Below are 112,691 nucleotides of genomic sequence, written 5' to 3'. Positions count from 1 at the left end.
CCTGCTGGACGCAATCGACATGCCGTTCTGGATGCGCGATGCCGACGGCCGCCTTAAATGGGTCAACAAGGCCTTCGCCAAGGCCGTCGAGGCGGTGGATTCGTCCGCCGCCATTCGTGACGGCAAGGAATTTCTCGGCACCCAGGCGCGCGAGGCGATCGTCCAGCAGCACCAGACGCAGCCGCTGTTCCAGCAGACACTGTCGACCGTCATCGATGGCGACCGCAAGATGTTTGCCGTCACCGATCTGGTCGGCAAGGAAGGCTCGGCCGGCATCGCCGCCGACATGAGCGCCGCCGACGCCATCCGCGAGGAATACAGCCTGGTCGTGCGCAGCCATGCCGATACGCTCGACCAGGTTGCCACCGCCGTCGCCACCTTCGACGCCGGGCAGAAGCTGCGCTTCTACAACAACGCCTTCCAGAAGCTCTGGGATCTCGACGCCGGCTACATTTCGAGCGCGCCCGACAATGCGCTGCTGCTCGACCGCCTGCGCAGCGAACGCAAGCTGCCCGAGCAGCAGGAATGGCGCCGCTGGAAGGAGAACCTGCTGTCGGCCTATCGCGCCGTCGATCCGCAGGAGCACCTCTGGCACCTGCCCGACGGCCGCACCATCCGCGTCGTCGCCAATCCGCAGCCCAAGGGCGGCGTCACCTGGGTGTTCGAGAACCTGACCGAGCGGATCGATCTCGAAAGCCGCTACACCACAGCCGTGCGTGTGCAGGGCGAAACCCTCGACAATCTGGCCGAAGGCGTCGTCGTCTTTGGCCCAGATGGCCGTATCCGCCTGTTCAATCCGGCCTTCGGCCAGCTCTGGGGCGTCTCGCCCGAGGTGCTGCGGCAGAACACGCACATCTCGGCCATCCGCGCCGAATGCGACACGCGTGCCGACAACAGCCCGTGGGGCGATTTCGTCTCCGCCGTCACCGGCTTTGACGAACGCAGCGACCGCCATGGCCAGACCGAGCTCAAGAACGGCTCGGTGCTGCAGCATGCCGTCATCCACCTGCCCAACGGCCAGGTGATGCTGACCTTCGTCGACGTCACCGACAGCGTCAATGTCGAGCGCGCGCTGAAGGACAAGAACGAGGCGCTGCAGCGCGCCGACCAGATCAAGAACGAGTTCGTCCAGCACGTCTCCTACGAGCTGCGTTCGCCGCTCACCAACATCATCGGCTTCACCGAGCTGTTGTCGCTGCCCGGCACCGGACCGCTGTCGCCGCGCCAGCGCGAATATGTCGAGCATATCGGCTCGTCGTCGGGCGTGCTGTTGACCATCGTCAACGACATCCTCGACCTCGCTACCGTCGACGCCGGCATCATGCAGCTCGATATCTCCGAAGTGCATGTCCATCGCGCCATCGAGGCTGCTGCCGAGCTCGTCGCCGACCGGCTGGAAGAGCACTCGATCAAGCTTGCCATCGAGATCAAGGGCGCGCCGAAGAGCTTCAACGGCGACGAGACCCGCGTCCGCCAGATCCTCTACAACCTGCTCTCGAACGCGGTGAACTACGCGCCGGCTGCCAGCACCATCACGCTCGCTTGCCGCCAGCGCGCCGAAGGCGTCGAATTTTCGGTCCATGACGACGGCCCGGGTGTGCCGCCCGAGGTGCTCGACACCATGTTCCAGCGCTTCGAATCCCGCGTCAACGGCGGCCGCAAGCGCGGCGCCGGCCTTGGCCTGTCGATCGTCAAGAGCTTCGTTGAGCTGCATGGCGGCACCGTCCGGATCGACAGCGGCAAAGATCTTGGCACGACCGTCATCTGCCTGTTCCCAGACATGCCCGCCGGCGTCCGGGTCGCGGCGGAGTAGCAGGTTTGACGACGGCCAGATCGCTGGAACGGCACCTGCCCGACGAGGCCGCCACGACGCAGCTGGGCGAGGACCTCGCCATGGCCGTGCGGCCTGGCGACGTGTTCCTGCTGGACGGCGATCTCGGCGCCGGCAAGTCCACTTTGGCGCGCGGCCTGATCCGCGCCCTGGCCGCCGATCCCGCCCATGAGGTGCCGAGCCCGACATTCACGCTGGTCCAGAGCTACGACACGCCTGTCGCCGTCCATCATTTCGACCTCTATCGCCTGTCCTCGCCAGAGGAGCTGGAAGAGCTTGGTTTCGACGAGGCGGTTAGCTCGGGCGTGGCGCTGGTCGAATGGCCTGAGCGCGCCACTGATGCCATGCCGGCAACCAGCCTGCGCATCGCGTTCCAGCATGAGGGCGATGGCCGCCGCATCACGATTACAGGCGATGGACCGGCCTTCGACCGTGTCGCCCGCTCACTCGCCATGCGTGACTTCCTCGTAGCCTCAGCGTGCAGCGATGCTCATCGTGCCCGTTTCATCGGCGACGCCTCGGCGCGGTCTTATGAGACGGTGACCAGGGAAGGCCATGCACCGCTGGTGCTGATGAACTCGCCGAGACTGACGCTCGGTCCGCCCGTGCGTGACGGCAAGCCCTACGCCGAGATCGCGCACACCGCCCAGACCGTCGCCGCCTTCGCCGCCATCGATCGCGCGCTTGCCGCCGGTGGCGTCACCGTGCCGGGCATCGTCGCCCAGGACCTCGACCAGGGTTTCGTGCTGCTCGAGCATCTCGGCTCAGGCGCTTTCCTCGATCCCGAGGGCAGGCCGGTCACCGAGCGCTACGCAGCTGCGGCAGAACTGCTGGCAATGATTCACGGGAAACATTGGGACGACCGGCTGGAGGCCGCGCCCGGTGTCGTCCACCAGGTGCCGCCCTTCGACCGTGACGCTTTGATGATCGAGGTCGAGCTGCTGGTCGAATGGTATGTGAAGGCGGTCACCGGTGCGCCTGCTTCGGCTGAGCTGTGCGACGGCTACCGCGCCGCCTGGAACGCCGTCTTCGACCGCCTCGCCGACAAGCAATATGGCCTTGTCCTGCGCGACTACCATTCGCCAAACATCATCTGGCGTGGCGATCGCCATGGCCACGACCGCCTCGGCATCGTCGACTTCCAGGACGCGCTGATTGGCCCCGTCGCTTACGACGTCGCCTCACTCGCCATGGATGCGCGGGTGACCGTGTCGCCCGACATCGAGCGCGGCACCGTCGATGCCTATGTCGCCGCGCGACATGCTGCCGGCAGTTTTGACGAGATGGCCTTCCGCGAAGCCTACGCCATCATGGCGGCGCAGCGGAATTCGAAGATTCTCGGCATTTTCGTCCGCCTCGACCGGCGCGATGGCAAGCCGCAATATCTCAGGCACCTGCCGCGCATCAGGGACTATCTGCACCGCTCGCTCTCACACCCGTCGTTGGCGGAACTGCGCGACTTCTACCGCGACAACCGCCTGCTCGAGGAGTTCTGACGCGTGAATGGGCCTGCCAAAAATCCCTCCGTTGCCATGGTTCTGGCCGCCGGTCTCGGCAAGCGCATGCGGCCGATCACCGATACGATCCCCAAGCCGCTGGTGCGCGTGTCTGGCAAGACCCTGCTCGACTGGGGTCTCGACAGCCTCACCGAGGCGGGCGTCGAGCGAGCCGTCGTCAATGTCCACTATCTGCCCGACCAGATCGTCGAGCATGTCGCTTCCCGCCAGGCGCCGCGCATCGAAATCTCCGACGAGCGCGACGGACTGCTCGATTCCGCCGGCGGCATCGTCAGGGCGCTGCCCCGGCTTGGCGCAGCACCGTTCTACATCGTCAACGCCGACACCTTCTGGATCGATGAGGGCGTGCCCAACCTGACCCGCCTCGCCCTTGCCTGGGATGCCGGGCGCATGGATATTCTGCTGATGCTGGCGGACCTCGAACAGGCGACCGGACACTCGGGTGGTACCGACTTCCTGGTCGCGCCGAACGGGACGTTGAGCCGCGCCAGGGGCGCGCCCGACGGGCTTATCTATGCCGGTGCTGCGATCGTCCACCCACGCCTGTTCGCCGCTGCACCCGAGACGCCGCATTCGCTCAACCGCTATTTCGACGAGGCGATTGCCAGCGGTCGGCTTCACGGCATGCGCATGTCGGGCAGCTGGATCACCGTCGGCACGCCCGATGCCATCGCACCTGCCGAGGCCGCGGTGAAGAGGGCATTGGCGGAGGCGCAATGAGCGGCCGCGCGTCGCCACGCGTCTTTTCCATCCCGCCCGGCACCCCCTTCCTGCCGACGCTGGCGGCGTCCCTGCTCGACGGCAGCCTGATCCCCGACTTCCGCTTCGACGGCGATCCGCTGGCGCTGGCCGACGTCACAATCTACGTGCCGACGCGCCGCGCTGCGCGTGCGCTGCGCGGTGTCTTCGTCGATGCCGGCGGCGGCAGCTCGGCGATCCTGCCTGTTATCAAGCCGCTCGGCGAGTTCGACGAGGACGAGGCGGCCTTCGAGACCGAAGGCGCCGGTGCGCTCGACCTTGCCCCGCCGGTTTCCGCCACCGACCGCCTGCTCCTGCTCGCACCCTTGGTGCGTGCCTGGAAGCGCCGTCTTCCCGCCCATGTCGCGGCGCTGTTCGAGGAGGAGATCGTCGTGCCGGCCTCGGCTGCCGACGCCATCTGGCTGGCCCGCGATCTCGCCGGGCTGATGGACGAGATCGAGACCGAAGGCTCCGACTGGTCGCGGCTAGCCGACCTGGTGACCGGTGAGCTGTCCGGCTGGTGGCAGGTGACGCTCGACTTCCTCTCCATCGTCACCGGCGCCTGGCCGGAAATGCTGAAGGAGCGCGGCCAGTCCAATCCTGCCGCCCATCGCAGCGCCCTGATCCGCCTCGAAGCCGAGCGGCTGAAGCGCAACCCGCCCGCCGGACCGGTCATCGCGGCGGGTTCCACCGGCTCGATCCCTGCTACCGCCGAGCTGCTCGCGGCCATTTCGCGCTTGCCGCGTGGTGCAGTCGTGCTTCCCGGACTGGACGCCACGCTCGACCAGCGCGCTTATGAGACGATCACCGAGATCGGCGCCAGGGCCTCGGTGCTTGGCCATCCCCAGTATGGCCTCGCCAAGCTGATCGGCAAGATCGGCATCCTGCGCGACGACGTCGACGAACTGGGCGCGCCGACCGGTGCCATGGCCCGCCGCGCGGCCGTCGTCGGCGAAGCGCTGCGGCCGGCCGAGACCACCGACGCCTGGGCCGAGAAGCGCAGCGACGTCGACGACCCCGAGATCGCCGATGCCTTCGCCGGCGTAACACTTCTCGAAGCCGCGCATGAGCGCGACGAGGCGGCGGCTATCGCCATCGCGCTTCGCCAGGCGGTCGCCCAATCGGGCCATCGCGCTGCCCTGGTCACCAGCGACCGCAACCTTGCCCGCCGTGTCGCTGCGGAGCTTCGCCGCTTCGGCATCCAGGCCGACGATTCCGGTGGCGTGCCGCTGGCCAACACGCCGCCGGCAGCACTTCTGCGTACCATGCTCGCTGCCGCCTTCCGTCCGGGTGATCCGGTGGCGGTGCTGTCGCTGCTCAAGCATCCCTTGCTGCGCCTTGGCCAAGAGCGTTCAGCCGTCCGGCGTGCTGCCGAGACCATTGAGCTCGTCGTGCTGCGTGGTGGCGTCGGCCGGCCTGACATTGCCGGGCTCGCTGAGGAATTCGACGCCAGATTGACAAGCATGGGTGGCGCGTCGCGCAGGCCGTTCTGGTTCGACCGCATCAGCGTGCGCCGCATCGAGGAAGCCCGGGACATAGCAGGCAGGCTCGTCTCTCGCCTGGCGCCGTTGTTCGCCTTTCGTGGCGATTCAGAGGTCGACCTCGCGGCGATCGTCCGTGCCACCGTCGAGGCGCTGGAAAATCTCGGACGCGACGAGCATGGCGGCCTGGGCACACTCTATGACGGCGATGCCGGTGCCAAGCTCGCCGAGGCGCTGCGCTCGCTGGTCGCAGCACAGGCCTCGTTCAGTTTCGCCGCCGACGAGTGGCCCGACGTCATGGACGCGCTGGTGGCGCCCGAGGCGGTCAAGCCGGCGCAGGGTGCCGACCGCGCCATCGCCATCTGGGGTGCGCTCGAAGCCCGCCTGCAGACGGTGGATACGCTGGTCATCGGCGCGCTGAACGAGGGCACCTGGCCGCGCAAGGCAGAGGCCGACCGCTTCATGTCGCGCGTCATGAAGACGGGCATCGACCTCGAACCGCCGGAACGCCGCATCGGCCTCGCCGCCCATGATTTCCAGATGGCGATGGGGGCGAAAAACGTCGTCCTGTCGCGTTCCGCCCGCTCGGGCGATGCGCCCGCCGTGCCGTCGCGCTGGCTGCAGCGCCTGCTCACCTATCTCGGCCCCGACCACGCGGCCGTCTTGCGCAAGCGCGGCGAAAACCTGCTTCATTGGGCGCGCCAGCTCGATGCCGGCCAAAAGACCGATTTCGCTACCCGTCCGGAGCCCAGGCCGCCGGTGGAGGTCAGGCCGCGCCGCTTCAGCATCACTGAGATCGAGACGCTGCGCCGCGATCCCTATGCCGTCTATGCCAGGCGTATCCTCGGCCTGTCGGCGCTCGACCCGCTGGTGCGCGATCCCGGTGCCGCCGAGCGGGGCACGTTGTTCCACGATATCCTGCACCTGTTTTCGGCGACCATCGTCGATCCGCGTGATCCCACCGCATTCGGCGCACTGATCGCCGCCGGCCGCCATTGCTTCGCCGAGGCGGCTCTGCCCGCCGACGTCGAGGCCGTCTGGTGGCCACGCTTCGAGCGACTGGCGGTCAACATCCTGGAGTGGGAGCGCAGCCGCGCCGACGCCGTGGTTTCCCGCCACGCCGAGGAAGGCGCCTCGGCCATCGAAGTCGGGCTCAGCGGCGCGACGCTGTCCGGTCGCGCCGACCGTGTCGACGTGCTTGCCGGCGGCATGGCAGACATCCTCGACTACAAGACCGGCTCGTCGCCATCCAAGGCGCAGGCACACACGCTGATCTCGCCCCAGCTGGCGCTCGAAGGCGCGCTTCTGCGGCGTGGCGCCTTCCGCGAGCTTGGTAAGCGCGAGCCCTCGCAGCTGGCGTTCGTCCGCCTGAAGCCGAATGGCGAGGTGTTCGAAGAATCGATCCTCGAGCACAACCGTAAGCCAAAATCAGCCGTCGAACTGTCCGAAGAGGCCTGGCAGCGCTTGGAGCAGCTTTTGCTGCACTACAACGATCCGACCACGGGTTATCTCTCGCGCGCCTTGCCCTTCCGCGAAGGCGAGACCGACGGCGACTACGACCATCTCGCCCGCGTGCTCGAATGGTCGGCCGGCGGTGATGGCAGTGCGGAGGGCGATGAATGAAGAAGGCGTTCTTCGTCCCCAACGAGACGGCAGAGCGCCAGGCGCGCGCCTCCGATCCGGGCAATTCGGTCTGGGTGTCGGCCAATGCCGGCTCCGGCAAGACGCACGTGCTGTCGCAGCGCGTGATGCGGCTTTTGCTGCGTGGCACCGATCCATCGAAGATCCTGTGCCTGACTTATACCCGCGCCGCCGCCGCCAACATGTCGAATCGCGTCTTCGCCAACCTGTCGGAATGGACGATGTTGGCCGACGCCGAGTTGGCCGCACGCATCACGGCACTCGACGGTGTCCGCCCTGACGCTGCCAAGCTGCGCCGCGCGCGCCGATTGTTCGCCGAGGCGCTGGAAACGCCGGGCGGGCTGAAGATCCAGACCATCCACGCCTTCTGCGAGTCGGTGCTGCACCAGTTCCCGCTCGAGGCCAACATCGCCGCCCATTTCGAGATGCTCGACAGCCAGATGGAGGCGACTTTGTTCGCCACCGCGCGGCGCGACATGGTCACCGGCGCCGGCGAGCACAATCCCGAACTCGCCGAGGCCTTCGCCAAGGTGCTGGAGCGTGGCGGCGAGGCCGGGCTCGATGCGCTGCTCGCCGAGATCGTGCGCAAGCGCGATGGGCTGCGCGCCTTCATCGCCCAGGTTCAAGACTTCAATTTCGAAGCGCTCTACGAGGAGTTCGGTTTTTCGCCCAGGGACAGTGCCGAGGCCATCGCCGCTTCGATCTGGCCGCTGCCGGGCTTCGAGCCGACCTTCTTCACCGAATTCGCCATAGCAGCCGAAGCCACAGACGCGCGCAGCGTGCTGAACAATATCCTGCCTTACGCCCGGCTCGCCTATGCCGAGGCCGACCCCATGCGCCGGCTGTCGCTTCTGTGCAATGCCTTCCTCAAGGCCGACGGCGATCCGTACAATCCGTCCAGCGCGTTCAAGAAGGCTTTGCTCGACCGGCTGCCAGATTTGCCCGAGCGTTATGCGGCGACGGCAGCGGCCATCATCGAGGCAGCCGACCGGCTCGCCCATTTTCGCATGCTGGAGGCAACGCAGGCGGCACTGACGATCGCCGACTGGCTGATTGCCCGCTACGAGCGGCTGAAGACCGGCCGCGGCTTCCTCGATTTCAACGACCTGATCACCCGCACCGTCAACCTGCTCGCGCGTCCCGACGCCGGGCCGTGGGTGCAGTACAAGCTCGACAAGGGCATCGACCACATACTGCTCGACGAAGCCCAGGACACCAGCCCCGACCAATGGGAAGTGGTGAAGCGGCTGGCGGAAGAGTTCTTCTCCGGCTTCAGCGCCCGCGACAACGTTCACCGCACGGTCTTCGCCGTCGGCGACGAGAAGCAGTCGATCTATTCGTTCCAGGGTGCCGCGCCCGAATCCTTCGACAACTCCAAGCACGAATTCGCCGGCCGCATCCGTGATGCCGATGCCCGTTTCGAAGACGTCACACTGACCTGGTCGTTCCGCTCGACAGACGACGTGCTGTCGGCCGTCGACCGTGTCTTCGAGGACACGAGCGTTCGTCGCGGCGTCACCCGCGCGCCCGAGCCGCCGAGCCATAAGGCGATCCGCGCCGGGGCGGCAGGTTACGTCGAGGTCTGGCCCTCGGTCGGCGCCGATGCCGTCGACGAGCCCGACGACTGGCGCAAGCCTATCGACCATGCTCATGCGCCTGCCGTGGTGGTTGCTGAACAGGTCGCCGCCACCATCCGCAAATGGCTCGACGAGCGTGAGGTCATCGAAGGCACCGGCAAGCGCCTGCGCGCGGGCGACGTCATGGTGCTGGTGCGCAAGCGCGACCGCTTCGTTCATGCGCTGTCGCGGGCGCTGAAGCGCCGCGACATCCCGGTAGCCGGCGCCGACCGGCTGAGCCTGCCCGGCCATATCGCGGTCAAGGACCTGATCGCGCTTGGGCGTTTCCTGATCCAGCCGGAGGACGACCTGTCGCTGGCCGCCGTGCTGCGTAGCCCGATCTTCGGCATGTCGGAAGATGCGCTGTTTGTGCTCTCGGCCAATCGGAGCAAAGGAAGGTCGCTGATCGCCTCGCTGCGCGATCATGCGGCGAGAGATGCTGTTTTCGCCGAGGCGGCCGCCGTCCTTGAGGCCTGGGCGACGGAGGCTGCCTTCCGGCCGATCTTCGAGTTCTATTCGGGCGTGCTGTCGGGCGGACCCAGCCGCGACGGCGTGCGCAAGAAGATGATCTCGCGCCTTGGCCAGGAGGCCGGCGACATTCTCGACGAGTTCCTGAATTTCTGCCTGGCCGAGGAGCGCACCGGCCTGCCCGGTCTCGAATCGTTCCTGTCGACGCTCGAAAGTGCCGGCCCCGAGATCAAGCGCGAGATGGATCAGACGCGTGACGAGGTCCGCATCATGACCGTACACGCCGCCAAGGGTCTGGAGGCGCCGGTGGTGTTCCTCGTCGACAGCGGCTCGGCCCCGTTCAGCGATCAGCATTTGCCGCGCCTGATGCCTTTCGTCCCGCAAGGCCGACACTGGCAGGGCAAGGGTTATCTCTGGCGCGCTGGCGCCGATGTCGCCAACGCCTTCTCGAAGGGTGCCAGCGCGTTGGCCCGCGATCTCGCCGACGACGAATACCGGCGCCTGCTTTATGTCGGCATGACCCGCGCCGAGGACCGGCTGATCATCTGCGGTTATCACGGCAAGCGCCAGCCCGGCCTCAACACCTGGCATTCGATTGTCAGCCGTGCGTTGTCGGTGGCGCCCGAAAGCGCGGAGCGCGGCCATCCCGTCATCACGGACAGGCCTGTCCACCGCTTCCGCGTCACGCCATTGCCCGCAACGCCTTTGTCGGCGCCGGAACCGGCGGCCAGCGAGAGAGCCCGCATCGAGCCCTTGCCGGAAAGCCTTTTTGGCGCGCCGCCGGCCTTCGAGGATTTGCCGCGGCCGCTGTCCCCGTCGGGCGCTTCGGCGCTGATCGAGGAGACGCAGGAGGCCGTGATCTCGGGCCGCTCGCCGGTGCTCGACGCCGAGGGCGAGCCGGGCTTTGCCATCGCCCGCGGCTCGGCCTTGCACCGGCTGTTACAGATGCTGCCGCGGCTCGACGCCGAGATACGCCAGTCCGCCGCCGAGCGCTACCTCGTCCGTGTCGGCCAGGACTGGCCGGATGCGGAGCGTGCCAGCGCGCTCGCATCCGTGCTTGCAGTCCTCGACGACCCCAGGTTTTCGCCGCTGTTTTCGCCCTCCTCGCGCGCCGAAGTGTCTGTTATGGGCAGCCTCGTGGTCAGGGGAAAGCCGCGCTCGGTGTCGGGCAAGATCGACCGCCTGGCGGTCACCGACAGCGAGGTGTTGATCGTCGACTACAAGACCAACCGGCCGCCACCCGCCTCGTTCGAGCAGGTGCCAAACGCCTATGTCGTGCAGCTTGCGCTCTACCGCGCGCTGCTCCGGCCGCTCTATCCCGGCAAGACGGTTGCCGCGGCCCTGCTGTTCACAGAGGCGCCGCGGCTGATCGCCGTACCGGCCGAGGCGATGGATGCCGCCCTTGTTCGACTCACCCAAGCGTGACACAACGGATGCTTGACCAAGGGTCCGCGCACTACCACATATGGCGCGACAGACAACTCCAAGAGGATCGTATCATGGCCACCGTCAAGATCGACAACAGCAATTTCAAGTCCGGCGTGCTCGAGGCCAAAGAGCCCGTCGTCGTCGATTTCTGGGCTGAATGGTGCGGCCCCTGCAAGATGATCGGCCCGTCGCTCGAAGAGATTTCCAACGAGCTCGCCGGCAAGGTCAAGATCACCAAGGTCAACATCGACGAGAACCCCGAGATTGCCGCCCAGTTCGGCGTGCGTTCGATTCCGACGCTGATGATCTTCAAGGACGGCGAAGTTGCCGACATCAAGGTCGGCGCGCTGCCCAAGACCGCGCTGTCGCACTGGATCAGCGGCAACGTTTGATCGCCCGTATCAAGCAAATGAAAAGCCCGGCTTTGGTCGGGCTTTTTTGTATCTCGAATGGCCGCTGGACAGGCCCTCAGGTCGGCGGCGTGCCGTTGGCCGCCAGCACCTCGCCCACCAGATAGAGCGAGCCGCCGATCAGGATGCGCGGCGCCGGCTCTTTCTCGTCCCAGGTATCGCGCAAAAGCATCAGTGCATTGGCAACCGAGCTCACCGGCTCGGCCGACAGCCCGGCCTCGGTGGCGCGCACAGCCAGTTCCTCGTTGGGAACGCCGGCGTCGCTCATCGTCACCGGCACGGTGTAGACATGGCGCGCCATGCCGTGGAACGGCTTGAAATAGCCGGTCTGGTCTTTGGTGTTGATCATGCCGGAGATCAGGAACAGCGGGCGCGGGAACTTCTCCTCCTGCTCGGTCAGGGCCTCGGCAATGACGGTCCCGGCGCCGGGATTGTGGCCGCCGTCGACCCAGACCTCGGCGCCCTTCGGCGCCAGCTCGCTGAGTGCGCCCTGCGGCAGGCGCTGCATGCGACCGGGCCAGGCCACCGACGCCATCGCCTTGTCGGCGGTGCGTTCGTCGACCGGGAAGCCGGCGGCCTTCACCGCGGCGATCGCGGCGGCTGCATTGGCGAACTGGTGACGTCCGGGCAGGCGTGGCGGTGACAGGTCCAGCAGGCCGGTCTGGTCCTGGTAGATCATGCGGCCGTTTTCCTCGAAGGCGACGAAATCCTGGCCATAAACCTCAAGTGGGCAATTGAGCCGCTCGGCAGTGTCGATCAGCACCTGCTGTGCCGCCTCGGTCTCCTGCGCGCCGACGACGACCGGGCAACCGCGCTTGATGATGCCGGCTTTCTCGGCGGCGATCAGCTCGACCTTGTCGCCAAGATAGGCCTCGTGGTCCATCGACACCGGCATGATCACCGACACCGCCGAGCGCTTGATGACATTGGTGGCGTCGAAGCGCCCGCCAAGCCCGACCTCTATGATGCAGGCGTCGGCCGGATGCTCCGAGAACAGAACGAACGTGACGGCCGTGAGGATCTCGAAGACGGTGATCTTCTCGCCGCGATTGGCTTCGCCGACGCGGCGTACGGCATCCGCCAGCACGTCGTCGGCGACAAGCTTGCCGCCGCCCGGCGCTGCCAGGCGGTAGCGTTCGTGCCAGTTCACCAGATGCGGCGAGGTGTGGACATGGACCAGCAGACCCTGGGCTTCGAGCAGCGCACGCGAGAACGCCGCGCACGAGCCCTTGCCATTGGTGCCGGCGATGTGGATCACCGGCGGCATGTGGTCCTGCGGATTGCCCAGCCTTTCGAGCAGCCGGGTGATGCGGTCGAGCGAAAGGTCGAAGCCCTTCGGATGGAGCGCCAACAGGCGCTCGATTTCGAGATCGGCTTCGAGCGTGGTCATGGCATTTCCTCGGGCGCTACGCTGCTGCGGTCGTATCAGGCCTGCGGGCGGCGTTCCGGCACCGGCACGACGGGTGGCAGAATCTCGGCTTCGACAGCCTTGGCCGCCACCGGTGCCTTGGTCAGGATCTTGAGCAGGTTGGCAACCGTCGATTTCATCTCGAGCCGCGACACCACCATGTCGACCATGCCGTGGTCCATCAGGTACTCCGAGCGCTGGAAGCCCTCAGGCAGCTTCTCGCGGATGGTCTGCTCGATGACGCGCGGGCCGGCGAAGCCGATCAGCGCACCGGGCTCGGCAATATGGACGTCGCCCAGCATCGCGTAGGAGGCGGTGACGCCGCCGGTCGTCGGATTGGTCAGCACCACGATATAGGGCAGGCCGGCTTCCTTGAGCCGGTCGACTGCGACAGTCGTGCGTGGCAGCTGCATCAGCGACAAGATGCCTTCCTGCATGCGCGCGCCGCCCGAGGCAGCGAACAGGATCAGCGGACGCTTCTTCTCCAGCGCAACCTCGAAGGCGCGGATGATGGCGTCGCCTGCGGCCATGCCGAGCGAACCGCCCATGAAGGCGAAGTCCTGCACGGTGACGACGACGGGCAGGCCCTCGATCTTGCCGGTGCCCGACAGGATCGCGTCTTCGAGACCGGTCTTGGTCTTGGCGTCCTTGAGGCGGTCGACATAGCGCTTCTCATCGCGGAACTTCAGCGGGTCGGTCACGACCTTGGGGTTCTCGATGATCTCGTAGCGGCCCTCGTCGAAGAAGAAGCGCAGCCGCTCCTTCGCCGAAATCTTCATGTGATGGCCCGAAGACGGGATGACGTACTGGTTTTCCTCGAGGTCCTTGTGGAACACCATCTCGCCGCTCTCGGGATCCTTGATCCAGAGATTGTCGGGCATTTCCCGGCGGCCAAGCATCGAGTTGATCTTGGGGCGGACGTAATTGGTAATCCAGTTCATGGCAGTGGTCCTCTTCGAGCCCAGGACATGGGGTATTTATTGGGCGGGAGCAAGGCGTGCGGCGCGAACGCCTTGGGACAAGCCGGTAACCAGCGTCGCCACGGCTTCGGCCGGGTCGGCGGTCTTTTCACCCTTCGGGCCCAGGACGTTGGCCACGGCATTGACGATCGCTGTGCCGACGACCACGCCGTCGGCCGATGCGCCGATGGTGCGTGCCTGCTCGGCGGTCTTGACGCCGAAGCCGACACAGACGGGGAGATCGGTGTGCGCCTTGATGCGGTTCACCGCCTCCGCCACCTTGGTCGTGTCAGCCAGCGCCGAGCCGGTGATGCCGGTCATCGAGACGTAGTAGACAAAGCCCGACGTGTTTTCGAGCACCTTCGGCAGGCGCTTGTCGTCGGTCGTCGGCGTTGCCAGGCGGATGAAGTTGATGCCGGCCTTGAGTGCAGGGATACACAGTTCGGCGTCCATCTCCGGCGGCAGGTCGACGATGATCAGCCCATCTATACCCGAGGCGACAGCGTCGGTCAGGAAGCGGTCGACGCCGTAGATGTAGATCGGGTTGTAATAGCCCATCATGACGATCGGCGTGTCGTTGTCGCCCTGGCGGAACTCGCGCGCCAGTTTGAGCGTCTTGGCCAGCGTCTGACCGGCCTTCAGCGCGCGCAGGCCGGCGGCCTGGATCGCCGGGCCATCGGCCATCGGGTCGGAAAACGGCATGCCGAGCTCGATGACGTCGCTGCCCGCCTTGGGCAGTGCCTTCATGATCGACAGCGAGGTTTCGTAGTCAGGGTCGCCGCCCATGAAATAGGTCACGAGCGCCGGGCGTCCCTCGGCCTTCAGCTTTGCCATGCGGCGGTCGATGCGGGTGGTCGTCATGATCAGATCTCCATGCCCAGCATCTTGGCCACCGTATGCACGTCCTTGTCGCCACGGCCGGAGAGGTTGACGATCATCACCTTGTCCTTGCCCATCGTAGGCGCAACCTTGACCGCATGCGCGATGGCATGGGCGGATTCGAGCGCCGGGATGATGCCTTCCACCTTGGTGGTCAGCTGGAACGCCTCCAGCGCTTCGTCGTCGAGGATCGGCACATAGTCGACGCGGCCGCTGTCGCGGAGCCAGCTATGTTCGGGGCCAACGCCGGGATAGTCGAGACCGGCGGAGATCGAGTGGCCGTCGAGGATCTGGCCGTCATTGTTCTGCAACAGGTAGGTGCGGTTGCCGTGCAGCACGCCGGGGCGACCAGCGCTCATCGAGGCGCAGTGCTCGATGCCGTCGAGGCCACGTCCGCCGGCTTCGATGCCGACGATCTTGACGCTGCGGTCGTCGAGGAAAGGGTGGAACAGGCCAATGGCGTTCGAGCCGCCGCCGACGGCAGCAACGATCATGTCGGGCAGGCGCCCCTCCTGCTCGAGGATCTGGGCCCGCGCCTCGGTGCCGATCACCGACTGGAAGTCGCGGACGAGCTCGGGATAGGGGTGCGGGCCGGCGGCGGTGCCGATCAGGTAATAGGTGTCGTGCACGTTGGTGACCCAGTCACGCAACGCTTCGTTCATGGCGTCCTTCAGCGTGCCGTGGCCGGCGCTGACCGGGCGCACTTCGGCACCCAAGAGCTTCATGCGGAAGACGTTTGGCTTCTGCCGTTCGACGTCGGTGGCGCCCATATAGACGAAGCAGGGGAAGCCGAAGCGGGCGGCGACGGTTGCGGAAGCAACACCATGCTGGCCGGCGCCGGTTTCGGCGATGATACGGGTCTTGCCCATGCGCTTGGCGAGCAGGATCTGGCCCAGGCAATTGTTGATCTTGTGCGAGCCGGTGTGGTTCAGGTCCTCGCGCTTGAAATAGATCTTGGCGCCGCCCCCGAGGCCCTTCGCCGAGGAAACGTCACGAAGATGCCGGGTCAGGCCTTCGGCGTAGTAGAGCTTGGACGGCCGGCCGGCATAAAAGGTCGACAGCTCGTTGAGTTCCGCCTTGAAGGCCGGGTCGTTCTTGGCCTCGTCCCAGTGGCGCTGCAGGTCGAGGATCAGCGGCATCAGCGTCTCGGCGACGAAACGGCCGCCGAAGATGCCGAACATGCCCTGCTCGTCGGGTCCGGTGCGGAAGGAATTGGGCTCTGCCGGCTGGTTCAAGGCCGATCTCCTTGCGGCTGGAGGCTCACTCAGGCGGCGCTGTCTTCGCGCGCGGCCCGGACGGCCCTGAAGAAATTGTCGATCAGCGCCGCATCCTTGACGCCGGGTGCGCTTTCCACGCCCGAGGAAATGTCGATGCCGGGCGGGTTTGCGAGCCTGAGGGCGTCGCCGATATTGGCGGCGTTCAAACCACCGGAAAGCATGTAATCGACGGAGGCGTCAAGGCCCGCAAGCAACCGCCAGTCGAAGGAAACGCCGTTGCCGCCGGGCAATTCGGACCCCGCGGGCGGTTTGGCGTCGAATAGCAGACGATCGGCGACCTCGCCATAAGGCACGATCGCGTCGAAGTCCTGGGCTTCGCGAATGGAGAAGGCCTTCATCACAGGCAGGCCGTATCGGGCCTTTACGTCAGCCACGCGCTCGGGCGCCTCCTTGCCGTGGAGCTGCAGCATGTCGGGCTTAACGGCAGCCACGATCGCGTCGAGAAAGGCGTCGTCGGCGTCGACCGTGACGGCTACCGCCTCGGCGCGGCCTGTGGCGGACTGGCGCAGCTGCCCGGCGAGAGCGGGCGAGACGTTGCGCGGGCTTTTGGCAAAGAAGATGAACCCGACATGGCTCGCGCCATTGCCTAGAGCGGCGTCGAAGGTTTCAGCGGTGCTGAGGCCGCAGATCTTGATGTCGAGTGCCATGCGCCGGGATTGGCACGAAAAGCCGGCCGAGTCGAGAAAAGCTTGCGAAACATCGCGGTCAGGAAGCGACGCGCGGCACGGGAAAAATGGGCGATCGCCAGGCGACGCTGATGTGCGGCGATCGCCCGGAAGCGGTTGTAGTCGATTGTGTCGTGCGCTGACGGAACTGATGCGGGGTGGTGCTGACGGGACGTCATGGCTGGGTCCTCGGTGAAACCATGCCCGAGACGTATCATTTCCAGGTCTGTACATAATCAGCTATCCTGTTGGTGCATTCATGAACTGAGATCAGCAATATGGCGTCATCCGAAGACATGAAGGCCTTTGTGCGGATCGTCGATCTCGGCTCCTTCGCCAAAGCCGCCGACGACCTGCGCATCACGCCGTCGGCCCTGTCGAAACTGGTGTCGCGGCTCGAGGACCGGCTCGGTGTCCGATTGCTGACGCGCACGACACGCCGGCTGGCGCTGACCTCGGAGGGCACGCTGTTCCTCGAGCGGGCGCGCGAGGTGCTCGAACTCATCGATCTCGCTGAAGCCGACGTCGCGTCGGCGCGCGCCAGGCCCAAGGGGCTCCTGCGCGTCAATTCCAGCACCGGCTTCGCGCGCCAGACACTGCTGCACGCCATTCCGGAGTTTCTCAGGCGCTACCCCGAAGTGACTGTCGATCTCAGCCTCACTGACAAGCTTATCGATCCGGTCGCCGAGCAAGTCGATGTCGTCCTGCGCGGCAGCCCGACATCAGGGTCCGACATGGTGGCTCGCCAGCTGGCCGAAAGCCGCCGGGTGATCTGCGCAGCACCGTCCTATCTGGCGCGTGCCGGTACGCCATGTTCGGCAACCGAACTTACCGGTCACAACTGCATTCCGCTTTCGGGTCAGTCGTCGATGACGACATGGCCGCTGGCGAGTGGCGACGATCTCGTGCGCTTCCAGCCCTCCGGCAACTTCGGTTGCGACAATGTCGGCATGCTGTTCGACCTCGCCGTCCAGGGCCATGGCATCGTGCGGCTGGCGGATTTTGTCGTTGGCCAGGCGGTTCGCGAAGGCCGGTTGATCGAAATCCTCGCAGACATCAACCGCTCGGACCCGATCTCGCTCTGGGCCGTCATGCCCAAGGGTCGTTTCCGCGCGCCACGGGTTCAGGCGTTTCTGGATTTCATGGGAGAGTGGTTGGAGGCGTAGTCACCCCTTGTGGGGAGGGTCGGACCGCAGGGGTAGCGATCAGCGAGCGCTTCGTCGGATGGTGGGCGCTTCCAACCGCCGCCCGCCGCTTCGCGTCGACCTTCCCCACAAGCGGGAGGGTAGGCCCTACTCACTCAAACACGATCGCCTGCAGTGCTCCGCCATTGCGCTTGAGCCACGCCTTGCAGCGCTCGGTGTCGGGGCAGAGTTCTTCGCACAGCTTCCAGAATTTCGGGCCGTGGTTCATCTCGCGGAGATGTGCGACCTCGTGGGCGACGAGGTAGTTGATGACAGGCGTCGGCGCCATCATGATGCGCCACGAGAACGACAGAACCCCATCAGAGGTGCAGGAGCCCCAGCGGCTGGTCGTGTCGCGGAAGCGGATCGCCTTGGCGCGGCGCCCGGCGGCCTCGCTGTGCCTGGCCACCATCGCTTCGATGTCGCGCTTGGCCTCGCGCTTGAGGAAGTCGGCGATGCGGCGCGGCAAATGCGTCCGGTCGCCATGGACGACGAGCGTCGGCCCGCTTTCGTCCTGCGACTGGCGCACGGTGCCGCGCGTTCCGCCTTCGTGGATGATGAGATGCGGTACACCGCGGATCGGAATCTTGATGCCGGGACGCACCTGCGGCCGGTCGGGCACCTTGGCGAGGCGCTGTTCCAGCCAACCCTGATGACGGTCGAGAAAGCGGTCGACCTCGCCCTGGCGCAGGCCGGGCGGCACGGTGATGCGCAGGCCGCGGCCGCCGGCGTCGATGCGCAAAGTCAGCCGCCGCGCCCGGTCGTTCTCGACGATCCTGAGCGGCAGCGTGCGGCCGGCCACGACATGGTCCCGTTCCAGGACGGGTGTCGGCGCCGGCTTGGTCAGCTTGCGGAAGAAGCCAAAGGACATGGTGCGAGACTAGATGATTCGAGTGACAACGGCGCAATAGAAACGCCGGCGCAATAGAAACGGCGCCGCGATCACGGCGCCGTTGGCATTCAGCGGCTTGGGGTGGCCTCAGTCGTCAAGCAGGCCCGACTTGCCGCCCTTCTTGGGCGTGACGGTCGGAGCCGTCGGCTTGTTGCGGTTGGCCATGAAGCGGTCGAAGTCGTCCTGGTCCTTGGCCCGGCGCAGTTCGCGGGCATAGGCGTCGAATTCGTCGCGCATCTCGTCGAGCTTGCGACGCTCTTCGTTCAGGCGCTCGAGTTCCTTCTCACGCCAGTCGTCGAAGGCGACGTTGCCGGTCTGGGTGTTGGCACGGTAGGAAGCCTTGCGGCAGCCGGCGAAGATGCCGTCGGTCGCACGGTTGACGTCGCGCTTGAAACCGTCAAGCCGGTCGCCCCAGATGATGTAGGCAAGCATGGCGAGGCCGAGCGGCCAGAACACCATGAAGCCGATCACCATCAACGCGATGGTTGCCGGCGTCCAAGCCGGACGGATCAGTGCAGTCGTGTTCATAGTAGATTGCCGTTCCTTTGTTCGAGGCAGCAGGGGAAAAATGCTGCTCACATCGACATGGGAAAGCAAAAATGGCGATTCAAGACGACGCCGGCCAAAACCGGACAAGGCTTTGGGAAAGCTAGCCTTTTTTGAAGTTCTCGAGCACCAGCACGACAAGCCCTGCGACCAGTCCCCAGAAGGCCGAGCCGACGCCGAGCAAAGTCAGCCCCGATGCGGTGACGACGAAAGCGATCGTCGCCGCCATGCGGTGATGGTCGTCCTTGAGCGCAATGGCGAGTGCATTGGCCAGCGACGACACCAACCCGAGCCCGGCAACAAGCACGATCAAGCTCGGCGGCAGCACGGCAAACACCGCCACCAGAGACGCGCCGAACGCGGCGAAGACAAGATAGGCGAGCGCATAGAATGGCCCGGTCTTCCAGCGCTCCTTCATGTCGGGGTGCACGTCTGGACCGGTGCAGATCGCAGCCGAGATCGCGGCGAGGTTGGTGGTCGAGGCGCCGAATGGCGCCGACAGCACCGAAAGCAGCCCGGTCACCCCGATCAGCGGGCCGGGCTCGGGGTTGTAGCCGGCGGCGCGCAGCACGGCGAGGCCGGACAGGTTCTGCGAGGCCATGGTGACGAGATAGAGCGGCAGCGCCAGGCCGATCGTCGCGGTCAGCGTGAATTCGGGCGCGATCAGCGTCAGTGTCGACAGTTCCGGCACGGGCAGAGTGCCGACGCGGCCGGTGAGGAATGCAGCAAGCCCGCCGCCAACCAGCACCACCAGCACCGACAATGCCGGATTGTAGAGCCGGACCAGGAAGAACGCGCCGATCAGCGGCAGGATCAGCCACGGGTCAGTGGGCACGGCCTTGGCGGCATTGATGGCGAAGGTGACGACGATGCCGGCCAGCATGCCCGAGGCGACGGAGGCCGGGATGCGCGAGATCAGCTGCGTCAGCGGCTTGATCAGCCCGGTCAGCACCAGGAGCACGCCTGCCACCAGGAAGGCGCCGACAGCCTCGTTGATGGTAAAGCCGCTGCTCGCGGCGATCAGCGCCGCACCCGGCGTCGACCAGGCCGAGATGACCGGCATCCTGGTCCGCCAAGACAGCCAGGCCGTCTCGAAGGCCATGGCGAGGCAGATGGCGGTGACCCAGCTCGCCGTCTGCACCTGCGTCGCGCCGACCGCGTCGGCGGCGGCGACGATGATGGCGAGTGTACTGCCGAAGCCGACGATGGCCGCGACAAAGGCCGAGATCGGGATCGAGATGCGCATCGGCTCAGCCGGCCCGCGCGATGGTTTCGCCGACTGCGCGGGTCAGCAGCTCGAGATCCTGGGGCCGTGACAGGCGATGATCGCCGTTTGGCACCAGCGACAGCGTTGCGTCGTCGGCGGGCAGAAGGCTCATCAGCTTCAGCGCATGGCTGTGCGGCACGTCGGGGTCGGCAAGGCCCTGGATGATGTGGACGGGGCAATGGGTGTGGATCGGCCCTGTCATGACGAGGTTGTTGCGGCCGTCCTCGATCAGCGCGCGGGTGTAGATATAGGGCTCCGGCGAATAGTCCGACGGTTCCTCGAAATAGCCTTTCTTGGCCAGGTCCCTGCGCTGGGCCTCGGTCAGTTCGGGCTCGATCAACTCGGCGGTGAAGTCCGGCGCCGGCGCCAGCAGCACCAGTCCGGCGACGCGGTCACCCTCGCCCGCTTTGTTTAGCTCGGCGTTCATCCTGAGCGCGATCCAGGCGCCCATCGACGAGCCGACGAGCACCTGCGGCCCTGTCGTGAACGCGCGGAACACCGCAAGGCTTTCGGCCAGCCACCTGGAGATCGTGCCGTCGGCAAAGGCGCCGCCGCTCTCACCATGGCCGGAATAGTCGTGGCGCAGGAAGGCGCGCCCTTCGCCCGCCGCCCACGCGGCCAGAGCCTCGGCCTTGGTGCCCAGCATGTCGGACTTGTAGCCGCCGAGCCAGACCACGCCCGGCGCCTGGCCCGGCTGGTACCTCAAGGCGATACGGTTGCCTTCGACCTCGATGAAGTCCGGTGCGCTTGCAGTCATGTCAAATCCCCTTGGCTGGGACTTGTGGCACAGCCGGCCTGATGCGGAAAGTGCCCCAAGAATCGTTATTTTGGGGCAGTTCGCATGCGCAGAAGCAGGTGATTTGTTGCGAGTGCTGTGTTATTGACTTCGCCCGCGCGCTACCCACATTGGCGCGTCAGACATTCAACAACGTCAATGGCTCGAGGAGACCACGACCATTCGCAGACCTTTTAAAGCAGCCGCGCCTACCAAGGACGGCCCGCGTTCCAACCGTGACATCCGGGTTCCCCGGGTCCAACTGATCGACGTCGACGGTTCGAACCGTGGCGATGTTTCCATCAACGACGCACTCCTGGCCGCCGAAGAGGCAGGCCTCGATCTCGTAGAGATTTCCCCCAACGCCACGCCGCCCGTCGTCAAGATCCTTGACCTCGGCAAGCTGAAATACGCCAACCAGAAGAAGGCGGCCGAGGCGCGCAAGAACCAGAAGGTCATCGAGATCAAGGAGATCAAGATGCGCCCGAACATCGACAGCCATGACTACGAGACCAAGATGAAGGCGGTGCGACGCTTCTTCGAGGAAGGCGACAAGGTCAAGCTGACGTTGCGTTTCCGTGGCCGCGAAATGGCGCACATGGAACTCGGCATGCAGCTTCTCAACAAGGTGCGCGAGGAAGTCGCCACCATCGCCAAGGTCGAAGCCGAGCCCAAGCTCGAAGGCCGTCAGATGATGATGGTGCTGGCGCCACGCTGATGCCATGTTGCGCGCCCAGACGGGCGCGCAATGCACCGATGCCCCGGCATCCGCCGGGGCTATTTTCCCCGACAGTGGTGCCAAAAGGCTGACCTGCCCGCGCAGGGCGGCTGGAGTGTTTGGCCGCATGAGCAACGACGACACATCAGGCCTGGGCCGGTACCAGAGCATGCGCCGCCTCGTGTTGGCCGTGCTGATCGTTGCGATGTTCGCGGCCTTGCTGTTCGGCCAGTCGACCTTTCCGCCCGACACCACCGTCCACGAAGTCGTCGAGATGGTCGGCATCCTTTTGATCTTCCTCGGCATCGTCGGCCGCCTGTGGTGCACGCTCTATATCGGCGGGCGCAAATCGGGTGAGGTCGTCACCGGCGGGCCCTATTCGATGACCCGCAACCCGCTCTACGTCTTTTCGACGCTGGCGGCCGCCGGCGTCGGCGCGCAGATGGGGTCGATCGTCGCCACGATCGGCTTTGCCGTACTGTGCGCGCTGGCCTTCCATGTGGTCATTCTGCGTGAGGAGCGGCATCTCGAAGCGCTTTTCGGCGCCGCCTACAAGGCCTATGTCGAAAGGGTGCCGCGTTTCTTCCCGAAGCTCTCGCTCTATCAGGAAGGCGACACCGGCAGTTTCCGGCCCAAGCTTTTGCTCAACACCTTGCTCGACGGCCTGGTGTTTCTCGTCGCCCTGCCCGTTTTCGAGCTGATCGACCACGCCCAGGTCACCGGCGCGCTACCGGTGCTGTTCCGCCTCCCCTGAGGCCGCGGAAACATTGCGGTTGCGGCCGTTTCAGGGTGTTGCACTGCGCCAAACTTCCGCGTATATAGCCGCGTCCCAGAACCGCCCGGCAGGGCATGCCGTGGCGGTTTCATTTGCTTTTCGGGCTTTGGTCGGCCTGAAAACAACAACATGAAGGGATTTCGAAGCACTTTCGGGTGCCGCGGGATCCTGAAGAACGGAGTAGCAAAATGCCCAAGATGAAGACCAAATCGGCTGCCAAGAAGCGGTTCAAGGTTACCGCGACTGGCAAGGTCCTGGCGGCTGCCGCAGGCAAGCGCCATGGCATGATCAAGCGTTCCAACAAGTTCATTCGCGATGCTCGCGGCACGATGGTTCTGGCTGAACCGGATGCCAAGAAGGTCATCAAGAATTTTCTGCCGAACGGCCTCTGAGCCCGGCCTGGACAACGTTTAAGGAGATCATGACATGGCACGCGTCAAAAGGGGCGTAACCGCCCACGCCAAGCACAAGAAGGTTCTCGAGCAGGCCAAGGGTTTCTACGGCCGCCGCAAGAACACCATCCGCATTGCCAAGCAGGCGGTGGAAAAGTCGAAGCAGTACGCTTACCGCGACCGCAAGAACCGCAAGCGCAACTTCCGCGCCCTGTGGGTCCAGCGCATCAACGCCGCGGTCCGCGAGCACGGCCTGACATATGGCCGCTTCATCGACGGCCTGAACAAGGCCAACATCGAGATCGATCGCAAGATCCTCTCCGACATGGCTATCCATGAGCCGCAGGCATTCGCCGCACTCGTGGCCAAGGCCAAGGTTGCTCTTGAGTACCTCAAGAACACCACGCCAAATGCTTTTGAAAGCGCTGTAGCTTAACCAGCGCCTTCCCAAGCATCACAGACTTGATTTGGGGAACCCGCGCTGGCACGGCTGGCGCGGGTTTTTCTTTTGCCGCAACGAAGGGCCGCAGGGCCGCAACGGAACTGGACCATGAGCGATCTTGAAACTCTCGAACAATCGCTGCTGAGCGACATCGCTTCGGCCTCCGACGAGCAGGCGGTCGAGGCGGTGCGCGTCGCCGCCCTCGGCAAGAAGGGCTCGGTCTCGGAGATGCTGAAGACCCTCGGCGCGATGAGCGCCGAAGAGCGCCAGACCAAGGGGCCGGCGATCAACGGCCTGAAGAACCGGGTCACCGACGCGCTCTCGGCCCGCAAGAGCGAGTTGCGCGATGTCGCCATTACCGCCCGCCTCGTCGCCGAGAAGATCGATGTCACCTTGCCGGTGCGTCAGTCGCCGGCCGAGCGCGGCCGCATCCATCCAATCAGCCAGGTCATCGACGAGATCGCGGCGATTTTTGGCGACCTCGGCTTTGCCATCGCCGAAGGTCCCGATGTCGAGACCGACCACTACAATTTCACCGCGCTCAACTTCCCCGTCGGCCACCCGGCGCGCGAGATGCACGACACGTTCTTCTTCCCGCCCGACCAGAATGGCGAGCGCAAGCTTTTGCGCACCCACACCTCGCCGGTGCAGATCCGCACCATGGAGACGCAGAAGCCGCCGATCCGCATCGTCATTCCCGGCAAGACCTATCGCCAGGATTCGGACGCCACGCACTCGCCGATGTTCCATCAGGTCGAGGGCCTGGTGATCGACAAGACCGCCAACATCGCCAACATGAAGTGGGTGCTGGAGGAGTTCTGCAAGGCGTTCTTCGAGGTCCCCTCGGTCAAGATGCGCTTCCGTCCGTCCTTCTTCCCGTTCACCGAGCCGAGCCTCGAGGTCGACATCCAATGCGACCGTTCGCGTCCCGGCGAAGTACGTTTCGGCGAAGGCAACGACTGGATGGAGATCCTCGGCTGCGGCATGGTGCACCCGAACGTGCTGCGCCATGGCGGCCTCGATCCCGACGAGTATCAGGGCTTCGCCTGGGGCATGGGTATCGACCGCATCGCCATGCTGAAATACGGCATGCCCGATCTGCGCGCTTTCTTCGACGCCGATGTCCGCTGGCTCCAGCACTATGGCTTCCGCCCGCTCGACATGCCGACCCTGTTCGGTGGCCTGAGCGCATGAGTGACGCTGCCGACCGATATGCCGGTGCGGTGACCTTCGCCTTCGGCGACAGCCCGGAGCTCGCCGACGAGCTGCTGGCGCTGGTGCTGTCAGGGCGTAAGACCGCGACCTGCGGCGCCTTGCGCGACTACGGCGGCGCTGAGCCGGTGCCCGAGGTCGGCCGCAGGGATGTCGTGCTCGACGGCCAGGGCCGCCGTGCCGCTGTCATCGAAACCGTCGAGGCGATCCAGCGCCGCTTCGACGAGGTCGATGCGGAGTTTGCCGCCGCGGAAGGCGAGGGTGACCTGTCCTATGAATATTGGCGTCAGGCCCACGAGGCCTATTTCGCCCGCAATGGCGGCTTTTCGCCTGACATGATTTTGGTTTGTGAGCGGTTCCGGGTGGTGGAAGTGCTCGACCGCAACGACACGAAACGAGTGAACCCATGAAATTCACCCTCTCCTGGCTCAAGGATCATCTCGACACCGACGCCTCGCTCGACCAGATCGTCGAGCGCCTGACGTCGATCGGCCTCGAAGTTGAGTCCGTCGACGACAAGGCGGCCCTCAAGCCTTTCGTCATTGCCAAGGTGCTGACGGCAAACAGGCATCCCGACGCCGACAAGCTGCAGGTTCTCACAGTCGACACCGGTGACGGCAAGCCCGTCCAGGTGGTCTGCGGCGCGCCCAATGCACGGGCCGGGCTGATCGGCGCCTTCGCCGCTCCCGGCGCCTATGTGCCCGGCATCGACGTGACGCTGTCGGTCGGCAAGATCCGCGGCGTTGAAAGCCACGGCATGATGTGCTCCGAGCGCGAGCTTCAGCTGTCGGATGAGCATAATGGCATCATCGACCTGCCGGCTGATGCGCCGGTCGGCACGTCCTTCGCGGCCTACGCGCATCTCGACGACCCGGTCATCGAGATCAACCTGACGCCGAACCGTCCCGACGCCACCAGCGTCCATGGCATCGCCCGCGATCTCGCGGCGTCCGGCCTCGGCACGCTCAAGGGCGGTAAGGTCGAGCCGGTCGCCGGTGATGGCGAATGCCCGGTCAAGGTGTCGATCGAGGCGCCGGAGCTCTGCCCGGGTTTCGCGCTGCGCCTTGTGCGCGGCGTCAAGAACGGTCCCTCGCCCAAATGGATGCAGCAGCGCCTGCTGGCCATCGGCCTCAGGCCCATCAACGCGCTGGTCGACATCACCAATTACGTCACCTTCGACCATGGCCGTCCGCTGCACGTCTTCGACGCCAGCAAGGTTGCCGGCAATCTCGTCGTCCGCCGTGGCCGCGAAGGCGACAAGGTGCTGGCGCTCGACGGCCGCGAATACGCGCTGACATCGGAGATGTGCGTCATCGCGGATGACAATGGCGTCGAATCCATCGCCGGCGTCATGGGCGGCGAGCATTCGGGCTGCGACGAGAACACGACGGACGTGCTGATCGAGTCGGCGCTGTGGGCCCCGCTCAACGTCGCCCGTACCGGCCGCACGCTCGGCATCATCACCGATGCGCGCTACCGCTTCGAGCGTGGTGTCGACCCCGAATTCATGGTTCCGGGTGTCGAGCTGGCAACGAAGCTGGTGCTGGAACTCTGCGGTGGCCAGCCGACCAGGACCGATGTGACAGGTTATGCCGGTCACACGGCCAAGGTCGTCTCCTTGCCATTGTCCGAGGTCAAGCGCCTGACCGGTATCGAGGTGCCGAAGGCCGAGAGCCTCGACATCCTCACCCGCCTCGGCTTTGGCGTGAGCGGCGATGGCGACGTCGTCGAGGTTTCCGTGCCGTCCTGGCGTCCCGACGTCGACGGCAAGGCCGACCTGGTCGAGGAGGTCATGCGCATCCACGGCGTCGACAACATCGCGCCGCAGCCGCTGGGCGCGCATGACGCCGTCAACGGCAAGATCCTGACCACGCTGCAGATTCGCACCCGCTCGGCGCGGCGCGCGCTCGCCGTGCGCGGCATGATGGAGGCCGTCACCTGGTCGTTCATCCCGGCCAGGCACGCCGAGCTGTTCGGCGGCGGCCAGGACAGCCTCAAGCTGTCGAACCCGATCGCAGCGGACATGTCCGACATGCGGCCGTCGCTGCTGCCCGGCCTGATCGCCGCTGCCCAGCGCAATGCCGACCGCGGCCTCGGCGACGTCGCCCTGTTCGAGGTCTCCGGCACCTATGAGAACGACACGGCCGAAGGCCAGCGTCGCGTCGCCTCTGGTATCCGCCGCGGCACCGCCAAGCTTGAGGGCTCGGGCCGCAACTGGTCGGGCAATGCCGGCAATGTCGGCGTATTCGACGCCAAGGCCGATGCCATCGCCGCACTCGAAGCCTGCGGCGCACCCGTCGATCGGCTGCAGATCGAGACCGGCGCGCCGGCATGGTATCACCCGGGCCGCTCGGGCGTGATCAAGCTCGGCCCCAAGGTCGTGCTCGGCGCCTTCGGCGAATTCCATCCGAGGACGCTCGAAGGCCTCGACGTGTCGGGCCCGCTCTGCGGCTTCGAGGTCTATGTTGATGCCATCCCCGAACCCAAGGCCAAGCCGACCAAGACCAAGCCGAAGCTCGAATTGTCGGCCTTCCAGGCCGTAAAGCGCGACTTCGCCTTCGTCGTCGACAAGGCGGTCGAGGCCGGCACATTGACGCGTGCCGCCCTCGCCGCCGACAAGAAGCTGATCACGGGCGTCTCGGTCTTCGACGTCTTCGAAGGCGCATCGCTCGGCGAAGGCAAGAAGTCGATCGCCATCGAGGTGTCGATCCAGCCGGTCGAGAAGACGCTGACCGACCAGGATTTCGAGGCGCTCGCGGCGCGCATCGTCGAGAACGTCAAGAAGCAGACCGGCGGCGCGCTCAGGAGCTGATCGTTCTCGGGGTGCAGGATGGAGCATCTGCGATACAAGGGCCTGCCGTTTGAAGACCAGCGGCAGGTCCTGCTCGATATCCTCCTTGCCGACCCGATCGTCCGTCCGGCACTCGCCGTGGCCGAGAAACTCGCTCTGCCACAGTGGATGCTGGTTTCGGGTGCGCTCTACAACAGCGTCTGGAACCATCTGACCGGCCGCCCCGCCGGGCACGGCATCAAGGATCTCGACCTGTTCTATTTCGACGGCGCCGACCTCTCCTGGGAGGCCGAAGACGTGCATATCCGCCGGGGCAACGAGGCCTTTGCGCATCTGCCGCTGCCGGTCGAGATCCGAAACCAGGCCCGCGTGCATCTCTGGTTCGAGGATCATTTCGGCTCGCCGCGCGCTCCGCTCGGGTCGAGCGCCGAGTCGCTCGAGCATTTCGCTTCGCGCACCCATGCAGTCGGCCTCGCCCTTGTCGACGGCGTTGCGCGGGTCTGGGCGCCGTTCGGCCTCGACGATGTTTTTGCCTTCCGGATCACGCCCAATCATCGCAACGACAACCGCGCCACCCACGAAGCCAAGGGCCGGCGCGCCAGGGCGATGTGGCCGGAGGTCACCGTCTTGGACTGGTAGGCCCCTGTTCCGGGACGAATTCCGCCCCAGATTTGTTGTGCGACGGAGGTGCCGTCGATGCTGCGCAACACCACTACCCGTTATGGCTGGGCCGCGATTGTCCTGCACTGGCTGATCGCGGCTTTGTTCATCGGCCAGTTCGCCCTTGGGCTCGTCATGGTCCGCATGACCAGCCAGCGCACCTCCTTCGAGCTGATCCAGCTGCACAAGTCCTTCGGCTTCCTGCTGCTCGGGCTGGTGCTGGTCCGCGTCGGCTGGCGGCTCGGCAACATGAATCCCGAGCTGCCCGAGGAGGTCGATCCGCTGGAACGCAAGGCAGCACCCATGGTGCATCTCCTGCTCTATGCCGCGCAGCTCGTCGTGCCGCTGTCCGGCTGGGCGCTGGTGTCGGTTTCGGTACTCGAAATCCCGTCGGTGCCGTTCAATCTTTTCGTCATGCCGCATCTGCCGTTGCAGGTTTCCGATGCGGCCGAGACATTCTGGGTCTTCGGCCACAAATGGCTGGCCTATGCCGGCATCGCGCTGGTTGTGCTGCACATTCTGGCGGCGCTCCGGCACCATTTCTGGCTGCGTGATGTCGTGCTGGTTCGGATGATCTCGCCATTTTTCGCGAGGTCCCCACGAAAGCCGGAATAGCAGCTGCAATCCGTTCGTTTGTCTCGGTGCATGGCCCGGATGGGCCTTGCCATCAGGGAGCATGATGAGATGTCCGTGCATGTTTTTGGGCGTGTTTTGGGCGCTGCAGCCCTCATTGCGGTCGGTCTGCTCGGCGACACTGCCTCGGCGGTGGCGCTGTCCGATGCGGCCGGGCGCTATGCCGTTTCCAACAACGGTTCGAGCATCCGCTTTGCCATCGGCAAGATCGGCGGCGGCGGGCTCTCCGGCGCTTTCGGCCAGTTCAAGGGGACGATCCGCATCGACGGCGGCGACATTGCCCGTTCGAAGGTCGACATCACCATCTTTCCCGAAAGCGTCGGCACCGGTCAGGGCCGTATCGACGCCTTCCTGAAGTCGGACGCCGTCTTCGACGTCGCCAATTCACGTGAGATCACCTTCCGCTCGACCAGTGTCCGGCGCACCGGCGACAATTCGGCTGTCATCACCGGCCAGCTGACGGCGCGCGGCCACACCAACACCGAAAAGTTCACCGCCGAGCTGCAGGGCCTGAAGGGCGGACAGATCCGTTTCCGGGTCAGCGGCCAGGTGTTCCGCTCGCGTTACCAGATGGATGTCGGCACGCCGATCTATTCCAACATCGTTGCCTTCGACATGGAGTTCAGTGGCCGCCGCGGCTAAACAAGATAGGCTCTGGCATTTGGCGGCGGCTTCCGCCAATCTCCCGAAGCGGGCAATTGGGCCAGCTTTTTCCTTGTGTCCGGAGGCCAGATGTTTCGTTGGGGCGTACTTTCGACAGCCAAGATCGGCCGTGACCAGCTGTTGCCGGCGATCGCCGATTCCGACAATGGCGTGCTGGCCGCGGTCGCCAGCCGCGACGTCGGCAAGGCGCGAGCCCTGGCCGACCGCTTCGGCGCAGCACATGCCTTCGGCTCCTATGACGCGCTGCTTGCCTCCGACACCGTCGACGGCGTCTACATTCCGCTGCCGACCTCGCAACATCTCGAATGGGCGGCAAAGGCGGCCGAGGCCGGGAAGCACGTGCTGGTCGAAAAGCCGTTGGCGCTGAAGGCCGAGGACATCGCGCCGCTGATCGCCATCCGCGACCGCAACAAGGTGATCGTCTCTGAAGCCTTCATGGTCACCTATCATCCGCAATGGCTGAAGGTGCGCGACCTGATCGCAGCCGGGGCCATCGGCAAGCTCAAGCACGTCCAGGGCGCGTTTTCCTATTTCAACGTCGACCCCAACAACATGCGCAACCAGCTCGATCTCGGCGGCGGCGCCCTGCCCGATATAGGCGTCTACCCGACGGTCACGACGCGCTTTTCGACCGGCAAGGAGCCGGTGCGGGTGCAGGCGAGCATCGAACGCGACCCGAAATTCGGTACCGACATCTACTCCAGCGTCCGCGCCGATTTCGGCGATTTCGAACTTTCCTTTTATCTCTCGACCCAGCTCGCCAACCGCCAGCTGATGGTCTTCCACGGCGACAAGGGCTTCATCGAGATCCATGCGCCGTTCAATGCCGGGCTCTACGACCATCACCGCGTCGAGCTGCACAATGCCGGCCACAACGAGGCGACGGTGTTCCGCTTCCCCGGCGCTCAGCAGTACCGGCTGCAGGTCGAGACCTTTGTCCGCGCAGCGCAAGGGGGTGGAGACCACGTCTTCTCGCTCGAGCAGTCGGTGCTCAACCAGAAGGTCATCGATGCCATCTTCCGCGCCGGCGACCGTGACGGCTGGGAGGAGGTCTAGGCCATTGGGCCTCCGGGCTTTCGAGCCTGCCCACCATCGGCCGGGCGAAGGCTGTCGTTTGCGCCATGCTGTGCTAGGGAGCGCCGCATGAAGTCGGACAATGAAGGCGCGCGGCGATGATTCCCTGGGTAGTGCTCGACACGGCGAAGATTCCCGGCGGCGGCGAACTGCGGCTCAAGCAGCGCGGCACCGAGTTCTCGATCATGCTCGGCAGCAACGAGCTGATGAACAGCCGGCTGAGCGGCTCCGAGGAAGCGCTGGCCAAACTCGCCCATGAGCGCATCGGTGGCCGTTCCAAGCCCAACATCCTGATCGGCGGCCTCGGCATGGGTTTCACCTTGCGCGCAGCCCTTGCCTTGTTCGGCCGGGATGCCCGCATCGTCGTCGCCGAACTGGTATCAGAGGTCATCGCCTGGGCGCGCGGGCCGATGGCCGAACTCTTCGCCGGCTGCCTCGACGACCCGCGCGTCGAAATAGTGGAGGGCGATGTCGGCAAGCTCATCCGCGATGGCATGGGCGACTATGACGCCATTCTGCTCGACGTCGACAACGGTCCCGAGGGCCTGTCGCGCGACGCCAATGACAGCCTTTACAACTATACCGGGCTCTATGCTGCGAAGACCGCGCTGAAGCCGGGCGGCGTGCTGATCGTCTGGTCGCAAGGCCCCGACAAGTCGTTTTCGCGGCGCTTGCATGAAAGCGGCTTCGTAACCGACGAGGTCAAGGTCCGTGCCAGCACCAAGGGCAGCGGCGCTCGCCATGTCGTCTGGGTGGCGGCCAATCGCGGCGCGACGGCGGTGAAGGGGCGGAGATAGGGCGGCGCCCCTTCTTCAGTGTTGATGGGAAGTCACTCACTCCGGGTGAGCGAAGCGACACCCGGGCGCGATTGATCGGTTCGGCCACCCATGAAGCCAAGTTGCGATCCTTCGCACCCCTCTGGCCTGCCGGCCATCTCCCACACAAGGAGGGAGATTGGTCTCGTCGCCGGCGGTGCTCATCCTGCTGTATTGCAGGGATAAGCTTTGCGGCCTTATCGATTGGTCGCGGCGCCGATGACAGCTAAGATCGCCTGCAGGTCAGAAGGATCGTTGGTGACGAGCCACCCTGTTCAAAATCTCTCCACTTCGGCGCAAAAAATCACCACCACACGCCGCCGCGGGTCACCCGGATGCGCGGGCGACCTTTGTCGGGTGGGTTGAGCGAGGCGTCGCAGGCGGGACGGCTGTCGTCGGCGAAGTCGGTGTTGGCGGCATTGATGAAGCCGCGCGCGCCTTGCGGCAAATACGTGCCGGGGCGGGCGCGGATCTTGGGGATCATCGACGGTCGGGCGCCATGCGGCACAGCGGCGCTGTCGGCTGTAACGATGGGCTCCGGCGCCCCGGTGGTTTTCAGCGCCCTGAGCCGGGCGACGCGGTCGGCGGTGAGCGGGTGGGTGCGCAGCACCGAGGGGTCGGGGATGCGGCCGCTGGGCAGGAGGATGTTTTCCCACACCCTGCCCTGGGCACGTTCGAGCTTGGTCAACGCCGAGGCGAGGCCGTCCGGGTCGCCGGTGAGGATGGCGGCGCCAAGATCGGCGTCGAACTCGCGGGTGCGCGACAGCGCCATCTGCAGCAGGCCGCCGACGGTGGGTGCGGCAAGCAGCACCAGCACGGCGAGCCAGGGCACCTGGGTGCCGAAACCGCCGGCAAAACCGAACAGATTGAGAAACAGCGAGACCAGGCCGACAGTCGACATGAACGAGGTGAAGCGCGACACCATGTCGGCGAAGGCCATGACCTTCACGTCTTCATGGGCGATGTGGCTGATCTCATGGGCGAGCACGCCGGCGAACTCGCGCGGGGTCAGGTTGCGGGCAAGCGCGTCAGTCACGGCGATGGCCGCGTCGTTGCGACGGCCGACGGCAAACGCGTTCATCATCTTCGACGGGATGACATAGAGTTTTGGCACCGCAGGCAGCTCGGCGCGGCGGGCGAGCTCTTCGACGATGCGGAAGCCGGCGGGGAAGTCGGCCGGCGTGACCTGCCGCGCCTTGTACATTGACAGCACCATCTGCGGGCTGATGCGCCGCACCGCCCACATGGAAAGCGCGCCAAAGACAAGGGCATAGAGGATGCCGGTGCTGCCTGCGAAGGCCCAGGCGGTGACCCCGAGCAGGAGCAGGCTGCCGGCGCCGAGCAGCCATGTTTGCGCCGTGTTCAGCGCGCGATTGCGTCGGCGTTCGAAAAGGTTGATGGATTGTAGCTCGCTCATGCCCCAAATATGAGCTTGTCACAGGCTTTTGCCGAGTCCCCTGCACGGAAAGTTGCAGAACGCTTGCGCTGTCAGGAGCCTGTTCTTATATACGCCGCAACACCGCTTCGGCCCGGAAAACCGGTATCTGGAGCGGCATTTCGAGTGAACAGGGGCTTTCGTCGGAACGCCTTCATGGGTCCAGAGAGCCTGCTTAGCGGAGAGAAGTACTAAAATGGCAAAAGTTATCGGCATCGATCTGGGAACGACCAATTCCTGCGTCGCCGTCATGGACGGCAAGGACGCGAAAGTCATCGAGAACGCGGAAGGCGCGCGCACGACCCCTTCCATTGTCGCCTTCAGCGGCGACGGCGAGCGTCTCGTCGGCCAGCCGGCCAAGCGCCAGGCGGTCACCAACCCTGAAAACACCGTCTTCGCGGTCAAGCGCCTGATCGGCCGTCGCTACGACGATCCGGTCACCGAAAAGGACAAGAAGCTGGTCCCCTATCACATCGTGAAGGGTGACAATGGCGACGCCTGGGTGGAAGCCGGCGACAAGAAGCAGTCGCCCAGCCAGATCTCGGCGATGATCCTGCAGAAGATGAAGGAAACGGCGGAAGCCTATCTCGGCGAGAAGGTCGAGAAGGCCGTCATCACCGTTCCGGCCTATTTCAACGACGCCCAGCGCCAGGCCACCAAGGACGCCGGCAAGATTGCCGGTCTGGAAGTGCTGCGCATCATCAACGAGCCGACCGCAGCTGCGCTGGCCTATGGCCTCGACAAGACCGAAGGCAAGACGATCGCCGTCTATGACCTTGGCGGCGGCACCTTCGATATCTCGGTTCTCGAGATCGGCGACGGCGTGTTCGAGGTGAAGTCGACCAACGGCGACACCTTCTTGGGCGGCGAAGACTTCGACATGCGCCTGGTCGAGTACCTGGCGGCCGAGTTCAAGAAGGAACAGGGCATCGACCTGAAGAACGACAAGCTTGCCCTGCAGCGCCTCAAGGAAGCTGCGGAGAAGGCTAAGATCGAGCTGTCGTCGACGACCCAGACTGAAATCAACCTGCCCTTCATCACCGCTGACGCGACCGGCCCGAAGCACCTGACGCTGAAGCTGTCGCGCGCCAAGTTCGAACAGTTGGTCGACGACCTCGTCCAGCGCACGATCGAGCCGTGCAAGGCAGCGCTCAGGGATGCCGGCCTGAAGGCAGGCGAGATCGACGAAGTGGTCCTGGTCGGCGGCATGACCCGCATGCCCAAGATCCAGGAGATCGTGAAGCAGTTCTTCGGCAAGGAGCCGCACAAGGGCGTCAACCCCGACGAGGTGGTTGCTCTCGGTGCTGCCATCCAGGCCGGCGTGCTGCAGGGCGACGTCAAGGACGTGCTGCTGCTCGACGTGACCCCGCTGTCTCTGGGCATCGAGACGCTGGGCGGCGTGTTCACCCGCCTGATCGAGCGCAACACCACGATCCCGACCAAGAAGAGCCAGGTCTTCTCGACTGCCGAGGACAGCCAGTCGGCGGTGACCATCCGCGTCTTCCAGGGCGAGCGTGAAATGGCTGCCGACAACAAGATGCTCGGCCAGTTCGACCTGGTCGGCATTCCGCCCGCACCGCGCGGCGTGCCGCAGATCGAAGTGACCTTCGACATCGACGCCAACGGCATCGTCAACGTCTCGGCCAAGGACAAGGGCACCGGCAAGGAGCACCAGATCCGCATCCAGGCATCTGGCGGTCTGTCCGACGCCGACATCGAGAAGATGGTCAAGGACGCCGAGGTCAATGCCGAGGCCGACAAGAAGCGCAAGGCACTGGTCGAGGCACGTAACCAGGCCGAAAGCCTGCTGAATTCCTCGGAGAAGTCGCTCAAGGAATATGGCGACAAGGTCACCGAAGCAGACCGCACTGCGATTTCGGATGCGATCGCAGCCCTGAGGACCGCGACCGAAGGCGACGACGCCGAAGCGATCAACGCCAAGTCGCAGGCGCTTGCCGAAGCTTCGATGAAGCTCGGCCAGGCCATGTACGAGGCTTCGCAGAAGGAAGCGGCCGAATCCGACGCCGCCGCCGATGCTGCCAAGGACAGCGACGTGGTCGACGCCGATTTCGAAGAGATCGACGACAACGACGACAAGAAGAAGTCGGCCTGATCGGATCGACATCCAGTCTAATCGGAAAGCCCGGCCATTGCGCCGGGCTTTTCTTTTGCGTCAAATACAGAGACTGTCGGCGTTTAAGCTTAAGGAAAGAATGTACAGGCAGGCTGTGGCTGGACCCGGCCGAGAATTGACCTCGGCGGTGCGCTGGTGGAGGGCGGCATGCACTTCAGGACGCTCGAAATCTGGCGGCTGGCCGCAGCTCTTACCGTGATGATGTGGCATTTCCTGCGCTATGCGCCGCCCGGACACGAGGCGGCGAGCAATGCGCTCTACCGGCTGATGCCGCTGATGGAAATGTTCTTCATGATCTCCGGCTTCCTGATCATGCTGCGTTATGCCGACACGCTTATGGCCGAGCCGGGATCGTTCCGCCGCTTCATCGTGCGCCGTCTGGCCCGGCTCTATCCGCTCTATCTGGTGACGCTGCTGTTTTTCTGCGTGGTTGCCGCGGCCCTGCATTTCGGCCTGGTGCAGACCCAGCAGCCCGAGCGTTATGCCTGGGCGGCGCTGCCAGCCAACCTGCTGCTGGTCCAGGCCTGGGGCCTGACCGACAATCTGACCTTCAACTATGTCAGCTGGACGCTGTCGGCAGAGTGGTTCTGCTATCTCGCCCTGCCCGTCATCGTCCTGGCTTATCGCCGCCACGGCAGGTTGGGACTGGCTGTGGTGGCGGCGTCCGCCGTCTCTGGGCTGGAGTTGGCGGTGATGCTGGGCTGGATCCCGTTTCCGAGCTGGCTCGAGGCCAACACCTGGGGCGCCTATCGCGCCTTTGCCGATTTCGCACTCGGCGCGATGGTGGCGGTGGCCATGCGGGACTCCAGGCTCAAGTTGTCGAGCCACCTGCCCGGCTGGCTGACCTTTGCCCTGGCGATCGCGGCCATGGCGACCCAGCAGAACGCCTATGTGATCGTGCTCTTGCTGGCGGCGGCGATGTTCCTCGCCGCCCTTGCCGAGCGCAACAATCCCGATGGCGCGCTTTATCTCAAGCCGTTGCATCCGTTCGGCCGCGTCTCGTTCGGCATCTACATGATCCACCCTGCCATCGAGACGCTGCTTTTGGCGCTGGTTTGGCGCAAGCTGGTCGAACCGCTCGAGGTGATCGGCTTCTACACCTTCTGGCTGGTGCCGGCGGCGACCGTCCTGGTGGTTGCGATGGCCTCGGACCGCTACTTTGAGGGGCCGGTGAGCCAGTATCTCAATTCCCGGTTGGGGGTGGAAAAACCTAAAGCGGCACGTCGCCGTATCGCTTGAGCGGCCCCAAGGCCACAATGGCTGCAAATTTAGCCGATTTTCTGCCGAAATCTGCCGCTTCGGCCAACCGGCCTATGGCATACCGGCGCATGGTTTACTAAATCGGGGCCTATTACCACCGATGGCGCAATCCGGTGGATCGCGCCGAGGCAGTGACGGGAAGATATGAAAGCTGATTTCTACGAAACGCTGGGTGTCCAGAAGGGCGCCGACGAGAAGGAGCTGAAGTCGGCCTTCCGCAAGCTTGCCATGCAGTTCCACCCCGACCGCAATCCGGGCGACGACGCGTGTGAGCACAAGTTCAAGGAAATCAACGAAGCCTACGAGACGTTGAAGGACCCGCAGAAGCGCGCCGCCTATGACCGCTTCGGCCACGCCGCCTTCGAGAATGGCGGCATGGGCAATGGCGGCGGCCACGGCTTTGGCGCCGGCGGCTTCGCCGACATCTTCGAGGACATCTTCGGCGACATGATGGGCGGCGGGCGCCGTCGCTCCTCGGGTGGCCGCGAGCGCGGTGCCGACCTGCGCTACAACATGGAAATTTCGCTCGAGGAGGCCTTTGCCGGCAAGACCGCGCAAATCCGCGTGCCGACATCGATCCTGTGCACCGAATGCGCCGGTTCGGGCGCCAAGCCCGGTACCCAGCCGGTGACCTGCTCGATGTGCCAGGGCCACGGCAAGGTGCGCGCCAGCCAGGGTTTCTTCTCCATCGAGCGCACCTGCCCGCAGTGCCAGGGCCGCGGCCAGACGATCAAGGACCCGTGCGGCAAGTGCGCCGGCCAGGGCCGCGTCACCGAGGAGCGCTCGCTGTCTGTCAACATCCCTTCGGGCATCGAGGACGGCACCCGCATCCGTCTCGCCAATGAAGGCGAGGCCGGCCTGCGCGGCGGCCCGTCAGGCGATCTCTACATCTTCCTGTCGGTCAAGCCGCACGAGTTCTTCCAGCGTGATGGTGCCGATCTCTATTGCAAGGTGCCGATCTCGATGACCACCGCCGCACTGGGCGGACAGTTCGAGGTGGCGACGCTCGACGGTACCCAGACCCGCGTAAAAGTGCCCGAAGGCACCCAGAATGGCCGCCAGTTCCGCCTCAAGGGCAAGGGCATGCCGGTGCTGCGCCAGCCGCAGGTCGGCGATCTCTACATCCAGACCGCCGTCGAGACGCCGCAGAACCTGACGCGGCGGCAGCGCGAGCTGCTCGAGGAATTCGAGAAGCTGTCGTCGACCGAGAACTCGCCGCAGTCGAGCGGTTTCTTCTCGCGCATGAAGGACTTTTTCGAGTCCTTCGGCGATAAATGAGGATGTTTCTGCCGTAACGGAAATTGAGCCAGCTTTCTGCTTGCGCTGGCCCACTTTGCTGTTATTTCTCCCCCCAGCAGCGGTGAGGAGATCGAAGCGATGCCACGCGGTTCCGGATTGCGCAAAACCCTTGCGGCAAGGTTCGACGACGAACTGAAGTTCTTCAAGGGCTGGATCGACAAGCCCAAGGCCGTCGGTTCGATCGTGCCGACCAGCTCGGTCACCGCCAAGCGCATGGCCTCGGTCATCAACACCCGCTCGGGCCTGCCGGTCCTGGAAGTCGGGCCCGGCACCGGCGTCATCACAAAGGCGATCCTCGCCCACGGCGTGAAGCCCGAGGATCTCTATACGGTTGAATACTCAGCCGATTTCGTCCAGCACCTGCGCCGCCTCTACCCAGGCGTCAACGTCATCGAGGGCGACGCCTTCGACCTCGACAACACGCTCGGTGACAAGAAGGACCTGATCTTCGATTCGGTCGTCTCGGGCGTGCCGCTGCTCAACTTTCCGGTCACCAGCCGCGTTGCCTATCTCGAGGGCCTGCTCAAGCGCATCCCTGCCGGACGGCCGGTGATCCAGCTGACCTACGGCCCGAAGTCGCCGATTCCTCCGGGCCTCGGCAACTACACCGTCGAGCATTTCGACTTCATCATCCGCAACATTCCGCCGACGCAGCTCTGGGTCTATCGCCGCGCCAAGCACTGAGCACAGCGGCCTTGATTTGGCCGGCTGATCGCCCCTATACCGTCGCCACGATGTTTGGTGCGTCTTGCCGGGCGTGCCACAGGATGGATGATGCCGCTCGTTCCCAGAATTCTCGTCTTTGCCGGTTCGATCAGGGCCGGCGCCTATAGCGGCCGCACGGCCGACATAGCGCAGAAGGAATTGGCGCTGCAGGGTGCCGAGGTGACGCGCATCTCGCTCGCCGACTATCCGCTGCCGATCATGGACGAAGACCTCGAGGAACGCGACGGCGTGCCCGAAAACGCCGTCAGGCTCGCCCGCCTGATCGACATGCACGACGCGGTGCTGATCGCGACGCCCGAATATAACGGCTCGATGCCGCCCTTGCTCAAGAACACCATCGACTGGGTCAGCCGCGTGCGTAGCGACGGCGGCAGGCGGCTTCAGCCTTATGCCGGCAAGCTGGTGGCGATCTGCTCGTCCTCCGACGGCCATTTCGCCGGCATCCGCAGCGCAACTCACCTGCGCGCGGTGCTGTCGCACATCCAGATGGAAGTGATTTCGCCGCAGGTTTCGGTGCCGCATGGCAGCGAAGCCTTCGACGACAACGGCGAATTCCGCGAGGAGCGCCTGCGCAAGGGCATGCAGCGGCTGTGCCAAACGCTTGTCGAACGAGCCACCATGATGTCGCGAAGGGTAGAACCATGAGCAGCATAGACACTGTACGCGACCGGCTGATCGTCGGCCTTGACCTGCCCACCGTCAAGGAAGCCGAAAGAGCGGTCCGCGAACTCGAAGGCACCGCGAGCTTCTACAAGATCGGTTACCAGCTGGCTTTTGCCGGAGGGCTCGACTTCGCCCGCGAACTGGCCAGCGGCGGCACCAAGGTGTTCCTCGACATGAAGCTGCTCGACATCGACAACACGGTGGCCAAGGGCGTCGAGAACATCGTCAAGATGGGCATGACCATGCTGACGCTGCATGCCTATCCCAAGGCGATGAAGGCGGCGGTCGAGGCAGCCAAAGGCAGCGACCTGTGCCTGCTCGCGGTAACGGTCCTCACCTCCATGGACGAAAAGGACATGATCGACGCGGGCTATGAATACGACCCGCACACGCTGGTGCTGCGCCGCGCCGAACAGGCGCTGCAGGCAAAGATGGGCGGCATCGTCTGCTCGGCCAGCGAAGCCTCGGCAGTGCGCCGCATCGTCGGGCCAAGCATGGCGGTGGTGACGCCGGGCATCCGCCCTGCAGGCAGCGACCATGGCGACCAGAAGCGGGTTGTTACCCCGGCCGACGCCATGCGCAACGGCTCGAGCCACCTCGTCGTTGCCCGCCCGATCGTCGGCGCGGTTGACAGGAAGGCTGCGGCGCAGGCTATCCTTGAGGAAATGGCAAAAGCCTAAGATTCCTCTGTGACGAACGCCCGCCGCGGTTGTCTCCGCTTCCGGTGCTCACGGACCTGAATGTCCACTGTGCTCCGGTTCTCGACAACAACACCAGTCGGCTCGTCACAGCGCGTTTTGAAGATGGGGCAGCCCGGGAGGAAAGAATGACCAAGGCTTACTGGATCGCACGCGTCGATGTTCGCGACCCCGAGGGCTACAAGGGCTATGTCGCTGCGGCCAAGCCGGCCTTCGAACGCTTCGGTGCGAAGTTCATCGCCCGTGGCGGCGCCCATGAGGCGGTCGAGGGGCCTGGCCGGGCCCGCAATGTGATCATCGAGTTCGCCTCGATGGACGACGCGCGCAACTGCTACTTCTCGCCCGAATACCAGCACGCCAAGTCGATCCGCCAGCAGTTTGCCGATGGCGAAATCATGCTGGTCGAAGGCATCTAGCAGCTTCACAACACTCTGAATTGTCCTGCTCCGCCGTGCAGTCTTGCCCGGCGGGGCGATGGTGTTTGGCCGCCGGGCTGATTCGGGGTCTTTCGGCGTCGCACAACGTCAAGGGCGACAGGTGCTGAGCCGGCGGCGCGATTGAAAACGGATTTTCAACAGCTTGGACCAAAGAATGACCCTGTTTCACACCAAGTGAGATATTGCATCGCAGCAGATGTTTGTTACCTTCGCTGCATTGCATGACGGGCCTCCGGCCGGCTCGCCTCCCCGAATGGCCGTATGAGGACATCATGTTTTACCAGCTTTATGAATCGACCCATGCTGCGCTGCAGCCGGCCCGCGCCTATGCGGACGCCGTCAAGCTGTTCTACTCCAACCCGCTCAACCCGTTCTCGCACATGCCGGTCGGCCGCTCGGTGGCGGCGATGGCCGAACTGTTCGAGCGCACGACGCGCCGCTACGGCAAGCCCGCCTTCGGTCTCGACAAGACGGTTGTCGACTTCCAGCCGGTGGCGGTGACCGAGAAGGTCGCGTGGTCGCGGCCGTTCTGCAATCTGATCCGCTTCGAGCGCGACCTGCCCGCCGGCCGCCGCCCCGACCCCAAGCTTTTGATCGTGGCGCCGATGTCGGGCCACTATGCGACGCTGCTGCGTGGCACTGTCGAGGCAATGCTGCCGTATGCCGACGTCTACATCACCGATTGGGCCGATGCCCGCATGGTGCCGGTGACCGAAGGCAAGTTCGATCTCGACGACTACATCGATTATGTCATCGACATGTTCCACGCGCTGGGACCGGACACCCATGTGATGGCGGTGTGCCAGCCTTCGGTGCCGGTGCTCGCCGCAGTCGCCGTGATGGAGGCGCGCGGCGACCGCTTCGCGCCGTCGACGATGACGTTGATGGGCGGCCCGATCGACACCCGGCGCAATCCGACCGCCGTCAACCAACTGGCCGAGAAGAAGAGCATCGACTGGTTCCGCGACAACGTCATCATGCAGGTGCCGTGGCCGGCGCCCGGCTTTGCCCGCGAGGTCTATCCGGGCTTCCTGCAGTTGTCGGGCTTCATGACCATGAACCTCGACCGCCACATCATCGCCCACAAGGACTTCTTCATGCACCTGGTGAAGAACGATGGCGACGGGGCGGAGAAGCACCGCGACTTCTATGACGAATATCTGGCGGTGATGGACCTGACCGCCGAATTCTACCTGCAGACGGTCGACACCGTGTTCGTGCGCCACGCTTTGCCCAAGGGCGAGATGACCCATCGCGGCCAGCCCGTCGACACCTCGGCAATCCGCAACGTCGCGCTGTTCACCGTCGAAGGCGAGAACGACGACATTTCGGGCCTCGGCCAGACGCAGGCAGCGCATGATCTGTGCGTCAACGTTCCCCAGGACATGAAGGCGCATTACATGCAGCCGGCTGTCGGCCATTACGGCGTCTTCAACGGCTCACGCTTCCGCGCCGAGATCGTGCCCCGCATCGTCGACTTCATGGCAAGCTATGGCGCATCCGCACGCAAGGCGGCCAAGCCTCGGCTGGTGCGCAAGGCCTGACGGCCGCCGCCCAGCCAGGTTCATCTTTTCCACAGGCAAGGCCCGGTGCAAACGCCGGGCCTTTCTGCGTTCTGTGCGCCTTTTCGGGTACAGGGCACCCTAACTCGTTGAATTCGTGCAGCGCGGCTGGCGAAAGCCGGCTCCGGTTGTCCGGCCGCCGTGCCGTGCGTCTGTTGCACAATTATCGCTTGGCCGCCGCTGCGGTAACCATGTCTGCAATCTGCAGCGAGCTTTGATTGACTCCGCCTGCCCCTCGCTCTTAACGTTTTATTAACGATGTAAATGGGGCGAGCGGGGCAGATGATTTCCGCAGCAGGCGTACGGTGCGCGGCGGGGCGTGCCGGTGTGTTTTTCGGGCTGATGACGGGCGTGGTTTTGTCCGCTGGCGCAGCCTTTGCTGCGTCCCAGCCGATGACTACGGGTGGGCTGACGTCGCAGCCGATCGGCCATTACGATTTCTGCCGCCTCAATCCGGCCGAGTGCTCGATCCGGTCGCGCGACACCGGGCCCGAGCAGATGACAGGCGCGATGTGGCGCAAGATCGTCGCCGTAAACGTGTCGGTCAACGCCGCCGTCAAACCAATGAACGATATCGACATCTATGGCCGCGACGAGGTCTGGACCTACCCCGACAATAGTGAAGGCGACTGCGAGGACTATGTGCTGGAAAAGCGCCGGACCTTGAACCGCGAAGGTCTGAAACTGTCCAACCTGCTGATCACGGTGGTGCGCAAGCCCGATGGCGAGGGTCATGCGGTGCTGACCGTGCGCACCTCCAAGGGCGACTTCATCCTCGACAATCTGACCGATGCCGTGCGCCAGTGGGACGAGACCGGCTACAGCTACCTCAAGCGCCAGTCGAGCGAGAACACCGGCCGCTGGGTGACGATCCGCGAAGGCCAGCCGATGCTGGTCGGCTCGGTCAAGTAGCGTCTCTTGCGGATACGGTAACCGCTGTTCCTTCGTGTTTCGCAGGGCGGCTTGTGGCCAAGTGGTCCTGGCCGCGTCCTCTGGCGAGGCAAAACGGCGGCCATATGCCACCGTCCCGTTAGACTTACCGAGCGGTGAGGTTGAGTTCCGCCAGCGCCGCGGACGCTGCATGTCCGCTGTTCGCTTTCATTGGGCTCGTCTACTGCCTTCACCTCCCTTGCGACAGCCTGAACTGCGCTTGCGGCGCCCCTCCTCTTCCTACGCTGCCTGCGCCATGCGCTCGGCGCTCATGCGATATGAAATCGCCTCGGCGAGGTGAATGCGGCCGACAGTCTCGCTGCCATCGAGATCCGCCAGCGTGCGTGCCACCTTGAGCACACGGTGATAGGCGCGGGCGGAAAAGCCGAGCTTTTCGCTGGCGTCGCGCAACAGCGAAAGCCCAGCGGCATCGGGCGCGGCGATGTCTTCGATCAGGCCTGCGGCGCACTGCGCATTGGTGGTGGCACCTGTGACCCCATGGCGTTCGAGGCGCTCGCGCTGGATCGTCCGCGCCCGGGCGACACGCAAGGCGACATCGGCGCTGGCTTCCGAGCGGCTGCCGCGGATGAGGTCGGAGGCCGAGACCGCGGGCACCTCTATGCGCAGGTCGATGCGGTCGAGCAGCGGCCCGGAGATACGTGCCTGATAGTCGGACTGGCAGCGCGTGCCGCGCAGGCAGCGATAGCCGGGTTCGCCGGCCATGCCGCAGCGGCACGGGTTCATCGCCGCGACCAGCTGGATGCGCGCCGGATAGGTGATGCGGTGATTGGCGCGGGCGATCATGCATTCGCCCGTTTCGAGCGGCTGGCGTAAAGAATCGAGCACCTGTGGTGTGAATTCGGGGAGCTCGTCGAGGAACAGCACGCCGTGATGGGCGAGCGATACTTCGCCCGGCCGCGCCTTCAAGCCGCCGCCGACCATTGCCGCCATCGAGGCGGAATGATGCGGTGCCCGGAACGGGCGCCGGTCGGTGAGCTTGCCTTCCGCGAGTTCGCCGGCGATCGAGGCGATCATCGACACTTCGAGAAGTTCCTTGGGCGACAAAGGCGGCAGGATCGAGGGCAGCCGCGCCGCCAGCATCGACTTGCCGGCGCCAGGCGGGCCGACCATCAAGAGGTTGTGGCCGCCAGCGGCGGCGACCTCGAGCGCTCGCTTGGCGCTTTCCTGGCCCTTGATGTCGGCGAGGTCGGGCAGGTCGCGCGCCGCAGCACGAATGCCGGGTTCGGGTCGGGAAAGTACCTGGGTGCCGCGAAAATGGTTGGCGATGGCAATCAGGCTGCGCGGCGCCAGAATGTCGATGTCGGCACCGGCCCAGGCGGCTTCCGGTCCGCTGGCGGCGGGACAGATCAGCCCCTTGCCCTCGGCATTGGCGCCGATTGCCGCCGGCAACGCACCTGCGACCGCCGAAATGGTGCCGTCCAGCGACAGCTCGCCGAGCACGACATAGGCGGCGAGAGCATCGCCCGGCAGGGCGCCGAGTGCTGCCATCAGCCCGAGCGCAATCGGCAGGTCGTAATGGCTGCCTTCCTTGGGCAGGTCGGCCGGGGCAAGGTTGATGGTGACTTTCTTGGCAGGCATCGACAGGCCGGACGCGTGCAACGCCGCCTGCACCCGCTCGCGGCTTTCGGCCACCGCCTTGTCGGGCAGGCCGACGATCTGCATGCCGACCTTGCCGGGCGCGACCATCACCTGCACGTCGACGGGAACCGCCTCGATGCCCTGGAACGCGACAGTGCGCACGCGCGAAACCATGCTGCCCTCCCTATAGCACCGCGCTCCTTGGGACCGCACGGATGCGCTGTGGCGAATTCATGCACGTTGCTTCCGGCAGGCGGCCCCTCGCCTGCGTAAGCCTCAGCCAAAGACAAGCATAGATTGCAAAGGTGCGCAAGAACAATTCAAGAACATGCACGTCGGCATGGTGCGTTCGGGATACGTTAACCCTGGTGCGCAGCAATCTGCCCTTGCGGCATTAGAGAGAGGGAATATTAAGCGCCGCCGCGCGAAGCTCTGCCCGAAACAGGGGCTATCCACATGCGCAGTCCGTCATCGCGGCACATACGGCGGCGGGCCGTTCTCTGGCAGAGCGACGCCATCATCGCGGGGCTCGAGGCAAGGCTTGAGGCGCAGACGGCGCTGATCCGCGAACAAGCGGCCTCGCTGGCGCACAGCCAGAAGATTTTCGACCGCTCCTCGGCCGCTGCCCGCATCGGCGTCTGGCAATGCAACCTCGCCGACCAGGCGCTGCACTGGACCGACGTGGTCTATGATCTGTTCGACCTGCCGCGTGGAGCACCGCTCGTCCGTGAGGACATCGTCAAATGCTACACCGAGGCTTCCGCCATCGAGCTGCATGCCAAGCGCAGCAAGGGCATTGCGGAGCGCACCGGCTTCGGCCTCGACGCCGAGATCGTGACTGCGAAGGGCAATCGCCGCTGGATCCGCATCACTGCCAGCGTCGAATGCGAGGATGGCGTTGCCGTGCGTATCTTCGGCATGAAGCAGGACATCACCGAAGAGAAGATTCTGGCCGACCAGACCCGCTATCTCGCCGAATATGACGTCATGACCGGGCTCGCCAACCGCAGCCGGTTCCAGACCAAGTTGGCGGAGCTGACGGCCGATGCCGACGATCGGCCTCCGCTCGGAGCGCTGCTGCTGGTCGACCTCGACGGCTTCAAGCAGATCAACGACACCTTTGGCCATGTCGCCGGCGACGAGTGCCTGAAGGAAGTGGCCCGGCGTCTGCAAAACGCCTGCGCCGGCGTCGAGCTCGTCTCGCGCATCGGCGGCGACGAGTTCGCCGTGCTGGTGGGGCCGGAGTTGGACCTTGCGGCGATCTCGGAACTGGCGCGCCAGATCATCGACAGGCTGGGCAGACCGGTCGACCACGGCGGCCGGGCCCTGAAGCTCGGCGCCTCGATCGGCATCGCGATTCATGAAGTGTGCAGCCCCTCGGATCTGCTGGTGCGAGCCGATACCGCGCTCTATGCCGCCAAATCAGCGGGTCGCAACACCTTCCGGATCTTCAAGCCGACCGAGGCCATCGGGGTGAGAAACCCGCGCGCCGCCTGAGGCGCAACTGCGCTTTTGCTGGCGAGCTGGTTTTCCGGCGGGGCCGCCCGAGCCGCCTCCTTCCGAGGCTCGGGGTTGTTCCGGGCCAGGCGGGCTGCTAGGAAGCCGCGAGCCAATCAAGGCGCCCGCGCTTCTCCGCGAGACGAACATGGGTACAGCCAAGTCCGCAGACAGATAGGCCGCAACAACACCAAGACGTTGTTGCGGCGCCCTGCCCCCTCATTTCCTGATCACTGATCGGTCCGGCGCGGTTGCGGGAAATCGTTTCCTGACATCCAGCCGATGTAATCGACAAGCGAAGTGGCAGATCGCCGCCAGATGAAATTCATTTGTGCGGATGAAAAGTCATGCCCAATCGAAACTCTCCCACGTGGAGCCATTCCCTGCCCGCGGCGCTGCTTTTGATGGCGCCCTTCGACATCCTGGCCTCGCTGGCCATGGACATCTACCTGCCTGTGGTGCCGGAGATGCCGGCAATCCTCGCCACCACGCCCGACGTCGTCCAGCTGACGCTGAGCCTCTACATGATCGTGCTCGGCCTCGGGCAGGTGATCTTCGGCCCGATCTCCGACAGGATCGGCCGCCGCTCGGTGCTGCTTGGCGGCGTGCTGCTGTTTGCTGCCGCCTCGTTCCTGCTTGCCGTCACCAGCTCGGCGCCGCTGTTCGTCGCCCTGCGCGTCGTCCAGGCTCTGGGCGCCTCCGCGGCACTCGTCGCCACCTTCGCCACGGTACGCGACGCCTATGCCGAGCGGCCGGAAGGTGCTGTTATCTACAGCCTGTTCAGCGCCATGCTGGCCTGCGTGCCGGCGTTCGGCCCGATCGCCGGCGCGCTTATTGCTCATGGCCTGGGCTGGCGGGCGATCTTCGCCACGCTCGGCTTGCTCGCTGTGTTGGCCATGGTCAATGCGCTTCTGCGTTGGCACGAGACCCGGCCCGAAACGACCCAGTCGCGCCCCGCCTTCCGGGCGATCCTCAAGAGCCCGGCCTTCCTCGTCTATACGCTCGGCTTCAGCGCCGCGATGGGGGCGTTCTTCGTCTTCTTTTCGACGGCGCCACGCGTGCTCATCGATCGCGCCGGCTATTCGCAGCTCGGCTTCAGCCTTGCCTTTGCCACCGCGGCGGTGGCCATGATCGTCACCACGCGCTTCGCCAAACTGTTCGTGGCGCGTTGGGGGATACCCGGCAGCCTGAAGCGCGGCATGGCGATGCTGCTCGCAGGCGCAGTGCTGCTCTGTCTTGGCCAGCTTTTCGGCCAACCCTCCTTCGCGACCTTCATCATGCCGATGTGGGTGATCGCCATCGGTATCGTCTTTGCCGGCGCGGTGACGGCGAATGGCGCGCTCGAAGCGTTCGGCGATGCCGCAGGCACCGCGGTGGCGCTCTATTTCTGCGTTCAGAGCCTGATCGTCGGCCTTATGGGCACGCTGGCGGTGCTCATGCTCGGCGGCGACACAGCCTGGCCGCTCGCCGCCTATTGCGCGGTCATGGCAATTGCGACGCTGTGCGGCCTGAGGTGGTTGCAGGTGGGGTAAGTCTGTGACTCCAGGGGGCCTTGCAGGCCGCCTTTTGCCGCGTCCCCTTGTCAGGGGCGCGGCGCTTGAAGCCGGAGTTGCAGCCATCTCCGCCGGCGGCACCGACGGGATCACGCTGTCCTTGTTATGGAGCCCAGGTGATCGTAACCGCGTCGACCGAGCGGTTGGCGGGGCCGTGAAACACGGCTTCGATGTTGTTGCCATCGGTATCGAACAGGAAGGCTGCGTAGTAGCCGGGATGATAGGCGCGCTCGCCGGGCGCGCCATTGTCTTTGCCGCCCGCAGCAAGACCTGCGGCGTGGAACCGGTCGACGACACTGCGGTCGGTAGCCTGAAACGCAACATGCACGCGGCTGGACTGCTCGCCGGCGTCGACCCACAGCTCGTCGGCGTAGAAATGCGCGCCGCCATCGATGATCGGAATCCCCAGGACGCCAAGCACGGCCGTATAGAACCGCTTGCTTGCCGCGAGGTCGCGGGTGCGCAAATGCAGATGGTCGATCAAACGACCGCGCTTCAGTTCCATTGTCTTGCCTCCATGCTGGTCAACTTCATCGACGTGGGTCGTGATGTCGCCGCAGGCGAAAGGGGCTATTTCGCCCGCTTCTTCTCCACCGCGTCCCAGAACAGCGCGGCGATGTCGGCGCCGCCGAACTTCTTGACCTCGCGGATGCCGGTCGGCGAGGTCACGTTGATCTCGGTCATGTAGTCGCCGATGACGTCGATGCCGACGAGGATGAAACCGCGTTCCCGCAGCGACGGGCCGATGCGGGCGCAGATTTCGCGCTCGCGCTCGGTGAGTTCGGTCTTCTCGGCCCGCCCGCCGGCATGCATGTTGGAGCGGGCATCATGCTCGGCCGGCACGCGGTTGATGGCGCCGGCGGGTTCGCCGTCGATCAGGATGATGCGCTTGTCACCCTTGCGCACGTCCTTGAGGTAGCGCTGGACGATGTAGGGTTCGCGGAACAGCTGGCCGAACATCTCGAGCAGAGACGACAGATTGCGGTCGGCCTCGTGCAGGTGGAAGATGCCGGCGCCGCCATTGCCGTAGAGCGGCTTGACGATGATGTCGCCGAACTCCTTGCGGAAGGCGGCCACTTCCTGCGGATCCTTGGTGATCAGCGTCTCCGGCATCAAGTCGGCGAATTCGGTGACGAAGATCTTTTCCGGGCTGTTGCGCACCCATGCCGGGTCGTTGACGACAAGCGTCTTGGGGTGGATGCGCTCGAGCATGTGGGTGGTGGTGATGTAGTTCATGTCGAAGGGCGGATCCTGGCGCAAAAGGACCACGTCCATCTCCGACAGGTCGGTGCGGACGGGCTCGCCGAGGGTGAAGTGGTCACCCTTGACGTCGCGGACCTCGAGCTTCTCGATCCGGGCAAAGACCTTGCCATCGCGCATCGACAGCCGGTCGGGCGTGTAGTGGTAGAGTTCGTGGCCGCGTCGCTGGGCCTCCAGCGACAGCGCGAACGACGTGTCGCCGGCGATGTTGACGGTGAAGATGTGGTCCATCTGGACGGCGATCTTGAGCGGCATGGACGTCTCCGGCGCGGCTTTCGGTAATCTTGTCGCGCGGGCCGGGCTCCGGTCGCGCTCTGCGGTGACGAGGATGTAGCAATTTGCCGTCCTTATGCAATGGCGGCGGGTGCGAACAAGTTCACCCGATGCATCGGCTGGCCGATGCTAGGTCCCGGAGAGGTTCGTCGCATGGCGCCCGCCGATCATGTCGATGAACAGCTCGACCGCTTCGGCCATGGCCTGCCCGGCCGGCTTTTCGACATGCCATTCGGCAAAGTGGCCGTCGATCCACATCCGGCACAGGCCATAGATGAAGGCGCGCACCGACAGCATCAACGCGTCGGGGGCAAGGGCTGCAGATATTCGGCCGGACGCTTGTCCGCGGGCGATCAGGTCGAGCATGACCAGGCGGATCGCCTCGGTTTCGCCGGTCAGTTTCGGCGAGCCGTGGAAGTCGATCACCGTGCGCGAGGCGATGACGTCGAAGTGCGTCGGATTGGCGAGCGCCCAGGCGAGATAGCCCCGCGCGATGGCGCGCAGGCCCTCGACCGGGTCGGCGTCGCCGGTCGCCGACAGCTCCTGCTGGACCGACAAGGTCAAGCGGCCCATCGCCTGCTCGGCCACCGCCGTCATCAAAGCTGTCTTGTTGGCGAAATGGCGGAAGGGGGCCGCAGGCGAAACGCCGGCGCGCTTTGCGGCTTCGCGCACCGAAACGGCGTCGACGCCCTTCTCCTCGATCATCCCGATGGTGGCGGCGATGAGCTCCTCGACGAGGTTGCCGTGATGATACGCCGCGCGGGAAGAGTTGGTCATGCCTCTTCTAGTAGCGGTCGGCGGGCCGAAATGTAAGCGGCGTAAACATCGACTTGACAGTTCTTTGCAACCGAATGTAAGCAGTGATTACATAGGAGGAAAAATCATGCGGGTCTGGCCCGAAAGCACTTCGAGATGGCCGCCCAGCGGCTGGCGGCTGACAGCCTGGCTTGGCTTGGTCGTGTTGGCGGCGTGCGGCGCTGCTGCCGGCCTGGCAGGCGATCCGGTCGACGGCGCGCGCGTGGTGATCAGGCTCACCGCACGCACCTCACTCATGCTGTTCGTGCTCGCATTCACCGCCTCGAGCCTGGCTTGGCTCTGGCCATCGGCCATGTCGCGCTGGATCAGGGCTAACCGCCGCCATTTCGGCCTGGCCTTCGCCTTTTCGCACGGCGTCCATGCCGTCGCCATCATCGCACTGTCGCAGCTCGATCCGGTGCTGTTCGACGAGCTCACGGCGCCCGCCGCCTTCATCGCCGGCGGCGCCGGCTATCTCGCCATCATCCTGATGGCGGCAACGTCGTTCGACCGGACGGCTGCCGCGATCGGGCCGAAAGCCTGGCGCATCATCCACGGCGGTGGCGCCTGGTTCCTGGCTGTCTTCTTTGTCGTCAATTTCGGGCGCCGGGCGGTGCTGAACCCGGGAATGTACTGGCCTTACATGGCACTGATCCTTGCCGCGATCGCGCTCCGGTTGATGAGCCAATTGTGTGGCCGCAAGCGCGACGTGGCCGGGCAAGGCGCTTAGCTTGCGCGTCAATTTGATGGCTGACTGGCGCCTGGATCCAGCATTTTGGCAGCGCCGGATTGCCATCGCTGAAACCGGTTTCGACGCCGTGTCGAAATCCGGACGGCAAGCTGATTGAATACAATTCCTAAACGCTTTGCTGGCACTGTGCTGCAACAGTTGCAAATATTAGCAGAACAGAGACAAAGCATGCCTATCGGCGTCAGCCATTCGGACAGGGAAACGGCGGATCTGGCCTTCACCGATGCCTTGACCGGGCTGGGCAACCAGCGTCGTTTCTTCGACAAGGTCGAAAGGCTGATCGGCGACCGCGCCGAGGACCCCGCGCCGTTCACCGTCGGCATCCTCGATCTCGACGGCTTCAAGCCGATCAACGACCTGTTCGGACACCGCGCCGGCGACGACATCCTGATCCAGGTGGCGATGCGGCTGCGCGCCGCCTGCGATGGCTATTCGGCGGTGGCGCGTATCGGCGCCGACGAGTTCGCCTTCCTCTACCCGCTGGTGTTCTCAGAGGATGCGGCGGCCGAGAAAGCGCGCATGCTGATCGAAATCCTGTCGGCACCTTACGATGTCGGCGAGCGCACGGCGCGCCTGTCGGCGTCGGTCGGCTGCTCGCTGTTCCATTCGAGCGACGACACCACCGAGACGCTGGTGCGCAAGGCCGAGACAGCACTTTACCACGCCAAGCGCTCGGGTCGCGGCCGCGTCGTCGTCTACACCCGCGAGATGGAGGAGGCGGCCAAGCGCGTCACCCGAATCGAGCAGGCGCTGCGCCGTGCGGTTGCCGCCGGCGATGTCGCGCCGCATTTCCAGCCGATCGTCGATCTCAACAGCCGCCGCACCATCGGTTTCGAGGCGCTGGCACGCTGGACCGACCGCGACCTCGGCTTCGTTTCGCCGGCAGTCTTCATTCCGATCGCCGAGGAGCGCGGCATCATCGGCCCGCTGTCGCAGCTGGTGCTGCGCAAGGCGGCGGAAGCGGCGCGCAGCTGGCCGAAGGAAATGTTCCTGTCATTCAATCTGTCGCCGTCGCAGCTGGTCGACCAGAACACCGGCCTGCACATTCTGTCGATCCTCGAGCGCACCGGCTTCGACCCGCGCCGCCTCGAGATCGAGATCACCGAAACCGGCCTGATGACCGATCCCGCCTCGGCCGAAAAGATCGTCGAGGATCTCAGGCGGGTCGGCATCCGTGTCTCGCTCGACGATTTCGGCACCGGCCAATCGTCGCTCGGGCGCCTGCGCGAATTCCGCTTCGACAAGCTCAAGATCGATCGCGCCTTTGTTGCCTCGATCCTCGAAGACCGGCCGTCCGAACACATCATCCGCGCCATCCTGGCGATGTGCGAAGGCCTCGGCATGGATGTCGTCGCCGAAGGCATCGAGATGGAGGCGCAGGCGGAACGGCTGACGCAGTTCGGCTGTGCCGGCGGGCAGGGTTATCTGTTCGGCCGTCCGGCCGACGCCGCCGCCACGCTCGGCTATCTGCGCGAAGCCCATCGCGGCGGGAGCTTCGCCCGGGCGGTCTGACCGACATGTCCTGATATCACTTCTCGCGTCGCGCGGTGGCTGTGCTGCACCCGTCGCGAACACAAGGTCGGGGCGCCGGTCCGGGAGCATGGCGTGATAGATTGTTCCCGTTCGAGGCTCCGGCAGGATGCTCCGAATTTTCCGTGAGCGAGCACGATCTTCTCCGAAAACCGGTTCCCACTTCTTGCGATCTTGCTCTATGACGGTGGGCATGTCCGGCTTTGGGGGAAGTGGGCGAGGCGAGGGGAAAGATCATGATGCCATCGGCACGTTTTCCTGATCTCGAGGGCCAGTCGGTGCTGATCACTGGTGGCGGCACCGGCATCGGTGCGTCGCTGACCGAGGCGTTTGTCCGGCAGGGCGCGAAGGTCGCCTTCATCGACATCGCGCTGAAGCCGAGCCAGGAGCTGTGTGACGAGATCGAGCAGGCGACCGGCAACCGGCCGCTCTATCTGCGCGCCGACCTTCGCGACATCTCGGAGCTGCGCCGGGCCGTCGGCCGGGCCGAGGAAGAGCATGGCCCGGTGACGGTTCTGGTCAACAACGCTGCCAACGACCTGCGCCACGAGGTATCAGATGTCACTCCCGAGAGCTGGGACGAGAACCAGGCGGTGAACATCAGGCCGCATTTCTTCACCATCCAGGCGGTGGCGCCGGGCATGGTCAAGGCCGGCGGCGGCTCGATCATCAATTTCAGCTCGACCTCCTATATGCTCAACATCGGCGCCATGCCGGCCTACACGGCGGCAAAGGCTGCGATCGTTGGCCTGACCAAGGGGCTTGCCGGGCGCTACGGCCCCGACAACATCAGGGTCAATGCGGTGGCGCCGGGCTGGGTGATCACCGAGCGGCAGCGCGAATTGTGGGTCAGCGAGAAGTCGCTCAAGGCGCATATCTCGCGCCAGTGCATCAAGCGGATGATGCTGCCGGAAGACATGGTCGGGCCGGTGCTTTTCCTGGCTTCGGACGCGTCGAAAATGCTGACGGCACAGACGCTGATCGTCGATGGAGGGATCTTGTGAGTGCTACCCCTACGATAGCGGCCGTTGACTGGGGCACGACCAGGCTGCGTGTCTGGCTGCTCGACGCCAAGGGCGCGGTGCTGGACGAACGGCGCAGCGACGAGGGCTTGCTCACGGCGCAGCACAAGGGTTTTGCCACGGTTCTCGACAGGCAGCTGCAGGACATGGGCGCTGCGAAGGACCTGCCGGCGATCGTCTGCGGCATGGCAGGTGCGCGCCAGGGCTGGGTCGAGGCGCCTTATGTCGACGTGCCGTCGTCGCTGGGCGACATTCTGGGCGCCGCCGTGCCCGTGTCGGGTGCCGGCCGCGACGTCCGCATCGTGCCGGGACTGGCCCAGCGCGACCCGCGGGCGCCCGATGTCATGCGCGGCGAGGAGACCCAGCTCGCCGGCATTGCCGCCCTGATCGGAGCGGGCAGCCATCTCGTCTGCATGCCCGGCACGCATTGCAAATGGGTGACCGCCGCGGGCGGCGCCATCCAGGGTTTCGGCACCTGGCCGACCGGCGAGATGTTCTCGGTGCTGGCTCAGCATTCGATCCTGCGCCACTCGATCGGCGACAAGCCGGCAAAGGTGTCGCCGGACAGCAAGGTCTTCCGCGACTGGTGCGGGGAAGCGCTGTCCGACGGCGACATCGGCGCGAGATTGTTCGGCATCCGCGCCGCCGGCCTGCTCTCCGGACTCGGCCAGGAGGATGCGGCAGCGGCACTTTCGGGCCTGCTGATCGGCGCCGAGGTTGCCTCGGCGGTCAGGCGCTTCGGCCGGCGCGAAACGCCTGTCGTGCTTGTCGTCTCCGGCGCGCTGGGCGGGCTCTACGCCGAGGCGATGCGCCTCGCCGGCATTGCGGTGACGATCGCCGATGCCGATGAAGCGGTGCTGGCCGGCCTGGTGGCCGCTGCCCGCCGCAATGGGATGCTGGCTGAAGGAGTGGCTGAATGAGCGTGACTGCACCGTTCCCCGAGCTTGGCCGCGGGCTGGTTGCCATCCTGCGCGGACTGAAACCGGAGGAGGCGCTTGGCGTTGGCCAGGCGGTGTTCGATGCCGGTATCGAGGCGATCGAGGTGCCGCTCAATTCGCCCGATCCGTTCCGCTCGATCGAGATCCTGGCCAGGGCGCTGCCTGCGGCACTGGTTGGCGGCGGCACCGTGGTGTGGGCCAAGGATGTCGATCGGCTTCACGATGCCGGCGGGCGGCTGCTGGTCAGCCCCAACATCGATGCCGAGGTGATGGGCCGCGCGGGTGCGCACAAAATGGTGACGATGCCCGGCGTGATGACGCCGACCGACGCGTTCCTGGCTCTGCGGCTGGGCGCCTCGGCGCTGAAGTTTTTCCCGGCGAGCGTGCTCGGGCCAGGCGGCATTTCGGCGATCCGTGCCGTGCTGCCCAGGGAGACGCAGGTCGGTGTCGTCGGCGGCGTGTCCGAGGTCGATTTCGCCGCCTACGCCAAGGTCGGTGTACAATTGTTCGGGCTCGGCTCCAGCCTCTACAAACCCGGCATGAGTGCTGCCGACGTCGGCGAACGCGCCCGGGCGGCAGTGGCCGGCTGGGACGCCATCGGCAAGGGTGCCTGACATGGCGGCCAGCATCCTGTCCGACGAGACCTGCGAGCTCGGCGAGGGCCCGACCTACGATCCCGCCACCGACACGCTTTACTGGTTCGACATACTGGCGAGCCGGATGCTGGAGAAGAAGCTGTCCGGCGGGCAGACGCGCATCCACCAACTGGACGAGATGGCGAGCGCGATCGCCACGATCGACGGCGAGCGCCAGCTGCTGCTCACCGAAACCGGGTTGCATGTCCGCGATGCTACGACCGGCAAGCTCAAGCTGCATATGTCGGTCGAAGCCGCCAATGCCGACACGCGCTCGAACGACGCGCGTGTGCATCCGTGCGGCGCGCTGTGGTTCGGCACCATGGGCAAGAAGGCCGAGGCCGGTGCCGGCGCCATCTACTGGTTCTTCCGTGGCGAGCTCAGGCTGCTTTTTCCGGCGATCAGCATTCCCAATTCGATCTGCTTCAGCCCGGACGGCAAGACCGCCTACTACACCGACACGGCGGTCAACCTGCTCTACCGCCTCGACTGCGATGCCGACACCGGTCTGCCGCTCGGCGAGCCGAAGCTGTTTGTTGATCGGCGCGGCGACAGGGGCGGCATCGACGGCTCGGTCGTCGACCGCGACGGGGTGCTGTGGAACGCCAGCTGGGGCGGCGGCCGCGTCGACGCCTATGCGCCCGACGGCAAGCTGGTGCGCAGCGTGCCAGTGCCGGCGGTGCAGACCTCGTGCCCGGCCTTCGTCGGGCACGCCGCCGACCGGATGGTGGTGACCTCGGCGGCCGAAGGCATGAGCGCCAAAGCGCGCCGGGCGGATCCGCATGCCGGCAAGACCTTCCTGCTCGACATCCAGGTCAATGGTCGGCATGAGCCGAACGTACTGATCTGAGGCGCGGCAAGCGCCCGCTCTGCAGTCCTTCAACTGGCGGGCCTTGTCGCCCGGACGATGGCAACAGGTCGGTTTTCCGGCAAGCCTGAGACGACGGGGATGCCATTGTCGTGCACCGGCGAAGTGCTTCCGCGCCGCCCGCATGCAGGAACAGTGCCGATGGCCGGACAAAAACCGACGCTTTTTCTCGTCCATGAGCCGGAGCGTGCGTGTTCGGAGCGATTGCTCGATGACGGCTTCTCGGCCCAGGCGGCGATGGAGATCTCGTCCTATCTGGCGCAGTCGACCGACATGGTGCCGGAGTTCAGCGCCCTAGATGAAGCATGCGCCAGGCGTGGCCTCGATTTTCGCGCCGTCGAACTGGACGATGCGGCAGCGGTGCTGGCATCAGTTGACCGTGGCGCCAGCCTGGTGTGGACGCTGACCGACGGCATCGCTTTTTTCCGTGGCGGTGCCGCACCGGCACTTGCCCGGCTGAACGGCTTGCGGACCATCGGCGCCGACGACAGCCTGTTTGCGCTGTGCCAGGACAAGTTTCGTGCCGGTTCCGTGCTATCGGCTCTCGGCCTGCCGGTGCCGGCGGCGGGTCTCGTGCGCGGCGGCGAATGGCTGGTCGAACCGCTGGCGTCTTCGTCGGGCTATTTTGTCAAACCGAACCGGCTCGGCGCCAAGATCGGCATCTGGGCGGATTCGCGTATCGCCAACGTCACGGAGGCGTTGGCGCTCGGGCGCAGGGTGTTCGACGCCTACCGCGACGACGTCATCGTCCAGCCCTATGTCTCGGGCCGCAATGTGCGGGCGAGCTTCCTGGCGGTCGATCCTGAAGTTGGGCCCGAGGCGCTCGGCATCGTTTTTGTCGATTCAGGTGGCGATTTCCAGACCATGGCCGACAGTATGGCGCTCTATGGCGACACCGGCGCGGCAGCCAGGGAAGCGGGGAAGTATGTCGAGCCGGAACTGGCGCAGGTGGCGTCGCTGCAGCCGCGCGCGGCCGAGCGCATCCGGCGGATCGCCGCAAGGCTGGTGGCGGGCATCGGCCTGCGCGATGTCTTCTCGCTCGACTTCCGCGTCGAGGCCGACGACACCGTGCACCTCATCGAATTCGAGGTCTGCCCGGGCCTGCCCTGCTTCGATTTCCGCGCCTATTGCCGGACGGAGTGGCAGCTCAGCCTCGCCGAGGCAATGGCCGAGACGGCGGCGCGGCGCATCGGTTAGAGGCGCGCCGCGTCTTTGGCAGCGCAACCGTCAGGTGCGCTGCATGCAGACGGACGTATGTCCCGACCTGACGAAGCCGATCTGCTGGGCTGCGCCCTTGGACAGGTCGAGCACGCGGCCCTTGATGAATGGGCCGCGATCGTTGATGCGGACGACGACGCTCTTGCCGTTCTTCTGGTTGGTGACGCGGATTTTGGTGCCGAAAGGAAGCGAGCGGTGCGCCGCGGTCATGGCCGATGGGTTCATGCGTTCGCCCGAAGCGGTCTTCGAGGTCAGTGCATACCAGGACGCCTTGCCGCACTGGGCGGAAGCGGTGCCGGTGAGGGCTATCATCATGCCGGCGGCGAGGGTGGCCGCCGCGATCGCGGGCTTGGCGCGGTTCTTCATCTTCTGGTTAACGCTCTGTTGATAAACACACGGAGCGGTTTCACCCGAAATGTGGCAGCGAATGCGGCAAGCATCGGGCAGTTCCGAGGCGAGCGCACACGTTTGGAGTCTCAAGGTAACAGTTTGTCAGGCCCGTTCGGGACGCAAGGAAGGAATATCTTCATAATTGCGGAGTGGGCGACGAGTTCATCGCTGAATCACTGGATTCGCCGCTGGCGAAAAACTTCTTGATGATACTTTCAGAACGAAAGAAATATCAAGAATCAAGCGAGCGTTGTGAAGATAATCAACAGGGAGGCTGTGTCAAAATGAAGTTATTGCCAAACATCGTGGCGGGACTCGCGGTCGTCATAGGCATCGTCTGGATTCTGCAAGGCGCCGGCCTGCTCGGCGGCAGCTTCATGACAGGGCGTACAGAATGGTTCTGGATCGGGATCGTGACGGCGTTGGCCGGTTGTGTCGCGTTTTTGTGGCTCAGACGCCCCGGCAGGTGAAACGAACGGTTGCACTGCCGGACGACAACACGTCAGACAATTGCAGCTGGGCGCCGAGCCGCTAAGAATAGGCTCGCTAAGGCGTGGCCGGTCCGGTCGGTATTGGGTGCGAGGGGCAATTGACCGAAATCGGCATGACGATTGCGATATGCACCCGCAACCGGGCGCCGCTGCTCTTGCGATGCCTTGCCGCACTCGCCGCGGCCGAAAAGCCGAGCTCCAGCTTCGAAATCGTGGTTGTGGCCAATGACTGCAGCGACGACACAGTGCCGGTGGCGGAGCGTTTCGCCGACCGACTGCCGATGGTCGTCGTCGCGGAGCCGCGGGGCGGGCTGTCCCACGCCCGCAACCGGGCCATTGACGAGGCGCGCGGACGGCTGATCGTCTGGCTCGACGACGACGCCCTGGTGCGGCCCGGCTTCCTGCGTGCCTATGCAGCCGCCATGGCCGCATCGCCACGATGCAGCATCTTTGGCGGCGTGATCGTTCCGCGCCTGGACGGAGAGCCGCCCGCCTGGCTGCTGGCCGGGCTTGATGTGGTGGAGGGCGCTTATGCGGCCCGGCGGCGAGCCACAGCCGATGTCTTTGCCGACGTCGACGCCGATCTTCCGTTCGGCGCCAACTACGGCATGGTGACCGATGCCCAGCGCCGCTTTCGCTTCGATCCCGAGCTTGGCCGGCGGCCAGGCAGCCCGTTCGCCGGCGGCGAGGAGATCGCTGTGATGCGCGCCGCAATTGCCGCCGGTCACCACGGGTGCTGGGTTCCCGAAGCGATCGTCGACCATCTCATCGGACCGGAGCGGCAGAGCGAGGTCTGGCTGTGGGGGTATTTTCACGCCGACGCACAGCAGCGAATGTCCGCGCACCCGGCGTCGCTTCTGGGTCGGCTCAAGGCCGGTAGGGCCTTTCGCCGTTATCGGCGGGCGCGGACGAGGATGGAGCCCCGGGAATGGCTAAAGCTGTTCGTCAAGGCGGCGCAGCTGGCAGGAAAGGCCGGTGTCAGACCGGATCTCTGAGCAGCGTCTTTCCGCTGGGGGCCAGATCCGGGGATACGCCCAACAGATCCAGGATCGTCGGCACGACGTCAAAGGAACTGCTGGTGCCCGAGCGGCCGGCTTCGAGGCCCGGGCCGGCACCGAAGATGAACCCCCAGTCGCCGGTATGGCCACCCGTCCGGCGCCAGGGCAGCGGACCGACGGTGCCGAGTCGCTCATGCGTCATGCCAAGAAGGCCCTTGCGGAAAAGGACGTAGAGATCGGCCTCATGTGGCCCGATTTCGAACGGTGGCTTGCCAGCCCGGAACGTTTCGCGCACCGCCGGTTCGCCGCTCAGCGGATCGCGGCACTGCGACAGCAGCAATTCAAGTTCGTCGAGGAGTGCATCATAGCGTTCGGGCGCCACCTTTCCCGATGCTTCCCGGCCGCGCAGGTTCAGCCGAATCTGTCCGTCGTAAAAGGCTGGAATGGCAAAGGCGTCCATATCAGGCCAGAAGCCGCGATAGCGCGTCGCGGGCATCCAGCCGATGCCGCGAGGCTCCCGCTGGCGGCGAAGCGATTCGGCGTCGCGCCGCCTGCCTATGCCTGCCTTGACCAGCGCGCGGGCAATGGGGCCAGGCTTGTCCGGCCATGGAGCGAGCTTGCGCAGCGTCGGCTCCCAACCCTCATGCTCACCCAGCAGCGGCGTGCCGTCGGCAAGGCGCGCCGCAGGCTTGAGGTCGCGCATATAGGCTTTGCCGAAGCTGCGTCGGTAGAGCAGCTCCGGCAGCAGCGCCATCGCGGGCACGTCGCCCTCGTTCATGCCCATGCCATGCATGGAAAAGGCCAGCACCGTCGCGTCAGGGAAGGTGTCGGCGAGGTCGCCGACCAGGTGGTCGAGCGCTTCGTAGATGCCGATCATCCCTCGCCTTGCCGGGACTGCGGAGGCGTGATGATGGAGGGGGTGTTCGGTATCGATGCCGTGCCAGAACGGCTCGCTTCCGGAGTGTGCCTCGGAGGGAACGACGATCGCCAGATCCCAGTCGGGAAGCCTCTCGCGCAGCAGCCACTGCGCGATCTCGCGGCGCTTTTCGACTGCAGCGATCAGGGCGGCGGCGGCCGCTTCGGTTTTCGCGGCGGAAGGCCAGCAGAAGCCGTAGATCCATTCCGGGGCGGGGTATGGGCCGAACCTGCCGGCAATTTCGGCAGCGAGACCAGGTGGATTGGAATGGGCCTCGACGCCGGGATCATGCGCACCCCAGGCGGCGAGGCCGAGGACATCGCCACTGTCGCCCAGGCGGCAATAGGGCAAGTCGAAGGCCACCACCTTGCGGCCGATGCCCGGCAGATAGGAAGCGGCAGTGACTTCTTCCTGAAGGACGTCATAGGTGGCCGGATCGTAACGGACCGCCGACCAGCGGCCGCCATCGGATGGCGCGAGCCCGGTGGCGACGTGTTCCCAGGCGAGACCCGAAAGCTTGTCGCGGCCATGATCGAGCTTGAGGCCAATGCCGTTGCGCCGCAACCGATCGAGGTTGGGTAGGCGTCCTTCGCCGATCATCCGCTCGACGAGGTCGTGGTCCATCCCGTCTAGCCCGATTGCAATGACGCGCGGCATTTTCCCTCCAGCCTGAGTTCCCCACGACCAGTATTGCTGAGCCAGCCAAGGTCGACAATGGCCGGATAGGACGCGGTAGCCTGCGACACCGGCGCTTCATTGAATTTCTTACCGATATCTGAGATAATATTCCCAGTGCGAGAACGCCCGCTGAGGAGTTCGACTGGCACGCACATAGTCCTCACGGGCGCTCGAGCTTAACTCGAACGTAGCCAAAGAGGATTTTTCATCATGGCAACGCTAAACGTAATGGAGCCCCTTGGGCTCACCCGGCATCGGCGCTGGGAGGACATCGTGTCGATGATCCTCGGCGCCGCGATCATCGTCTCGCCGATGTGGCTCGGCGTGACCGAGATGTCGACAATGATGGCGGTCACCGCGCTCGTCGGTGCTGCGATCGTCGTTCTGTCCGGACTGGAGCAGATCTTCCTGCGGCGCTGGGAAGAAGTCCTGTCGCTGTTCTGCGGCGTCTGGATGGTGGTGCAGCCGTTCGTCTTCGAATATGGCGGCGCTCTGCGCAGCTGGCACATCGGCCTCGGCATCGCGGTGGCGGTGCTGGCGTCCCTTGAACTCTGGCAGGATCGCAACCGCAACCTCGAGGCATAGCAGCAGCGGGAGACAGGAGAGGGGACCTCTTTCGGGGGGCGGTCTGCGAAGCCGGAACGGTACGGGATTCCGGACCGGGGAATTGCCAGACAGAATTGTCTGGTGCGCTTCACCTGCGCCGTCGCAACACGGCATCCTGCGTGTGGTAGCGCCCGGACGCAGCATGTCACCGAGCTGCCGTGGCGGGGGCCTCAACAGCCCGCCGCCCGGCTGCATGTCGAGCAGCGAGATCTCGAAATGCTCGACCAGCCAGACGAGATCGGCCGGCGCAACGTGCAGGATCTCGACCAGCGCCGCGAATTCGCCGAGGCTTGGCAGTATGGCCAGCGCACCGCGTAGGATGTTTGCCTCGTCTCCTTCGACATCCAGCTTGACCAGCACGCGCATCATCGAAGGACCTGCATCGAAGCTGCGAAGAACCCGGTCGAGCGTAGTCGTCCGCACCGGCAAGGCGCCGTTGTCGCCGGGCTTGGCGAGACGAGCCGTTCCTGACCAGTTTGGGTCGACGTGAAGCGCGGCCTGGCCTTCCTTGTCGGACAACGCAGCGTCCAGGATGATCGCCGGCAGCCCTGGCTCGCGCAGGGTGCGTTCGAGATAGGGGCGCGGATCGCCGGATTGGGTTCGACCGCGATGATGCTTGCCCCGGAAGGCAGGCCGCCATTGACGAGCATCTCGCCATAGTTGGCGCCGAAATCGATGACATGCGTCCAGGCATGCTGCTGCAGCAGCAGATGCCAGGCAGACAGGGCGGGCGGATTGAGATTGCCGTCGGACTGGATCAGTTTCTGGGCGCGACGGTCCAGCGGGTCGACATGAATCCACGCGCCGCCAGGCGCGCGGACACGGACCGGTAGCGCGACGGCTTCTTCTGGCGTTCGGCTGCCAGTGCGCCTGTCGGGCAGCCGAAGGAGCTTTTCGCCCAGCCTGCGCAATCGGTTGTGCGGTTTGCGCGCCTCGGCTTTCGCGTTAAGCCGTTCGATCTCGGCGCGATAGGCATGCTCCTGCGTGGTCCATGCGGCCTCTTTCAGCTCCATGCGCCGCACGCGGGCGGCTGCGGGCATCAGGCTGATCGCCGGATTGCGGGAACCCAGGTCGCGATTCCGTCCCACCGTATGTGGCCAGAGATGCAGGTCGGATTCCCTGTTGTCCACGGCCCATGCCGTTGGGCTGAAGCTGGCCGACCGAAACGCCACGTTCATCGAGAGCTGATCCCGGCGCGAGTAGCGCATCACGTGGAAGGCCCAGGCTTCAAGCATGGAAGTGACGCGCGCCGAACGATGGTCGCGGATCATCAAGCCTGTACATCATGGGTGCTCCTCCAGTATTTCGGGGCAGCTCAGCGTGCAGTGGGTGAGCTGCTCGAAAATGCGGGAGGCGTCGTCAGAACCTTTTCTCGCCATCTCCAGGAACTCATCCAGTACCGTTTCCCGGTAGGAATGCGGTGCGACGAGGAAGCCGATTGCCGGATCAGCTCCAGCATTCGTTCGGGGGGCCGTTTCAGGATCACGGAGTTGTCGATGTAGATGGAGCAGTCGTGTTCGGGCAAATGGACATGCGGGTGGATTTTCAGGTTGCGCTGGCTGGTATCGGATCCTGCGGAAACAGCGGTTCGACAACGCGGCAGTCCCAGCTTTCGCTGCGCAGCGCGGGATCGTCGGTCAGGCAGATGAAGGGTAGCTGGGAGCGCGAAGCGACCGGCTGCTGGCTGCTCGTTGAGGTGCTCATAGCCACCGACGAGCACTGTGTAGACGCAGCATTTCATTCCGGACGCCTCAAGGTCTCAGGGAGGCCATGCGGCCACTCCAACCTCACGGCCCGCCATCTAATTCGACGCGCCGGATGGTCGCATTGCAGTCTGAATTCAGTTCGGCCGACTCGCAAGGTTGAGGTGCAGATGCGCGGTCGGTTGGTTTGATAGGTCATCGGCAGGAGGAAAAAGGGCGCCGCGCGGCGCCCTCCTTGAGTTCAGAGGAAACGTGCCGGCTTACTCGACCTCATTGGCGTTGAAGGCGACCCATTTGCCAAGGGATGGCAAGTCGAGCGAGCCGGGTGCACGGTCGGCCTCGCGCAGGGTCGTACCGGAGCGGAACTTGAGCCCGACCATGACGGTATGGAAGTTCTCGCCATAGCGGTACTGGTCGCTATCGAGCGCATGATAGGAAATCTGGATGAATTCGTAGCGGGTGAACAACGAGACCGGCCAGGTTTCCGGGCGGATTTCACTCTCCACGTTGAAGTCGAAGATCCGGTTGGGCAGGTTGTCGGTCCACTTCTTGCCGCCGGCATAAGCGCCGTTGAGCTTCACCGACCAGTTGTCGTTGAGGAAGTAGTTGATGCCAAGCCGGGCGAACGGCGCCTCCCGCGTGCCTTCGTCGTACCTGTCGTAAGAATCGAGATAGCCCGCCTGCGCGAAGACCGAGCCCCAGCCGGTCAACAGCTTGCCTTCGGCGCCGGCGAACCAATAGTTCATCTCCCGGTTGGAATCGCCGCCATCGTCGTGAATGCCAAGGCCGCCCAGGGCGCCGACGAGAAAGCTGTCCGTACGATGGTAGAGGTGGACGGCGCCATGGCCATAGGCGTTGGTCCTGTCGCCATCGGCGACGTCGGGCTTGCCTAGCGCTGCCGCCTGCAGGTCGCCCTGGATGCCCCAGTTGGGCGCGAAGTCGTAGCCCAGTGTTCCATCAAACATCACGGTTGGACGTGTGTCGGCAACTCTGACGCCGCCTGATGATTCTATCCCCATCCCGCCAAGAGTGTTGTGGACACCGGCGAAGGCAAGGCCGATGCGGTAGCCGATGGACTGCTGGTCGGAAACCTGTTCGCCCGCGACCACAGCCGATGACACGCATAGGAGAGCCATGACGCTGGCTGCGCCAAGATAATTTCTAGATTTCACTGTGCCACCCCGGATTTTCGCCTGAAAATTTTATGGTTCAAATATTCTTTGACTGAATGAGTATTGGTGGGGCGATAGCAATGGCACAGACGACAACTTTATCAATATATGAGAAGTAATAATGCCTGGTGGCATATTTGCCTCAGTTTTCTTATCGTGCACGCAAGTATGCAACATGCATGCATCCAGTGCATGCTGCCTGGCAGTCCTGCGCGCGTCGTTCAGCGCCAGCCTATGTACGTCGTGAACTCGGCCATCAGCGTGTCGAAGCGCTCGAGATTCTGTGACAGGTTGGTCGACGAGACGCCGCCGCCGCAGTCGATCAGGTAGTCGAAATAGGTGTTGTCCTTGTCGTTCGAGGCGCGGCCGGCGACCTTCTTGTTGTTCCATTCGAGTGCCTTGTCCTGCATCGCCTTGTCGGTCTTGAAGCTGCTCTGGAACTGGACGCGCCGGCACTTTTGCGGTTCGCCGCCCTCGCAATTGTAGAAATAGACCCAGAAATTCATGCCGGAGGCTTTGGAATCGATGACCGGCAGGTTGTCGCTGTCGACGCCGACCTTGGCCTGATAGCCGGCCTTGGTCATGATGTCCCCGAACTCCGCGACGGTTATGCCTTCCATAACCGTTGGGGCGGCCTGTGGTTTGTCTTCGGCCCTGGCTGCCGTGCCGGCAGCAAGAGCCAGTCCAGCAGCAAGGACCAGACGCAGCATCGGCGGACTCCTCGACGGGTTGTGCTCAATAAATTAGCTCAACCTGATATTATCACCTGCGATGGGTCAGTCGGAAGCTGACCATTCGGGCGATGGAGCCGGCTTCGGCAATGCATGGAGATTGTCGGGGAGAACGGGAGAAAAGGCTGGAAAATGCGGACAACAAAAAAGCCCGGCGAACCGGGCTTTTTGAGTGTCTTCAGACAGTTGGAGCTGTCTGAAGCAGGAAACTGGTGCCCAGAAGAGGACTCGAACCTCCACGCCTCGCGGCACACGGACCTGAACCGTGCGCGTCTACCAATTCCGCCATCTGGGCTGGTGGCGGTGATGTAAGCGGGCGAAGCGACTGTGTCAACGCGCTTTTTCTGCTTTTGCCGAGGAATGCTGCGGCAGGCCGCAAATGTCGCATTCGGGTGATGAGGCTGACGCAGGGGCCGACTGGCTTTCGAAGCCGGCGAAGGGTCGGGAGCCGCGTATGCACGGCTCCCGAATACGTTCAAAAATCTACGCCGTCCTTTGCGCGTCCCGTTGGACGGCCGACGCCATCGCGACTCAGGCCAGCACGTCTTTGGAAGCGACGGTCGAATCGGCGTTGAGCTTGTAGACGATCGGCACGCCGGTTCCGAGTTCGAGCTTGACGATGTCAGGCCCCGAAATACCGTCGAGCGCCATGATCAGCGCGCGCAGCGAGTTGCCGTGGGCTGCGACCAGCACGGTGCCGCCGGAGAGCACATGCTTCTGCATGTCGTGCAAATAGTAGGGCCACACGCGCGCACCGGTGTCCTTCAGGCTCTCGCCGCCGGGCGGTGGGGTGTCGTAGGAGCGGCGCCAGATATGGACCTGCTCCTCGCCCCACTTGGCGCGGGCGTCGTCCTTGTTGAGACCGTTGAGGTCGCCGTAGTCGCGCTCGTTGAGCGCGGCGTTGCGGATCGTCTTGAGGTCGCCCTGGCCGAGAACGTCGAGGATATGCTGGCAGGTGGTCTGGGCGCGCGACAGCGCCGAGGTGAAGGCGATGTCGAATTTGAGCCCGCGCGCCTTGAGCTTCTCGCCGGCCGACTTGGCCTCGGCGTGGCCTTGCTCGGTCAGGCCGGGATCGCGCCAGCCGGTGAACAGGTTCTTGAGGTTCCATTCGCTCTGGCCATGGCGGACGAGCACGAGAGTACCGGACATTTTTGCTCCCTTGGGTGAGGACTGTAGTGGCGGAGTTTGATTAGAGGCCGAGCACGTCGCGCATCGAATAGAGGCCGGGCTTGCGTCCATGCGCCCACAGCGCCGCCTTGACGGCGCCGCGGGCAAAGATGGTGCGATCCTCGGCGAGATGCGACATGACGATGCGCTCGCCCGTGCCGGCGAGGATAACCGAATGTTCGCCGACGACCGAGCCGCCGCGCAACGCAGCAAAGCCAATCGTACCGGTTTCGCGCACGCCGGTGTGGCCGTCGCGAACGCGTACGCTCTTCTCTGCAAGTGCGATCTTGCGGCCCTCTGCGGCGGCTTCGCCGAGCAGAAGTGCCGTGCCCGATGGCGCGTCGACCTTGTGGCGGTGGTGCATCTCGACGATCTCGATGTCGAAATCATCGGGTCCGAGAGCCTGCGCGGCCTTCTCGACGAGCACCGACAGCAGATTGACCCCGAGGCTCATATTGCCCGACTTGACGATGGTGGCATGGCGCGCGGCGGCGGCAATCTTGGCGTCGTCGTCCGGCGAGCAGCCGGTCGTGCCAATGACATGGGCGATGCGGGCCTGCGCGGCATAGCCGGCGAATTCGATCGTCGCTGCCGGCGCGGTGAAGTCGAGCACGCCGTCGGCCTTGGCGAAGGCGGACAGCGGATCGTCAGAGATCGGCACGTTGATGATGCCGATGCCGGCGAGTTCGCCAGCATCCTTGCCGAGATGCGGCGAGCCTGCCCGTTCGATGGCACCGACGACACGCACGCCTGCCATGCTGTGCACGGTACGCAACAGCACCTGACCCATCCGCCCGGCGGCACCGACGACGACAAGACCCATCTCGCTCATATCAGGCTCCCTGAGGCAGCGCGTGCTGCCGCTCTACCATTGCAGTCTCGGTGGTATCGTCCACGAGTCCGAGTGCGGCTTCGTCATGCAGATTGTGGAAGCGCGCATAGACACCGTTGGGGTCGGCCATCAGCGCGGCATGGGTGCCTTGCTCGATCAGCCGGCCTGCGTCCAGCACGACGATATGATCGGCATTGATGACCGTCGAGAGGCGATGGGCAATCACGATGGTGGTGCGCCCTTGCGTGGCGGTGGCAAGCGCTTGCTGGACACGCGCCTCGGACTCGTTGTCGAGCGCCGAGGTCGCCTCGTCGAGCAAAAGGATAGGCGCATTGCGTACCAGGGCGCGCGCAATGGAGACACGCTGGCGCTGGCCGCCGGATAATGTCGAGCCGCTTTCGCCGACCGGCGTGTCGTAGCCCTCAGGTTGGTCGAGGATGAAGTCATCGGCGAAGGCCTGCCTGGCGGCGTCGCGGATATCCGCGTCGGTGGCATCGGGGCGGCCGTAGCGGATGTTGTCGGCGATGGTGCCTTCGAACAGGTAGGGATGCTGCGAGACATAGGCGATGGATTGGCGCAGCGAGCGCTTGGTGACGCCTGATATGTCCTGGCCGTCGATGACGATGCGGCCGCCGTCGAGATCGTAGAAGCGCTGCAAAAGCGCGATCAGCGTCGACTTGCCGGCGCCCGAGGCGCCGACGATCGCCGTGGTCTTGCCGCCGACGGCGGTGAAGCTCAGCTCGCGCAGGACGGGGAGGTCGTCGCCATAGCCGAAGGAGACGTTGTCGAAGCGGATTTCGCCCTTGCCGACAGCGATCGCCTTGGCGTCCGGGGCGTCTTCCTGCCGCGGCTGGGTGTCAAGAATCTCGTAGAGCATGCGGGCGTTTACCAACGCACTCTCGAGGCCTACCTGGGTGCGCGCGAGCTTGCGTGCCGGATCATAGGCGAAGATGAACGCAAAAATGAACGAGATGATGTTGCCAGGCGGTTGCATGTCGACTGCCGAGCGGTAGCCGGCGTAGCCGATGATGCCGGCAAAGATCGCGCCGCCGAGAATTTCGGTGATCGGCGAAAGACGCTCCGACACCCGGGCGATCTTGTTCGAGCGTGCCTCGACGTCGCCGATCAGCCCGTCCATGCGCCTGGCGAGCTGATCCTCCATGGTGAAGGCCTTGACGATGGCCATGCCCTGGACGGTTTCCTGCATCGAGCCGAACAGACGGGCCCCGACGAGGATGGCATCGCGGTTGAGGCGACGCAGCCGGCGCATCAGGTAGTTGACGGCAAAGACCAGCGGGGGCCCGATCAGCAAGGCCAGCAGCGATAGAACCGGATCCTGGTAGACCATCACGCCGATGAGCACGATGAGTGTCACCGCATCGCGGGCAATCGAGGTGATCAGGATGTTGAGCAGGTCGCGCACGCCGGCGACATTCTGGTTGACCTGGGCGATCAGCTGAGCCGAGCGCTGCGACGAGAAGAAGTCCATGCCGAGGCTCATCAGGTGGTCGAAGATGCGACGCTGATAGCGGGCGATGAGGTTGTTGCCGACCTTGGCTAGGACGACCGCCTGGCCATAGGTGGACAGGCCGCGAATGACGAAGGCGGCGAAGGTCGACAGGGTGATCAACAGGATCAGGTCGGCGCGCCGCTCATAAAAGATCAGGTTGATGATGTCGCGCATTATCCAGGCAAGGAAGCCTGTCGTGGCCGAAATGGTGAGCAGGAAGATCGCCGCGAAGGTGTAGTGCCAGATGTAGTCGCGGCCGTTTTCGGCGACGATGCGCTTGATGACGCCGACGATCTCGCTGCGCTTGGAGCTCGGCGTCTGGTTGGGGTCGATGGTCAAACAGGCAGTCCTGTCGCTCTTGCGAAAACTGCGCCCCTCTTAAAGCATGATGCCGCGAGGGGAAACCGCCATTTGCCGCAGTGCGGCGATGGCTATGTCCGCCAGCGCCGATCGCCTGTCTCGATGCCGAAGAGATCGGGATTGCGGGCATAGGCGGCAAGCCCGGCAAGGGCCGCCAGCGGGTGGGTGATGACATAGACCGGCATCGAGGCCATCAGCTCGCGATGTGGTGCCTTGTCCTCGAAGGCCTCGCGGAAATTGCCCCGTTTCAGCGCCGGCACAATTTTCTGGGCGATGCCGCCGGTGAGGAAGACGCCGCCCTTGCTCTTGAACACCAGAGCGAGGTCGCCGGCGGTGCGGCCAAGGCAGGTCACGAACAGCTCGAGCGCCTCGACCGCCACCGGGTCGCTGCCGTCGAGCGCTGCCGCGGTGACCTGTGCCGGCTGGGTCAGCACAGGTGCCTTGCCGTCGGTCCTGGCGACGGCGCGGTAGGTGTTGACCAGACCGCGGCCGCACAGGATCTGCTCGCCCGAGATGCGGCCGTCCAGCTTTTCGATATGTGGGAACACCTCGAAGTCGCGCTTGGAGCGCGGACCAATGTCCATGTGCCCGCCTTCGCCGGGAATGGGAATCCAGCGCCCGAGCGCGTGGACAAGACCAGCGACGCCGAGGCCGGTGCCGGGTCCGAGCACGACGCGGCCGGCACCTGGTTCAGGCTCGCCGCCGCCGATCCTTTCCATATGTTCGTCGCCGAGCGCCACGACGGCCAGTGCCTGGGCTTCGAAGTCGTTGAGCACGAGGATGTCGACGAGGCCGAGCGTCGAAAACATCTGCCGGGGGCGCACCACCCACGGGCAATTGGTAAGCGCGATCTCCTCGCCCTCGACGGGGCCGGCAACTGCCAGCACCGCCGAGCGTGGGCGGATGGGCGAGCCGTCGAGCACGGCCAAGATGGCGTCGTCGATGGTGGCGTAGCTGGCAGTCTGTACGATGCGCGGCTCGCCGGCGTCCTTGTCGGCGCTCTCGACGATGGCGAAGCGCGCATTGGTGCCGCCGATGTCGCCGATCAGGATCGGAAAGGGGAGAGCCTGCGACTGGTCGCTCTGATGTGACATGCCCTGTTTCGTCCCCGTGCCGGCGTTCAGCCGTTCTCCTGGTTTTCCAGCATGATCTCGGCCGTCGCCCGGTTCAACGCCATGGGAATGTCGTAGACGATGGCAAGCCGCATCAATGCCTTCACATCGACGTCATGCGGCATCGGCGTCAGCGGATCAACGAAGAAAATCAAAAGGTCGATCTTGGCTTCGCTGATCAGCGCGCCGATCTGCTGGTCGCCGCCGAGCGGACCGCTTTTCAGCGGCGTCAGGTTGAGGTTCGGGCAGGCCGCCAGGATGCGCTGACCGGTGGTTCCGGTGGCGACGATATGGCAGGTCATGAGGAAGTCGACATGATCGCTGGCGAAGGCGACGAGGTCGTCCTTCTTTTCGTCATGGGCGATCAATGCGAGATGCAAAGCTGGTGTCACTCGGGGTTCATCCAGGCAAGCTAAATCGGTTGAAATTCCATAGACCGATTTCGATCGCTTTGGAAGCGCCGGGTGCGTGAATGCAGCCGGCGCGGCCAACGCGCCCAACCTGCTTGTTGGCGGGGCCTATTTGCCGGCAGGCCGGGGGCGCGGCACCGGAATGTCGACTGAAGGTCGGGGCGCAAAGGCGTTTGCCGTGGCCGGCACGCCGGGTTGGGCGATGATTGGTGTCTCTGCCACTGCCGGAGCCGCAGGGGCGGGCGTTGCCGCATATGCGCTGCCGCCGGGCCCGTGATAGGTGACGGCCGCCTCGTTGACCGGCGAGGGTGCGTCGAGCACGGCGCGGCATGCCTTGGGCAGGCTCGCCATGGTCATGATGTCACGCGCCCGAGGCTTGGCCGGGCCGGTAGCCGGACGCCACGGCTCTTCGGTGAACCACCAGGCCAGCGACTTGTCGCAGCCGTCGCCGCGCGGCGTCGCATCCTGCTCCTTGCAGCCCTGCGAACCCGGCTGGCAGCCGATGCGGACGTGGAAATGATAGTCGTGGCCCCAGAACGGGCGCACCTTGCGCAGCCACGAGCGGTCGCCGGTGACGGTGTCGCAGAGTTTCTTCTTGATGCCCGGATTGACCAGGATGCGCTCGACCTCCGGGTAGCTCGCCGCGCGCTCGAGCAGGCGCGTATGCGCCGGCGTCCAGCGCTTCTCGATGACACGATGGGTCTTTTCGTTGACCATCGACACCGCGCTCATGTTCTCGCGCTCGGTCGGCGACAGCCTGTGGTCGGGCATCGGCGTCAGCCAGATGTCGGCGTCGAGGCCGATCTGGTGCGAGGCGTGGCCTGATAGCATCGGGCCACCGCGCGGCTGCGAGATATCGCCGACCAGAAGGCCGGGCCAGCCGTCCTGGGTGGCTTCCCGCGACAGCTTCTCGATCAGCGCGATCATCTTGGGATGGCCCCAACGCCGGTTGCGCGACAGCCGCATCGCCTGCCAGGTCGGGCCGTCGGTGGCGATCGCCACGCCGCCGGAGAAACAACCCTTGGAGTAGAAGCCGTAGGACGCGGGCGCGATCGCTGCCGGCAGCTTCTTGTTGCCGAACAGGTCCTTGGCGAGCTCCGCAGCGCTGGCCGCCTGGATGTCGGTACCGACAAGGCCAAGCGTTGCCGCCGCCATCAGGAGCCGCCCCGCCTTGCCAAGAAGTCCGCTGAAAATTGTCGTCATGGAACCCGATCCTCTCAGCCAGCTTGGGCTGCCACGGTTACCTAGAGGTAAATTTCGGCACCCGCACCCCGGTCATTCTTTGCGCGACTTCCGCTCAGCCCTGCCTGATCAGGCTGCGCCTGTCGCTTTCGCCTTCGCCGCGCCAGCTGCCGTCGGCCCACATGCTGTCCAGCGCCTTGCGATAGTTGGACATGCCGAAGGCGAAGCCGAGCGCCTTGATGGCGGTGTTGGCGACACGTTTGTTTTCGCCATAGAAGGACCGCGCCATGGGCGAAAGTTGGGCGGTCTCGAACGGAATTTCGGGCGGCGGTGCAACGCCCATCTTTTCGGCCGCATAGGCGACGACGTCCTGCGGCGGTGCCGGCTCGTCGTCGGTGACGTTGAAGACCCCGCCATAGTCGCCCTCGGCGAGGAACCACAGCGCACTGGCAATGTCCTGCACATGGATGCGGTTGAAGACCTGGTCCTTCTTGACCAGCCGCTTGGCGGTGCCGTTTTCGAGATTGACGAAGGCATTGCGGCCGGGGCCGTAAATGCCGGACAGGCGCAGGATGGCGACTGGGCGCGCGATCTGTTCGCCAAGTGCATGCCACGCTTGTTCGGCCTCGAGGCGCATGGTCGATCGCCCCGGTTTGGGCCGGCACGTGGCGGTTTCGTCGATCCAGGCACCGCCATGGTCGCCATAGACGCCGACGGTCGAGAGATAACCGATCCAGCGCAGCAGCGGCATGTCGTGCGTGATCGCCTCGCGGGCGGCGTTGAGCACGGGATCGCCATCATCGCCGGGAGCGGCGGAGACGACGAGATGCGTGGTCCTGGCCAGTTGCGCCCTGATTTCGGGGGTGAGGTGGCCGTCGAAGACGAAGGGCTCGATACCAGCGGCTTCGAGCGCCGGAAACTTGTCCTGAGAACGCGTCGTTCCGGCAACGCTAAGGCTTTGCGGGCGCATCTGCGCAAATGCCTTGCCGGAATAGCCGGCGCCGAAGATGAAAAAGGTCTGCTCGGTCATGACTGCGTCCGCGACTGTTCGACTTGGGTGAGCCCGGCCTGCCATTCCGCGATCACGTCGTTATCGGTTTCGACCTTCAGCATCTGTTCTGCAAGAGCCGAAAACGTCGCGTCGGGCAGCAGCCGCGACAATGCCCAGACGGCGGCACCGCGCACCAGAGGCGAGGTGTCGGAGAGCAACGTCCGGCATGGTGCGATCAGCGTGGCGTCGGCGGAATTGCCTGATGCGATCAACACGTTGCGGACGAAGCGGTCGCGGCCGATGCGCTTGACCGGCGAACCGGAGAAGAAGGTCCGGAACGTCGCGTCGTCGAGGGAAAGCAATTCGGCAAGGCGCGGCTCGCGCAGATCGTCGCGGGCGGCGAGTTTCTGCTCCGATGCGGCCTGGGCGAACTTGTTCCAAGGGCAGGCCGCAAGGCAGTCGTCGCAGCCATAGATGCGGTTACCGATCTTTGGGCGGAATTCGAGCGGGATCGGACCCTTGTTCTCGATGGTGAGATAGGAGATGCAGCGCCGCGCGTCGATGCGGTAGGGCGCCAGGAACGCTTCTGTCGGGCAGGCGTCGAGGCAAGCGCGGCAGGAGCCGCAGCGGTCGATTTCGGCCTCGTCAGGTGCTAGCTCTGCTGTCGTGAAGATGGTGCCGAGGAACAGCCACGAGCCGAATTCGCGGCTGACCAAATTGGTGTGCTTGCCTTGCCAGCCGAGGCCGGCGGCTTCGGCGAGCGGCTTTTCCATTACCGGCGCCGTGTCGACGAACACCTTCACGTCGCCGCCGGCACGGGACACGATCTTGCCGGCGATCTCCTTCAGCCGGCCCTTCATGACGTCGTGATAGTCGCGGTTGCGAGCGTAGACCGAGATCGCCGCCCGGTCGGACATGGCCTGCAGCGCGCGCGGGTCGCTGTCCGGCCCATAATTCATGGCGAGCACGACGATCGAACGCACCTCGGGCCACAGCACTGAAGGTTCGCTGCGCCGTTCCAGCGTCTCCGCCATCCAGGCCATCGAGCCGTGCAGGCCTTCGCCGACGAACTGGGCGAGGCGGGCAGGCGCGAGCGGGATGGCGTCGGGGCGCGTGACGGCGATGGCAGCGAAGCCGGCGCGGCTGGCTTCGCGCTCGATCAGCTGGCGCAGCGCGCTCTCAGAAATCGAGGTCCGCATAATGCGATGCCGGGGTCAGCCCGCGCACCCGGTCGGCGAGCAGGGGCCGGAAGGACGGGCGCGACTTGACGCGTGTGTACCATTCGCGCGCCGAGGAATATTCGCGCCAGTCGATCTCGCCGAGATAGTCGAGCACCGAAAGCGATGCGGCGGCGGCAAGGTCGGCATAGGTGATGCGCGACCCGGCGAGCCAGTGGCGCGTGCCGGCGAGCCAGTTGGTGTATTTCATATGCTGGCGAATGTTGGCGCGGGCAGCACGAATGGCCGCCGAATCGGGCGAACCGCCGCCGGCCGCTTCCGGCATCAGCGGCTTCAGCACGCGCTCGCGCACCAGATGCCGGGTCACTTCGCTTTCGGTCTTGGTCAGGTACCAGTCGGTCAGGCGGCGGATTTCGGCGCGTTCCATCGGGTCTTCGGCGAACAGCCGACGCTCGCGCTTGAGCACGCCGCGGGTCTCGTCGACATATTCGGAAATGATCATCGCGCCGACGATCGGCACGTCGCCCTCGGCCAGGAGCACCGGCAGCGTTCCGGCCGGGTTGAGCGACAGGAACTCCTTGCGCCGCGTCCACGGCTTCTCCTCGATCAGCGCCAGCTCCTCGCCATACTCGCCGAACGCCAAACGGACGAAACGGCATGTGGCAAACATCGGGTGGTGGAAAAGCGTCAGCATGGTCCTGCGAAATTCGTGATCGATGGCGCTCTGGCGAATCGCCTGAGGCGTCGTTAGAGCTTCTGCGGCCCGGCTCGCCGGGCTCTCGGGCGACCCGACCTATAGGGTGAGTTCCGCCGCATGACAAGCAATCGCGCATGAACGCCTCGCGGGGATGGGAATGGATAGCCAGACAATCATCAATGCTTTGCTGCTCGGGCTGCTCGAGGGCCTGACGGAATTCATCCCCGTGTCCTCGACCGGCCATATCCTGCTTGCCGGCCATTTCCTCGGTTTCAACTCGACCGGCAAGACTTTCGAGATCCTGATCCAGCTCGGTGCTATCCTGGCGATCCTGTCGGTTTACGCGACCAGGCTGTGGCAGATGTTGGTCACCTTGCCGTCGGACCCGAAGACGCAGCGTTTCGTCGCAGGCATCCTGATCGCCTTCCTGCCGGCGGCCGTGATCGGTGCCCTGGCGCATGATTTCATCAAGACGGTGCTGTTCGAATCGCCGCGGCTGATCTGTGTCATGCTGATCCTCGGCGGCCTGGTGCTGTTGTTCCTCGACAGGCTCGACCTCAAGCCGCGCTATGGCGACGTCACCAATTTCCCGCTGTCGGTCTATCTCAAGATCGGCCTGTTCCAGTGCCTGGCGATGATCCCCGGCACCTCGCGCTCTGGCGCCACCATCGTCGGCTCGTTGCTGATGGGCGTGGAGAAGCGCGCGGCGGCCGAGTTCTCGTTCTTTCTGGCGATGCCGACAATGGCCGGCGCCTTTGCCTATGACCTCTACAAGAACCGGGACATCCTGTCGGCAGCTGACTTGCCGGTGATTTCGGTCGGCTTTCTTGCCGCCTTCATCACCGCGCTGATCGTGGTGCGGCACCTGCTCGACTATGTTTCCCGCAACGGTTACGCGCTGTTTGGCTGGTGGCGCCTGCTGGTCGGCGGCGCCGGGCTGATCGCACTGATGGTGTGGGGCTGATCGCCCCGAGGCGGTCTGTTCAGGGTGAGCCGTCCGTCAGGAAATCGCGCCGTTAGAAAATTGCGCCGTTAGAAAATTGCAAAGACGACGACGATCACCACAACCCACACGGCACCGCTCACAACCGCGCCGAAGGCTATACCCCTGCCGAAGTTGTCGTCTTCCATGGCACCCTCCGCACACCACTGCAGGCTCTTGCGTCCAGGCAAATTCAGGTAGCCTGCAATGATAACGGTGCGGCTCCGAAAAGGTTGCAACCTGTGATTGGACGGGTTGGGCCTCAGGCGAGGGTCGTCAGTCCACGCCTGAGCAGGTCCAGCGCCAGCACGGTGATGGCGATCTTGAACCATTTGCGGAAGCTCTCTTCCGGCATGCGTTCGAGCAGCTTGGTGCCGTAGACGGTACCGAGATAGCCCGAGACGATCATTGCGCCGATCAGCGGCAGCCAGTCCCCGAAGGCAAAGCCGGCGAGGCCGAAAACGATGATCTTGAGCCCATGCTGGGCAACCATGCCGGCGGCATGGGTGGCGACGAGCGCCTTGCGGTCATTGGCGAAGAACTGCGCGAACAGCACCGAGACCAGCGGCCCGGTGGCGCCGACGAGCATGCCGATCAAAGCGACGATGACGCTGCCGATCGCAAGCCCGGTGCGAGTCAGTTTGTCGATGCCGGGAACCTTGGTCCAGGTGATGGCGATGACGAAGGCGCCGAGCACCAGCTTGAGCCAGGCGTCGGGCAGCTGGATGACGACGAAGGCGCCGATGACGGCACCGACGATCGAGCCGGCAATGAAGGGGGCGGCGACGTCCATGCGCACATTGGCGCGTTGGTGCCAGGCGCGGCCGCTGTTGGAGCCGAGCTGCACCGCGCCATGGACGGGGATAAGCGCGGCCACCGGCACGAACAGGCCCATCAGCGTCAGCATGGCGATGCCGCCGCCGACACCGAAAGCGGCGGTCAGCGCCGAGGTGAAGGCGCTGGCGATGATGAGAACAATCCCGATGAGCGGGTCGAGTCCCTCAGGCAGGAGCAAGGCGAGGGCGTCCATGCGCCCTCAGCCGGTCAGGCTTCTGTCCGGCGCGTGAACTGGCCGGCGGCGCGGTAGCGCCAGAGGTAGCTGGGCAGGATCGATGCTGTCGACTTGGGGGCGATGCCCGTGGCTGCGATGGTGCGGCCTTCGTCGAGGGCTGCCTTCGACACGACATTGTCGGAGCGCAGCAAAAGGACTTGGTCCTTGGTCAGCAGCGGATTGGGCAGCATGCCGAGGATCGAGGCCTGCAGGTTGGCGATCGACCACGGCACCGGCACCAGCGTGCGCTTGCGGTCGATGACCTCGAGCATCTCTTCCATGCACTGCTTGAAGCTTAGCACCTGCGGGCCGCCGATCTCATAGATCGAGCCGCCCTTGACCTTGCCGTCGACGGCGCGCGCGACCGCTTCGGCAACGTCGCCGACATAGATCGGCTGGAAGCGGGTTTCGCCTCCACCGATAAGCGGTAGCACCGGCGAGAAACGCGCCATATTGGCGAAACGGTTGAAGAACTGGTCCTCGGGGCCGAAGACGATCGACGGGCGGTAGATCACCGCGTTTGGCAGCGTGTCCTGGACGGCCTTTTCGCCGCGCGCCTTGGTCTGGGCGTAGAGCGAGGGCGAATTGGCGTCGGCGCCAAGGGCCGAGACATGGGTCAGCGTGGCGCCGACGGCGCGCGCCGCCTCGGCGACGGCGCGGGCGCCGAATTCCTGCACCGTCGAGAAACGCTGGCGTCCGCCTTCATGCAGGATGCCGACGAGGTTGACGACGTGCGAGGCGCCCTGGACGGCGCGGTCGACCGACCAGCGCACGCGCAGATTGGCCTGCACCGGCTGGATCTGGCCGACATTGCCGAGCGGCTGCAGGTGGAAGGCGAGGTCGGGCCGACGGCAGGCGACGCGCACGAGATACCCGCGCTTGGCCAGCGCCCGCACGACATGGCGGCCGAGGAAGCCGGACCCGCCGAAAACGGTCACGAGTTGCGGGGTCTGCAGAATTTCAGTCATCGCTGGCTCCGGTCGCCAAAAGGGGCAGAAGATGTAGCGTTTCTTAGCCCGTTTCGCAAAAAAGGCAATCATCGAGCGACTGCACGGAGCGGCCCGCGCCGATCTGGCGCGGGCATGCGGCTTGCCTTGGGAGGCAGGGTTTCGAGGCAGGATCGAAATCCGGTTTTCCGGAAACGACCATGCGGGTCACAAACTAGAACTCGCGGCTGAGGCGTGCGTCGACCGAGTGGCGGTTGCCGCCGCGAATGACGAAGAACAGGAAGATCGCCGCCCAGATGATCGACTTCTCGGCGCCCTGGTAGCCCTGGTTCATCGTGACCCAGTGGAACCAGACGGTGACCAGGAGCACGAACATGGCGGCGAAGGAGGCCGGGCGCGTGAACAGGCCGATGGCGATCAGGATGCCGCCAAAGAACTCGGTGCAGGACAGAAGCAGCGACCAGAAGGCGCCGGGGTAGAAGCCGAGGCCTTCGACCATGCCGGCAGCGCCGAACGGATCGGAGATCTTGCCGAGGCCGTGGGTGACCAGCGCTGCGCCGGCGACGACGCGCAGAACGGTTTCGGCTGAATCGTGGAGGTTCGAATAAAGGCCGCGGAGCGCGGGGATGAACAGTCGGCGGCCGGAATTTTCGGTCGTCAGGGTCAAGGACATGTCTCCGATTGCGGGGCTATGCACGATTAAAATATTGCAATGCACCAACGCCGCGATGGCCGGGTCACGGTCAAGTCAACAAGGTTTGATATAAAGATGATTGACAAAGTCAACTTTTAATAATGTCGGAACCCTGCGCTGACCGAGGCGTTGACCCCTCAGTGCGGCGGACCTGTCGTGCCAATCCAGATCAATCCCCGAAGGAGAAATCGCGATGAATTGGAACCAGATCGAAGGCAATTGGGAGCAGTTCAAGGGCAAGGTGCAGAGCCAGTGGGGTAAGCTGACCGACGATGATCTCGACGTCATCAAGGGCAAGCGCAAGGAACTCGCCGGCAAGCTGCAGGCCCGTTATGGCAAGGCCCAGGAAGAGGCCGAAAAGGACATCGACAGCTGGCTCTCCCGCCACTGAACCGTCTTTCGCAACGCGCCGCGGGCGATCTTCCCGCGCAGAGCCCCGCCGTCGAGCGGGGCTTTTCGTTGCAGGCTTTCGTTGCAGATAGCGCCGATGCAGAAAACCCCGCGCGAGGCGGGGTTCTCCGGATGGCAGCAATCGGGTGGCCGATGTCTGGCGAGGCCGCAGCATTCGCGAGGCATGATCCCAAAGCCGGTTCCAGACTTCTCGATCATGCCCGAGGCATCAGGAGGGTTCCCGGCAGGTCTTGCCACCCCAACCCTGCTGACCCGACATGTTGCCACCTGCGGCCTTGCAGTCCTGGATGAACTTGGTGTTGCAGTCCGGGAACTTGCTGGAGCCGTTCTTGCAGTACTTGTCTTCGGTCGCGCCGCCATTGCCCGAAGAAGCCTTGCCGCTCGGGCCGGACGGCTTGTCATTGTCGGGGGCGTCGGAGATGTCGCCGGGGCCCGAAGGGCCGTTGCCGCCGGGGGCGTCGGAAATGTCGCTCGGACCCGACGGACGGTCGCCGCCGCCCGGGCCGGCCGAGAAGCTGGCGGCATTGGCGCTGCCGATGGCGCCGGCAAGCAGCAGGACGGCGGTCAGGATGGTGATCTTGGTCTTCATTGTCTTATTCCCTTTTCGAGGTTGCGTTTCGGGGTCGCGGAAACGCTCTGGTTTCCACGTCGGAACGATCTTTCGGTTTGGGTTCCCCCCGGTTGATCTGGCGAGCTCACCTCGCCCTGGACATGACTGGGTCGCAGCGTCAGCGGGAAAGGTTCAAAACGAGTTCGAATTATTTTCGCGAGGGTTTCGTGGGTGGTTTTTTGTCCGTCGGGTTGGGGTTCTGAACCGCCACAGTAGTGGAGGCGTCACGGCATGGAGCCCCGGGTTTCCGCACGTCGCTTCGCTGCTGCTCCGCGAGGATGACGAAGGCATTGAGGCTTGCGGCCCATCGCCGACGTCAGTGGTTGGCAGGCTTCGAGGTTGGCTTTTGGCGGGTGTTCTCAATGCAGGGCAACGCAGGAACAGGAGCTGGAAGCTCTCCGCGAGCCTCCGACGTCGACGACGAGCGTCGAGGCCCATGTCTTCGTCATCCTCGGGTGGAGCAGGAGCGAAGGAGTGCGGAAACCCGGGGATCCTTGCCGCGACGGTGAAACCGCCGCTACGGGCTTCGCGCTCCCAACGGTCAGGTAATGAAGTTGGGGCCGAAAACGCCTAGGCTCACTCTGCCTGCCGCGCGGCAAACTCGCTGATACGGGCGTGCAGGGCCGCAGGGATTGCGATCCCCCCGGCCTCTGAGCGGGCCCGCGCCACAGCTTTTGCCGGGCCGGGGATGTGGACGTGGTACTGGCTGGACAGCCGGTCGAGCTGTTCGCGCATGCGCGTTTCGAAGCCGGGATCGAACAATTTCGGGTCGAGCGCCACGATGAACAGCCCGGTGCCTGGCGTCTGGTGGCCTTCCGATATGGAAGGCGCGTCGATCGACCAGTTGGCGCCCGAGACGCCGGCCGCAAGCACCTCGACCATCAGTGCGACATTGGCGCCGCGCGCGCCGCCGAAGGCGAGCAGCACGCCTTTCATCGCCTTTTTTGCGTCTGTCGTCGGCTTGCCCTTGGCGTCGAGGGCCCAGCCCTCGGGGATCGCCTCGCCTGTTTCAGCCGCCTTGCGGACATTGACGAAGGCGGTGGCGCTGGACGACTGGTCGATGACAAGGGGTGGGCCGTCGGCGGCGGGTGCTGCAAGCGAGATCGGGTTGGTGCAGTAGACCGGCTTGGTCGAGCCTGAGCCGGCGACGAGCGCCGGTCCGTTGGTGGCGGCGAGCGCGACGAGGCCGGCTTCGGCGAGGCGGCCGGTGAAATAGCCGAGCGAGCCGCAGGTGTAGGCATTCTTCTGCGAGAATACGGTGACGCCGAACAGCCGGGCTGCCTTGGCGATCTCTTGGAAGTTTCGGTCGAAGCCGGTATGCGCCGCACCACCCTGGCCGTCGGACAGGTAGATCGCCAGCGCCGGCCGGCTGACCACGGGCTCGGCCTTGCCGTCGATGCGCCCGGCCTCGAGCGCCTCGAGATAGTCGACATAATGCGACAGCCCGACGCTCGCCTGGCCGTCGGCCTCTGCGGCAACGGCGGCAAGCGCGATCGAGATCGCAGTTTGCTCGGAGGCGCCGGCGCCGATGGCTGCGGCGATGCACAAGTTACGGGCTTCTTCGAGGTTGAGCGTGACGGTCTCTGTCTTTGTCTGCGGCACGGGCGTCATCCCAGTCTGGACGGAATCTTCGCCTCCAGCTTGCGGAAGCCGAAGACGAGGATGCCGGTGATGATCAGATAAATGAGGGCGAGCAGCAACAGCGGCTCGTAGACGATGAAGGTGTCCTGGCGGACGCGCGAGGCGACCGCGTAGATGTCGATGACGGTGATTGTCGCGACGAGCGGCGTTGCCTTGAGCTGCAGCACGGTTTCGCCGGCCAACGTCGGCAAGGCACGATGGATCGCCTGCGGCAGCCAGATGCGGCGGAAGCGCTTCCACGGGCTCATGCCGAAGGCGCGCGCCGCTTCGAGCTGCCCCCTCGGCACGCCGGCGAACGCCCCGCGCATCACCTCGCCTTCATAGGCGGCATAAGACAGCGTCAGCGCAACGACGGCGTAGGGCCAGGCCTGCCTCAGGATCGGCCAGAGTTCGGATTGCCTGATCCACGGATATTGCGGGAACAGCGAGCCGAGGCCGTAATAGAGCAGCCAGAGCTGCAGCAGCAGCGGCGTGCCGCGGATGACTGTGCAGAACGCCTTAGCCGGCCAGGCCAGCCAGAACGGACCTGCGGCCTGGGCGAGCCCGAGCGGCACGGCAAGCATGAAGCCGAGCGTCACGGTGACGGCGAGGATCCAGATGGTGCGCCAGATGCCGAGCAGCGCCAGGTCGTAATATTTGGGCAGCCAGTCCCAGCGCATGAAGATGGCAGCCGAGAGCACCAGTGCTGCAGCGATGGCGATGAGCACGATGCGGTGCGGCTGCAGCCACTCGGAGCGGGCAGCAGACACTGCTGCAAAGGGCGTGTTTGCGCTCATCGGCCGGTCTCGGCGATCGGCGGCATGCCGCGCCGCGCCCAGCGCTCGATCCGGCCGATGATGACGTTGGAGAACAGGGTCAACAGCAGGTAGAGCACGCCGGCTGCGACGAAGAAGGTGAAATAGGCCTTGGTGGTGGCGCCGGCTTGGCGTGTTTCCTGGGTCAGCTCGTTGAAGCCGACGACGGCGAGCAGGGCCGTGTCCTTGGTGGCGATCAGCCAGAGGTTGGCGAGGCCGGGAATGGCGAAGGGCAACATCGCCGGCAGGGTGATGCGGCGCAGCATCTTGCCCGGCGGCATGCCATAAGCGCGCGCCGCCTCGATCTGGCCCTGCGGTATGGCCAGAATGGCGCCGCGGATGACCTCTGTGGCGTAGGCGCCCTGGACGATGCCGAGCACGCCGATGCCGGCGGCGAGACCGGAGATGTCGACGGTGGCGTAGCCGAACTGTTCGAGCGCCCGGTTGATGAGGTCGGTGCCGGCATAATAGAGCAGCAGGATCAGCACCAGCTCCGGCACGGCACGCACGAAGGTGGTGTAGATCTCCATCAGGTCGCGCACGACAGGACTGCCATAGAGCTTGCCCCAGGCGCCCGCGATGCCGATGGCGAGGCCAAGCCCGAAGGCGCCAACCGCGATCTGGATCGAATTGGTGAGCCCGCGCAACAGGTTGGCGCCCCAGCCGGGCGGCGAGATTGCAAGCAGCTCGACGGCGCTCGTTTGCAGCAGCGGGTTCAGCAGATGCTCGATGTCAGTGGTCCTTCGCACACGAGGTCGTCAAAAGTCACCCTCACCGTCCGCGCCACCTTTTTCCACTTCGTAAGGGAAAGGTGGCGCCTGTCCAGGAAGTTTGGCGCGACCTTGCAGACGCTCGGTTCCTCGCCCCCAGCAAGTGGGGGAGAGGTGCCGAGCGAAGCGAGGCGGAGAGGGGCTTGGATCGCAAACATCATGGCGGCAGACCAAGGCACCCTGCGCCGGCCCGCTCACTTGCCGTAGATGTCGAAGTCGAAATACTTCTTGGTGATCTCGGCGTATTTGCCGTTGTCGCGGATGCCCTTGATGGCGGCGTTGAACTTGTCCTTCAGCTCGGTGTCGCCCTGGCGCAGGCCGACGCCGACGCCCGGTCCGAGCACTTCGAGGTCTTCGGCGACGTCGCCCTTCATGTCGCAGCAGGCCTTGCCGGCATCGGTGGCGAGGTAGGTGTTGAGCGAGAGCGAATCCGCCTGCACTGCATCGATGCGGCCAGCCGCAAGGTCGGCCTGGGCCTCGTCCTGGGTCTGGTAGATCTTGATCTCGGCAGCGGTGGAACCGAAGTGCTTCTTGGCGTAGGCCTCGTGCACGGTCGATACCTGGACGCCGATGATCTTGCCTTTCAGCCCTTCCGGCGTGGCGTCGAACTTGGCGTCCTTGGAGCCGATGATGCCGGTCGGGGTGTTGTAGTATTTGTCGGAGAAGTCGATCGACTTCTTGCGCTCGTCGGTGATCGACATCGAGTTGATGATGGCGTCGATCTTCTTGGAGTTGAGCGCCGGGATGAGGCCGTCCCAGGCGGTCATGGTGACCTCGCACTGGAGCTTGGCTTCGGCGCAGAGCGCCTCGATCATGTCCATTTCCCAGCCGCCCCATTTGCCGGAAGCGTCGGGCGAGGCGAAGGGCGGGTAGGGTTCGGGCGCCATGCCGACCTTGATCGACTGGGCGCTGGCGCTTCCGGCGCCGAGAACCAAGGCCAGGGCCACAGTTGCAAGCAGAGATTTCATGCTGTCACTCCCGTTATCGTTTGTTTTTGACGTTCCCTTGATTTCGTCCGCTCGTCTGGGTTTTGCGCATGGTCCGTTCCATCGGGGACTACGCTAGCCGATGCTGCGGATGAATTGCTTTAGGCGTTCCGACTTCGGCGCGCCGAAAATCTGTTCGGGCGGCCCCTCCTCCTCGACCTGCCCGTTGAAGAGATAGATCACATGCGTCGCCACCTCGCGGGCGAACTTCATCTCGTGGGTGACCAGCACCATGGTACGGCCCTCGCGGGCGAGGTCGCCGATGACCTTGAGCACTTCGCCGACCAGCTCGGGATCGAGCGCCGAGGTCGGCTCGTCGAAAAGCATGACGCGCGGCTGCACAGCGAGCGCGCGTGCAATCGCAGCGCGTTGTTGCTGGCCGCCGGAGAGATAGGCCGGATAGACGTCGCGTTTCTCGGCGAGGCCGACACGGGCGAGCAGCCGCTCGGCTTCTGCAATGGCATCCATGCGCTTGATGCCGAGCACATGCACCGGCACCTCGATGACGTTTTCCAGGAGCGTCATGTGGCTCCACAGATTGAAGCTCTGGAACACCATGCCGAGGCGCGAGCGGATGCGCTCGATCTGACGGCGGTCGGCGGGGATGCTGTCGCCGAAACCATTGGGCTTGAGGCGGATCTCCTCGCCATTGACCCGGATGATGCCGCTGGTCGGGTTTTCCAGGCAGTTGATGCAGCGCAGCAGCGTCGACTTGCCGGAGCCCGAGCCGCCGATGATCGCCACCACCTCGCCATCGCGGGCCGACAGCGACACACCCTTCAGCACATGCAGCTGGCCGAACTTCTTGTGCAGGTTCTCGACATGGATGGCTTCGGCGGCGAGGCCGCTGGTCGGGGCAGGGTGCTTGGCTGCATCGACCGCAACCATCAGCGATGGCCCCGGCGTATGAACGTTGTCCCGTCAGCTGGCGATCGGCTGCTCATGGTCGCGTCGCGATGTTCCCCTGGGCGGGGAGAGTGGACCCTTCTGCCTTGCGGCGTCAACGGCGCCATTTCCCGCTTCTTATGCGGCCCATTACGGCACTTGCGACGTTGTTATGCAAGTGTATAAATATTGCGAAAAGCCGGCTTCGGCGATTTTTCTCAAGACGCGAAGGTGGACATGGCAGTCGCTGCGCGGAGAAAATTCCGCCGCGAAGGCGAGGAGCGCCGGCGGCAGGACCTGATCGAGGCGACGCTGGATTGCGTCGCCGAAAACGGCCTGCAGGGTGCCACCGTCAGGGCGATTGCTCTGCGCGCCGGCGTCACCGCAGGCCTGATCAGGCACTATTTCCCGGGCAAGGAAGAGCTGCTGCAGGCAGCCTATGCGACGATCATGGGACGCATGACCGAACTCGCCAAGACAGCGCTTGCAACCGTCGAGGAGGAACCGAGGCTGAGGCTCGCCGCCTTCGTCGGTGCCAGCCTGGTGCCGCCGGTCATCGACGCCAGGACGTTCTCATTGTGGGCGAGCTTCATCGGCCGGGCCGGCTCCGACCCGGCATTGGGCGTGGCGCACAGGGCCGGTTATCTCGGCTTCCGTGACGAGGTCGAGGCGCTGGTGGCCAAGGTGCTGGCCGATGTCGGCCGGAAGGCGAGCGAAGGCGAATTGCGCCGTCACGCCATCGCCATCAATGCGATCATCGATGGTTTGTGGGTGGAGGGTTGTCTCGCCGGCGACATGTTTGCCAGCGGCGAACTGGCGGAGATCGGCATCGGCTCGGTCGAGGCGATGCTGGGATTGAGCTTGCGACAGGGAGACGTGGCATGACGACGATCGGCGAAGCGCTCATCGGGCTTCTGGAGGCGCATGGCGTCGACACGGTGTTCGGCATTCCCGGTGTGCACACGATCGAACTCTATCGCGGGCTGGCGCGCTCAAGCATTCGCCACGTCACGCCGCGCCATGAGCAGGGTGCCGGTTTCATGGCCGACGGTTATGCCCGTGCTTCGGGCCGCCCGGGCGTCGCCTTTGTCATCACCGGCCCCGGCCTGACCAACACCATCACCGCCATGGCCCAGGCACGCGCCGATTCTGTGCCCATGCTGGTCATCTCTGGCGTCAACGCGCTTGGCTCGCTCGGCAAGGGGCTGGGCTTCCTGCATGAGCTGCCCGACCAGCGTGGCATGATGGAGAAGGTGGCGCTGTCGTCGCGGCGGGTGACCGAGGCGGCCGAACTGCCCGGTGCGATTGGCAAGGCCTTCGAGATCTTTGCGACGCGGCGCCCGGGGCCGGTGCATATCGAGATTCCGCTCGATGTCATGGCCTTGCCGGCGGACGGTTTGCGGCAGTTGCCGAAGCGTGGCGCCGCGCATGTTCCGGGCGAACGCGTCATCGCCGAGGCCAGGCAGCTGATCAGTGCCGCGAAACGGCCGCTGATCCTTGCCGGCGGCGGGGCGCGGCGGGCCGGAGCCGAACTTGCGGCCCTGGCGGCAAGGCTCGATGCGCCTGTTGTGACCACGGCCAATGGACGCGGGCTGATGCACGGGCACGAGCTCAACGTGCCGGCAAGCCCGAGCCTCAAGGCTGTGCGCGCGCTGATGGCCGACGCCGATCTTGTGATCGCCGTCGGCACCGAATTCGGCCCGACCGACTACGACATGTATGGCGACGGCGGCTTCGTGATGCCGGAGAAGCTGATCCGCATCGACATAGACGAGATGCAGCTGGGACGGCGCCCGGCACCGGTTTCGATCCGGGCCGATGCGGCGGCAGCGCTGGCGAGGATAGGGGACGATGTCGGCGACGCGCGCAAGGCCGATGGTGCGGCGCGCGCCCGGGCAGCGCGGGAAAGCGCCTGGACGGAGATCGGTCCGGCGATGCAGGCGCAGGTCAAGGCCGTTGAAGTGATCCGCGACGCCTTGCCGGGCGCGATGATCGTCGGCGATTCCACCCAGCCGGTCTATGCCGCCAATCTCTATTACGACCATGACCGGCCGGGCGGTTGGTTCAACGCCGCGACGGGCTATGGCGCACTCGGCTTCGGGCCGCCGGCGGCGATCGGCGCAGCCCTTGCCGTCCCCGATGCGCCAGTCGTCTGTCTCAGCGGCGATGGCGGATTCCAGTTCACTCTGCCGGAGCTGGGTGCTGCGCTCGATGCGGCAGCACCCGTCATCTTCGTCGTCTGGAACAACCGCGGTTATCGCGAGATCGAGACCTCGATGCTCGACGCTGGGGTCGAACCCGTTGGCGTGTCGCCGGTGCCGCCGGATTTCGTGCTGATCGCGCAGGCCTATGGGCTTGAGGCGGAGCGATTGCAGAGTGTCGACCTGCTGGGTGTGGCGCTCAAGAAGGCCCGCTCGACGGGAAAACCCTGTCTGATAGAAGTCACCGTAGAATAGGCTGCGTCGCGGCCCACTACGGGAGTTGATCATGACCAAGAATTTCGAAGGCCGGCATGTGGTGGTTACCGGCGCGACCGGTGCGCTGGGGGCAGCGGTTGCCAGGCACCTGCTGGCCGAGGGCGCCATCTGCCACTTGCCGATCAGCCGGGCCAAGGCTCCTGACGGGTTCGAGTTTGCCGGTCATGATCGCGTCCATGTCGCCACCAGCGTCGACTTGACCGACGCCAAAGCCGTGGATGCTTTCTACGACGCCATTCCGGGCCTGTGGGCTTCGCTCCATTCCGCCGGTGGCTTCGACATGGCCTCCATCGACAAGGTCGATCCGACCCAGTTCGACCAGATGATGGACATCAACGCCAAGACCGCCTTCCTGTGCTGCCGTGCGGCGGCGCGCGCAATGATTGCGGGCCAGGCTGGCGGGCGCATCGTCAACGTTTCGGCCCGCGCCGGCATCGAGCCGCGCAAGGGCGGCGGCATGGCCGCTTATGCCGTAAGCAAGGCAGCTGTTGCGGCGCTGACCCTGGCGCTGGCCGAGGAGTTGAAGGGCGCCGACATCCTGGTCAACGCCGTGGCGCCGTCGACGCTCGACACCAAGGCCAATCGCGATGCGATGCCCAAGGCGGATTTCGCCAAATGGGTCAGCCTCGAAGCGGCTGCTGTTACGATCGCGCAGCTGGCATCGCCGGCCAATCAGGTCACCAGCGGCACGGTGGCAGAGATCTACGGCCGCGCGTAGGCACAATCGCCTGCAACGAAGTCAGGCCGCGAGCAGAATGGTGGCCGCGCCTACTGTGTCAGCAGGCCGCCATTGGGTACGCCAAGCAGTTTGGCCGGCAGGTAGATGACCAGCGAAGCAGCGCCCTTGATGACCTGGCCGCCGTCGGCCAGGATCGTCTCGGCCGGCGCGCCCTCGCCCCTGTCGGTGACGTCGTTCATCAGTCCGCCCGAGGTCGTCAACGCCATCAGCGTCGGCGAACTGGCGAAGACGCCATGGCTGCCGCCGTCGAGGTTGGAGGTGTCGAGCACGGTTATGTTCTCGGCCTGGAGGGCTGCGACGTCGGCGCCGCTGCCGACGCGTGGATGGCCGCCAGTTAGCCCGCCCGACAGGTTGAGCGCCTTGTCGCGCTTCGAAACCAGGATCATGAACGGGTCGGGCAGGTCGTCAATATCGCGCAGCTGGCTCTGGAAGACGTCGATGTCGATATCGGGTGCCGCAAGCACCAGGCCGTTGATGCGGTTGATGTATTTGCCGCGGCCGCTCAGCGACAGGCTGCGCAGCGCCTCCATCACCACATAGCTGCCCATCGAGTGGCCGACGAGCACGATGCGCTTGGCCTTGGTGCGGGCGGCGATCTCGATGGTGTCGGCAAGGCCGTCGCGGCTGTATGCGGCGCTGTCGCGGTCGTAGACATAGAGCGGCAGCGACCCGGCCGACGGCCAGGCGTAATGCAACGCCACCGCCTTGACCTCGTAGTCGTGGACGATCTGGGTGTTGCGGAAGATGCTGTCGGCGAAGTTGTTGTTGTAGCCGTGCACGAAGATGAAGATCTCGCGCTCGGCCTCGGGACGTCGCATCAGGTCGGCGTCGAGGGCGGCGACGAACTGCGTCTTGTCGTCATAGGGCTGGAAGGTGCGGGCGATGAAATTGCGTTCCGGGCTCGGCGTGCGGCTCGTGCTTTCGACCTCGCCGGCGACATGGGTCCTTGGGATGCCGATCTCGAACTTTGCGAAGTCGAGCTGCTTGGCGCGTTCCGCCGAATAGGGCAACGACAGGTCATTCGAGCGGGCGCGCATTGTCGAGACATAGATCTGGACGACGGAAGCGGATTCGCCCTGCTTGCCGTCATTGAGCCCAAGCACGGCCCGGCCGCCGCAGCCTGAGAGGACCAGCAACACGAAAAAGACGGTCAGAAAACGCAAACTGGGCATGGGCAGGCTCTGAACGCGGGCGGCAAGTCTGCGATTAATGCGCAGCAATTCCCTGTCACGGCAACCTTGGACAAGCCGATCATGCCGGGCCGGGAAGCATTCGGATGAGCCGTGAAGCATTCCGGCATCACTTCTGGCCGGCGACGACAATCAGACAAAGAAAAACCCCACCGGATCGCTCCGGCGGGGTCATTCAGTTCACGACAATGAGCTGTTGGCTCAGTTGTTGCGGTTCTTCAGGGCTGCGCCGAGGATGTCGCCGAGCGAAGCGCCGGAGTCGGTCGAGCCGTACTGAGCGACTGCTTCCTTCTCTTCGGCGATTTCCAGCGCCTTGATCGAGACCTGCAGCTTGCGGGTCTTCTTGTCGAAAGCGATGACGCGGGCGTCAACCTTCTGGCCGACGACGAAGCGCTCAGGGCGCTGCTCGTCACGGTCGCGGGACAGGTCGGCGCGCTTGATGAAGGTCTCGATGCCGCTCTCGACAAGACGGACTTCGAGGCCACCATCCTTGATCGCGATCACTTCGCAGGTGACGACGGCGTTCTTGCGCAGTTCGCCAGAGGTCGAAGCTTCACCGACGGCGTCCTTGCCGAGCTGCTTGATGCCGAGCGAGATGCGCTCCTTCTCGATGTCGACGTCGAGAACCTGAGCCTTGACCATGTCGCCACGGTTGTACTCTTCGATGACCTGCTCGCCCGGACGGTTCCAGTCGAGGTCGGACAGGTGCACCATGCCGTCGACGTCGCCGTCGAGACCGATGAACAGGCCGAATTCGGTCTTGTTCTTGACTTCGCCTTCGACTTCGGTGCCGACCGGGTGGTTACGGGCGAAAGCTTCCCACGGATTCTCGAGCGTCTGCTTGAGGCCGAGCGAGATGCGGCGCTTGGCCGGATCCACTTCGAGCACGACCACGTCGACCTGCTGGGTGGTCGACAGGATCTTGCCGGGGTGCACGTTCTTCTTGGTCCACGACATTTCCGAAACGTGGATGAGGCCTTCGATGCCCGGCTCGAGCTCGACGAACGCACCGTAGTCGGTGATGTTCGTGACGGTGCCGGTGATCTTCTTGCCGATCGGGAACTTGGTGCCGATGTCCGACCACGGATCCGACTCGAGCTGCTTCATGCCGAGCGAGATGCGGTGGGTTTCCTGGTTGATGCGGATGATCTGCACCTTGACCGTCTGACCGATGTTGAGGATTTCGGTCGGATGGTTGACGCGGCGCCAGGCCATGTCGGTGACGTGCAGCAGGCCGTCGATGCCGCCGAGGTCAACGAACGCACCGTAGTCGGTGATGTTCTTGACCACGCCCTCGACAACCTGACCCTCTTCGAGGTTCTGGACGATCTCGGAGCGCTGCTCTGCACGGCTCTCTTCGAGAACAGTGCGGCGCGACACGACGATGTTGCCACGACGGCGATCCATCTTGAGGATCTCGAAGGGCTGCGGGTTGTGCATGAGCGGGGTGACGTCGCGGATCGGACGGATGTCGACCTGCGAACGCGGCAGGAAGGCAACGGCGCCGTCCAGATCGACGGTGAAGCCGCCCTTGACCTGGTTGAAGATGACGCCTTCGACGCGCTCACCCTTGGTGAACTTCTCTTCGAGCTTGACCCAGCTCTCTTCGCGGCGAGCCTTGTCGCGCGACAGCATGGCTTCGCCAAGCGCGTTTTCGATGCGCTCGACATAAACCTCGACGGTGTCGCCGACCTTGAGCGAGCCGTCCTTGGCCTTGGCGCCGAATTCCTTCAGCGGAACGCGACCTTCGACCTTCAGGCCGACGTCGATGATGGCCATGTCTTTTTCGATGGCCGTGACGATGCCCTTGACGACCTGGCCTTCGCCCGAATGACCGTCCGAGAAGGACTCTTCGAGCAGGCTCGCGAAATCGTCGCGGGAGGGATTAGCTTGTGACATTGGATCTCCTGGTGCGTCCCGTCTAGCGGGAGCGGCGCCGTGGGTTAGCGTTGCGTTGACCTGCCAACATCCCGGGCAATAAGCCCTTGGCCGCCCAAAGCGGCAAATCGGCGCAAGAAGAATGCGGACAGGTCGGTTAAGTAGCGAAGCCCTGAGGCTTCAGCCGTGCCTTCAACTGCCAAGGGCCCGATCAACGATATCCCTAGCTGCGGAAAACGCGGCTTCTATATCCATTTCTGACGTATCGAGCAAGTGCGCGTCGTCGGCGGGCCTGAGCGGGGAGTCGGCGCGGCCGGTGTCGCGCTCGTCACGGCGGACGATATCAGCGAGAATCCCGGTGAAATCGGCGCTGCCGCCATTGGCCTCGATCTCGGCGAGCCGGCGCTGGGCGCGGACCTCGGCGCTGGCGGTGACATAGAGCTTCACTTCGGCGTCGGGGCAGACCACTGTGCCGATGTCGCGGCCGTCGAGCACGGCACCTTGCGGCGCGCGTGCGAAGTCACGCTGCTTGTCGACAAGAATCTTGCGCACCTCGGGGATGACCGCGACCTTCGACGCCGCGTCGCCGACGGCATGCGCCGACAGCACCTTGCGGTCGAGATGGCCGAGATCGACCAGCCTTGCCGCCTCGATGGCGTGGGCGACGTCGTTGAGCGGCCAGCCCTTCTCAAGCAGCATGTGGGCGACGGCGCGATAGGTCAGCCCGGTGTCGAGCAGCGCCAGGTGGTAGTAGTCGGCGAGCCGGCGGGCGAGCGTACCTTTGCCGGCGCCGGCCGGACCGTCGATGGCGATGGTGATGGAAGCAGGCATGTCCTGACCCGAACTCCTGGTCAGACGCCGCGCATCAGGCCGCCATCGACCTTCAGGCTCTGCCCGGTGATGTAGGCGGCGCCCTCCGAGGCAAGGAAGGCAATCGTCGCGGCGATCTCCTGGGAGGTGCCGTAGCGCTGCATCGGCACGCCGTCGCGGCGCTCGTCGGTCTGCGGCAGGCTGTCGATCCAGCCCGGCAGCACATTGTTCATGCGGACATTGTGCTGGGCGTACTGGTCGGCGAAGAGCTTGGTGTAGGCGGCGAGGCCGGCGCGCGCCACGGCCGATGTCGGGAACATCGCCGCTGGTTCGCCGACCCAGGCGGTCGAGATGTTGACGATGGCGCCGCCCTTCTGGGCAACCATGACAGGCGCAACGAGGCGCGTCGCGCGCACGACATTCATGAAATAGACGTCGATGCCGGTGTGCCACTGCTCGTCGGTGATCTCCAGCAGCGGCGCCCGCGGGCCGTGGCCTGCGCCGTTGACCAGCACGTCGATGCGGCCCCACTTTTCCATCGCCAGGTCGACGAAGCGCTTGAGGTCGTCGTTCGACTGGTTGGACCCGGTGAAGCCGAGCCCGCCGAGCTCCTTGGCCAAGGCCTCGCCCTTGCCGGAGGACGACAGGACGGCGACCGAATAGCCGTCTGCTGCCAGCTTGCGCGCCGCCGCGGCACCCATGCCGCTGCCGCCGCCGACGATCATTGCTACTTTGTCAGACATAGGCTCGCTCCTCGTTGGTCCTGCCGAACTTAGGGGGCTTATTCGATCTCTGCACCCAGATTTGCCATCAGGCCCATGAACTCGGGGAAGCTGGTTGCGATCATCGCCTGGTCGTCGACGGTGACGGGCTTTTCGGCAGCCAGGCCCATGACCAGGAAGCTCATGGCGATACGGTGGTCGAGATGGGTCTTGACGGTGCCGCCGCCGAGGCCCTTGCCGCCGGGCACGCCGCGGACGGACAGCGTTGTCTCGCCTTCGGTGCAGTCGGCGCCATTGGCTTCGAGTCCGCGGGCAACCGCTGCCAGGCGGTCGGATTCCTTGACCCGCAGCTCTTCCAGCCCCTGCATCAGCGTTTCGCCCTCGGCGAAGCAGGCGGCGACGGCGAGGACCGGGTATTCGTCGATCATTGACGGCGCGCGTTCGGCCGGGACCTTGACGCCCTTGAGCTCGGAGCCGCGGACGCGCAAATCGGCGACGTCCTCGCCGCCGGCATTGCGGCGGTTGAGGATCTCGATCGACCCGCCCATCTCGATCAGCGTGGTGATCAGGCCGGTGCGGGTCGGGTTCATCAGCACGTTTTCGATGGTGATGTCGGAGCCCGGCACGATCAGCGCCGCCACCAGCGGGAAACCGGCCGAGGACGGGTCGCCCGGCACTGCGATGATCTGGCCTGTGAGCTTGCCCTGGCCTTCGATGAAGATGTGGCGGACGCCCTGCTCGTCGGTCTGGACCTCGATGTTGGCGCCGAAGCCCTTGAGCATCTTTTCGGTGTGGTCGCGGGTCATCACCGGCTCGATGACGGTGGTGATGCCGGGCGTGTTGAGGCCGGCAAGCAGCACGGCCGACTTGACCTGGGCGGAGGCCATCGGCACGCGGTAGCTGATCGGAGCGGCCTGCCGCGGGCCGCGCAGCGTCAGCGGCATGCGGTCGCCGGGGGCGGCATTCAGCACCTGCACGCCCATCTGGCGTAGCGGATCGAGCACGCGGCCCATCGGCCGGCCCGACAGCGAGGCGTCGCCAATGAAGGTGGTTTCCATGTCATAGGTGCCGACGAGGCCCATGGTCAGGCGCGAGCCGGTGCCGGCATTGCCGAAGTCGAGCGGCGCCTCGGCCTGCAGGAGCGCGCCGTTGCCGGTGCCCTTGATGACCCATTCGTCGCCATGCTTCTCGATATGGGCGCCCATTGCCTTCATCGCGTCGCCGGTGCGCATCACGTCCTCGCCCTCGAGCAGGCCGGTGATGCGGGTTTCGCCGGAAGCCAGGCCGCCAAACATGAAGGAGCGGTGCGAAATCGACTTGTCTCCAGGAACGCGGGCGGTTCCAGACAGGGATTTCGACTTCCGGGCGATGGCCGGCTGCGGCACAGCTTGATGCGACATGGTGGTTCCTCGTGCGGGACGCCCTGCGAAACCGGGCTTTCCCAATGATTGCGGCGGTGTCGTAGCATCGATTGCCGCAACGGTCATCCCCCATCGCCCCTGCCGGGGGATTTGGCTTTGACAGCGCCCCAAACTGCGGCTAAGGGGTCCAAAAAGCGACAAGACGAGGCCTGACGTGGCAAAACCCGAACTTGGCACCAAACGTGTCGACCCGGAAACGGGACGTAAATTCTATGATCTGAACAAGGACCCGATCGTCTCGCCCTACACCGGCAAGGCCTATCCGCGCTCCTACTTCGACGATGGCAAGATCGCCGCCATCATGGAAGAGGAAGAGGAAGCCGACGCCAAGGAGCTCGACGCCGAGGATGAAGGCGCAGAGGTCGTGTCCCTGGAGGACGCCGACGACGAGGCCAAGGGCGGCGACGACCTGCCGGATCTGGACGACGATGATGTCGACCTGGGCGACGATGACGACGACACGTTCCTCGCCGACGAGGAAGAGGAAGACGACGACGTCTCCGACATGATCGGCGTCGGCGACGACGACGACGAGATCTGACACGGCTTTTCGGGAAACCGAAAAAAGGTTTCGATCAAGGCTTGCCAATGGTCGAATGCGGCGCTAGAAGCCGCCCAACAACACCGGCGCGGACGACAAGTTCGCGCCGACCTTCGCCGGAAACGGCGCCCGGCCAAGGCCGGTGTGGGGCCATAGCTCAGCTGGGAGAGCGCCTGCATGGCATGCAGGAGGTCAGCGGTTCGATCCCGCTTGGCTCCACCAAATTCCTTCACCAAGTCAGCACGTTAGAGACAGTGGCCAGCAGGCCGCTACGTTGTCCTGACCAAGCAGTTTTCCTTCGTCACATCACGAGTTAGTCCGCATCCGCTCGGTTTGTCGGCGCAGCCATTTCATCCGGATTGAGCGTGCCGGCCAGTTGGGTAGCGCGTCCGCCGTGCATGGACCGCAGCCGGCCATCCGGGCGCCGTCGAGCGCGACCAGCGCCCGATTCGCTGCCTTAGGCGCGGTGCTCAACGCCGGGACGGAAACACCTGCTCCGCCGTCGGTCGGCCAAAACCGTCATTCATCAACTGGATGAGTAGAGATCCTTGCGTTCGGCCGCCGGTGACGCTGACCATCTGTCCAGTCGAATCGATGACCGTGCCGGCATGCGCCAGCGTGGTGAGTGCAGCGAGCAGCAGGCAAAGCAGGGCCGCGCGAGCAATGGCGCGCGACCGGAGCAAGGTCTGCGCGTCTGCCAGTAAGCTGAAGGGCTCTACACGGTCCATGTCGTCGGTCCTGTCCTGAGGCTGCGGCAACGATTTAACTTGACTATCATATTCAAGTTTAAATATTCAAGCCCATGACGCGGACAGTACCCGTCGAGCCAGCTCGGTGCGGCCCCGCACATTCAGCCAGCAATTTGCCAGGTGGACGACCTGGGGGTGGAAGCGACACGAACCGGAAGCGAACTGACATGACCGACCTTCAATCCCGCGCCCAACTGCAGCTGCAACTTTCGCCCGATCAACTGGAGAAGATCCGCGATCGGCTGGAGAGCTTTGACGCGAGCGCAAGCGCAGAGGGCGATGCCGTCAATTTCCGCTTCCTCTTTGGCGAAGCCTCGTTGGTGATGCCCAAGGGAGCGCTGATCATGCGGGCCAGGTCATCGCATCCCGACGGCCTGGCCCGGCTCAAGGATTTGATGGCGACGTCGGTGGAGTTCTACGCCAGAGAGAGCCAGCCGCAGATCGTTTGGCAGGGCGACCTATCGGGCCAAGGCGAGCTGGAGCAGTTCCGCCTGGCGACCGTCGTCAACGTGATCGACCTGACGCCGCATATGAAGCGCATCCGGCTCAAGGCGCCCAATCTCGAACGCTTCGCCTCGTTTGGCGGTCTGCACATCCGCATGCTGTTTCCGACGGCCAGTGTGCCGAATCCGGTCTGGCCGGTGCGTGGCAACAACGGCCTTGTGTCTTGGCCCGACGAAAACAGGCGCCCACCATCGCGGGTCTACACCATACGCCGGCTGGAAGTGGCCGGCGGGCATTTCGACGTCGATTTCTTGATCCACGAAGGCGAGAGCGTCGGTTCCAACTGGGCATCGGCAGCGCGCGAGGGTGACAAGGTCGGCATTTTGGGGCCGGTCGGACGTCCGCTCAGGCCGGCCGACTGGTTTGTCATGGGTGCCGACGAAACCGCCCTGCCGGCGGTCGGGCGGATGCTGGAGAGCCTGCCGGCAACGACGCGCGGCATCGCCTTCATCGAAGTCGCTGACGAGGGCGAACGCCAGCAGATCGACAATCTGACCGCGGTCGAGGTGAAGTGGCTGTACCGCAACGGTATAGCAGGCGGCGAGAGCACCGCCCTCGCCGATGCGGTCATGTCGGTTGCCTGGCCGGAGCAGGTAACAGGCTTCGGCTGGTTTGCGGCGGAAGCCGCAGCGGCAAAACGGGTGCGCGACCACTGGCGCAGCGATCTGTCGCTGGGCCGAGACCAGACGATCGCCTCGGCCTACTGGACGCGAGGCGACGCCGGCTGATCCCCGGGGATCATTCCATGTGAAAGCGCATCGCGCTGACGCGGCCGTCCGCCTGCCGGTCGACGGTCCAGTGCATGTGATAGCGCCCGGTCGGCAGGCGGTAGCGCCGCTGGCCACGGCCGTCGTCGTCGACGAGTTCGAGCGGCGCCGGGCCGAGGTCGGCTTCGCTCTCGATGATGACCTGTTCCAACCAGTGATCGTTCCATAGCTGCCAGGCTTCGTCGCTGAAGGCATCGCGCGGGGCCTGACGCGCGGCGATCATCCTGATCAGGCCGTCGTCAGCCTTGGTGCGGTCCGGCGTGGCGTCGGCGATCGGTTCGTATGGCGCCAGGGCGGCGTCGACGATGCCGGCAATCTGCTGTGCGATGCGTGCGACCTGGGCGTCGTCGACGTTGGCGAGCACAGCGACCGACAGATTCTGCGCCGGAAAGCGCGCGAGCTCGGCGCGGAAGCCGTACCAGGTGCCGCCATGCCTGATCTTGCGCTGGCCGCGCACGTCGGAATTCTGCCAGCCGAGCGCATAGCCGTTAATGGCAGGGCGGCCGTCGCGCATCAGCGCTGGTTCGAACATCTCGGCGACGATATCGGGGCGGAAGACCTGCGGCCGGTCTAGCTCGATGAACCAGCGCGCGATGTCTCGCGGCGAGAAGAACAGGCCGCCATCGCCGGTGCGCAGCAGCGTCGGCGCCGTCCAAAGCCGGTTGCGCAGCTCGCCATTTTCGCGGCTGTAGCCTGCCGAGCGGTTGGGCACAATGTCGGACCAGCTTGCGTCGCGGGCGCTCGCCATGCCAGCAGGCGCAAACAGCTGTTCGCGCAGCAGTGTGTAATAGGGCTTGCCGCTGACGCGGGCGACGATCAGCGATGCCACGATGTAGCTGGTGTTGGAGTAGCGGTAGCTTTCGCCGGGCGCGAAGGCCAGAGGCGACAGGCTGGCCAGTGCCAGCAGCTGCGCGTCGTTGTGGTCCTGCCAGAGATTGAGTGGCACGACGTTCCCTTCGATCGGCGCCGGCGCAAAGGCATCGCCGAAATTGCCGAGGCCACTCATCATCGTCAGCAGCTGGCGGATCGTCATCGCGGCCCAGCTCTCCGGCGTCTCGATCAGGTAGCGCCTGACCGGATCGTCGAGCTTGAGACGCCCCTGCTGAACCAGAAGCAGCACGGCGGCGGCGGTGAACATCTTGCCGGTCGAGCCCGAGTGGAAGATGCTGTCTGATGATGCGGGCACGTTGTGCTCGACATCGGCCAGGCCGTAGCCGCCGATATGCAGGACCTGCCCGTCGCGGACGATGGCCACGCCAAGCCCAGGGATCTTGCTGCGCTCCATCTCTGCATTCAGGTGGTCTTCCAGCGTGGTTGCGAGGCTGGTGGCGGATTTTTCCGTGCTGTGCATTGCGGTGTCTTTCATTGCTGCGTGCGGTGGCAGGCATGCGGCACTGTTGCGCCGCATGATGGTCCGATGCCGTCTTTCGGTTCAGGTGACGTCTGGCCGTCAGTCGGCGGGTTTGACGTCGACGAGCGAGTAGGGCGCCCGGAACGGCTGGGGTACCGAAAGCCTCGTCTTGTTGAAAACCATCGTCTGGGCCGGTTCGTGCACCGGTACACCGACGAAATTGGCGAGCAGCTGGCCGTGGAAGTTCCGGAAGTTGACGACGCGCTCGTCCCACGACTTCGAGCCATACATGGCGAGTTCACGCAGCTCCTCCGACTTCGGGTCGTTCCACATCGACAGGTTCCAGGAATCCAGGCGCTTGGCACTGAAGAACCAGTCGAGGATGTCGGCGTTGGTCCAGGAATAGGGCGCAAGCACCAGCTCGCGCTCGGGCTTGAGGAACTGGCTGCGGTAGGTGCCGGCGTCGAACACGGTGATCTCGGCTTTCACGCCGACGGCCTTGAGCTGTGCCTGGATGATCTCGGCCGTGCGCTTGTATTCGGTGTCGGCCCGGGCCCAGAGCTTGACCTTGAGCGGCTTGCCGTCCTTGACACGAACACCGTCGGCGCCGCGAGCCCAGCCGGCCTCGTCGAGCAGGCTGGCTGCCTTGGCTGGGTCATGCCTGATCTGCAGTGCCGGATCGACATTTGCCTCGCCCAGTGCGGCGACCAGGAACTGGTGCGCCTCCTTGCCGACCCCGCCATAGACGCTCTTCAGGATCGAGGCCTGGTCGATGGCAAGTGCTGTCGCCTGCCGCACGCGGATGTCGGTGAAGGGGGCAGCCTGGGTGTTGATGGTAACGAGGGTCACGCCATAGCCGGGAAGCTCCCTCAGATCGATGTCTGCCTCGTCCTTCAGCTGCGGCAGGAAGTCGGTCGGCACGTCGAGCAGCATGTCGACGCCGCCGGTCTTGAGTTCGAGGAAGGCGGTCGAAGCGTCGGGGATTTCGCGCGCGGTCAGGCGCTTGATGTACGGCGCGCTTTTGTTTTCCGTCAGCGCGCTGCCCCAGCTGTAGTCCTCATTGGCGACGAGCACGGTTTCCTGGCCGACGACGAAGCTCTCGAGCTTGTAGGGGCCGGTGCCGACGGCCTCGGTCACGCCGTAGTCCTGGCCGCCCGCCTCATAGGCCTTCGGGCTCGGGACGCCCATGTTCGTCATGGCGAGGTTGAAGATCAGGTTCGGCTCGGGACGCTTCAGGACGAAGCGCACTGTGTGGTCGGCGACGACCTCGACGCTCTCGATGGCATCGACCATGTATTCGTTTTCGGTGCCTTTGAACTTGGGGATCCACCAGGCGATGGTCTGGGCGTTGAACGGCTCGCCGTCGGTAAAGGTCACGTCTTTGCGCAATTCGAAGGTCCAGCTCATACCGTCGGGACTGACCTCCCAGGAGCTGGCGAGATGCGGATGATAGGACTGGTCGGCCGCCTGCTCGACGAGGCGGTCGTAGATCAGCCCGGCGGCCATGTTGAGGGTGACGGCGCGGATCGGATCATAGCTGGCGGCGCCCGACTCCTGACGCCCGATCACGATCACCGCCTCGGTTTCCGCCAATGCGTGCGCGGGCGAAAACAGCCCGACAGCGATGCCAAGCGAAATAGCGGATGCAGAAAATAGGAACCAGCGACGGTTCATGAACCCCTCCCAAGGTTGCGTTGTGGATCGTGTGGCGGTGTCGGTGCTACGTCTTTCGGCCGGCGTGGCCGACGAAATCGCCATAGAGACCGGACATCCGGTCGAGGCGTTGCTCGACCTCCGGCCCGAGCTCGCCGATGATGCCATTGACCATCAGGTGGACGAGCGTCAGCATCGGCCCGTTGGTGTCCCAGAACAGGTTGATCTCCGAAGGTACTGCAAAGACCTCTGTGGTGCAGTCATGCGCCCAGTCGCAGAACAGGTCGGTGACGAGTGTCACCGGCATGCCGGCGTCGCGGGACCTTTGCGCCAGGAGCGCGGCCTGGCGGGAATAGCGGCGCGCGTCGAACATGACGAGCGCCGAGGCTTTCGGGTCGGCGAGCAGCACCTCGGAAAAAATGCCCGAGGAATGGTCGGCGAGATGCACGCCGTCCCTGACATACTGGAGCAGGTGGGCCATTGTCGCGGCGATGCCGCGCTCGCTTTGGAAACCGGCGATGAAGACGTTGTTCACTGTCGCAAGGCGCTTGACCACGGCGGACCATTGCGGCGTCCGAACCAGCTCATAGACCCGAACGGTGGCGGCGAGTTCGAGCTCGAGGCTTCTTGCCAGGTCGCCGCCACCTTCGCGGGTGCTCGCTTGGAACTCTCGCAGCCGGTCGCCGATCAGCCACGGGCTGTCGGAGACGTCGACCTTGAGGTCGGCCTTGAGGTCCTTGAAGTGCTGGTACCCGATCGAGCGGCAGAAACGCCCGACCGTCAGTTCGCTGACGCCGACCTTTTCGGCGACGGTCATCGCGGTTTCGAACGGCAGTTCGCTGAGATTGGCCAACATGTAGGTGGCGATGGCGCGGCTCGCCCCCGCGCCGCTCTGCAGGCTGTCCGTCAATCGCTGGCGTACCGTTCCGCTCATCTGTTCTCCTCCTGCAAATAAGATTGTCAGTTTTCTGAAATCGAATCAATGGTGTTATTTTTCTGACATTGCAGGATATACGGAAGCTTCGCCGATGCGCTGCACCGCCGGCAGTAGCGCTGGGGATGGGCGATTGCATGAGAACGGCGCCGGAGGGGCATTCGTCTGGCAACGTTGATGCCGAGCGGCTGGAAGAGGTGGAAAGTGTCGGCGTGTTGCGCGGCAATTGCCTAGCGGCATTTGCGCTTTCTGACAGAGTCGATGGCGGCCTGCTCCTGCCGCAGGCCGTCGATCCTGGCCGTCTGCCTGTCCTGGATGGCAGTGATGGCCTTGGTGCCGCCCGGCGCCCATGCCGGAACGTTCCACTGGCCGACGGTGCCGCGGCTGATCGCGGTGCGCGAAATGCTTGATGCCGTGGTGCCCATGACGACATCGAGTTCAGCACAGGCCATGGCGTCGTACTTCAGCGGATCAACTGGTCCGACCGAGCCTGGCCCGGATACGCAGCCGGCCGCGGCGGCCAGGGCGAGGAACAGTGTGGTCCTCGCTGAAGCAAGAGCAATTGCCTTCATCGGGCAAGAGTAACAAGCCCGGCCGGAGATTGGAACCAGGTGCCCAGGTGAGCGCTCGCGCGTCAGCTCAGGTCTGGCAGCTGCGGGCGTTGACCGGCAGCGTCAGCACTTCGCTTTCGTCGCGGCGAAGGACAAAACTGTCGAAATTGGCGATGGTGGCGCAGGAGTGATTGGGGAACACCCTGACGCGGCTGCCGAGCGGCAGGGTGCGAACTCCCGCGGGTACGAAGCCGTGCTCCTCCGACATGCGTTCGAGCGTCCACACGCCAGCGCCGCTGCCGGCGTCGGCGCCGATGACGATGCCGAAGCCGTTGCCGCCCATGCCATGGGCGCCACGGTCGGAGCTCATCGTCTTGGAGCCGGCATCGATAATGAAATGTGTGTCGTTGGCGGCAACGACACGAGCCACCACCGAAAGCGCCAGATCGTCGGCACTGCAGATGCCGAGGCGGAGGGCGGTGCCGTCGAGGAAGACGTAGTTGCCAGGGCGGATGCAGTCGACTGCCTGCAGCGGCGCGCCGAGACAGGTCGGCGTCGCCCCGACCGACAGGCAGGGTACATCGATGCTCAGGCCCTTCAGCATGGCGGCGAGGCCGGTTAGTGCTGCAGCCTCGGTGCGGGCAACCGCGGCGAGGTTTTCGGAATCGGTTGCGGCATAGGAATGGCCGGCATGCGACAGCAGGCCGGCGAAATGCAGGCCGGGTGCTGCGGCGATCTTTTGGCAGACAGCGATCGCCGCGGGATCGTTCGGCTTGAGGCCAACGCGACCGAGACCGACATCGACCTTGAGGAAGACGCCGATGTCGACGCCGTGGCGCACGGCAGCGGTGGAGAGCGCGTCGACGCCCATTTCGCTGGCGGCAATCGTGCGCAGTTCGGTGCCGTGCGCCTTCACCGCCGGCAGCAGGCGGTCGAGCGAACCGGCATTGACGATCGGATAGGCGACGATGATCGAGGGGATGCCGGCCTCGACGAAGACCAGTGCCTCGCTTGGCTTGGAGGCGGTGATGCCACGGGCGCCAAGCGCCAGCTGCCGCTTCGCCAGGTCGATGCTCTTGTGCGTCTTGACGTGCGGGAACATGACGAGCCCTGCAGCATCGGCGCGGGCCTGCATCGCCTGCATGTTGCGGGCCAAGCGCGTCTCGTCGACCTCGACATAGGGTGTCGGCCGTTCCGCCGCTGCCGGGCGCCTAAGGCCCTCGATCTTCAGCTGCGCCTGGGATGCGGCAATGTCGGGGCTTGTGTTGGCGGACGCAGGGGCGGCCGCCAACGACACGTTCGAAGGGGTCATGTTGGGAATGCTCTGATTTGAAATAGGGAATGCTTGATAAGGCAGTCGTCAGCCCGCGGCCACCTGTCTTACGTAGTGGGTGGATGAGATCTGGTGCATCGGCAGCTCGACGGGCACGAAGTCGGGTGCGCGCATGGCGCTCGGGATTTCGTCCGACATTGGCACTCGTCCTTCCGGACGGCGCGTCGGATCGGCGATCGGCACCGTCGACAAAAGCTTGCGCGTGTAGGGGTGCTGTGGGTTGCCGAAGATCGAGCGGCGGTCGCCGATCTCGACGATCTCGCCGAGATACATCACTGCGACCCGGTGGGCGATGCGCTCGACCACGGCCATGTCGTGGCTGATGAACAAAAGCGCGATCTGCATGTCGCGCTGCAAGTCCATAAAAAGGTTGATGACCTGTGCCTGGATGGTGACGTCGAGCGAGGCGACCGCCTCGTCGGCGACGATCAGGCGCGGGCGGAGGGCAAGGGCGCGGGCAATGCAGATGCGCTGGCGCTGGCCGCCGGAGAACGCGTGCGGGTAACGTTCCAGCAGCTCCGGCGCGAGCTCGACCTTGGCCATCAGCTCGGCAGCGCGGGCCCGCATGCTCTCCAAGGAGCCGAGCTTGTGCACCCGCATCGGGTCGATCAGCGACTGCTCGATGGTCATGCGCGGATTGAGCGAGGAGAACGGGTCCTGGAAGACCATCTGGGCTTGGCGTCGAAACTTCGCCACCACTTGCCGCGGCGCGCCGACAAGTTCGACGCCGTCGAAGCGGATCGAGCCGGAGCGTGGCTTGTCGAGCTGCATGATCGACCGCGCGACGGTTGACTTGCCACAGCCCGACTCGCCGACCAGCGCCAGTGTCTCGCCGGGGAAGATGTCGAAGGAGACGTTTTCAACGGCATGGACGCGGCCGGAGACATGGCCGAACAGGCCGGTCTTGAGGTCGAAGCGGGTGACCAGGTTGCGCACTTCGACCAGCGGCCGGCCAACCTCTTTCATTGGGGAGGATGCGTTCATTTGCCTGCCTCGGCGAGCTGGCGCTCCGGTTCGAACACCAAGAGCGGGAACTTTTCGGGCGCGTCCTTGTCGGCCATGCTGCCGAGGCGCGGCACTGCCGAGATCAGCGCGCGCGTATAGGCGTGCCTAGGCTTGGCGAAGACGTCGTAGACGGTTCCCGTCTCGACGATCTCTCCCTTAAGCATGACGCAGACCCGGTCGGCGACCTCGGCGACGACGCCCATGTCATGGGTGATGAACAATACCGACATGCCGATCTCCTGCTGCAAGGCGCGAACAAGATCGAGGATCTGCGCCTGGATGGTCACGTCGAGCGCCGTTGTCGGCTCGTCGAGGATCATCAGCGACGGCCGGCAGGCGAGCGCGATGGCAATCATCACGCGCTGGCGCATGCCGCCGGAGAGCTGGTGCGGATACTGGTCGAGGCGGCGTTCGGCATCGGGTACGCGCACCAGCTTGAGCGTGTTGAGCGCGATCTGGCGCGCCTGCTCCGGTGTCTTGCCCTGATGGTGGACGACGGCCTCGGCGATCTGGTCGCCGACGGTGAAGACCGGGTTCAGGCTCGACATCGGATCCTGGAAGACGATCGAAATTTCGGCGCCCCTGAGTGCCTCGACGCGCTTTTCGGAGAGCTTGGCGAGGTCGGCGACCTTGCCGTCCTTGAGGCGCATCAGTACCCGTCCGCCGGTGATGGCGGCACCATCATATTCGGTCAGCCGCATGATCGTCATTGCCGTCACCGACTTGCCCGAGCCGGACTCGCCGACCAGCGCCACCGTCTCGCCGCGCGAAATGGTGAAGGAGATGCCGCGCACGGCGCGGAAAGGTGCGCGGGAGCGGACAGCGAAGGAGACTTCGAGATCCTCAACCGACAGGATGACATCCTCGGGCAGTTCGGGTGGGGCGGAGTTGGCAGGGATCATCGGCGCATGGACCCGGTTTCAACGACGAGATGTCGTGTCGGGGCATCGAACGCAACGGCGCCGCGTCCTGTCAATAGGCGGGCAGGGGGTAGTGGCCCGCCCTGGAGCGGTCATGTCTGGCCGGTGACGTGACGCGCCGGCGCAAAAGCCAGTGAAATCAAGGCGCCGCAATTGGGTCGGCCAAAACTATGCGCATCACGCATCGTATCGCCTGTCTTCGCATAGCAAGCCGGACCAGCCATTCGGGGCATCCCGATCGGTCAGGCGGCGTCCAGCGTGGCATCGAGACTGCTTCGGTACTGGGGCAGTTCGGCGCATTCCTTGAGATGCTGCCACAGGGCGTCGCCGTCATGGCTGCCCGCGCCGGCGCGCCGGAAAATGCGGATCTCCATTTCCAGCGCCATCTGCTGGCCGCCGATCTGGACGAGCTGGCCCTGCTTCATCGCTTCGGCGACGCAGATCTGCGGCAGCCAGGCGACGCCGCGCCCGGCGACTGCCATGTGCTTCAGGCCGTCGGCAAGCGCCGACTGGTAGACGGTGCTGAGATTGAGCGGGCGGCGCCAGCGCGACTGTACCAGCGTCGCCAGCTTGCCGATGTAGCCGTCGCTCCAGGAGTAGGCGAGGTAAGGAATCTCGGTGCTTTCGGGCACGTCGATGTCGAACAGGGCGCGGCCGTTTTCGTCGGTTCCCGAGACCAGAACAAGCCTGTCCTTGCCGATCTGCAACGATTCAAAAGGTCCGCCTTCAAGAACGGGCGGGCCGTCGGGATGGACATAGGTGATGCAGAAGTCGCACTGCCCCGAGCACAGATGGTCGACGCTTTCGAGAAAATCGGCCGCGTGCATGCTGGTGCGCAGCGGCATGCGCGAAATCAGCGGCGAGCTGATCCACTTCGGAAAAAAGTACATCGCCAGCGTGTGCAGCGAGGTGAAGGTCAGCATTGCCGAGCTTTCGCCGGCGACATTGCGGCAGTCGGTGCGCAACCGGTAGGCCTCGCGCACCAGCCGCTGACAGCCGGGCAGGAACATGTTGCCCGCCCGGGTCAGCTGCACCGGATAGGTGCTGCGGTCGATGAGGTCGGCGCCGATCCAGCTTTCCAGCGATTTGATGCGACGGCTGAAGGCCGGCTGCGAAATGTTGCGCGCAGTGGCGGCGGTCGAGAAATTGCGTGTCGCGGCTATTTCCAGGAAATCTTCAAGCCATTGCAGTTCCATGCCGGCCCTCATGCGTGTTTTGCATAGTCCATCCTATCTACACATTGGACAGACCGGCAAGCGCTCTTCTAGCCTTTCCGTAACGAGAAGAAGAAAACTTCCTCCGCCATCAGAAGGGAACGATGATGAAACTAGCCTTAGCGTTGGCTATGGGCATGGGGCTTGCCGTCACGGCTGCGCCTGTCATGGCCGAGACAAAGAACCCCGGCACATTCGTCTTCATGTGGACCGACGACATCCAGTCGTTTGATCCGGCCTACATCGCCAACACGCCGAGCTCCTATGGCGCACTGAACATCTACAGCCGCCTGCTCAACTTCAACGGTTCGAAGATTTCCGAGTTCGTACCGTCGCTGTCGACGGAGGTGCCGTCGCTGGAAAACGGCCTGATCAAGCAGGGCGACGACGGTTCGGTGAGCTACACCTTCCCGATCCGCAAGGGCGTCTTTGCCCACAAGGTCGGCGTCAAGGGCGCCGACGGCAAGATCACCTGGGAGTATTACGACAAGCTGACCGACGCCCAGAAGGCGGCGATAGCGCCAGGCTACGGCCAGATCACGCCCGATGACGTGCGCTATTCGCTGCTGCGCGCCATCCTGCAGGGCCAGTCCTGGATGTCGAACGCGATTACCGAGGTGATCACGGCGGGCAAATACACCGACATCGCCAAGTGGGTGGAGACGGAAGGCAAGGTCAAGACCTTCGCCGAGGCCAGCCCCGAGACGCTGCGCAAGGTCTATGACCAGCTGTCGGAGCAGATCGTCGTCGACGGCGACAACGTCACGCTCAAGCTGCCGAAGTCGTTCCCGGCGACGCTCGGCGTCATCGCGTTGCCTTTTGGCACCTCCATCCTGGACAAGGAATGGGTCGCCTCGGTCGGCGGCTGGGACGGTTCGGGCGACAACTGGAAGGCGCACTACCGCCCGGAGCTCGGCGCCAATCCGCTGTTCGCCGAGGAAAACGGCACCGGTCCGTTCATGCTCGAGGAATGGGACCGCACCGACCGCCGCATCACGCTGAAGCGCTTCGACAACTACTTCCAGGGTCCGGCCAAGCTCGAGCGCGTGGTCATGCGCACGGTGCCGGAATGGACGACGCGGCGCCTGCAGCTCTTGTCGGGCGATGCCGATTTCGTCGCGGCTCCCGTCGAGTTCATCGACGAGCTCAGCAAGACCGAAGGCGTCAAGGTCATTGACGGCCTGCAGAAGGTGTTCTCGCGCGGCATCTTTTTCGCCTGGCCGCTCGACGACAACGACAATCCCGCTATCGGCAGCGGCAAGCTGGACGGTCAAGGCATCCCGCCTGACTTCTTCGCCGACATCGACGTGCGCAAGGGCTTCAACTACGCCCAGAACTACGACGCGCTGATCAACCAGGTGCTGCTCGGCAAGACGGTGCAGTCGCGTGGGCCGACGGTGCGCGGCATCATGGGCTACCGCCCGGATTCACCCATCTACAGCTACGACCCTGCCAAGGCCGAGGAGCACTTCAAGAAGGCCTTTGGCGGCAAGCTGTGGGACGTCGGTTTCACCTTCACCGCCTATGTGACCGAGGGCAATCCGCAGCTGACGGCAGCCCTGTCGGCGCTGCAGATGGGCCTGTCGCGCATCAACCCGAAGTTCAAGATGCAGATCCAGGCACTGCCTTGGGCGTCCGTCTCTGACAAGCTCAACAACCGCGAAAAGCCGGCGGCGCCGCTGACGGTGATGGGCTGGGGTCCCGACTATTCCGATCCGGGCGGCCCGCTCGGTGCGGCATCCTACTACCTCTCGCCCACCGGCCTCGTCGGCGGCATGGTCGGCCAGGGCTACCGCGACCTGATGGCGGAGAAGTTCAAGCCGCTGCTCGATGAGGCCTGGGCCTCGAACGACCCGGCCGTGCGTGAGCCGATCTACGCCAAGCTGCAGGACATGTCTTACGAATACGCCACCACGCAGTTCCTGTGGGAGGACTTCGGCTACGTCGTCACCCGTAGCAACATCGACGGCTATGTCGACAACATGATCCTCTACGGTGCCTGGGACTTCTACCCGGTGACCAAGGCCAACGACTGATCGGCGGCCAATACGCCGGGCGATCCCTTTCGCCCGGCGTATTGCTTGTTTTCCCCGAAACTGGAACCCGTGCACCCGTGCTGACCTACGCCCTCAGACGATTGATGATGCTGCCCATCGTCCTGTTCGCGCTGTCGTTGATGATCTTTGCGCTGCAGATGTCGCTATCGCCGACGCAGCGCCTGGCGGCCTATGCGCCGTCGCCCGACTACCTCAAGGGTGGCCAGGAAAGCATCCGCCGGATGATCGAGCAGTACGGGTTGAACGATCCCTTCTACATCCAGTATGGCCGCTGGATCGGCGGCGTGCTGACCGGCAATCTCGGTTGGTCGGAAACGGCCCGCCAGCCGGTGTCGACGGCGCTGATGTCGCTCTTTCCGGCAACGCTGGAACTGGTAGTGCTGGCGTTCATTCCGTGCCTGCTGCTCGCGGTATTCCTGGGTTCCCGCGCCGGCATCCACCTCAACCGCTGGCCCGACCACGTCATCCGCATCTTCACCATCCTGGGCTGGTCGTTTCCGGTCTATGTCTTCGGCCTGCTGATGCTTCTGGTGTTCTACTCGGCGCTCGACTGGTTCCCGCCCGGCCGGCTCAGCCAGTGGGCACAGACGACCGTCAGCTCCGGCAATTTCGTCCGCTACACCGGCGCCAACACCGTCGATTCGATCCTGAACGGCAACTGGGCGATCTTCGTCGATTCGCTGCGCCACCTCGCAGCCCCTGTCATCACGCTGACCTATGTCAACGTTGCCTCGATGACGCGGGTGATGCGTACCTCGATGCTCGAGACGCTGCGTCAGGATTATGTCCGCACCGCCCGCGCCAAGGGCCTGCCGCGCCGCGTGGTCGAACTCAAGCACGCCCGGCGCAACGCGCTTTTGCCGGTGGCGACCATCGCCGGCATGGAGCTTGCCGTCATGATGGGCGGCGTCGTCATCACCGAGACCATCTTCGACTATGCCGGGCTCGGCCAGTTCGCCGCCAAGACCGCGGCCAATCTCGACTTCCCGGCGGTTCTCGGCTTCGGCCTCTATTTCGCGGTCGTCTTGGTGCTGATGAACCTGATCGTCGACCTGATCTATCCGCTGCTCGATCCGAGGGTGAAGACGCAATGAAGTTTCTTCGCTACCTCGCGCGCAATCCGGTGTCGCTGCTCGGCGTCGTGATCCTTCTGGCCTTCGTGCTGATTGCCATCTTTGCGCCGATGCTGGCGCCGCCGCAGAGCTTCCAGCTGTCGCCCTACGACACGCCGCGCGCCGGCTTTCTGGCGACGCCGATGCCGCCGTCGCGTGATGCGTTGTTCGGCACCACGCAAGGCCAGTACGACATCTTCTACGGCGTCGTGTGGGGCACCCGCACCGCCTTCAAAATCGGCCTCGGCGTCGTTGCCATCTCGGTGCTGATCGGCACGGTGATCGGTGCTGTCGCCGCCTATTATGGCGGGCTGGTCGAAGAGGTGTTGATGCGCATCGTCGACGTGTTCATGGCTGTGCCGTTCCTGATCGCCGCAATGGTGCTGACCGCACTGCTCGGCAAGGGCATCTGGCCGATCACCATCGCGCTGACAACCTTCGGCTGGATGAGCTACGCCCGCATCGTGCGCAGCGAGATCCTCAGAATCCGCGAGATGGACTACATCCACGCGGCGCGCGCCTATGGCGCCAGCGACCTCAGGCTGATCGTGCTGCACATCCTGCCCAATGCCATGTTCCCGGTGCTGGTGCTGGCGACCATGGCCACCGGCTCGATGGTGCTGTCGGCGTCCGCGCTCAGCTTCCTCGGTGTCGGCACCGAGGAAGGTTATGCCGACTGGGGCCAGTTCATCGCCTATTCGCGCAACTGGATCGTCGGCCAGCCCGGCAACCCGTTCCAGTTCTGGTACACGCTTGCCTTCCCAGGTGCTGCCGTCTTCCTGTTCGTGCTGTCGTGGAACCTTGTCGGCGACGCGTTGCGCGACATGCTCGACCCCCGCCATTCCCACTGAAATTTCCCCCATCTTTTCAGCTCAAGGAGCATTTGCCATGCCTTCCCTGTCCGCCGCATCGATCGAGCTGTTCGAGGACCTGATCCGCTACGAGGTCGAGGACAAGGCGATCCCGTCGATCTCCTATGCACTCGTCGACCGCGACGGCGTGCTGGCTGAGGGGCACATCCAGCGGAGCGACCGCCATTTCGACATGCGCGAAGACACCTGCTTCCGCATCGGTTCGATCACCAAGACCTTCACCTCGCTGGCGATGATGCAGCTTGTCGAGAAGGGGCTCGTCGACATCGATGTCGACGTCTCGACCTACCTGCCCGGCTTCCATCCGATCAACCCGTTCGCCGGCGCCGAGGGTGGTCCGCATGGTTCGGTGATCAGCCTGCGCAAGCTGATGACGCACACCTCCGGTCTGGTGCGCGAGCCGAAGAGCGGCCACTATCTCGACGCCACCCGGCCGCCGCTCGCGGATACGGTCAATGAGCTCGCCAGCTCGACGCTGAAGCAGGATCCGAGCATCGGCATCATGCATTATTCGAATGCCGGCATCGCCGTGGTCGGGCGGGTCATCGAGGTGGTGACCGGCCAGAGCTATTCCGACTATGTCTCAGAAAACATCATGAAGCCGCTCGGCATGAACCAGTCGTCCTGCGGCATGGCTTCAGGCATCCGCGAACGCTTGGCGCCCGCCGACATGTGGACCCTGGACGGCGACACGCCGGCGCCGGTGTTCAGCCTCGGCGGCTCGCCGGCGGGCAACATCTTCTCCACGACCGGCGACATGGCGCGCTACGTCCAGTGCCTGCTGCGCGGCGGCTTCAACGCCGAGGGCAACTCGATCATCTCGCCGGCCTCGCTGCGCGAGATGTGGGCGCCATTCGGCAAACGCCCCGACAGCCTTGACAAGTCGATGGCCGGATATGGCCTGTGCTACGGCGCCGGCGAGGTCGACGGCTGGGAGTCGGTCGGCCATGGCGGCGCGGTCTATGGCTATGCCTCGCACATGCTGATCCTTCCCGGTGCCGGCATCGGCGTGCTGATGTTCGCGACGCTCGATTTCGCCAACCAGATCGCCTCACGCCTCGGCGTCGATGGTCTGCGCATAGCCCTTGCAGAGCGCAAGATGGGCAAGCCGTTTCAGCGCCTGCAGCGTCCGCCCGTCATCGCCGACGAGCAGTTCAGGACCCTGCCCGGCTATTACAGCGACGATGCCACGCAGGAGGTCGTCGAGGTCAAGGCGAAGGACGGCAAGCTCTATCTGATGGGCGACGGCGTGCCGCTGCAGATCCGGCCAGTATCAGGCAAGGACTTCGTCATCGACGGCCGCATCTATGGCCGCGGCGCCGGCTATGCGCACATGAACCTGTCCTTTCCCGAGCCGGGCAAGCTGGTCTGGAAGGATGCCAGCTGGACGCGCATCGAGGCGCCTGCCGACGAGACCGTGCCGGAGGAGATCGAGCCGCATCTCGGCGAGTACGGCCCTGACTTCAACATCACCTATCTCAGCTACAGCCATGGCGGGCTGAAATGCCTGATCGAGTATTTCTGCACCCACAGCTGCGAGCCGGTGGGCGAAGGGCGCTTCCGCATGCATGGCAAGCTTTATGAGGACGAAATCCTGGAGCTCGATGCCGTCGACGATCACGGCAGGCGCGGCATCCGCGTCGGGCCGATGTTTCTCGAGCGGCGCCCCTTGTCCCGGGCGGAGGCGGCCTGAGCAGCAGCATGACCGCACCTTTCAAGATGGAGTCGCCGATCGGCTCCCGCATGGTCATCGCCGGGCGCGAGGTCGACTATTACTGCGGCACCTCCTATTTCTGCCTGCACGGCCACCCCGAGGTGATCGAGGCGGCCTGCACTGCCACCAGGCAGTATGGCATGGGGCCGGGCACGCTGGCTCACATGCAGGTCTATGCCGATTTACAGGAGCGGCTGCGCCAGTGGTTCGGCACAGAGGAGGTCGTCTACATGATCTCGGGCTACACCAGCCCGATGGTGCTGCTGCAGGGACTGCGCGAGGATTTCGACCTCATCTTCATCGACGCGGCGACCCACTACAGCACCCGCGACGCGATCCCGACGCTGGGCAAGCCGGTGCATGAGTTCCGCCATGGCGATGCCAATGACCTGGCAGCGCAGCTGGCGCTGCATGTCGGGGTCGGGCAGAGGCCGGCCGTGCTGACTGACGGGGTGTTTCCGTCCTCCGGCCGGTTGGCGCCGCTCAACGACTTCAGGCAGGCGATGGCACCTTACGACGGCGCGTTGCTGTGCATCGACGATTCCCACGGCGTCGGCGTGCTCGGCGAGAGCGGGCGCGGGGCGCTGCAGCATGCCGGGCTCGAAGGCGAGGGCAACTTCCTCGCCGGCACGATGAGCAAGGCGTTTGGTGCGCTGGGCGGGGTCGTTCCCGGCGACACGGCCTTGGCCGAAAAGATCACCCGCAACGCGATGATCATGCGCGGCGCCTCACCCGCACCGCCCGGATTGGCTGCCGCCGCCGCAGCGTCGTTGCGGATCCTGCAGACGACGGACAGGCGTTCCAGGCTGTCCCGCAATGTCAGCCGGATGCGCAGCGGCCTGCGCGGCCTCGGCTTCGAGGTCGCCGACACGCCGGTGCCGATCGTCACCATCAAGGGCGTCACCGACCTCGAACTCCTGCGCGATCGTCTTGCCGAGCGCGACATCATCGTCAGGGTCCAGCAGCCGGGCGGCTATTCCGACGCGTCAGATGTGCCGAGCATGCGGCTGGCGGTGTTTTCCGAGCATTCCCCCGACCAGATCGACCGGCTGCTGCGGTCGATGGCTGAGCTTCTCTAGAACCGAGGATTACGATCATGAAGGTGTTCATCAGCGCCGACATCGAAGGCACCGCCGGCATTACCGTGTGGGACGAGGCCCGCAAGGGACATGCCGCCTACGAAGAATTCCGCGAATACATGACCGACGAACTGGTGGCGGCCTGCGAGGGCGCCAAGGCTGCCGGCGCGAAGGAAGTGCTGGTCAAGGACGCGCATTCCACCGGGCGCAACCTGATCCTGTCGAAGCTGCCGGCCTATGTCACGATCGTCAGGGATTGGAGCGGTCACCCGGATATGATGATGTTCGGCATCGACGACAGCTTTTCGGCGGCGCTTTACACCGGCTATCACAACAAGGCTGGCACCGACACCAATCCGCTGGCGCATACGCTGACCGGCACCGTATCGCGGCTCCTGATCAATGGCGAGGTGGCATCCGAGTACACGCTCAATGCGCTGTGTGCGGCGCGTTATGGGGTGCCGTCGGTGTTCCTGTCAGGCGATGCCGGCATGTGCGCGGAAGCCAAGCTTCTGGTGCCGCGCATCGGCACGGTTGCGACGAGCGAGGGGTTTGGCCCGGCCACAAGATCGCTGACCCCAAAAGCCTCGGTCGCTGCGATCCGCGCCGGCGTCGAGGAAGCGCTGTCGCGCGACCTCAAATCCTGCCTGCCGAAACTCGCCGACAGCTTCGAGCTGGTGGTCGAATACACCAACCCGCACGAAGCCTATCGCGTCAGCTGGTATCCCGGCGTCGAGCATCCGGCGCCGCGCACATTGCGCTTCCGCGCCAGTGATTTCTTCGAGATCCAGCGCGCCATTCGCTTCATCGTGTAGCGGAAACGCTTACGGCCGGCGGCGCCTGAACGGGTGCGCCAGCCGCTTCGCCCCGGCCTCCTCTGTTCGGCCCGGGGCGAGCGGCAAGCATCGCGCATTAGGCGCGAGCTTGTCCGACGCTCCGTCCGGAGGATTGGCGAGCATGCGGGCAACGATGCTCTTGCGGAGCCGGCGCCGGTCTTCGGCGTCGTTAGCGCGCGAAGGGCGATGGTCCAATGATGGAACGGACAATGGAAAGGGATCGTCCACGCACAGTCGGCGGTCAACATCACGGCGCTACCGACCAGCCTGAGCTCGGGATCTTCATCGAGCGCCGCCACCAGGCGACCGACCCGAGCCGGCTCGGAAATGGCGTTGGCGTCGAGTCTTACGATGATGTCGGTGGGTGGCGCCTCGATGCCGAGGTTGGCCATGGCGGCAGTGCTGATGATGGTCGGATGGATCGCCACGGATGCGGGTATCGCGACGGGCGGCTCTGTCGAACAGCTCCTTCTGGCCAGTAAGGTCGACGACGACGATGAATTCAAGATCACGATAATCCTGGGCGAGGATGCTGTCGCCCGCGGCAACGTTGAGTTGACCACCGAACATGGTCGGCAACGCCAGAAAAGCGCCTATCCGCCTCAGGATGCAGCAGATTTTGATGTGCGTTGCACAACATTTGGAGTTGCACCTTAGCTGTCACGAAAATAGGCTGAATTGTCCCTCCGTGCGCCCCCAGGTGCCAGGGCGTCAAACAACAGAGGCTTTCCATGACACGATTTCACACCCTCCTCGCGGCTGGCGTTGCCGGCCTCGCGACGACCCTCGTCGCTGCGCCGGCGTTCGCCCAGGGCAAGACCCTGACCATCTCCTGGTGGGGCTTCAACGGCGACAAGCTTGACGAGTACATCGTCAAGCCGTTCAAGGAGAAATGCGGTTGCGAGATCGTGTTCGAGACCGGCAACAACGCCGACCGTCTCAACAAGATCAAGATCCGCAATGGCGAGGGCGTCGACGTCGCCTACTTCACGGATGCCTACTCGCAGATCGGCATCAAGGAAGGCCTGTTCCAGCCGATCGACAAGTCCAAGGTGCCGAACCTTGAAGGTCTCTACGATCTTGCCAAGGCACCGCAGGGCGAATTCGGCCCGGCCTACACCATCGGC

105 protein-coding genes, 2 tRNA genes and 1 pseudogene (2 of these 108 cut by a window edge) are annotated in these 112,691 nt (G+C 64.8%); 56 read left to right on the top strand and 52 right to left on the bottom strand.

Annotated elements, in window-relative coordinates:
- From H5P29_RS04475 to trxA, 6 genes are all read left to right on the top strand, one after another.
- Positions 1 to 1,813 carry the 3' portion of a PAS domain-containing sensor histidine kinase gene (locus H5P29_RS04475; RefSeq protein WP_154385273.1) on the top strand. 737 nt of this gene lie to the left of the window's left edge, so the window shows 1,813 of its 2,550 coding nt (coding positions 738–2,550); its start codon lies beyond the left edge, outside the window; its stop codon occupies positions 1,811 to 1,813.
- A gap of 5 nt (positions 1,814 to 1,818) precedes the next feature.
- Entirely contained in the window at positions 1,819 to 3,327 is a 1,509-nt protein-coding gene (gene tsaE / locus H5P29_RS04470) for a tRNA (adenosine(37)-N6)-threonylcarbamoyltransferase complex ATPase subunit type 1 TsaE (protein ID WP_154385272.1), read from the top strand.
- Positions 3,328 to 3,363: 36 nt separating this feature from the next.
- A complete protein-coding gene (locus H5P29_RS04465) occupies positions 3,364 to 4,068 on the top strand; it encodes a nucleotidyltransferase family protein (protein WP_067955737.1) in 705 nt (234 codons plus the stop codon).
- Positions 4,065 to 7,190: a double-strand break repair protein AddB gene (gene addB / locus H5P29_RS04460; RefSeq protein ID WP_154385271.1), complete on the top strand. Its 3,126-nt coding sequence runs from the start codon at positions 4,065 to 4,067 to the stop codon at positions 7,188 to 7,190. The genes H5P29_RS04465 and addB overlap by 4 nt, the downstream gene beginning before the upstream one ends.
- Positions 7,187 to 10,717: a double-strand break repair helicase AddA gene (gene addA / locus H5P29_RS04455; RefSeq protein ID WP_154385270.1), complete on the top strand. Its 3,531-nt coding sequence runs from the start codon at positions 7,187 to 7,189 to the stop codon at positions 10,715 to 10,717. Before addB ends, addA begins: the two co-directional genes overlap by 4 nt.
- Positions 10,718 to 10,791: 74 nt before the next feature.
- Positions 10,792 to 11,112: a thioredoxin gene (gene trxA, locus H5P29_RS04450; protein WP_067955731.1), complete on the top strand. Its 321-nt coding sequence runs from the start codon at positions 10,792 to 10,794 to the stop codon at positions 11,110 to 11,112.
- A 76-nt stretch (positions 11,113 to 11,188) separates the two neighbouring features.
- On the opposite strand, the gene H5P29_RS04445 is transcribed toward trxA, so the two are convergent.
- From H5P29_RS04445 to H5P29_RS04425, 5 genes are read right to left on the bottom strand one after another with little or no spacing between them, the layout of a single operon-like run.
- The gene (locus tag H5P29_RS04445) at positions 11,189 to 12,520 is read right to left on the bottom strand and encodes a folylpolyglutamate synthase/dihydrofolate synthase family protein (protein WP_067955730.1); all 1,332 of its coding nucleotides are present in this window, start codon (positions 12,518 to 12,520) and stop codon (positions 11,189 to 11,191) included.
- 35 nt (positions 12,521 to 12,555) lie between these two features.
- Positions 12,556 to 13,479: an acetyl-CoA carboxylase, carboxyltransferase subunit beta gene (gene accD, locus H5P29_RS04440; RefSeq protein ID WP_067955728.1), complete on the bottom strand. Its 924-nt coding sequence runs from the start codon at positions 13,477 to 13,479 to the stop codon at positions 12,556 to 12,558.
- Positions 13,480 to 13,515: 36 nt separating this feature from the next.
- Positions 13,516 to 14,358, bottom strand: coding sequence for a tryptophan synthase subunit alpha (gene trpA / locus H5P29_RS04435; protein WP_067955727.1), 843 nt, complete (start codon positions 14,356 to 14,358; stop codon positions 13,516 to 13,518).
- Between the two features lie 2 nt (positions 14,359 to 14,360).
- Positions 14,361 to 15,611, bottom strand: a complete 1,251-nt coding sequence (trpB, locus tag H5P29_RS04430) for a tryptophan synthase subunit beta (protein ID WP_067955725.1) — start codon at positions 15,609 to 15,611, stop codon at positions 14,361 to 14,363.
- A gap of 29 nt (positions 15,612 to 15,640) precedes the next feature.
- Positions 15,641 to 16,300 (bottom strand): phosphoribosylanthranilate isomerase, encoded by a 660-nt coding sequence (locus H5P29_RS04425; protein WP_067955723.1) that lies wholly within the window; start codon positions 16,298 to 16,300, stop codon positions 15,641 to 15,643.
- 296 nt (positions 16,301 to 16,596) lie between these two features.
- Between H5P29_RS04425 and H5P29_RS04420 the strand changes: the two genes are divergently transcribed.
- The gene (locus tag H5P29_RS04420; RefSeq protein ID WP_246340766.1) at positions 16,597 to 17,484 is read left to right on the top strand and encodes a LysR family transcriptional regulator; all 888 of its coding nucleotides are present in this window, start codon (positions 16,597 to 16,599) and stop codon (positions 17,482 to 17,484) included.
- Between the two features lie 130 nt (positions 17,485 to 17,614).
- Here H5P29_RS04420 and H5P29_RS04415 read toward each other — a convergent pair whose 3' ends face one another.
- From H5P29_RS04415 to H5P29_RS04400, 4 genes are all read right to left on the bottom strand, one after another.
- A complete protein-coding gene (locus H5P29_RS04415) occupies positions 17,615 to 18,373 on the bottom strand; it encodes a M48 family metallopeptidase (RefSeq protein WP_067955721.1) in 759 nt (252 codons plus the stop codon).
- Between the two features lie 108 nt (positions 18,374 to 18,481).
- Entirely contained in the window at positions 18,482 to 18,922 is a 441-nt protein-coding gene (locus H5P29_RS04410; RefSeq protein ID WP_067955719.1) for a DUF2852 domain-containing protein, read from the bottom strand.
- 121 nt (positions 18,923 to 19,043) lie between these two features.
- Positions 19,044 to 20,186 (bottom strand): benzoate/H(+) symporter BenE family transporter, encoded by a 1,143-nt coding sequence (locus tag H5P29_RS04405; RefSeq protein WP_067955717.1) that lies wholly within the window; start codon positions 20,184 to 20,186, stop codon positions 19,044 to 19,046.
- Between the two features lie 4 nt (positions 20,187 to 20,190).
- Positions 20,191 to 20,964, bottom strand: coding sequence for a carboxylesterase (locus H5P29_RS04400; RefSeq protein WP_067955716.1), 774 nt, complete (start codon positions 20,962 to 20,964; stop codon positions 20,191 to 20,193).
- Positions 20,965 to 21,163: 199 nt separating this feature from the next.
- On the opposite strand from H5P29_RS04400, the gene infC reads away from it, so the two are divergent.
- From infC to H5P29_RS04340, 12 genes are all read left to right on the top strand, one after another.
- Positions 21,164 to 21,700, top strand: a complete 537-nt coding sequence (gene infC, locus H5P29_RS04395; protein WP_040457142.1) for a translation initiation factor IF-3 — start codon at positions 21,164 to 21,166, stop codon at positions 21,698 to 21,700.
- Between the two features lie 127 nt (positions 21,701 to 21,827).
- Entirely contained in the window at positions 21,828 to 22,454 is a 627-nt protein-coding gene (locus tag H5P29_RS04390; protein ID WP_067965876.1) for an isoprenylcysteine carboxylmethyltransferase family protein, read from the top strand.
- Between the two features lie 209 nt (positions 22,455 to 22,663).
- Positions 22,664 to 22,867, top strand: coding sequence for a 50S ribosomal protein L35 (gene rpmI / locus H5P29_RS04385; protein ID WP_018430570.1), 204 nt, complete (start codon positions 22,664 to 22,666; stop codon positions 22,865 to 22,867).
- A gap of 34 nt (positions 22,868 to 22,901) precedes the next feature.
- Positions 22,902 to 23,303, top strand: coding sequence for a 50S ribosomal protein L20 (gene rplT / locus H5P29_RS04380; protein WP_067955711.1), 402 nt, complete (start codon positions 22,902 to 22,904; stop codon positions 23,301 to 23,303).
- A 114-nt stretch (positions 23,304 to 23,417) separates the two neighbouring features.
- On the top strand, positions 23,418 to 24,503 hold the full coding sequence (pheS, locus tag H5P29_RS04375; RefSeq protein ID WP_067955709.1) for a phenylalanine--tRNA ligase subunit alpha: 1,086 nt from the start codon (positions 23,418 to 23,420) through the stop codon (positions 24,501 to 24,503).
- Entirely contained in the window at positions 24,500 to 24,931 is a 432-nt protein-coding gene (locus H5P29_RS04370; protein WP_067955708.1) for an ASCH domain-containing protein, read from the top strand. Before pheS ends, H5P29_RS04370 begins: the two co-directional genes overlap by 4 nt.
- Complete coding sequence (gene pheT / locus H5P29_RS04365; RefSeq protein ID WP_154385269.1) at positions 24,928 to 27,333, top strand: phenylalanine--tRNA ligase subunit beta; 2,406 nt, start codon at positions 24,928 to 24,930, stop codon at positions 27,331 to 27,333. Before H5P29_RS04370 ends, pheT begins: the two co-directional genes overlap by 4 nt.
- A gap of 18 nt (positions 27,334 to 27,351) precedes the next feature.
- Complete coding sequence (locus tag H5P29_RS04360) at positions 27,352 to 27,951, top strand: nucleotidyltransferase family protein (protein WP_154385268.1); 600 nt, start codon at positions 27,352 to 27,354, stop codon at positions 27,949 to 27,951.
- A gap of 57 nt (positions 27,952 to 28,008) precedes the next feature.
- Positions 28,009 to 28,587, top strand: coding sequence for a cytochrome b (locus H5P29_RS04355; RefSeq protein ID WP_154385267.1), 579 nt, complete (start codon positions 28,009 to 28,011; stop codon positions 28,585 to 28,587).
- Between the two features lie 69 nt (positions 28,588 to 28,656).
- Complete coding sequence (locus H5P29_RS04350; protein WP_067965872.1) at positions 28,657 to 29,247, top strand: YceI family protein; 591 nt, start codon at positions 28,657 to 28,659, stop codon at positions 29,245 to 29,247.
- Between the two features lie 90 nt (positions 29,248 to 29,337).
- A complete protein-coding gene (locus H5P29_RS04345) occupies positions 29,338 to 30,324 on the top strand; it encodes a Gfo/Idh/MocA family protein (RefSeq protein ID WP_067955701.1) in 987 nt (328 codons plus the stop codon).
- A gap of 116 nt (positions 30,325 to 30,440) precedes the next feature.
- The gene (locus H5P29_RS04340; protein ID WP_067955699.1) at positions 30,441 to 31,139 is read left to right on the top strand and encodes a spermidine synthase; all 699 of its coding nucleotides are present in this window, start codon (positions 30,441 to 30,443) and stop codon (positions 31,137 to 31,139) included.
- Positions 31,140 to 31,461: 322 nt separating this feature from the next.
- Here H5P29_RS04340 and H5P29_RS04335 read toward each other — a convergent pair whose 3' ends face one another.
- A complete protein-coding gene (locus H5P29_RS04335) occupies positions 31,462 to 32,574 on the bottom strand; it encodes a zinc metalloprotease HtpX (protein WP_067955696.1) in 1,113 nt (370 codons plus the stop codon).
- A gap of 214 nt (positions 32,575 to 32,788) precedes the next feature.
- Here H5P29_RS04335 and dnaK point away from each other — a divergent pair, with 214 nt between their 5' ends.
- The 9 genes from dnaK to H5P29_RS04290 all read left to right on the top strand — a co-directional run bounded on the left by dnaK (position 32,789) and on the right by H5P29_RS04290 (position 42,283).
- A complete protein-coding gene (gene dnaK / locus H5P29_RS04330) occupies positions 32,789 to 34,705 on the top strand; it encodes a molecular chaperone DnaK (protein WP_067955694.1) in 1,917 nt (638 codons plus the stop codon).
- A 168-nt stretch (positions 34,706 to 34,873) separates the two neighbouring features.
- On the top strand, positions 34,874 to 35,965 hold the full coding sequence (locus H5P29_RS04325; RefSeq protein ID WP_154385266.1) for an acyltransferase: 1,092 nt from the start codon (positions 34,874 to 34,876) through the stop codon (positions 35,963 to 35,965).
- Between the two features lie 165 nt (positions 35,966 to 36,130).
- A complete protein-coding gene (gene dnaJ / locus H5P29_RS04320) occupies positions 36,131 to 37,264 on the top strand; it encodes a molecular chaperone DnaJ (RefSeq protein ID WP_067955689.1) in 1,134 nt (377 codons plus the stop codon).
- Positions 37,265 to 37,363: 99 nt separating this feature from the next.
- Positions 37,364 to 37,969 (top strand): phospholipid N-methyltransferase PmtA, encoded by a 606-nt coding sequence (pmtA, locus tag H5P29_RS04315; protein ID WP_067955687.1) that lies wholly within the window; start codon positions 37,364 to 37,366, stop codon positions 37,967 to 37,969.
- 90 nt (positions 37,970 to 38,059) lie between these two features.
- Positions 38,060 to 38,656, top strand: coding sequence for an NADPH-dependent FMN reductase (locus H5P29_RS04310; protein ID WP_067965870.1), 597 nt, complete (start codon positions 38,060 to 38,062; stop codon positions 38,654 to 38,656).
- Complete coding sequence (gene pyrF, locus H5P29_RS04305) at positions 38,653 to 39,354, top strand: orotidine-5'-phosphate decarboxylase (RefSeq protein WP_067955685.1); 702 nt, start codon at positions 38,653 to 38,655, stop codon at positions 39,352 to 39,354. Before H5P29_RS04310 ends, pyrF begins: the two co-directional genes overlap by 4 nt.
- Positions 39,355 to 39,500: 146 nt before the next feature.
- Entirely contained in the window at positions 39,501 to 39,788 is a 288-nt protein-coding gene (locus tag H5P29_RS04300; RefSeq protein ID WP_055982026.1) for a DUF1330 domain-containing protein, read from the top strand.
- 293 nt (positions 39,789 to 40,081) lie between these two features.
- Complete coding sequence (locus tag H5P29_RS04295) at positions 40,082 to 41,353, top strand: polyhydroxyalkanoate depolymerase (protein WP_067965868.1); 1,272 nt, start codon at positions 40,082 to 40,084, stop codon at positions 41,351 to 41,353.
- A gap of 300 nt (positions 41,354 to 41,653) precedes the next feature.
- Positions 41,654 to 42,283, top strand: a complete 630-nt coding sequence (locus H5P29_RS04290) for a transglutaminase-like cysteine peptidase (protein WP_067955683.1) — start codon at positions 41,654 to 41,656, stop codon at positions 42,281 to 42,283.
- Between the two features lie 258 nt (positions 42,284 to 42,541).
- Here the strand turns inward: H5P29_RS04290 and H5P29_RS04285 are convergent, their stop codons facing one another.
- Positions 42,542 to 44,074, bottom strand: coding sequence for a YifB family Mg chelatase-like AAA ATPase (locus tag H5P29_RS04285; protein WP_067955681.1), 1,533 nt, complete (start codon positions 44,072 to 44,074; stop codon positions 42,542 to 42,544).
- Positions 44,075 to 44,356: 282 nt separating this feature from the next.
- Here H5P29_RS04285 and H5P29_RS04280 point away from each other — a divergent pair, with 282 nt between their 5' ends.
- Both H5P29_RS04280 and cml read left to right on the top strand, forming a co-directional pair.
- A complete protein-coding gene (locus H5P29_RS04280; RefSeq protein WP_154385265.1) occupies positions 44,357 to 45,397 on the top strand; it encodes a sensor domain-containing diguanylate cyclase in 1,041 nt (346 codons plus the stop codon).
- 347 nt (positions 45,398 to 45,744) lie between these two features.
- Positions 45,745 to 46,929, top strand: coding sequence for a CmlA/FloR family chloramphenicol efflux MFS transporter (gene cml, locus H5P29_RS04275; protein ID WP_154385264.1), 1,185 nt, complete (start codon positions 45,745 to 45,747; stop codon positions 46,927 to 46,929).
- Positions 46,930 to 47,053: 124 nt separating this feature from the next.
- Here cml and H5P29_RS04270 read toward each other — a convergent pair whose 3' ends face one another.
- From H5P29_RS04270 to H5P29_RS04260, 3 genes are all read right to left on the bottom strand, one after another.
- Entirely contained in the window at positions 47,054 to 47,455 is a 402-nt protein-coding gene (locus tag H5P29_RS04270; RefSeq protein WP_067955676.1) for a VOC family protein, read from the bottom strand.
- Positions 47,456 to 47,520: 65 nt separating this feature from the next.
- Positions 47,521 to 48,465 (bottom strand): glutathione synthase, encoded by a 945-nt coding sequence (gshB, locus tag H5P29_RS04265; RefSeq protein WP_067955674.1) that lies wholly within the window; start codon positions 48,463 to 48,465, stop codon positions 47,521 to 47,523.
- Positions 48,466 to 48,612: 147 nt separating this feature from the next.
- Positions 48,613 to 49,260, bottom strand: coding sequence for a TetR/AcrR family transcriptional regulator (locus tag H5P29_RS04260; RefSeq protein WP_154385263.1), 648 nt, complete (start codon positions 49,258 to 49,260; stop codon positions 48,613 to 48,615).
- A gap of 106 nt (positions 49,261 to 49,366) precedes the next feature.
- Between H5P29_RS04260 and H5P29_RS04255 the strand changes: the two genes are divergently transcribed.
- From H5P29_RS04255 to H5P29_RS04225, 7 genes are all read left to right on the top strand, one after another.
- Positions 49,367 to 50,008: a ferric reductase-like transmembrane domain-containing protein gene (locus tag H5P29_RS04255; RefSeq protein WP_154385262.1), complete on the top strand. Its 642-nt coding sequence runs from the start codon at positions 49,367 to 49,369 to the stop codon at positions 50,006 to 50,008.
- A gap of 189 nt (positions 50,009 to 50,197) precedes the next feature.
- On the top strand, positions 50,198 to 51,541 hold the full coding sequence (locus tag H5P29_RS04250; RefSeq protein ID WP_067955669.1) for a bifunctional diguanylate cyclase/phosphodiesterase: 1,344 nt from the start codon (positions 50,198 to 50,200) through the stop codon (positions 51,539 to 51,541).
- 254 nt (positions 51,542 to 51,795) lie between these two features.
- Complete coding sequence (locus H5P29_RS04245; protein WP_154385261.1) at positions 51,796 to 52,563, top strand: SDR family NAD(P)-dependent oxidoreductase; 768 nt, start codon at positions 51,796 to 51,798, stop codon at positions 52,561 to 52,563.
- The gene (locus H5P29_RS04240) at positions 52,560 to 53,501 is read left to right on the top strand and encodes a 2-dehydro-3-deoxygalactonokinase (RefSeq protein WP_182574476.1); all 942 of its coding nucleotides are present in this window, start codon (positions 52,560 to 52,562) and stop codon (positions 53,499 to 53,501) included. The genes H5P29_RS04245 and H5P29_RS04240 overlap by 4 nt, the downstream gene beginning before the upstream one ends.
- Positions 53,498 to 54,133, top strand: a complete 636-nt coding sequence (locus H5P29_RS04235) for a 2-dehydro-3-deoxy-6-phosphogalactonate aldolase (protein ID WP_154385260.1) — start codon at positions 53,498 to 53,500, stop codon at positions 54,131 to 54,133. The genes H5P29_RS04240 and H5P29_RS04235 overlap by 4 nt, the downstream gene beginning before the upstream one ends.
- A gap of 1 nt (position 54,134) precedes the next feature.
- Positions 54,135 to 55,004: an SMP-30/gluconolactonase/LRE family protein gene (locus H5P29_RS04230; protein ID WP_154385259.1), complete on the top strand. Its 870-nt coding sequence runs from the start codon at positions 54,135 to 54,137 to the stop codon at positions 55,002 to 55,004.
- A 159-nt stretch (positions 55,005 to 55,163) separates the two neighbouring features.
- Positions 55,164 to 56,219, top strand: coding sequence for a D-alanine:D-lactate ligase-like protein (locus tag H5P29_RS04225; RefSeq protein WP_154385258.1), 1,056 nt, complete (start codon positions 55,164 to 55,166; stop codon positions 56,217 to 56,219).
- Positions 56,220 to 56,249: 30 nt separating this feature from the next.
- Here H5P29_RS04225 and H5P29_RS04220 read toward each other — a convergent pair whose 3' ends face one another.
- Positions 56,250 to 56,606 (bottom strand): septal ring lytic transglycosylase RlpA family protein, encoded by a 357-nt coding sequence (locus H5P29_RS04220; protein WP_067955657.1) that lies wholly within the window; start codon positions 56,604 to 56,606, stop codon positions 56,250 to 56,252.
- Between the two features lie 173 nt (positions 56,607 to 56,779).
- On the opposite strand from H5P29_RS04220, the gene H5P29_RS32425 reads away from it, so the two are divergent.
- Entirely contained in the window at positions 56,780 to 57,100 is a 321-nt protein-coding gene (locus H5P29_RS32425) for a hypothetical protein (RefSeq protein WP_246670770.1), read from the top strand.
- 119 nt (positions 57,101 to 57,219) lie between these two features.
- Complete coding sequence (locus tag H5P29_RS04210; protein ID WP_067955656.1) at positions 57,220 to 58,116, top strand: glycosyltransferase family A protein; 897 nt, start codon at positions 57,220 to 57,222, stop codon at positions 58,114 to 58,116.
- On the opposite strand, the gene H5P29_RS04205 is transcribed toward H5P29_RS04210, so the two are convergent.
- Positions 58,100 to 59,692 (bottom strand): alkaline phosphatase family protein, encoded by a 1,593-nt coding sequence (locus tag H5P29_RS04205; protein WP_083948343.1) that lies wholly within the window; start codon positions 59,690 to 59,692, stop codon positions 58,100 to 58,102. The genes H5P29_RS04210 and H5P29_RS04205 overlap by 17 nt on opposite strands.
- Before the next feature lie 231 nt (positions 59,693 to 59,923).
- Between H5P29_RS04205 and H5P29_RS04200 the strand changes: the two genes are divergently transcribed.
- Positions 59,924 to 60,298 (top strand): hypothetical protein, encoded by a 375-nt coding sequence (locus tag H5P29_RS04200; protein ID WP_246670769.1) that lies wholly within the window; start codon positions 59,924 to 59,926, stop codon positions 60,296 to 60,298.
- Positions 60,299 to 60,684: 386 nt separating this feature from the next.
- On the opposite strand, the gene H5P29_RS04195 is transcribed toward H5P29_RS04200, so the two are convergent.
- From H5P29_RS04195 to H5P29_RS04130, 14 genes are all read right to left on the bottom strand, one after another.
- A complete protein-coding gene (locus tag H5P29_RS04195) occupies positions 60,685 to 61,593 on the bottom strand; it encodes a hypothetical protein (RefSeq protein ID WP_185910246.1) in 909 nt (302 codons plus the stop codon).
- 271 nt (positions 61,594 to 61,864) lie between these two features.
- Positions 61,865 to 62,023 carry a hypothetical protein gene (locus H5P29_RS04190; protein WP_154385257.1) on the bottom strand — a complete coding sequence of 53 codons (159 nt, stop codon included), beginning with the start codon at positions 62,021 to 62,023 and terminating at the stop codon, positions 61,865 to 61,867.
- A 259-nt stretch (positions 62,024 to 62,282) separates the two neighbouring features.
- Positions 62,283 to 63,158 carry an outer membrane beta-barrel protein gene (locus H5P29_RS04185; RefSeq protein WP_154385256.1) on the bottom strand — a complete coding sequence of 292 codons (876 nt, stop codon included), beginning with the start codon at positions 63,156 to 63,158 and terminating at the stop codon, positions 62,283 to 62,285.
- 257 nt (positions 63,159 to 63,415) lie between these two features.
- A complete protein-coding gene (locus H5P29_RS04180; RefSeq protein ID WP_154385255.1) occupies positions 63,416 to 63,904 on the bottom strand; it encodes a YbjN domain-containing protein in 489 nt (162 codons plus the stop codon).
- A 231-nt stretch (positions 63,905 to 64,135) separates the two neighbouring features.
- A tRNA-Leu gene (locus tag H5P29_RS04175) sits at positions 64,136 to 64,220 on the bottom strand.
- A 236-nt stretch (positions 64,221 to 64,456) separates the two neighbouring features.
- Positions 64,457 to 65,074, bottom strand: a complete 618-nt coding sequence (locus H5P29_RS04170; protein ID WP_067955640.1) for a 2,3-bisphosphoglycerate-dependent phosphoglycerate mutase — start codon at positions 65,072 to 65,074, stop codon at positions 64,457 to 64,459.
- Between the two features lie 40 nt (positions 65,075 to 65,114).
- Positions 65,115 to 65,924 carry a 4-hydroxy-tetrahydrodipicolinate reductase gene (gene dapB, locus H5P29_RS04165; RefSeq protein WP_067955638.1) on the bottom strand — a complete coding sequence of 270 codons (810 nt, stop codon included), beginning with the start codon at positions 65,922 to 65,924 and terminating at the stop codon, positions 65,115 to 65,117.
- Between the two features lies 1 nt (position 65,925).
- Complete coding sequence (locus H5P29_RS04160) at positions 65,926 to 67,773, bottom strand: ABC transporter ATP-binding protein (protein WP_154385254.1); 1,848 nt, start codon at positions 67,771 to 67,773, stop codon at positions 65,926 to 65,928.
- Positions 67,774 to 67,865: 92 nt separating this feature from the next.
- Positions 67,866 to 68,888 carry a glucokinase gene (locus H5P29_RS04155; RefSeq protein ID WP_154385253.1) on the bottom strand — a complete coding sequence of 341 codons (1,023 nt, stop codon included), beginning with the start codon at positions 68,886 to 68,888 and terminating at the stop codon, positions 67,866 to 67,868.
- A gap of 26 nt (positions 68,889 to 68,914) precedes the next feature.
- The gene (locus H5P29_RS04150) at positions 68,915 to 69,298 is read right to left on the bottom strand and encodes a methylglyoxal synthase (protein WP_185910245.1); all 384 of its coding nucleotides are present in this window, start codon (positions 69,296 to 69,298) and stop codon (positions 68,915 to 68,917) included.
- Between the two features lie 126 nt (positions 69,299 to 69,424).
- A complete protein-coding gene (gene mepA / locus H5P29_RS04145) occupies positions 69,425 to 70,519 on the bottom strand; it encodes a penicillin-insensitive murein endopeptidase (protein ID WP_154385252.1) in 1,095 nt (364 codons plus the stop codon).
- A gap of 94 nt (positions 70,520 to 70,613) precedes the next feature.
- Entirely contained in the window at positions 70,614 to 71,528 is a 915-nt protein-coding gene (locus H5P29_RS04140) for an SDR family oxidoreductase (RefSeq protein ID WP_154385251.1), read from the bottom strand.
- A complete protein-coding gene (gene queG / locus H5P29_RS04135; protein WP_154385250.1) occupies positions 71,525 to 72,688 on the bottom strand; it encodes a tRNA epoxyqueuosine(34) reductase QueG in 1,164 nt (387 codons plus the stop codon). Before queG ends, H5P29_RS04140 begins: the two co-directional genes overlap by 4 nt.
- Positions 72,669 to 73,361 (bottom strand): glutathione S-transferase family protein, encoded by a 693-nt coding sequence (locus H5P29_RS04130; RefSeq protein WP_067955626.1) that lies wholly within the window; start codon positions 73,359 to 73,361, stop codon positions 72,669 to 72,671. Before H5P29_RS04130 ends, queG begins: the two co-directional genes overlap by 20 nt.
- A gap of 160 nt (positions 73,362 to 73,521) precedes the next feature.
- Between H5P29_RS04130 and H5P29_RS04125 the strand changes: the two genes are divergently transcribed.
- The gene (locus H5P29_RS04125; protein WP_154385249.1) at positions 73,522 to 74,328 is read left to right on the top strand and encodes an undecaprenyl-diphosphate phosphatase; all 807 of its coding nucleotides are present in this window, start codon (positions 73,522 to 73,524) and stop codon (positions 74,326 to 74,328) included.
- A 280-nt stretch (positions 74,329 to 74,608) separates the two neighbouring features.
- On the opposite strand, the gene H5P29_RS04120 is transcribed toward H5P29_RS04125, so the two are convergent.
- From H5P29_RS04120 to H5P29_RS04110, 3 genes are all read right to left on the bottom strand, one after another.
- Complete coding sequence (locus H5P29_RS04120) at positions 74,609 to 75,376, bottom strand: sulfite exporter TauE/SafE family protein (RefSeq protein WP_067955623.1); 768 nt, start codon at positions 75,374 to 75,376, stop codon at positions 74,609 to 74,611.
- Between the two features lie 14 nt (positions 75,377 to 75,390).
- Positions 75,391 to 76,365, bottom strand: a complete 975-nt coding sequence (locus tag H5P29_RS04115) for a complex I NDUFA9 subunit family protein (RefSeq protein ID WP_067955620.1) — start codon at positions 76,363 to 76,365, stop codon at positions 75,391 to 75,393.
- Positions 76,366 to 76,558: 193 nt separating this feature from the next.
- Entirely contained in the window at positions 76,559 to 77,017 is a 459-nt protein-coding gene (locus H5P29_RS04110; protein WP_185910244.1) for a DoxX family protein, read from the bottom strand.
- A gap of 214 nt (positions 77,018 to 77,231) precedes the next feature.
- Here H5P29_RS04110 and H5P29_RS04105 point away from each other — a divergent pair, with 214 nt between their 5' ends.
- Positions 77,232 to 77,429 (top strand): CsbD family protein, encoded by a 198-nt coding sequence (locus H5P29_RS04105; RefSeq protein ID WP_067955618.1) that lies wholly within the window; start codon positions 77,232 to 77,234, stop codon positions 77,427 to 77,429.
- Positions 77,430 to 77,657: 228 nt separating this feature from the next.
- On the opposite strand, the gene H5P29_RS04100 is transcribed toward H5P29_RS04105, so the two are convergent.
- The 6 genes from H5P29_RS04100 to H5P29_RS04075 all read right to left on the bottom strand — a co-directional run bounded on the left by H5P29_RS04100 (position 77,658) and on the right by H5P29_RS04075 (position 83,138).
- The gene (locus H5P29_RS04100) at positions 77,658 to 78,038 is read right to left on the bottom strand and encodes a hypothetical protein (RefSeq protein ID WP_067955616.1); all 381 of its coding nucleotides are present in this window, start codon (positions 78,036 to 78,038) and stop codon (positions 77,658 to 77,660) included.
- A 597-nt stretch (positions 78,039 to 78,635) separates the two neighbouring features.
- Positions 78,636 to 79,661 (bottom strand): Ldh family oxidoreductase, encoded by a 1,026-nt coding sequence (locus H5P29_RS04095; RefSeq protein WP_246787018.1) that lies wholly within the window; start codon positions 79,659 to 79,661, stop codon positions 78,636 to 78,638.
- Between the two features lie 5 nt (positions 79,662 to 79,666).
- Positions 79,667 to 80,476: an ABC transporter permease gene (locus H5P29_RS04090; RefSeq protein WP_154385246.1), complete on the bottom strand. Its 810-nt coding sequence runs from the start codon at positions 80,474 to 80,476 to the stop codon at positions 79,667 to 79,669.
- Positions 80,473 to 81,201: an ABC transporter permease gene (locus H5P29_RS04085; protein WP_154385284.1), complete on the bottom strand. Its 729-nt coding sequence runs from the start codon at positions 81,199 to 81,201 to the stop codon at positions 80,473 to 80,475. The genes H5P29_RS04090 and H5P29_RS04085 overlap by 4 nt, the downstream gene beginning before the upstream one ends.
- A 257-nt stretch (positions 81,202 to 81,458) precedes the next feature.
- Complete coding sequence (locus H5P29_RS04080) at positions 81,459 to 82,232, bottom strand: transporter substrate-binding domain-containing protein (RefSeq protein ID WP_067955609.1); 774 nt, start codon at positions 82,230 to 82,232, stop codon at positions 81,459 to 81,461.
- 93 nt (positions 82,233 to 82,325) lie between these two features.
- On the bottom strand, positions 82,326 to 83,138 hold the full coding sequence (locus tag H5P29_RS04075) for an ABC transporter ATP-binding protein (RefSeq protein WP_154385245.1): 813 nt from the start codon (positions 83,136 to 83,138) through the stop codon (positions 82,326 to 82,328).
- Between the two features lie 234 nt (positions 83,139 to 83,372).
- On the opposite strand from H5P29_RS04075, the gene H5P29_RS04070 reads away from it, so the two are divergent.
- Genes H5P29_RS04070 through H5P29_RS04060 form a run of 3 tightly spaced genes read left to right on the top strand, consistent with a single transcriptional unit; the run spans position 83,373 to position 86,330 of the window.
- Positions 83,373 to 84,020 carry a TetR family transcriptional regulator C-terminal domain-containing protein gene (locus H5P29_RS04070; RefSeq protein ID WP_067955605.1) on the top strand — a complete coding sequence of 216 codons (648 nt, stop codon included), beginning with the start codon at positions 83,373 to 83,375 and terminating at the stop codon, positions 84,018 to 84,020.
- A complete protein-coding gene (locus H5P29_RS04065; protein ID WP_154385244.1) occupies positions 84,017 to 85,591 on the top strand; it encodes a 5-guanidino-2-oxopentanoate decarboxylase in 1,575 nt (524 codons plus the stop codon). The genes H5P29_RS04070 and H5P29_RS04065 overlap by 4 nt, the downstream gene beginning before the upstream one ends.
- Before the next feature lie 31 nt (positions 85,592 to 85,622).
- Positions 85,623 to 86,330: an SDR family NAD(P)-dependent oxidoreductase gene (locus H5P29_RS04060; RefSeq protein WP_067955601.1), complete on the top strand. Its 708-nt coding sequence runs from the start codon at positions 85,623 to 85,625 to the stop codon at positions 86,328 to 86,330.
- Positions 86,331 to 86,380: 50 nt separating this feature from the next.
- Here the strand turns inward: H5P29_RS04060 and H5P29_RS04055 are convergent, their stop codons facing one another.
- The 5 genes from H5P29_RS04055 to aroA form a co-directional block, all read right to left on the bottom strand.
- Positions 86,381 to 87,523, bottom strand: a complete 1,143-nt coding sequence (locus H5P29_RS04055; protein ID WP_154385243.1) for an alpha/beta hydrolase — start codon at positions 87,521 to 87,523, stop codon at positions 86,381 to 86,383.
- A 219-nt stretch (positions 87,524 to 87,742) separates the two neighbouring features.
- Positions 87,743 to 89,440 carry a 30S ribosomal protein S1 gene (rpsA, locus tag H5P29_RS04050; protein ID WP_067955598.1) on the bottom strand — a complete coding sequence of 566 codons (1,698 nt, stop codon included), beginning with the start codon at positions 89,438 to 89,440 and terminating at the stop codon, positions 87,743 to 87,745.
- 171 nt (positions 89,441 to 89,611) lie between these two features.
- A complete protein-coding gene (cmk, locus tag H5P29_RS04045) occupies positions 89,612 to 90,250 on the bottom strand; it encodes a (d)CMP kinase (RefSeq protein WP_154385242.1) in 639 nt (212 codons plus the stop codon).
- A 20-nt stretch (positions 90,251 to 90,270) separates the two neighbouring features.
- Positions 90,271 to 90,972 carry an SDR family oxidoreductase gene (locus H5P29_RS04040; protein WP_154385241.1) on the bottom strand — a complete coding sequence of 234 codons (702 nt, stop codon included), beginning with the start codon at positions 90,970 to 90,972 and terminating at the stop codon, positions 90,271 to 90,273.
- A gap of 38 nt (positions 90,973 to 91,010) precedes the next feature.
- Positions 91,011 to 92,351 carry a 3-phosphoshikimate 1-carboxyvinyltransferase gene (gene aroA, locus H5P29_RS04035; protein ID WP_154385240.1) on the bottom strand — a complete coding sequence of 447 codons (1,341 nt, stop codon included), beginning with the start codon at positions 92,349 to 92,351 and terminating at the stop codon, positions 91,011 to 91,013.
- 175 nt (positions 92,352 to 92,526) lie between these two features.
- Here aroA and H5P29_RS04030 point away from each other — a divergent pair, with 175 nt between their 5' ends.
- Both H5P29_RS04030 and H5P29_RS04025 read left to right on the top strand, forming a co-directional pair.
- Positions 92,527 to 92,913, top strand: a complete 387-nt coding sequence (locus tag H5P29_RS04030; RefSeq protein WP_067955590.1) for a TIGR02300 family protein — start codon at positions 92,527 to 92,529, stop codon at positions 92,911 to 92,913.
- 146 nt (positions 92,914 to 93,059) lie between these two features.
- Positions 93,060 to 93,135: transfer RNA gene (locus H5P29_RS04025), tRNA-Ala, on the top strand.
- A gap of 248 nt (positions 93,136 to 93,383) precedes the next feature.
- Here the strand turns inward: H5P29_RS04025 and H5P29_RS04020 are convergent.
- On the bottom strand, positions 93,384 to 93,641 hold the full coding sequence (locus H5P29_RS04020) for a hypothetical protein (protein ID WP_154385238.1): 258 nt from the start codon (positions 93,639 to 93,641) through the stop codon (positions 93,384 to 93,386).
- A gap of 188 nt (positions 93,642 to 93,829) precedes the next feature.
- Here H5P29_RS04020 and H5P29_RS04015 point away from each other — a divergent pair, with 188 nt between their 5' ends.
- Positions 93,830 to 94,894: a siderophore-interacting protein gene (locus H5P29_RS04015; RefSeq protein ID WP_154385237.1), complete on the top strand. Its 1,065-nt coding sequence runs from the start codon at positions 93,830 to 93,832 to the stop codon at positions 94,892 to 94,894.
- 10 nt (positions 94,895 to 94,904) lie between these two features.
- Here H5P29_RS04015 and H5P29_RS04010 read toward each other — a convergent pair whose 3' ends face one another.
- The 7 genes and pseudogenes from H5P29_RS04010 to H5P29_RS03975 all read right to left on the bottom strand — a co-directional run bounded on the left by H5P29_RS04010 (position 94,905) and on the right by H5P29_RS03975 (position 103,876).
- Complete coding sequence (locus tag H5P29_RS04010; protein ID WP_154385236.1) at positions 94,905 to 96,284, bottom strand: serine hydrolase; 1,380 nt, start codon at positions 96,282 to 96,284, stop codon at positions 94,905 to 94,907.
- A gap of 99 nt (positions 96,285 to 96,383) precedes the next feature.
- Positions 96,384 to 97,958, bottom strand: a complete 1,575-nt coding sequence (locus H5P29_RS04005; protein ID WP_067955581.1) for an ABC transporter substrate-binding protein — start codon at positions 97,956 to 97,958, stop codon at positions 96,384 to 96,386.
- A 46-nt stretch (positions 97,959 to 98,004) separates the two neighbouring features.
- On the bottom strand, positions 98,005 to 98,871 hold the full coding sequence (locus H5P29_RS04000) for a MurR/RpiR family transcriptional regulator (protein ID WP_154385235.1): 867 nt from the start codon (positions 98,869 to 98,871) through the stop codon (positions 98,005 to 98,007).
- 230 nt (positions 98,872 to 99,101) lie between these two features.
- Positions 99,102 to 99,443, bottom strand: a complete 342-nt coding sequence (locus H5P29_RS03995) for a hypothetical protein (RefSeq protein WP_067955578.1) — start codon at positions 99,441 to 99,443, stop codon at positions 99,102 to 99,104.
- Positions 99,444 to 99,510: 67 nt separating this feature from the next.
- Positions 99,511 to 100,734 carry an alanine racemase gene (locus H5P29_RS03990; protein ID WP_154385234.1) on the bottom strand — a complete coding sequence of 408 codons (1,224 nt, stop codon included), beginning with the start codon at positions 100,732 to 100,734 and terminating at the stop codon, positions 99,511 to 99,513.
- A gap of 48 nt (positions 100,735 to 100,782) precedes the next feature.
- Positions 100,783 to 102,662 (bottom strand): annotated as a pseudogene (locus H5P29_RS32900) (ABC transporter ATP-binding protein).
- Between the two features lie 260 nt (positions 102,663 to 102,922).
- Positions 102,923 to 103,876 (bottom strand): LysR family transcriptional regulator, encoded by a 954-nt coding sequence (locus H5P29_RS03975; protein ID WP_067965860.1) that lies wholly within the window; start codon positions 103,874 to 103,876, stop codon positions 102,923 to 102,925.
- A 122-nt stretch (positions 103,877 to 103,998) separates the two neighbouring features.
- On the opposite strand from H5P29_RS03975, the gene H5P29_RS03970 reads away from it, so the two are divergent.
- From H5P29_RS03970 to H5P29_RS03935, 8 genes are all read left to right on the top strand, one after another.
- Positions 103,999 to 105,930 (top strand): ABC transporter substrate-binding protein, encoded by a 1,932-nt coding sequence (locus tag H5P29_RS03970; protein ID WP_246670768.1) that lies wholly within the window; start codon positions 103,999 to 104,001, stop codon positions 105,928 to 105,930.
- A 77-nt stretch (positions 105,931 to 106,007) separates the two neighbouring features.
- Complete coding sequence (locus H5P29_RS03965) at positions 106,008 to 107,045, top strand: ABC transporter permease (RefSeq protein WP_246787016.1); 1,038 nt, start codon at positions 106,008 to 106,010, stop codon at positions 107,043 to 107,045.
- Positions 107,042 to 107,914 carry an ABC transporter permease gene (locus tag H5P29_RS03960; RefSeq protein ID WP_067955573.1) on the top strand — a complete coding sequence of 291 codons (873 nt, stop codon included), beginning with the start codon at positions 107,042 to 107,044 and terminating at the stop codon, positions 107,912 to 107,914. The genes H5P29_RS03965 and H5P29_RS03960 overlap by 4 nt, the downstream gene beginning before the upstream one ends.
- 37 nt (positions 107,915 to 107,951) lie before the next feature.
- Complete coding sequence (locus tag H5P29_RS03955) at positions 107,952 to 109,628, top strand: serine hydrolase (protein WP_067955570.1); 1,677 nt, start codon at positions 107,952 to 107,954, stop codon at positions 109,626 to 109,628.
- Positions 109,629 to 109,636: 8 nt separating this feature from the next.
- Complete coding sequence (locus H5P29_RS03950; RefSeq protein WP_154385232.1) at positions 109,637 to 110,728, top strand: pyridoxal phosphate-dependent aminotransferase family protein; 1,092 nt, start codon at positions 109,637 to 109,639, stop codon at positions 110,726 to 110,728.
- A gap of 17 nt (positions 110,729 to 110,745) precedes the next feature.
- Entirely contained in the window at positions 110,746 to 111,543 is a 798-nt protein-coding gene (locus H5P29_RS03945) for a M55 family metallopeptidase (RefSeq protein WP_067955565.1), read from the top strand.
- 411 nt (positions 111,544 to 111,954) lie between these two features.
- Positions 111,955 to 112,221, top strand: a complete 267-nt coding sequence (locus H5P29_RS03940) for a hypothetical protein (protein ID WP_154385231.1) — start codon at positions 111,955 to 111,957, stop codon at positions 112,219 to 112,221.
- A 74-nt stretch (positions 112,222 to 112,295) separates the two neighbouring features.
- A protein-coding gene (locus H5P29_RS03935; RefSeq protein WP_067955562.1) for a PotD/PotF family extracellular solute-binding protein crosses the window boundary here: on the top strand, positions 112,296 to 112,691 show its start. Its footprint extends 645 nt past the window's final position; the window shows 396 of its 1,041 coding nt (coding positions 1–396); the start codon lies at positions 112,296 to 112,298; the stop codon falls past the right edge of the window.

The sequence above is a fragment of the Aminobacter sp. MDW-2 genome (assembly GCF_014250155.1).
Taxonomy (GTDB): domain Bacteria; phylum Pseudomonadota; class Alphaproteobacteria; order Rhizobiales; family Rhizobiaceae; genus Aminobacter; species Aminobacter ciceronei.
Note: the sequence above shows the minus strand (reverse complement) of the source record. Positions and strands in the feature narration are given on the sequence as shown.

Bases quoted from the DNA above. Each gene is read 5' to 3' on its own strand.
- H5P29_RS04465 (WP_067955737.1), top strand. From the start codon at position 3,364: ATGGTTCTGGCCGCCGGTCTCGGCAAGCGCATGCGGCCGATCACCGAT.
- addB (WP_154385271.1), top strand. From the start codon at position 4,065: ATGAGCGGCCGCGCGTCGCCACGCGTCTTTTCCATCCCGCCCGGCACC.
- addA (WP_154385270.1), top strand. From the start codon at position 7,187: ATGAAGAAGGCGTTCTTCGTCCCCAACGAGACGGCAGAGCGCCAGGCG.
- trxA (WP_067955731.1), top strand. From the start codon at position 10,792: ATGGCCACCGTCAAGATCGACAACAGCAATTTCAAGTCCGGCGTGCTC.
- H5P29_RS04445 (WP_067955730.1), bottom strand. From the start codon at position 12,520: ATGACCACGCTCGAAGCCGATCTCGAAATCGAGCGCCTGTTGGCGCTC.
- accD (WP_067955728.1), bottom strand. From the start codon at position 13,479: ATGAACTGGATTACCAATTACGTCCGCCCCAAGATCAACTCGATGCTT.
- trpA (WP_067955727.1), bottom strand. From the start codon at position 14,358: ATGACGACCACCCGCATCGACCGCCGCATGGCAAAGCTGAAGGCCGAG.
- H5P29_RS04425 (WP_067955723.1), bottom strand. From the start codon at position 16,300: ATGGCACTCGACATCAAGATCTGCGGCCTCAGCACCGCTGAAACCTTC.
- H5P29_RS04420 (WP_246340766.1), top strand. From the start codon at position 16,597: ATGGCGTCATCCGAAGACATGAAGGCCTTTGTGCGGATCGTCGATCTC.
- H5P29_RS04415 (WP_067955721.1), bottom strand. From the start codon at position 18,373: ATGTCCTTTGGCTTCTTCCGCAAGCTGACCAAGCCGGCGCCGACACCC.
- H5P29_RS04410 (WP_067955719.1), bottom strand. From the start codon at position 18,922: ATGAACACGACTGCACTGATCCGTCCGGCTTGGACGCCGGCAACCATC.
- H5P29_RS04405 (WP_067955717.1), bottom strand. From the start codon at position 20,186: ATGCGCATCTCGATCCCGATCTCGGCCTTTGTCGCGGCCATCGTCGGC.
- H5P29_RS04400 (WP_067955716.1), bottom strand. From the start codon at position 20,964: ATGACTGCAAGCGCACCGGACTTCATCGAGGTCGAAGGCAACCGTATC.
- H5P29_RS04390 (WP_067965876.1), top strand. From the start codon at position 21,828: ATGAGCAACGACGACACATCAGGCCTGGGCCGGTACCAGAGCATGCGC.
- rpmI (WP_018430570.1), top strand. From the start codon at position 22,664: ATGCCCAAGATGAAGACCAAATCGGCTGCCAAGAAGCGGTTCAAGGTT.
- rplT (WP_067955711.1), top strand. From the start codon at position 22,902: ATGGCACGCGTCAAAAGGGGCGTAACCGCCCACGCCAAGCACAAGAAG.
- pheS (WP_067955709.1), top strand. From the start codon at position 23,418: ATGAGCGATCTTGAAACTCTCGAACAATCGCTGCTGAGCGACATCGCT.
- H5P29_RS04370 (WP_067955708.1), top strand. From the start codon at position 24,500: ATGAGTGACGCTGCCGACCGATATGCCGGTGCGGTGACCTTCGCCTTC.
- pheT (WP_154385269.1), top strand. From the start codon at position 24,928: ATGAAATTCACCCTCTCCTGGCTCAAGGATCATCTCGACACCGACGCC.
- H5P29_RS04360 (WP_154385268.1), top strand. From the start codon at position 27,352: ATGGAGCATCTGCGATACAAGGGCCTGCCGTTTGAAGACCAGCGGCAG.
- H5P29_RS04355 (WP_154385267.1), top strand. From the start codon at position 28,009: ATGCTGCGCAACACCACTACCCGTTATGGCTGGGCCGCGATTGTCCTG.
- H5P29_RS04350 (WP_067965872.1), top strand. From the start codon at position 28,657: ATGTCCGTGCATGTTTTTGGGCGTGTTTTGGGCGCTGCAGCCCTCATT.
- H5P29_RS04345 (WP_067955701.1), top strand. From the start codon at position 29,338: ATGTTTCGTTGGGGCGTACTTTCGACAGCCAAGATCGGCCGTGACCAG.
- H5P29_RS04340 (WP_067955699.1), top strand. From the start codon at position 30,441: ATGATTCCCTGGGTAGTGCTCGACACGGCGAAGATTCCCGGCGGCGGC.
- H5P29_RS04335 (WP_067955696.1), bottom strand. From the start codon at position 32,574: ATGAGCGAGCTACAATCCATCAACCTTTTCGAACGCCGACGCAATCGC.
- dnaK (WP_067955694.1), top strand. From the start codon at position 32,789: ATGGCAAAAGTTATCGGCATCGATCTGGGAACGACCAATTCCTGCGTC.
- H5P29_RS04325 (WP_154385266.1), top strand. From the start codon at position 34,874: ATGCACTTCAGGACGCTCGAAATCTGGCGGCTGGCCGCAGCTCTTACC.
- dnaJ (WP_067955689.1), top strand. From the start codon at position 36,131: ATGAAAGCTGATTTCTACGAAACGCTGGGTGTCCAGAAGGGCGCCGAC.
- pmtA (WP_067955687.1), top strand. From the start codon at position 37,364: ATGCCACGCGGTTCCGGATTGCGCAAAACCCTTGCGGCAAGGTTCGAC.
- H5P29_RS04310 (WP_067965870.1), top strand. From the start codon at position 38,060: ATGCCGCTCGTTCCCAGAATTCTCGTCTTTGCCGGTTCGATCAGGGCC.
- pyrF (WP_067955685.1), top strand. From the start codon at position 38,653: ATGAGCAGCATAGACACTGTACGCGACCGGCTGATCGTCGGCCTTGAC.
- H5P29_RS04300 (WP_055982026.1), top strand. From the start codon at position 39,501: ATGACCAAGGCTTACTGGATCGCACGCGTCGATGTTCGCGACCCCGAG.
- H5P29_RS04295 (WP_067965868.1), top strand. From the start codon at position 40,082: ATGTTTTACCAGCTTTATGAATCGACCCATGCTGCGCTGCAGCCGGCC.
- H5P29_RS04290 (WP_067955683.1), top strand. From the start codon at position 41,654: ATGATTTCCGCAGCAGGCGTACGGTGCGCGGCGGGGCGTGCCGGTGTG.
- H5P29_RS04285 (WP_067955681.1), bottom strand. From the start codon at position 44,074: ATGGTTTCGCGCGTGCGCACTGTCGCGTTCCAGGGCATCGAGGCGGTT.
- H5P29_RS04280 (WP_154385265.1), top strand. From the start codon at position 44,357: ATGCGCAGTCCGTCATCGCGGCACATACGGCGGCGGGCCGTTCTCTGG.
- cml (WP_154385264.1), top strand. From the start codon at position 45,745: ATGCCCAATCGAAACTCTCCCACGTGGAGCCATTCCCTGCCCGCGGCG.
- H5P29_RS04270 (WP_067955676.1), bottom strand. From the start codon at position 47,455: ATGGAACTGAAGCGCGGTCGTTTGATCGACCATCTGCATTTGCGCACC.
- gshB (WP_067955674.1), bottom strand. From the start codon at position 48,465: ATGCCGCTCAAGATCGCCGTCCAGATGGACCACATCTTCACCGTCAAC.
- H5P29_RS04260 (WP_154385263.1), bottom strand. From the start codon at position 49,260: ATGACCAACTCTTCCCGCGCGGCGTATCATCACGGCAACCTCGTCGAG.
- H5P29_RS04255 (WP_154385262.1), top strand. From the start codon at position 49,367: ATGCGGGTCTGGCCCGAAAGCACTTCGAGATGGCCGCCCAGCGGCTGG.
- H5P29_RS04250 (WP_067955669.1), top strand. From the start codon at position 50,198: ATGCCTATCGGCGTCAGCCATTCGGACAGGGAAACGGCGGATCTGGCC.
- H5P29_RS04245 (WP_154385261.1), top strand. From the start codon at position 51,796: ATGATGCCATCGGCACGTTTTCCTGATCTCGAGGGCCAGTCGGTGCTG.
- H5P29_RS04235 (WP_154385260.1), top strand. From the start codon at position 53,498: ATGAGCGTGACTGCACCGTTCCCCGAGCTTGGCCGCGGGCTGGTTGCC.
- H5P29_RS04230 (WP_154385259.1), top strand. From the start codon at position 54,135: ATGGCGGCCAGCATCCTGTCCGACGAGACCTGCGAGCTCGGCGAGGGC.
- H5P29_RS04225 (WP_154385258.1), top strand. From the start codon at position 55,164: ATGGCCGGACAAAAACCGACGCTTTTTCTCGTCCATGAGCCGGAGCGT.
- H5P29_RS04220 (WP_067955657.1), bottom strand. From the start codon at position 56,606: ATGAAGAACCGCGCCAAGCCCGCGATCGCGGCGGCCACCCTCGCCGCC.
- H5P29_RS04205 (WP_083948343.1), bottom strand. From the start codon at position 59,692: ATGCCGCGCGTCATTGCAATCGGGCTAGACGGGATGGACCACGACCTC.
- H5P29_RS04200 (WP_246670769.1), top strand. From the start codon at position 59,924: ATGGCAACGCTAAACGTAATGGAGCCCCTTGGGCTCACCCGGCATCGG.
- H5P29_RS04190 (WP_154385257.1), bottom strand. From the start codon at position 62,023: ATGAGCACCTCAACGAGCAGCCAGCAGCCGGTCGCTTCGCGCTCCCAG.
- H5P29_RS04185 (WP_154385256.1), bottom strand. From the start codon at position 63,158: ATGGCTCTCCTATGCGTGTCATCGGCTGTGGTCGCGGGCGAACAGGTT.
- H5P29_RS04180 (WP_154385255.1), bottom strand. From the start codon at position 63,904: ATGCTGCGTCTGGTCCTTGCTGCTGGACTGGCTCTTGCTGCCGGCACG.
- H5P29_RS04170 (WP_067955640.1), bottom strand. From the start codon at position 65,074: ATGTCCGGTACTCTCGTGCTCGTCCGCCATGGCCAGAGCGAATGGAAC.
- dapB (WP_067955638.1), bottom strand. From the start codon at position 65,924: ATGAGCGAGATGGGTCTTGTCGTCGTCGGTGCCGCCGGGCGGATGGGT.
- H5P29_RS04155 (WP_154385253.1), bottom strand. From the start codon at position 68,888: ATGTCACATCAGAGCGACCAGTCGCAGGCTCTCCCCTTTCCGATCCTG.
- mepA (WP_154385252.1), bottom strand. From the start codon at position 70,519: ATGACGACAATTTTCAGCGGACTTCTTGGCAAGGCGGGGCGGCTCCTG.
- H5P29_RS04140 (WP_154385251.1), bottom strand. From the start codon at position 71,528: ATGACCGAGCAGACCTTTTTCATCTTCGGCGCCGGCTATTCCGGCAAG.
- queG (WP_154385250.1), bottom strand. From the start codon at position 72,688: ATGCGGACCTCGATTTCTGAGAGCGCGCTGCGCCAGCTGATCGAGCGC.
- H5P29_RS04130 (WP_067955626.1), bottom strand. From the start codon at position 73,361: ATGCTGACGCTTTTCCACCACCCGATGTTTGCCACATGCCGTTTCGTC.
- H5P29_RS04125 (WP_154385249.1), top strand. From the start codon at position 73,522: ATGGATAGCCAGACAATCATCAATGCTTTGCTGCTCGGGCTGCTCGAG.
- H5P29_RS04120 (WP_067955623.1), bottom strand. From the start codon at position 75,376: ATGGACGCCCTCGCCTTGCTCCTGCCTGAGGGACTCGACCCGCTCATC.
- H5P29_RS04115 (WP_067955620.1), bottom strand. From the start codon at position 76,365: ATGACTGAAATTCTGCAGACCCCGCAACTCGTGACCGTTTTCGGCGGG.
- H5P29_RS04110 (WP_185910244.1), bottom strand. From the start codon at position 77,017: ATGTCCTTGACCCTGACGACCGAAAATTCCGGCCGCCGACTGTTCATC.
- H5P29_RS04105 (WP_067955618.1), top strand. From the start codon at position 77,232: ATGAATTGGAACCAGATCGAAGGCAATTGGGAGCAGTTCAAGGGCAAG.
- H5P29_RS04100 (WP_067955616.1), bottom strand. From the start codon at position 78,038: ATGAAGACCAAGATCACCATCCTGACCGCCGTCCTGCTGCTTGCCGGC.
- H5P29_RS04090 (WP_154385246.1), bottom strand. From the start codon at position 80,476: ATGAGCGCAAACACGCCCTTTGCAGCAGTGTCTGCTGCCCGCTCCGAG.
- H5P29_RS04080 (WP_067955609.1), bottom strand. From the start codon at position 82,232: ATGAAATCTCTGCTTGCAACTGTGGCCCTGGCCTTGGTTCTCGGCGCC.
- H5P29_RS04075 (WP_154385245.1), bottom strand. From the start codon at position 83,138: ATGGTTGCGGTCGATGCAGCCAAGCACCCTGCCCCGACCAGCGGCCTC.
- H5P29_RS04070 (WP_067955605.1), top strand. From the start codon at position 83,373: ATGGCAGTCGCTGCGCGGAGAAAATTCCGCCGCGAAGGCGAGGAGCGC.
- H5P29_RS04065 (WP_154385244.1), top strand. From the start codon at position 84,017: ATGACGACGATCGGCGAAGCGCTCATCGGGCTTCTGGAGGCGCATGGC.
- H5P29_RS04060 (WP_067955601.1), top strand. From the start codon at position 85,623: ATGACCAAGAATTTCGAAGGCCGGCATGTGGTGGTTACCGGCGCGACC.
- H5P29_RS04055 (WP_154385243.1), bottom strand. From the start codon at position 87,523: ATGCCCAGTTTGCGTTTTCTGACCGTCTTTTTCGTGTTGCTGGTCCTC.
- rpsA (WP_067955598.1), bottom strand. From the start codon at position 89,440: ATGTCACAAGCTAATCCCTCCCGCGACGATTTCGCGAGCCTGCTCGAA.
- cmk (WP_154385242.1), bottom strand. From the start codon at position 90,250: ATGCCTGCTTCCATCACCATCGCCATCGACGGTCCGGCCGGCGCCGGC.
- H5P29_RS04040 (WP_154385241.1), bottom strand. From the start codon at position 90,972: ATGTCTGACAAAGTAGCAATGATCGTCGGCGGCGGCAGCGGCATGGGT.
- aroA (WP_154385240.1), bottom strand. From the start codon at position 92,351: ATGTCGCATCAAGCTGTGCCGCAGCCGGCCATCGCCCGGAAGTCGAAA.
- H5P29_RS04020 (WP_154385238.1), bottom strand. From the start codon at position 93,641: ATGGACCGTGTAGAGCCCTTCAGCTTACTGGCAGACGCGCAGACCTTG.
- H5P29_RS04015 (WP_154385237.1), top strand. From the start codon at position 93,830: ATGACCGACCTTCAATCCCGCGCCCAACTGCAGCTGCAACTTTCGCCC.
- H5P29_RS04010 (WP_154385236.1), bottom strand. From the start codon at position 96,284: ATGCACAGCACGGAAAAATCCGCCACCAGCCTCGCAACCACGCTGGAA.
- H5P29_RS04005 (WP_067955581.1), bottom strand. From the start codon at position 97,958: ATGAACCGTCGCTGGTTCCTATTTTCTGCATCCGCTATTTCGCTTGGC.
- H5P29_RS04000 (WP_154385235.1), bottom strand. From the start codon at position 98,871: ATGAGCGGAACGGTACGCCAGCGATTGACGGACAGCCTGCAGAGCGGC.
- H5P29_RS03995 (WP_067955578.1), bottom strand. From the start codon at position 99,443: ATGAAGGCAATTGCTCTTGCTTCAGCGAGGACCACACTGTTCCTCGCC.
- H5P29_RS03990 (WP_154385234.1), bottom strand. From the start codon at position 100,734: ATGACCCCTTCGAACGTGTCGTTGGCGGCCGCCCCTGCGTCCGCCAAC.
- H5P29_RS03975 (WP_067965860.1), bottom strand. From the start codon at position 103,876: ATGGAACTGCAATGGCTTGAAGATTTCCTGGAAATAGCCGCGACACGC.
- H5P29_RS03970 (WP_246670768.1), top strand. From the start codon at position 103,999: ATGATGAAACTAGCCTTAGCGTTGGCTATGGGCATGGGGCTTGCCGTC.
- H5P29_RS03960 (WP_067955573.1), top strand. From the start codon at position 107,042: ATGAAGTTTCTTCGCTACCTCGCGCGCAATCCGGTGTCGCTGCTCGGC.
- H5P29_RS03955 (WP_067955570.1), top strand. From the start codon at position 107,952: ATGCCTTCCCTGTCCGCCGCATCGATCGAGCTGTTCGAGGACCTGATC.
- H5P29_RS03950 (WP_154385232.1), top strand. From the start codon at position 109,637: ATGACCGCACCTTTCAAGATGGAGTCGCCGATCGGCTCCCGCATGGTC.
- H5P29_RS03945 (WP_067955565.1), top strand. From the start codon at position 110,746: ATGAAGGTGTTCATCAGCGCCGACATCGAAGGCACCGCCGGCATTACC.
- H5P29_RS03940 (WP_154385231.1), top strand. From the start codon at position 111,955: ATGGCGGCAGTGCTGATGATGGTCGGATGGATCGCCACGGATGCGGGT.